We start from the raw sequence: 113,870 nt of genomic DNA, 5'->3' as shown, positions 1-113,870 counted from the left end.
CCCTTATAGGCGGACTGATGAGCCCCGTTGTGGAGGAAGAGGACACAGGGCAGGCTGAAGTGCGCGAAACCTTTGTGATCCCCAAAGTCGGCACGATCGCCGGCTGTATGGTGGTCGATGGGGTGATCAACAAGGGCATAAAAGTCCGCTTGATCCGCGATGGCGTGGTGGTGCATGTGGGTAAAATCGTGTCCTTAAAACGTTTCAAAGACGATGTGAGCGAAGTGTCTAAGGGCTATGAATGCGGGATCATGCTCGATCATTACAACGATGTCAAAGTGGGCGATGTCTTTGAGAGCTTTAAAGAAATCCACAAAACAAGGGTGCTTTAATGGAGAACATACATGCCAAACGCCTAGACGCGGGGCTTTTAGAGTATTTACAAGAGGCATTAAGTGCCTTAGACGATCCCCGCTTAAGTGGGCTCACCTTAAGCAAAGTGCATTGCTCGAAGGGCAAATACCACGCCCAAGCCTACATAGATGGGGCGTTTTTGAGTGCTGAAGAGAGGGCGGAGTGCTTAAAAGCCTTGAAAAAAGCAACCCCCCTACTCAAAAGCCATGTCTTGCAAGTGAGTGGGTGGTTTAAATGCCCGAACTTTGTCTTTATGATCGATGAGAGTTTAGAAGAACAGCAAAGACTAGACGCACTTTTTGCACGCATTGCCAAGGCGGATTAATGGATACCCTAGAGCTAGAAAAACTCTTAGAAAAGACCCTAGAGGGCATGAATTGCACCCTTTACGATATGGCGTTTTTAAAAGAAAACCAAACCGATATTTTGCGTATCAGCATTAAAGCCCTAGATCGCCCCACAAGCCTAGATGTGTGCCAAGAGGCAAGCTTGCTTATCTCCCCCCTTTTAGATGTGCACATGCCCAGTTTAAAAGACTACATCCTAGAGATAAGCTCAATGGGGCTAGAGCGTACCCTTAGCAAACCTAGACATTTTACCCTGTCTATCGGCGACTTGCTTGAGTGCAAACTTACGGACAACACCCGCATAAGGGGCGTGCTAGAAAAGGCAGAAGGGCAAGAAATCATCCTAAACATGGAGGGCACTTCAACCCCCTTCAAGCTAGAGCAAATCAAAAAAGCCAAAACAATCTTTGAATTTAGCAAGGCGAAAAACCCCAAGAAAGCATGATTTTATTGAGCCCCACTTTGGGGCTTCGGCTTCACTTCTTGGCGTTTTGGCGGATTTCACACACACTTTGCCCGCCTATGCCCCAGCTATCGGGCGTAACTTCTTCAATGATGACCACGGTTGAAGCCCTATTTTTGTTTAAGACTTTCACCAATAAATCTGTCGCCCCTTCAATGAGGGCCTTCTTTTGCTCAGCCGTTACGGGGGTGTCTTCTTTAGCAAGTTTAATATTTACAAGAGGCATGAGAGTCCTTTATTTTGATTTACCCGCCTATTTTAGCAAAAATCACGCCTAAAAACTAAGCAAAGATTGGCTATAATCGGCGAAAACTTTGAGGAGATTTAGTGAAAAAAGGCATCCACCCTGAATATGTACCCTGCAAGGTTACTTGCGTAACCAGCGGTAAAGAAATTGAAGTGATGAGCACCAAGAGCGAGCTACGAATCGACATTTCTAGCTTTTGCCACCCTTTTTACACCGGTAGCGACAAAATCGCCGACACCACCGGGCGTGTTGAGCGCTTTAAACAAAAATATAAAATGCAATAAATTTTGCTTACACTCAGTGCAACCCCTATTGGCAACCTCAAGGACACCACTTGGCGGGCGTTAGAAGCCCTTGCCGGCTGTGATGTGTGCTTGTGCGAGGATGTACGTGTGGGTAAAAGACTCTTTTTTTTGCTTAAAGAACAAGAGTGGGCGACTCCTTTAAAAAACACCGCCCCCAAGCAGTTTTTGCCCTTCCACTCCCACAACCAAGACGCTTTTTTACGCCAAACCCCCCCGAGCTTTTTTACCGAGCAAGAAGTCGTGTTTATCAGCGATGCGGGCATGCCCTGTGTGAGCGACCCAGGGGCTAAATTAGTCGCCTTCGCCCAAGAAAATGGCATTGCTTACGAAGTCTTGCCCGGGGCGAGTGCGTGCGTGGGGGCTTATAGTGCGAGCGGGTTTGAGAGTGCGGGCTTTAACTTCGTGGGCTTTTTGCCCCCAAAGACACAAGAGCGGCGGGCGTGTTTGGCGAAATTGAAGGGGCAGGGGGGGGTGTTTGTCCTTTATGAAAGCCCTAGACGACTCTTAGACACCCTAGGGGATTTAAGCGTGCTTTTTAGCCACTCTAGCTTGTTTGCCATAAAAGAGGTGAGTAAATTACACGAACAACGCTTTAAAGGCTCTGTGCTTAAGGTCGCCACAGAGTTAAAAGCCCTGCAGGGCTCTAAGACGCTCTTAGGCGAGTGGGTGCTGGTGCTAGACTGCCAAGAGGAGGTGGAGTTAAGCTTGTCTTACACGCAAATTAGCCAAATGTCCCTGCCCCCTAAAATCAAGGCAAAGCTCTTAGCCCAGCTCACAAACACCGCCCCCAAAGCCCTTTACGCCCAAATTTTAGAGGGTTAAATGGTTGTTTTTGGCAAACAAGTGGTTTTACACATGCTTAAAAACCATCCCGACAAACTCCAAGAACTCTATTTAGCCAAGGACATAGACCCCAAAACCTTTAGCTTACTAAGGAGTGCAAAAGCCCCCATTCTGCGCCTAGACTTTAAAAAAGCCCAAGCTCTCGCTAAGGGGGGCAACCACCAAGGCTTTTTGGCTAAAGTTGCCCCCCCCACTTTGAGCGATTTAGCCACGCTGAAAACCTATGACCGCCTATTGGTGCTGTGTGGACTTGGCGATGTGGGCAATGTGGGGGCGTTGTTTCGCAGTGTGGCGGCTTTGGGTTTTGAGGGCGTGGTGATCGATCGCCCTCTGCCTTTTGAGGGTTTGGTGCGGGCGAGTTTGGGGGCGATTTATGGCGTGCCTTTTTGCGTGTGCTCCAACCTTTTAGACGCCATTTGTGAGCTTAAAGGGGCTGGGGTGGTGTGCTGTGGGGCGCATTTAGAGGGCGAGGATGTGCGCTTTGTGGACTTTGCACCCCGTTTGGCGCTGTTTCTAGGGGCTGAGGGGGAGGGCTTGAGCGCAAAAATCATTAAAAAAATGGATGGCTTGTTGCACATTACGATGCAAGGGGCTACAAATTCTTTAAATGTAAGTGTAGCAGGGGCGATCATCATGGATAGGGCAAGGAAATGAACGAAGAAGAAAAAAGCAAACAATTAGACGAAACTTTAGCGTTTTTAGCCCAAAAGGGCATTAAAACGATTGTGCAAGAAACAAAGCTTGCAAATCCCAAAATTAAGGCTATTCTAGCAAAAGACTTTGATTCTATGCAGAGGGTGCACGCTGCGGGCTTTTTGCAGATTTTAGAAAAAGAGTATGGTGTAGACTTGAGTCAGTGGCTTGTGGAGTATGACCAAAATCTCTTTGCTGCTAAGGAAGGAAGTAAACTTGCTAAAGACCCCAAAAAAGAAAAGCCAGAGAATCCCAAACAACAAGAACCACAAGAAGTTAAAGGGACAGAGGAGCAAGAGAACCTAGCGCAAATTAGAAATATAGAGCAAGTAGAAAGTGGGCTAGGAACACAGGAAAAACCAAAAGAACAACTAAAAGAGTCTAAGAAAATAAAAGAGCTTGGATTTGAGCACTCCTCCCCCTTTTTATACACCAAAAGAGTGGGCGAGCCAATAGTCCCAACTCCCAAGCCAAAAACGCCTAAATTATATTTTGTGTTGCCGTCTGTGCTTGTTGTGGGGCTTGTGGCCTTCTTTTATCTAAGCCATAACAGATCATCAGGTGATACGCAAAGCCAAGAAGACACAGCAACTAAAGTCGAAAGTCTAAAGCCAAACAAAAATATAGAAAATCAAGCCAAAGAACCCGACAAAGACCCAATGGCAAGTGCGCATAAAAATGATGACAAAGTGCAAGAAACCTCCACAACCTCAACAACACCAAGTGTTGCTAGCACAGATATGATTAAAGACACTGCATTAAAAACCCCAAAAACGGCACAAACGGCAGATAACTCTAACAAAGAAGAAGCAAAGTACCCCACAATTCTCATCACGCCAAAAGGGGATTTATGGATGGAAAAAATTGATTTACAAACAAAACAAAAGAGTCAAGCTATCCTAAAAGAGCCTTTGACCATTGACACACAAGGGCACAGCTGGCTTCTAGCTTTTGGCAACGGGCATTTATCCGTTGAAGCAGAGGGTAAACGCCTAGACTTTAACCGCAATCGTCCCGTGCGCCTACTCTATACCCCAAAAAAGGGCTTTAAACGCTTGAGCCTGATCCACTATCAAGAACGCAGCCAGTGAGAAAACTTTTATTCAGTACACTTTTGTGTGCCCTCTTAAATGCTGATGCACTCGAAGCTAAGATTAAAAATTTAATGGACCAAGAATTCTACCAAGTCAACCGAAATTTTATCCATAGGGTTTTTCAAGATCGAGCAAGCTTTTACAATCAAGGAGTGTTGCAAATTGGAAAAGTCTTAGCGACTCTTAAAGACAATGGTCTTTTACCCTTAAAGTTTAATCGCCCTGCTTTGTTACAGGTGCGTTTTGTTGCTAAAACTTCCCCCCTACTCTTGCTTAAAACAATCCAAAGTGTGCTCTCTTCTATGGGGTACACCTATTTCAGCGTGTTACAAGTGCAATACAAAGAGGACATAAGTAGTGCCACTTTTGGCTTAAATACCGAATATGCCCTAGACCCCACACTCGCGGTAAGGCTCTTTGCCAAATACGGCTTTAATCTCGTGGATTTAGAACGCAAGAGCCTAAAGGATTGGGATTACTCTTTTATGGTGCAAACCCCACGCCTAGCCTACACGACGCCCCTAATCCCCACAGGACATGCCCTAGATCTTAAAGAGATCAGCGGAGAGTATTGGCTAGACATCACCAGCCCGGGGCATTTGGTGGTCTTTGCCCACAGTGCTGAGTGGCAGCCGCAAGTGAGCTTGTTCGACTCGTCTTTACACATCTTGAAGTACATGGCGGCTGAGAACCCCACCGAGAAAATCAGTCTTCACATTGGCGATAAAGTCCGCTTTGTGCGTGTGAGCGATGTGAATAACCCCCTCGTGCTTAAAGGGGGGATTAAAGTTTTGCTGCAACCCACACAGCATTGAACCCCTCTTATTTCCTCTTAGGCACTTGTGGGCATGTCGACCATGGCAAAAGCGCGCTCATCAAGGCACTGACGGGTTTTGAGGGCGATACCAGTGTGCACGAAAAGGCTAGAGGGATCACCATTGATCTAAGCTTTAGCCATTTGAAGATAGCAGGGCGCACTCTAGGCTTTATTGATGTCCCCGGGCATAAAAGCCTAGTTTCTACCATGGTGGGGGGCAGTTTTGGCTTTGATGCGGGGTTGTTTGTGGTGGACGCCAACGAGGGCGTAAAAGAGCAGAGTTTAGAGCACGCTTTGGTGCTCTCGTTATTAAAGATTCCTTGTATTTTAGTGCTTTCTAAGGCGGATAAATGCCAGGACATTGAAGCGAGCAAAGAGGCCATTTGCGCCGCCCTAAAACCCTACCCCCTAGACATTTTGGGGGTGCTCTCTTGTAGTGTCTACGATTTAGAGAGTATCCAAGCCCTAAAAGACTTCTTAAGCACCTACCCCTTTGACAAACGCCAAATGGGCTCAGATTTAGAACAGCTCTTTAGACTCTATGTGGATCGGGTGTTTGTATTGCCTGGGCGGGGGGTGGCTGTGAGCGGGAGCGTGTGGGGTGGGGTAGTGCAAAAGGGCGATCAAGTCTTCATCGCCCCCTTAAACCAAGTGGCGGGGGTGAAGACTTTGCACCAACACGGCCAAGAGGTGCAAAAAGTCGGCCTACACGAGCGTGTGGCGTTGCAGCTGCAAGGGGTCAAAGCGCAGGATTTAAAAGTGGGCATGCTTTTAACCGCTAAGGGCTATTTGCGTGGTTTTGATAGGCTAGACATCGAACTATGCACCTATGATAAAGACCCTTTAAAGCACAACCAAAGCCTAGGCGTGCAAATTGGCACGCATAAACTCAATGCCAGACTGCTCATTTTAGAATATCCTTTTGCCACTTTGGTGCTAGACGCGCCCGTTTTTGCCTGCTATTTGGACACCGCTATCATCAGCGTGAACCAGCGGGTGTGGGGGGCGGCAAAAATATTAAACCCCATTGTGGACATGTTAAAAAAGCCTGTAAAACTGCCCTTACTCAAAGCCCTAGCTCAAGGGGATTTAAAGAGTGCCTTTAGCCTGCTTGTGAGGGCGCATAAAAAGGGCTTTGGCCTGCTCTCCTCCATGCAACGCTTTGGCTGCACCCACCAAAGAGCCCTAGAGATTGCCAACACCCTAGAGGGCGTGCTGGTCGATTCAAAAGACTTTGTGCTTTACCCCAGCGAAACCCTAAAAAATGTGATCTACACGCTTAAAAACATCTATGCCCAAAACCCCCAAGCCCTCTTAAGCCCCAAAAGCCTTAGTTTCAAACACAGCTACATCAGCCCCCACCTAGCCAACTTAGCCTTTGACACTTTGGCCAAAGAGGGGTTTTTAAAGCAAGAGCGGGGGCTATGGCTCTTAGCCCACCAACAATTAGACAAGCTCCAAGACAAACTCCAAGACAAGCTCTATCAACTGCTCTTAGAAGGGCAGCTCACCCCCAAAGCCCCCTACAACCTTTACGACTCATTAGACATTGACCGCCAAGTGGGCGATAATGCCCTAAAAGCCCTATGCCAGCAAAGGAAGGTGATTAGGCTTTGCCATAATGTTTTTGTGGCTAAAAGCGCGCTGGACAAAATCCTAAGTGTGATGTTAGAGATTTTGCACCTAAGCGGTTACTTAGATGTCCAGCTCATCAAAGACAAATTAAGCCTTTCGCGCAAATACGCCATCGCCTACTTAGAACACCTAGACAAGCTCGGCTACACGCACAACCAAGAAGGCAGGCGCATCCTTAAAAATCCTCCCCAAGCTTAAAAAGATACAAATTAGAGGCGGAGGTTACAAACAACAAGGCGGGGCTATCCTCAGCAGCAAAGACCTTGTGTTGTTGCAGGATTTGCAGGGCTTTTGGGCTCAGGCTAAAGGCTAAATTGCTCACCACTTGGGGTAAAATGATTTCACCTAGCATTTTACCCTTGGGGCTAAACACAGAAATCCCATGCCCATTGCTCACCCATAAATTGCCGTGCGGATCGACCTTAATGCCATCAGGAAAGCCTGGCTCGATCGTGGCAAAGACGCGTGGGTTAGACAAATCCCCATTACCATCGATGTTGTAGGCAAGGATTTGGTGTTTGAGGTCTTTATTTTTAGGGTCGTGGGCTAGCTCGCTATCAGCGACATATAAAGTTTGGTTGTCTGGGCTTAAAGCGATCCCATTAGGGATTTTTAAAAGTGGGGTGTTGAGGCGTTTGATCTCGTGTGTGGCGGGGTCGTAGCGGTAGACATACTCACCCCCCTTTTCTTGTGTGTTGTGCCAAAATTTGGGATCGGTGAAGTAAATATGCCCCTTGCGATCGACACATAAATCGTTGGGACTGTTGAACTTCTGCCCATTGTAGCTGTCCACGAGCACCTTCCAGTGCCCCTTTTCTAAGCGTTCAATCCCCCTTTTGCCATAATTTGTGGCAAGCAGTCGCCCCTGCCAATCTAGGGCATGCCCGTTTTGCGGACCTGATGGGGTGAACCACGGATGGACTTGAAAATGCGTGCCGTTTCTTTGCACAAGCAGGGCTTCATTGGCGTTTACATCGCTCACCGCCACATCGCCATTTGCCAAGACCTGCGGACCTTCTAGCCATTTGCCATTGTTGTAGAGCAGTTGGGGCTGTTCTTTGGTGTTGATAAGCCCACTAAAGACCTTGTTGTAAACTTTATAGGTCGCCTCTTGCGCTTGTAACAACCCACACAATAACCCCGCAAGGGCTAAAAATCGCCATTTTTTGAACGCCATGTCCATCCTTTCATTTAAAGCTCCCATGATAACACAGATTGCATAAAGACACCTCCTGCTTTCAGGCGATTTGTGGGCTTAACCCCCTTTTTGGGCGAAATACATTAAAATACCCCCTTTTATACAAGAGGAAACCATGCCAAGCGTTGAAGAAACCATAGAATACGAAATCAAAAAAGGGCTAGAAAATCTCAATATCCGCTCCTTTGCTAAGACAGACTCTATCAATGACGAAATCAAAAGGGCGTTAGAAAAAGCCCCTTCAAAAAGTGGGGGGAGTGGCAAGAATTACCCCGATCTCAAATTGTTTTTAAACATGCCCAGCGCGCGCAAACTGCCTGTGATGATCGAGGTCAAGGGACTTAAGGGGCGTTTGTATAAATACGATGAAAAAACCAATAGCCTAGACTTACGCACCAATGCCATTAAAAATTACGCCCTCAATGGTGCACTGCACTATGCTAATGCAATTTTAGACTACAGCTACAGCTACAACGAGGCGATCGCGATCGGGATCAATGGCTATGAAGAGGCGGGCAAGATTCATAAAAAATATGCCCTTTACTACCTCAACACCAAGCATTTAGCCGTGCCCCAAAAAATCGGGGACTTTAAAAATTTGGGGATTTTGGCGGATTTAGAGAGGCTAGATAAAGCCCTAGACAACCTCACCCTAAGCGAAGCAGAACGCAATAAAGTCCTTGAAAAATTAGAAGAAGAAACAGAGGATCAGCTCAAAAAGATAAACCAGTTTTTAGAAGATGGCATTTTAGACTTTGATGAAGATAAGCGGGTACCCCTGCTTGTGGGGATAATTATGGCGGCTACGGGCGTGCCTTATAAAATCTCTGCCTTGACTTTAGAGGATTTAAAAAGCGAGCAGGACAAGGACACCCACGATGGAAAAGAGTTTATCCAAAAAATCAAAGCCTTTTTAAACGCCAAGAAGTTACCCCAAGAAAAAAACGAACTGATCCTCAATAAACTCGAGACCGTTTTTATCCATTCTAAGCTGTGGTCGTTTGACGGTTACACCACTGCCAGCACCGCCGAAAGCCCCTTAAAAAATATTTATGGGCGGTTTTTAGAGGGGGTGCATCCGCTTGTTAAAAAGCTCACCAGCACGGCAGACATTGCGGGCAAGCTGTTTAATGTGCTCACTGGGTGGCTCAAGGTCCCCGATAACAAAAAAATGATGTGGTGCTGACCCCCTCTGAGGCGGTGGATTTAATGGTGGAACTCGCCCAAGCCAATCAAGATTCTTTCGTATGGGATTATGCCGCTGGCTCGGGGGCGTTTTTGATCTCTAGCATGAATAAAATGATCAAAGATTGCAGAGAAAAGATCACAAACCCCAAAGATAGAGAAGACAAAATCATCAAGATCAAAAACGAACAACTGCTAGGCATTGAGAAGAACACTGACATTTACTTAATGGGGATTTTAAACATGCTCTTGCTAGGCGATGGGAGTGCGAATTTTTTACACCAAAACAGCCTAAAGGACTTTAAGGGCAACTACGGGCAGGGGGCAAAAGAGGGCAAACCTTTTAACGCCACCGTGTTTTTACTCAACCCCCCCTATAGTGTTGATGGTAAGGGCTTTATTTTTGTAGAGCGGGCATTAGAGCGGATGACTAGCGGACGGGCGGTGGTGATCATCCAAGAGAATGCGGGCAGTGGCAATGGTTACCCTTACACCAAGAGGATTTTAGAACACAGCACTTTAGTGGCGAGCATTAAAATGCCCTTAGATTTGTTTGTGGGTAAGTCCAGCGTGCAGACGGCGATTTATGTTTTTGATGTGGGAGAAGCACACCGCAAAAGTAAAAAGGTGAAATTCATAGACTTTAGCCATGATGGCTACACAAGGGCGGCACGCAAAAAGGCATGGGCGAGCACAAATTTAAGGGATACCGACCATGCCAAAGAACGCTATGCCGAGTTGGTCGCTTTAGTTTTGGGCGATGCATGCAAAACCGACTTTTATAAAGATTGCTACATTGAGGACACGATCAACACTGAGGGCAAAGACTGGACTTACGCCCAACACCAACAAATCGACACCACGCCTAAAATGGGCGACTTTAGCGGGAGTGTGGCGGAGTTTTTAGCCTATGAAGTGTCCTTAGTGCTGAAAGGCACGGAGGAAAAGCCCTTCACCCACGCCTAGCGAGTTGGGAGGCTCTAAATGCCTTGAGCTGGCGTGGGGTGCAATTAGATGCAATTTTTGAGGTGTTTAAGCCCACCAAACACGGATACCAAAAACGCTTTTTACCCATAGAACCCACAGAGGGATATATCCCCGCCATCACCTGCACCACGCAAAATAATGGTATAGCGTGCTATATGCCAAGAGAGGGGGCTGAGGTCTTAGAAAACATGGTTTCTGTAGGGGCAAATGGGGATGCACCTGCTTTTTATCAGCTTAGAGAGTTTGCGCTATTGCAAGATTGCTACGCCCTAAAATTTAAGGGCAGAGAATTAAACCGCTTACAATATTTGTTTTTGGTTGTGTGCTTGAATAAGGTCTTGGCTAAGTTTGATTGAAACAACAAATCCGGCTGGGCTAAAGTTAGTCAAGAGCAAATCTTGTTGCCCCACACCCCCACCGGAGAAATCGCCTTTGAGGCTATGGAAGCTTTTATGAGGGAACTTCAAGCAGAGCGTTTGAGGGAACTTCAAGCGTATCTAAAAGTAACCAATTTAGATAACACCGCCCTAACCCCTTTAGAGCAAGAGGCGTTGGATTTGTTTAGCCATTATTTCACAACTTTACCCGGCACAACTGGGGGGGGGGGGGGGGAACTTGGAAGGAATTTAGCTTTAGCAAGGTTTTTTGTTATGAGAGGGGGAGGCGCTATAAAAAGGGGGATCACATACAAGGAGAAACCGCCTATATCTCATCAAGTGCCTTGAATAATGGCGTGGATGGCTATGTCGCTCCGCCCGACTACATGAAAATCTATCAAAACAAAATCACCATAGCCAACAGCGGGAGCGTGGGCAGTTGCTTTTACCATCCCTACCCCTTTGTCACCTCGGATCATTGCATGGTGGTGTGGCTGAAAGATAGAGAACTTAACCGCCATTTGGCCCTCTTTTGCACCACGATTTTACGCCATGGCGTGCAACACAAGTACGGCTTTAACCGCGAAATCAACAAAGAGAGGCTTTTAGAGGAGCGCTTTAAACTGCCGGTGATGGGTGGGGGTATTGCTTATGATGTGATGGAGAATTTTATACGCGCTCTAGAAAAGCAACAAATCGAAAGAGTTAAAGCGTTGTGGGAGGATAAATCAAGTGCCTACGAGTAAGTTTTAAGCACGCCTTTAAAGCCCGTTTAGGCTCTTTAAGCTAGCCCCCCAAATCGCCTAATACTTAAACACATACATGAGCTCTTCAAAGAGCTTATTTTGGGCGAAAAAGATGGTCTCTAGCAGGTTGTCTAGCTCGCTGTCAACTTTTAAGAGCCGTCCACCCTCTTTAGCTTTGAAGTAGTGGGGTTTGTTGTGAAGGTAGTTGGACATTTGGGTGTAGCGGTTTAAGAGTAGTTGGGTGTTGTTGTCGAGCAAGAGCTGCTTTTCTTCGGGCAGAGACACATTGAGGCAGTAATCGTAGAGGCGGTAGCTACAGGTGTCGAGCATGTCTATGGACTGCAAGCCCCTTAAGAGCGCGTTTAGGGTATTGGCATCTGAGGTTTCCGCCCTTGCGCTCTTTAGGCACAGCCTAAGTGCGTCTAATTGCTTTAAAAAGGTGTTTTGGGTGCTTAGGGCGTGGGTTTTATGCTGACTCGCATCCTCTAGCAAACAGCGCAAGGTGGCGACCAAGTGGCGCATGTGCTGGATAAACTCATCCCGATCATATTTGGGCCACACAAACAAAAACACCACATACACGATCCCAATCCCCAACGCCAAATCCGCCACCCGAAAAGCAACCATATCCACGAAATCCTGCCTAAGCAGAGAAAAACACAGCACGAAGGCAAACATGAGCGAAGCCGCCCATATGGCGTAAGAATACACCCTAAGGTAAATGAATAAAAACACGCTCACCACCAAAAAGCCGTCAAACACTACGCTTTTAGCAAAGAGCCACACCACCGCCAGCCCCACCGCCAGCCCCACCGCCGAGCCTAGCACCAACTCCACTTGCACTTCTTTGGTGCTGCCTAAGCTAAAACGCGACACTAAAAGGGTTGCCATGGCAATCCACATGCCATGGTTAAAGCCAAAGTAGCGGGCGATGAAAACCGCAATCCCCATGGCCAAAGCGTATTTAGAGGCGTATTGGAAAATGGGGTTTTTGGTGTTTAGCGCGTCTAGGATGTGCCTTAGTGAGGGCTTATGCACGGGGTCGGTTTGCTTGGCTTGCTCCTCACCTCCCATGATAAAAATCTCCATTTTATTGTAAATAATGGCAATGGAGTGCTGCAAAACTTTGTCAAAATTCGGGTCTAGGGCATTTAAAGCCTGCTTGTCAAGCTGCAAGTCTTGCTTGGTGAAAATATTAGAGAGGGTTTGGAGGTTTTTGCGGATTTCTTGGCGCACTGCGTCTAAAGAGCCCAGCTCTCCATAAATGGAGTGGATGGAATGGTAAATCTCTTCTAAGGCATGTAGCTGGAAGAGGGCGCGTTGTAGGTTACGCACGGCTAGGGGGTCTTTAATGCGCCCCGAGCGGGAGGTTAGAATTAATTTAGTGTTGTGGATTTGGGCGAGCACTTGGGTTTTGATGTGGGTGTAGTCGGCGGGGCTGTTGATGTATTGCAGCATTAAATCCATGCTAGAGAGCAGGGTAGAAAAGCGTTTTTTGATGAAGTAGCTGTATTTAGACACCACCACAAAGGATTGCAACAAAATGCTTAGAGTGCCCAGCATTAGAATCATAAACAAGGTTTGTTGCAAGTCTAAGGAGGCGTGGGCATCAATATACAAACAGGTTACCAAGCCATTAGACAGGGCGGCGTTGCAAACCTTGTGCAAATCTAGGCTGTAAGCAGTGGACATGCCCACCAAAAAAGTCATGACAAAAATAGGCACGCACAACCACACCCCAAAATGCGCCATGGGGTAGAACAAGAGCACATTGACACAACTGATGGCAATGAACACCACGAAGTAATAGATTTCGTGCTCTTTATCGCTGATCACAAGACTTAAGGCGTAGATGAAGACGGTTTGAAAGCCCGCCCAAATCACAATCGCATGCCCAAAGAAAAACGCCCCTAGCCCGGCACAAAGGAAAGTGGTTAAAGTGGTCTTTAGGGCAAAAATGAGACTAAAGTAGCCCGGGTCGTAGAGGTGAATCGTCCGTTTGAGCTGAGCTAAGAGGGGCATTTAGTGGATAGTGGGCTGGATGCTCTTGTTATCCGCAAGGTTTTGCGCCTTCACTTGGGCTAAAAAGTCTAGTAGCTTGCTGGCGGCTTGGCTGTAAGCTTGGCTGATGACGGATTTGGGGTTAGACACGCTAATGGGCATGCCGCTATCACCCCCCTCTCTCACCTGCACCTCTAGGGGGATTTGCGCGAGCACTTGGGTTTTATACTGCTTGGCAAGTGCGTTTAAAGTGTCCTTGCCAAAAATATGGCTCTCATGCGCACATTTAGGGCAAATGAACCCGCTCATATTTTCCACAATCCCGGCAATGGGGATTTGCAGCCTTGAGAACATATCCAAACTGCGGCTGGCATCATCTAGGCTCACGGTTTGGGGTGTGGTGACGGTGATACCGGCGCTGATAGGCACGGCTTGGGCGAGGGTGAGCTGGGCATCGCCTGTGCCCGGGGGCATGTCCACGACCAACACATCTAGCTCGCCCCAAATGATGTCGGTCAGCATTTGCTCAATAGCACGCATGAGCATGGGTCCGCGCCAAATGAGGCTTTGGCCCTCTTCATACAACAGCCCCATGCTCATCACCCGCACCCCAAAGGCTTCTAGGGGGATGAGCTTTTTACCGCTAGGATCAGTGGTGGGGTTGGTTTGCATGAGCCCTAGCATTCTGGGCACATTGGGGCCATAGACATCCGCATCTAAAAGCCCGACTTTTTGCTTTAAGCCCGCCAAAGCGATGGCTAAGTTCACACTCGTGGTGCTCTTGCCCACGCCTCCCTTGCCCGAGCTTATCATCACCACATGCTTGATGTTAGGGGCTAAATTTTTCGTGGCCTGCTCGGCTTGCTGCGTCCTATCCCTTTTAGCGGGGGTTTTGATATCGATGCGGCAGGTTAGCCCCAGCTCTTGCATTTTGCTTGTGATCTCTGCCCTTAGCGTGTCTGCCACCTGTGGGGAGCTTGAGGGAATGTCGAGCAAAAGGGCGAGCTTGTTTTCGTGCAAAGTGATGTTTTTCACAAAGCCAAAGCTCACAATGTCCTTTTCAAAATTGGGGTAAATGACCTTTTTTAAGACATCTAAAACGCCTTCCTGTGTAACCATTGCTATCCTTAAAACAAAATTCGTACAAACACCACTTATACCTAGTTTTTCTTAATTTTGCCACAATATGGCAACGGCTAGGGCTTGGCTATGGCTTTGGTGGGGGTGAGGTATTGGTTTTTCACCAACATCTGCACCACCTGCTTAAAAATGGGCGCGGCGGTTTGCGCAGCGTAGTACTCGGTGCTGCCCAAAGACCCAAAGATCACCACCCCGATCACAAAAGTGTTTTCTTTGTCCTTAGCAAAGCCAAAAAACGAGCTGTTGTAGGCATCGGTGTACCTGCCCTTTTTGGCGGTGTGCGCCGTGCCCGTTTTGCCCCCAATGGTGAGTCCTGCCACCTGCGCGCTCTTGCCCGTGCCTTTGGTAACGACTTTTACTAGCAAATTTTGCATTTCTTGCGCGCTCTTGGGGGCGATGACCTGCCTTGTAGGGGGGTATTTTGTGGTGTACATTTCTCCATTTGGATAGGTGATTTCTCTTTGGACTAAATGGGGTGTGGCGAGCTTGCCTCCATTGACAAAGACCCCATAAGCCCTTAAGAGCTGTAAAAAAGTGGCGCGCATGCCATAGCCATAAGACACCGTGCCCTTATAGACATCGCCATTAAGTTTTCTGACATCGGGCAACAAGCCCGTTTTTTCATAGGGCAAGTCAATGCCTGTTTCTTCAGCAAACCCAAAACTCTTAAGCCCCGTGTAGAGTTCTTGTCCGCTTAGGCGTTTGGAGAGTTTAATCATCCCTATGTTGCTTGAGCGGATCAACACATCTTCTATGGTGGTGTGCTTGGTGGGGATGAAGTCATCTCTCACAATGTATTTGCCAAGCTTATAAGAGCCATGCCCTAGGTTAATGGGTCGGCTTGGGTCAATGCGCTTTTTATCCACAAGTAGGCTATAGACAATAGGCTTAATCGTGCTGCCCGGCTCGAAAGAAAGTTCAATGGCATCCACATTGAGGGAGGGGTAGTCGCTCTTTTGGATGTTGTTGGGGTTGAAGCGGTTGGTGGTGGCAAGGCTTAGAATCTCACCATTTTGGGGGAGATAAATCCCTGCGATGATTTGGTGCGCGCCGTAGCGGGCTTTGGCAGTGTCTAGGATTTGCTCTAGCTCTCTTTGGATTTTTAAAGGGATGCTAAGAACAATGTCCGAGCCATCGATTCTGGGGACATTTTTAAAACTGCGGTTTTCAATGAGATTAAAACCCAAATCCCGCCTGCCCGTCATCCTGCCATCGTTCTTGGGGGCTAGGGTGGTGTTTTTGGAGTCTTCAATGCCCTTCACGCCCCTAATAGAGGTGATTCTGCCCGTATCCACCTTTTGGATGTAGCCCACAAGCGGCTCAAAGTTGTCCTTGTAAAGGTAGTTGCGGGCAATCCCGCTCACTTCAATGCTTAGGCCAATTTTTGGCATGACTTTTTTATTTGCGTCTTCATACTCTTTAAAGACATTGTAGGCTAAGAATTTGGCGTTTAATTGCCTTAAGCTCGCGGCGGTGTTGGCGTTGATGTTGTAAGAGAGCGTCACAAACCCGCTTTGCTTGAACTTCTCGGCGATGACGCTTTTGGGGATGTTCGTGTAAATGGAGAGCAAGTCTATGAAAAACTCTTGCTTGTGCGGGTCAATGGATAGGGTGTTGAAGCTCACTTTAAAGAGCTTTTGGCTGTTGGCAAGACTAAAGCCGTCTTGGCTGTAAATTTGCCCCCTTGTGGCGATGTCGGTCCTGGTAACGACTAGGGCGGGCATTTTGCGCGGCAACACGGCTTTAAAAAACATCACCACCAAGAACAACAAAAAACATCCCCCCACCACAATAAAAATCATCATTAGGCGTTCGGTGCGCCTAGGGTCGCTATCGGGTCTATCGGTTGGGGGATTTTTGGGGGGGTTGGCTACAGGGTGATCCACAAGCCCCCTAAACTAAAACTTTTCTATAAGGAGACTAAGAGAGAAACCAAACATAAGCTCAAAAAACCTTAGATTTGCGTCCTTAACAATTCCTTGTAGGCACTAATCGCCTTGTTGCGCACTTCTAGCATGAGCTTCATGCTCGTCTCTGCCTTGCCGATGGCGATGGCGGCCTGGTGTAGATCTTTGATTTGCCCGGTTGCCATGTCGGCCAAAGCCCGGTCGGACTCCATTTGGGTGTTGTTGAGTTCATCGATAGAGTGCTTGAGCATCTGAGAGAACTCCCCCTTCTCCATTAGATTCTCATGCGACTTTGAATCTAAAGGAGTGCTTGCTTTATTCAACCCTATATCAGTGTATAAAGTCTTCATGTTGACTCCTTGCATCGTGTTCACCTATATCGCCTCTTTTAGATAATCTTTTAGTCTAAAGAAACAACCCTTTCTTTTAAATCTTTTTATGCTTGTAACATGCTGATGGCATTTGCTGCCATATTTTTCGTGCTTTGAAACGCCGCCACATTGGCTTGGTACGCCCTTGTGGCTTCAATCAAATCCGCCATTTCTACAACAGGGTTGACATTGGGGTAGGACACATACCCGTTCGCATCCGCATCGGGGTGGGTGGGGTCGTATTTTAACAGCGGGGCTTTGTCATCTCTTACGATTTTATCCACATATACGCCCATAATAGGGGGATTTGGCTTTTCAATGTCATCGCTCTCGTCTAAGGGGTCTTCATAATCTAATAAATTATTGTCTTGAGCGAGTTTTTCGTTTAAAATCTTGTTGAAGTCAAAGGACTTGAACACCGCCTCTTGACGGCGGTAGGGTCCACCCTCATCGGTGCGGGTGGTGTTGGCGTTGGCAATGTTAGACGAGATTAGATTGGCGCGCACTCTTTGGGCGGACAACCCGTAACCGCTAATGTCAAAACTGGATAAAAACATGCACGCTCCTTAAATGTTTTTCGCTGCGTCTATGGCGTAATTGATGATGCCTCTATGCTTTTTTAGGGCGGTGGTGAGGGCGAGATACATTGTGGAGTTTTTCCCCATTTCAGAGGTTTCAATGTCTAAATCCACGCTGTTGCCATCGTTTTTTGCCAAATGCCCATCCCTAAAAAAGATCGTTGCCTTCTTGCTCTCATCCAAACTAGGCTCTAAATGCCTAGGGTCTGTAACCGCCAACGCCAACACCTTGTCCTCTTTGTGGTCGAAAACCTCAGCCTTCTTTTGGGCCAACACCGATTCAAAGTCCACATCTTTTGGGCGGTAAAAGGGGGTGTCCACATTCGCCACATTGCTTGCGATCAAATCCTGCCGCAAAGAGCGGTAGTCCATCGCCTTGTACACGAGCGGATACGCTTTTGACAAATCCATGTCTGCCCCTTTTCCTTGCACCTTGCAAGACTCTAAGCAATGAGTATTCCAAAACACCCAAGCCCACAAGCCCAAAATCGCAAGTGCTGCGCTTGATAAATGAGTTATAATTATAGCACATTTTTAACACACTTTGGGCGGTTTTTATGGCTTACCGGTATCTCTTCACCCTATCTAGTTTTTTAATGATTTTTAGCGTGCTTTTAAGCTACTCCCTCTCCACCTACACCACGCTCATTTACCACTACAGCGAGTTCCATTTTTTCATCCGTCAGCTAGTCGCCGCCCTTGTGGGGATTTCTCTCATGTGGGGGCTTTCATGGCTTGATCCGGACAAATGGTTTAGCAAAATCGGCTTTGCCATCTTGCTAGGCTCTGCTTTGTTAATTGTGCTCATGAACTTCTTGCCCGAGAGCATGTCTAGCAGTGCAGGAGGGGCAAAGCGTTGGATTCGCCTGCCCTTTTTCTCCCTAGCCCCCACGGAGTTTTTTAAAGTGGGCTTTGTGTTCTTTTTATCGTGGAGCTTATCAAGGACTTTTTTTAATAAAGAAAAATCCGGCGTGCGCGAAGAGCTTGCCATCCTCATCCCCTATTTGGTCGTGTTCTTGGCGGTGGCGTTTTTAATCGGGGTCTTGCAAAACGACTTGGGGCAGGTGATTTTACTCGCCATTGTGCTAGGCTTCTTGCTCATCTTTTCAGGGGGGAGCTTTAAACTCTTTCGCATTTTCTTAGGCATTGCGATCGTCATCGGGGTCGTGGCGATCAGCACCAGTGCCCATCGCATTTTGCGCATGAAACTTTGGTGGGCAAATTTGCAAAGCTCCATCCTCTCCATCTTGCCCCAAAAGCTTGCCAGCAGTCTAAAAATCGAGCATTTGCCCGAGCCTTACCAAATCTACCATGCTGGCAATGCCATCAAACATGGCGGGATACTCGGGCAGGGCTTGGGAGACGGCTTGGTCAAGCTCGGCTTTTTAAGCGAGGTGCATACGGACATGGTCTTGGCTGGGCTTGCTGAAGAATTGGGCTTTGTAGCGGTGGCGGTGTGCGTAGGCGTGATTTTAATCATCTTGCACGCCCTGTTTAAAATCACCAACCGCCTAGACAACCCCAAACACATGCTCTTTTGCCTAGGCGTAGCTTTACTCATCGCCTTTTCTTTCATCATCAACGCCTTTGGAGTGAGCGGGATCATCCCCATTAAAGGCATCGCTGTGCCCTTTTTAAGCTATGGGGGCAGCTCGCTTTTGGCTAACTCTGTGGCTTTAGGGCTGGTGTTAAGCCTATCTAAACAGGCACACTGAGGCTTTGTAAAAACTCCGCATACACGCTAGGCTCTTCAAATGCGCCGAGCCGACAACTGGTTTTGAGCACGCTCTCTTGCTTTTGCACCCCCTGCATGGCGACACATAAATGCTTTGCCACACAAAACACCCCCACCCCCCTAGGCTCTAAGCACTCTTGCAAACTTTTGGCGATCTGTGCGCCTAAGCGCTCTTGGATTTGCAACCGCCGAGAAAAGCACTCCACAAGACGCACAATCGCCCCCAGCCCCACGATTTTGGCATTTGGCAAATACCCTACACTCACCCGCCCAAAGAAGGGCAGCAAATGGTGCTCGCACACGCTGTAAAACTCTATGTTTTGCAGCACCACCAGTCCACTTGAGGGCGCACACAAGCTAGAACTTAAAATCTCTTTGGGGTCTTGTTTGTAGCCTGCCATCAAATCCGCCCATAGGGTTTTAACCCGCTCGGGCGTGTTCTTTAGCCCTTTTCTACTTGGGTCTTCGCCCACGCTTAAGCACAGCTCTTGAAAACACGCCTCAAACATCGGAGCTAAACAACTCTTGGTGGGCGATCTCTTCTAAAAAAATCGTAGCATACGCCCCCTTGGGGAGAAAAAACTTGAGTTGCCCCTGCGCTTCTTGGGGCAGGTATAGAAAATCCACCACGCTAGGGTAAATGAGCGCGAACCGCCGATCCCCGCAAGAATTGATAGATTTTTTAAAAGGCTCTTCAAACGCCCCGGCTAAATCCCTCGCCTCTAAGACTTTAAAGCCGGGCAACAGCCCCGTAGCCACAAGACTTTTTGCTTGTAGCCGTTCTAAGTTCTGTTTTAAGTCTGTGGCATTGTGGTGGAAGTATTTGCCAAAGGGGTAGTGGCAGAGCACATCGCCCTCTAAGAGTTTGAAGTCTTGGGGCTGGGCTTTGAGGGCTTTAGCTTGCTCTAGGGGGATTTTAGGATACTCTTTAGCGATCTCAAGAGGGCTAAAGTTATTGATAAAGGCGTTTAAGCGCGCCCTTGCGCTTAGCCACTGATTGAAATAATAACTTTGCTGGCTGGAGAGTAAAAATTTATCAAGCTTTTTCTTGCCCGTGGTGGCGTGCTTGAAATTATCCCCCCTTTTGCCAAAGCGTTGTGCCCCAAAGTAGTTTAAAAACCCCTTTTCTTGCAAAATCTCCAACACTTCGGCGATTTTCTGGGCGCTTAGGGGGGTGAGCTTTTTAAGGCGTAAACTAAAATGATTGCCCTTTAAATGCCCTAGGCGGATTTTATGTGTGTGGGCGGTGGTGTCTAGAATTTTTATGCCCTGCGCATAGAGGGTTTGGGCGTGCTGCGATAGGGCTTTTTCATAGGTCTTTGGCATGGAGATATATTGGAAAGTGAGGGCGTTTTTATCTTTAAGCCCCGCGTAGCCAAAAACCGACATCTTGCAGCCCAGCACTTGCGAGAGCAGGCCTAACATTTCCCAAGTGCTCTTGTCTTTCTTACGGACATGGACGATTAAATGCTCCCCGCTTTGGCTAAAGGCATACAAGGGTTCTTCTTGCACCACGAAATCGCGGGCGCACTTCTTAAAGTAAAAGTCAATGGGCGCATGGTTTGCGCTGAAAAAGCGGGGGAGTTGGTTTTCATTTTGCATGCGGGCATTATACACCATAATTTGGAGCATTTTTTGCTTGTAGGGTTGAAATTGATTGAAAGGGTCTTGTCATGGAAGTTAAAGACATCAAAAACAATCCGTCCTTATATGCGTTGTTAGGCTCTGCAAGTCTAGGGCAAGCACAAGCCCCCCAAGCCCCCCAAGCCCCCGCTGAGAGCAAGCCTGAAGCGGTGGTGGAAATCTCTAAAAGTGAAACCGAGCCTAACGGACTTAGAAGAGAAACCTATGGCTTTTTAGTGCTAGAGCTGATGAGCGATAATGAATACGATGCCTTCTTGCGTGCCACAGCAGGCATGAACGAAAATGAAAAACGCCTCGCCGCCCAATCGCTTTACAGCCTCACAAGCTTTTATGGTGGGCAAATCCAAAAGGATAAACAGGCGCAAGAAAAAATAGACGGCCTTAAAGCCCTGCAAGAAATGCAAGCCAAACGCGCCTTTGGCATCAACAATGACTTCGTGCAACGCTACAAAAACGCCTATAACCAAGTCTACCAAACCATGGACTTGCACCTTTAAAACAAAATTTAAGTAAAAGTTTTATAGAATGGGCGTTTTTCGTGTCAAGGTAGCTCAGCCGGTTAGAGCGCTGGTCTCATAAGCCGGAGGTCGGGGGTTCAAGTCCCCCCTTTGACACCAATTCCCTTTCACTTTCTTTATACATTAAAATGAATCTAGAGGTTTTTATGGCACAACTTTTACTACTTAACGGGGCTAAAGAGTTCGGGCATTCTTTCGGGCGTTTAAACAACACTTTGCACGACCACGCCGTGCAGGTGTTAAAAGATTTGGGGCACAACATAGAGCAAACCCAAATCGATCGAGGCTACAACCTTGATGAGGAAGTGGCTAAGATTTTAAACGCCGATGCCTTGATTTGGCAAATGGCGGGGTGGTGGATGGGTGAGCCATGGATTGTGAAAAAATACATCGATGAGGTTTTCACCACCGGGCATGGCAAGCTCTACAAAAATGATGGCCGTAGCCGCAGTGCCCCCACTAAGAATTATGGCAAGGGCGGGCTCTTGCATGGCAAAAAATATATGTTTTCACTCACTTGGAATGCCCCCCTTGAGGCTTTTACTAAGAAAGAGGAATTTTTTGAGGGCGTGGGCGTGGATGGGGTGTATTTGCACCTACACAAAGCCCATCAATTTTTAGGCATGCAAGCCTTGCCCACCTTCATCTGCCACGATGTCATCAAAAACCCCCAAATCCCCCAATACCTACAAGACTACACTGCCCACTTACAAAAAGTTTTTGAGGCGTTTTGAGTTTGACTTTAGCGCCCTTACACTTGCCCTTGTTTTTATTAGCTTGAAAATACTGGGGGTGTGTCATTGAATGCTAAGAACCCGTCATTTTACTTTCAGTACTTGTTGAAACAGCCAGCAAACAACTTCGTTGTATTGTTTGTCTAAATCATAGGCAATGGCGTTAAGCCCCAAAGTCTTAGCCACTTGGGCGGTGTAGTGTTCGCAATAGCTCTCTGTGCCTATTTGCCCCTTAATGGGTGTGATTTCTCCCGTTGCGTCTCTTTGCCAACATTTTTTAAGCATGCCATTTGTGGTAAGTTCAGGAGAAAGCCGTAACCCGCTTGTTGGCAACTTAGTTTTTACGCTTTGCCCCGTGAGTGTGGTCAAACTTACAGCTGTGTTAAGGGGGTTGTCGTAGAGATTGAAGTCTTGCCATAGGTAGTTGCTCCCACTTGGCACAATCCAAAAGCTGTCGTTAAGCGATAAATCTAGCCCCACTTTGGCGTAAGATAGAGTGTTGGGCTAGCACTTCAAGCGTGGCGATGTTTAGACTTTTCTGTGTCTTATCCGCTCCAAAGACCAACACACTTTTATCTTTGAGTTTTTAAGATGTATTTTTGCACAAAAACCCTTTTACATTAATTGCACTTTAAAACTCTTTGGCAGAAATCCCACTTGTCTTTAGCGGGTGGGATGAATGCCACTAATTCGTGGTATAATGTTCATTGTACATTCGTACCTACGGCAGGGAGTGCCGAAAGTTACGCCTTTGGAGATATGATGTGTGAGACCTGTAGGGAATGCGTTGGAGCTCAAACTCTGTAAAATCCCTACTATAGGGACATAGAGTGAGAACCAAACTCTCCCTACGGGCAACATCAGCCTAGGAAGCCCAAATGTCTTTAGCATTTGGGTACTTCACTATAACTCTAAGATATTATCGTAAGAGTGTTTTAGCGGCGGAATATGTCTGTGTGGCGATGCTGTTTTGTTCGATTCTGCTAGGGTTCTCATAGCCAAGCTGGAAAGTTTTGTGGCTTACAAGTTTTTATTGAGCTTTCATCTAGGGGTCGAAGAATTAGTGGTGTTACAATATAGGATAGGGAGATTTTTTGAGATTTAAATTACTTTTGGGGCGTTTAATGCTTTTGGGTTTTCGGGCAATGTTGCGTCTTTTCCCCAACATATGTAGGGCTAGTTTTTTAAGGACCATGCGGGCTCTATGGTGGTTTGCTCGGCGCGATCATGATTTAAATGCCAAAATTTTGCAACAGATGGTGGATGATCGTGATTTGAATTTTAAAATTTGGCTGAAAATGGGAGAGCGTGTGGTGGTTTGGCTACAAAAACACGAAATTTCTAGGGAAACATTTTTGGCTCTCGTTCCTCTCCCTCTTGCCCATGCTCCTCAAAACCCCGTGATAGAAATGGAGAACACCTCTCAGTGGTTTGCAGATTCCCGACTCACCCATGCAGAGCGTATGGAATGGATCGTGTTTAACTTAAAATTCCTACAAAATTTACAGATACGGATATGTGATAGGTTTGTAGATTTTTTAGCCTTACAGAGTGTGGAGTTTTACACTTTAAAAGATGCGGGGGGGGGGGGGGAATATTCTTTTTGTTTTAAAACCCAGCGAAAACGCCTTTTTTACACAGAGGGCTTTCTAGCACTAGAAATTTCTTACACAAAAGACAATGTTTCCACATATGTATATGTTTCTTCGTTGTGCATCACCCCCCAATCACACTTGCTTATTGGTGGTGTGCAGGGAAAACTAGGGTTGGAACAAGAACACATTAGATTTTTGGACAAGTATTGTTGTTGCCAGCCGGTCTTTTTTCTTATAGAATTGCAAATAGTCCTCACTAGAGTCTTAGGGCTAGATAAAACTCTTGGAATCCCCAATGCAGGACAAATTGCCTATGCGAAATATGGGGAGCTCGCACGCAATTATGACGATCTCTTTATGAAGCGCGGGGCGGATTTAGTGGAGATTGAGGGACGCACATATTACAATCTACCCCACACCCAAAAAGACATCTCACATTATCCACAAAAAAGACGCGCTATCCACAGAAAACGCTTGAAACTTTTAAGTGAAATGGAAGACAATCTTAAAAAATTGATAAGGCATGGCTAAAAAAGCAAAGTGTGGAGCATTCAACCACAGAGGTAGTTAGGCTTTCTTCATCCGTGATCATCCTTAAGAAAAGTTCTATGGGTATGGCGATCAACATTTTTGCGTTTATCGCCCTAAAATTCTTATAGATGCATTGGCATGCAAAGACAAAAAGTTCAGCCCTAGTTCCAAAGCAATAAAGGCTTTTATAACATTAAGAGAGAGCATGTAAACCATACAAAGACCGCGGAAGAATTTTTGGTACAATGAATGTCAAATTTTGTATCCGGTTTGGAGGTTTTTTGAAAGAGATTGTTTTTAATGCATCGGTTATCAAGGGGGATTTAACAGGCTTAGGTGTGTATGCTCTAATCTTTATTGAAACTTTGGAAAAGCATTTCGAGGGCAAAAAAGATATCAACATCACGATTTATGGTGATGGCAAATTTTATCCAAACCTACGAGCATGGTTAAGCGAACGAGACTCTTCTAACACACGACTAAAAAAGAAGTTTATTCATTTAATTAAACTATCTTTAATCAAACCATCTAAAGTTATTTTAAATCAAAAGCTCTATTTATCTTTAAAGTATTGTTTTTTGAACTTTTTAAAAAAACAAAGAGCTAAACGCAATAGAAAAAGGTTTTTTGATCTCTACATAGAACCCTCGTATGAAGGGGTTTCTTTCAATGCCCAAAAAACTTTGGGCTGTATCCACGATTTACCTTTATGCGATGAAAAAGCATGGCTCATTAGCCAAGAGATGAAAATATTCTGGAGGGAAGCTGTCCTCCCCATCATGCGCACCTACACAGAGGCGATTTGTTTTAGCGAGTGTGTGAGAGCAGATATTTTAAAAACATTTGGCTTTCCTAAAGAAAAGGTGCATGTGATCTACCATGGCTCAAGAGAATATAGAGAACAGCATTTAGAACCACTGCCACCGCATTTAGGAGAATTTATCTTGGTGGTGGGAGCCAAAGCCAAACGGCGTAATGTACGTGGTCTCATCGATGCCTTTAGACTCTTGTCGCAGGAATTGCAAAGTCGTTTTAAAATTGTCCTCACAGGCGCACCCAACGACATAGATGAATATGATAAGCAATATTTTAGTCAAGACTTCATCATCAATTTAAACTATGTTTCTGATGGTTTATTGCAAACCCTATACGCCAATGCCCGCTTGCTGTGGTGGGGGAGTTTTGCTGAGGGTTTTGGCTTGCCTATGGTGGAGGCGATGCGCGCCTCTTGTGTGGTCTTAGCTAGCGATGTTTCTTGCATGCCCGAGATTTTAGGCGATGCCGGAGTTTATTGCAATCCATATAGTGTCGCAGACATCGCTAGACAATTAGAGATTGCCCTAACAGATGAATTTCTACGCCAAGAATGCATTAAAAAAGGTCTAGAGAGGGCTAAACTCTTTGATTTTAAAGAGAGCATGCAAAAGCATGTAGAGATCGTGGAGAGGATGTTAGGGGATTAGTTACAATCAAGATCCTTTGCATCGCACCGTGAACGGAAAAAGGCGCAGTTTGGTAGGGAATTGCACCATTACACGATCGTGGATGCCATCCATAATAAAAATCTATTGCGCTTCTTAACTACCATGATATAAATACAGACATAGAGCTAAAAAGCGAAGCAGATGTTTATCACCCTAAGCGCATCGCCCAAGTGGTGGAACATATTCTCAAAAATTTTAAAAAAGTGACCAAGGGGAGTTTTAACTCTATTCTAGCCTGTGCGAGCATTGAGGCAGCTAAGGGTAAATGTGTGCAAGCTGATGCTTAGAACAAAATTCAAGAATGGTAGAAGAGCATCGAATAATGTGCAACAACGCTTAGAGGAAATCCAAAGCGCCTTTTCTTCTATGAATGGGGCGGTGAAAAACATCGAGGGGGCGTCTAAGGCTGTGTTAGACTCCTTAAATGAAAACAACGCTAGCTTGGGTGAGCTGAGTAAGGTTATGGCGACTCTAGGCACGCAGTCGCAACAAATGAAGAACATCGCCTAGCAGAGTTTGCAGGATTTACAGACCATCCAACAGCAGATCGACGAAGTCAAAGCCCACATCAATAAAAATAAGGAGCTCATCCAGCGCTTAAACTTCCGCTAGGCCAAGTAGGCTAAGACGCATTAAAGATTTTTAATGTTATAATAACCCTTTTATCATGCAAAAATTACAGATAAAGGACAAGAGTGCCAACCATAAACCAGCTCATCAGGAAGGAAAGGAAAAAAATCCTTAAAAAAACCAAGTCCCCCGCCTTGGTTGAGTGCCCCCAAAGAAGGGGCGTTTGCACACGGGTTTATACCACCACCCCTAAAAAACCTAACTCCGCCTTGAGGAAAGTTGCCAAAGTGCGCCTCACGAGCAAATTTGAAGTGATCAGCTACATCCCCGGCGAGGGGCATAACCTACAAGAGCACTCCATCGTGTTGGTGAGAGGCGGTAGGGTGAAAGACTTGCCCGGGGTGAAATACCACATCGTACGCGGGGCGCTAGACACGGCTGGCGTGAATAAACGTACCGTTTCACGCAGCAAATACGGGGCGAAAAAAGCCAAAGCCGGGGCCGCAGCCGGGACTGACAAGAAGAAAAAGTAAAGGGAAGAGATGAGAAGAAAAAGAGCACCCATTAGGGAAGTGTTGGGCGATCCCGTCTACAACAGCAAGGTTGTGACGAAATTCATCAACAAAATGATGTATGACGGCAAACGCAGCGTGGCAGAAAAGATCATTTACGCCGCCTTGAATAAAATCGAAGAAAAGAGCGGAGAAAAGGGCATTGAGGTCTTTGAAAAGGCGTTGGAAAATGTCAAACCCCTTGTAGAAGTGAGATCGCGCCGCGTGGGGGGGGCGACTTACCAAGTCCCCGTAGAGGTACGCCCCGCACGCCAACAATCCTTGTCGATCCGCTGGATTTTAGAGGCGACTAGAAAACGCAATGAGCGCATGATGGTGGATAAACTCGCAAATGAGCTGATGGACGCGTCCAGCGACAAGGGGGCGGCGTTTAAGAAAAAAGAGGACATCCACAAAATGGCAGAGGCGAACAAAGCCTTTGCGCATTACCGCTGGTAAGGGGGGCAAATGGCACGCAAAACCCCTTTAGAAAAAATTAGAAACATCGGCATCGCCGCCCACATCGATGCGGGCAAAACCACGACCTCCGAGCGGATTTTGTTTTATACAGGCGTGAGCCACAAAATCGGCGAGGTGCACGACGGCGCGGCCACGATGGACTGGATGGAGCAAGAGAAAGAAAGAGGGATCACCATCACCTCCGCCGCGACCACTTGCTTTTGGAAAGACCACCAAATCAACTTGATCGACACCCCCGGACATGTGGATTTCACGATCGAAGTCGAGCGCTCCATGCGGGTGCTGGACGGGGCTGTGGGCGTGTTCTGCTCTGTGGGTGGGGTGCAACCCCAAAGCGAAACCGTGTGGCGACAGGCGAATAAATACGGCGTGCCCCGCATTGTGTTTGTGAATAAAATGGACCGCATTGGGGCGAATTTCTACAATGTAGAAAACCAAATTAGAGAACGCCTAAAAGCCAACCCCGTGCCCATCAACATCCCCATCGGCGCGGAGGACACCTTCATCGGCGTGATCGACCTAGTCGCTATGAAAGCGATTGTTTGGAACAACGAGGCGATGGGGGCGAAATACGAAGTGCAGGAGATCCCTAGCGACTTGCAAGCCAAAGCCCAAGAATACCGCGACAAACTCTTAGAAGCGGTTGCCGAGCAAGACGAAGCCTTGATGGAAAAATATCTAGCCGGCGAGGCACTCAGTGAAGAAGAGATCAAAAAGGGCATTAAAACCGGGTGCTTGAACATGTCCTTAATCCCCATGCTCTGTGGCTCATCTTTTAAAAATAAGGGCGTGCAAACCTTGCTAGATGCGGTGATCGACTACCTACCCGCCCCTACAGAAGTGGCCGACATTAAAGGCGTGGACCCTAAAAGCGAGGAAGAAGTCCATGTGCAAAGTGGGGATGCGGGCGAATTTGCCGGGCTTGCCTTTAAAATCATGACCGACCCCTTCGTGGGGCAACTCACCTTTGTGCGGGTATATCGGGGCAATTTGGAGTCGGGCAGTTACATTTACAACTCCACGAAGGACAAAAAAGAACGCGTGGGGCGGCTCTTAAAAATGCACTCCAACAAGCGAGAGGACATTAAAGAAGTCTATGCCGGCGAAATTTGCGCCTTTGTGGGCTTGAAAGACACTTTAACCGGCGACACCCTTTGCAGTGAAAAAGACCCCGTGATCTTAGAACGCATGGAGTTCCCTGAGCCCGTGATCCACATTGCCGTAGAGCCTAAAACCAAGGCTGATCAAGAAAAAATGGGCGTGGCTTTAGGAAAACTTGCTGAGGAAGACCCCAGCTTTAGGGTGATGACCCAAGAAGAAACCGGGCAAACCTTGATCGGCGGTATGGGTGAATTGCACCTTGAAATCATCGTGGATCGTTTGAAACGCGAGTTTAAAGTGGAGGCGGAAGTGGGCCAACCCCAAGTCGCCTTTAGAGAAACGATCCGCAGTGCGGTGCAAAAAGAGCACAAATACGCCAAACAATCTGGCGGACGGGGGCAATACGGGCATGTCTTCATCAAGCTTGAGCCTAAAGAACCCGGCACCGGCTATGAGTTTGTCAATGAGATCAGCGGGGGCGTGATCCCCAAAGAATACATCCCGGCTGTGGATAAGGGCATCCAAGAGGCGATGCAAAGTGGGGTGCTTGCCGGCTACCCTGTCGTGGATTTTAAAGTAACGCTTTACGATGGCAGTTACCACGAAGTGGATTCGTCGGAAATGGCGTTTAAAATCGCCGGGTCTATGGCGTTTAAAGAGGCTTGCCGTGCGGCCAATCCTGTGCTTTTAGAGCCCATGATGAAAGTGGAAGTAGAAGTGCCCGAGGAGTATATGGGTGATGTGATTGGGGATTTAAACCGCCGCAGAGGGCAAATCAACGCAATGGACGACAGATTAGGGCTTAAAATCGTGAATGCTTTCGTGCCCTTAGTGGAAATGTTTGGCTACTCCACTGACTTGCGCTCTGCCACCCAAGGGCGGGGGACTTACTCTATGGAGTTCGACCATTACGGCGAAGTCCCCGCCAACATCGCTAAAGAGATTGTGGAGAAAAGGAAGGGGTAAAACTTCATCTCTAAACATAGGGTTATTTGTGGTCGGCAATGGTGTTTATATGGGGCGTTTTGCCCTATGTTCTAGTATAAGCTATTGGATCAGCAATTCTCGTATATCCTCTGGTTTGTAAACATGGCATCGTGTAGTGCATGGAAGCATTTGTCAGCAGATCTGTAGACTTGCAAAAACCTACTAAAAACTCTAAGACATCTCTTCGCTTGTTAAATCCCTCTTTAATGCGGGGCAAGAAAGTCATGTCCACTAGCATGCCATTGTCCCCGACTAGATTTTTTCACAAAAAGTCCATAAATTTACCCAGCTCTCTATGTTCCACTCGCCCTTAGCCAAAGTTTAGGGAGAGTCTTTTTTAATTTGTATCGTAACAAATGGAAAGCATAAAACTTTTACAAATCCCCACTTGGGCTTAAAATAAGGTTACAAGGCTACAATAGGGGTTATTGCTAACTTTAAGGAAGTGCATGCTAGTCCAACAAATGGGCGCACTCATCGGCTTTACCCCCCTTTTTAAATTCACCCACCACGACCACCCCCTGCCTAAAAACTCGTGCATTTACGCCAAATTAGAGCATTTAAACCCGGGCGGGAGCGTGAAAGACCGCCTAGCTAAGTATTTAATCGCCGAGGGGCTAAAGTCGGGGCTTATCACAGAGAAAACCACGATCATAGAGCCCACCGCCGGCAACACGGGCATCGCCCTAGCCCTTGTGGCTCTAGAGCATAAATTAAAGACCATCTTCGTCGTGCCCGAGAAATTCAGCCTAGAAAAGCAACAGCTCATGAAAGCCCTAGGGGCAAAGGTCATCAACACGCCTAGCCAAGAGGGCATTAAAGGGGCGATTGCCAAAGCTAAAGAGCTCGCTCAAGAGGTTAAGCACAGCTACCTACCCCTACAATTTGAAAATCCTGCTAACCCCAAGGCCTACATCCACAGCCTGGCCCCCGAAATTTTTAGCGAGCTGGGCACACAAATCACCAGCTTTGTAGCCGGGATTGGCAGCGGGGGGACCTTTGCGGGCGTGGCGACCTACCTTAAAGAGAAAATGCCGCATATCCGCTTGGTGGGTGTAGAACCCGAGGGCTCGATTTTAAACGGGGGCAAGGAGCACCCGCATGAAATTGAGGGCATCGGGGTGGAGTTTATCCCCCCCTTTTTTAAAGACCTAAGCATTGACGGCTTTGAAACCATTAGCGATGAAGAGGGCTTTCTTTACACAAGGGAGCTTGCTAAAAAACACGGGCTCTTAGTGGGCAGCTCCAGCGGGGCGGCTTTTGCGGCGGCTTTAAGGGAGGCACAAAGGCTACCTGAAGAGAGCCACATTTTAACGATTTTCCCCGACAAGGCGGATCGCTATTTGTCTAAGGGGATCTACAACACTTAAAGGACAACCATGCGCTTACAAACCAAATGCATCCACGGCGGCATTAGCGAGGATACGGCCACGGGGGCGGTGAGTGTGCCCATTTACCAAACCTCCACTTACCACCAAGAAAAAGTCGGGCAACACAAGGGCTATGAATACTCGCGCTCAGGCAACCCCACCCGTTTTGCTCTAGAGGAGTTGATTGCCGCTTTAGAGGGAGGGGTAAAAGGCTTTGCTTTTGCTTCAGGGCTAGCGGGCATCCATGCCACCCTTGCACTCTTTCAAAGCGGGGATCATGTCTTGCTGGGTGATGATGTCTATGGGGGCACTTTTAGGCTTTTTAACCAAGTGATGTCTAAAACGGGGCTCACTTATACCTTAATTGATAGCAGCGACCCGGCGCAAATTAAGGCGGCTATTCAGCCCAACACCAAAGCCCTTTATTTAGAGACCCCCAGCAACCCACTTTTAAAAATCACCGACCTTCAAAAATGCGCCACCCTTGCTAAAGAGCACAAGCTTATCAGCATTGTGGACAACACCTTTGCCACTCCCTATTTACAAAACCCTTTAAGCTTGGGGGCGGACATTGTGGTGCACAGCGCGACTAAGTATCTAGGTGGACACAGCGATGTGGTGGCTGGGCTTGTAACCACAAATAGCCAAAAACTAGCCCAAGAAATCGGTTTTTTGCAAAACGCCATTGGGGGGGTATTAGGGCCACAAGATAGCTGGCTGATACAAAGGGGCATTAAGACCCTAGCCGTGCGCATGCAAGCGCATGAGAAAAATGCCCTAAGTGTGGCAAAGTTTCTACAAACCCACCCCAAAGTGCAAAAAGTCTATTACCCCGGATTAGAAAGCCACCCCCACCACGCCCTCGCTAAAGCCCAAATGCGCGGCTTTGGCGGCATGCTCTCTTTCACGCTCAAGGATGAAAGTAGGGCGGTGGCGTTTATCGAGAGCTTGAAAATTTTTGCCCTTGCTGAGAGTTTGGGCGGAGTGGAGAGTTTGGTGAGCGTGCCCGCCTTAATGACCCATGCCTGTATCCCCAAAGAACAACGCTTAAAAGCGGGGGTTACCGATGGTTTGGTGCGCCTCTCTGTAGGCATTGAGGATATAGAGGATTTGATCGAAGATTTAGAGCAAGCATTGAAAGGATAGCCAATGAAAAAAGCCAATGTAGAAAGTTTTAATTTAGACCATAGAAAAGTCAAAGCCCCCTATGTACGGGTGGCGGGGCGCAAAGTGGGTACTGGGGGCGATGTGATCGTTAAATACGATGTGCGTTTAAAACAGCCTAACAAGGCACACATGGACATGCCAAGCTTACACTCTTTAGAGCATTTGGTGGCGGAGTTAATCCGTAACCATGCCGACTATGTCTTGGATTTCTCGCCCATGGGCTGCCAAACGGGTTTTTATTTGATGGTCTTAAACCACGACAACCGCGCCGAGATTTTAGACTTGTTGGAGAAAACCATGCACGATGTGCTGCAGGCTAAGGAAGTGCCCGCGTGCAATGAAATCCAATGCGGCTGGGCGGCTAGCCACTCTTTAGAGGGCGCACAAGGTTTAGCTAGGGAGTTTTTAGCCAAACGCGCAGAGTGGGAGGATGTGGGGGTTTAGAGCAATGCCTGTAAAATTGAGCCACTTTTAAATGGAGTGGTTGTCTTCAATTCAATAAAGATGGTTTTTAGCTTCTTTCAAGTTTTTTGACTTAGCCCTTCTAGGGGGTTGAAGGGACATTGCATCCTTTTAATTAGAGGGTTTGGAGTGATGTGCTTTAGGTGGGTGGTTAAATCGTTTATCAAATTAACTAAACTTAGTGCGTTGTTAAGATTAGTTTATTTAGAATCTTTTATGGGTAGTTTTTGGGTTGCAGGAGAGCTACCCCCTTTATGTATGTGCTGTAAACTCCAAAAAGCACTTGCTAGTGCTAAAAGAGCCCATACCGCGCCCTAGTGTGGCTTGCTAAACTTAGGACAAAGTGCCCGTAAGCAAACGCCAAGCACTCACGCCATGCCCTAAAAACCCTTTGGGGTTAAAGACACCTCCAGAACTGCAGTAAAAGTGCCAATGTTTAGGACCTAATTCTCTAGTGAATTTGCGGTAAGTGTCATAGTCCCGTTTGTATTGATTCAAGCGTTTTTGCTCCTCCTCCTCAAAGCCGTATTCTTTGGCTAGGTAGGGCTGGGTGGCTAGGTATTCCAAAAGATCGAGTAAGGCTTTGTAATGCCGATAAGACACCGCCATTTTAAGCCACTTAATGGCTTGGTCGAACGCTTCAAAATAATAAAATTGTATGATTTCTGGCTTGGATTTGCCCTCCGTGAAAGCGAGCGTAAGGGGGTTAAACCCTCGTGTGGCGTGGTCGAACACAAGTTGTCTCGCGCAAAGTCCGCTCCCTAGTTGGATGCCCTTTTTATAGGCTTGGATAGAGTTTTGCTCCTCTTGCTCGCTCTCATGCCCATTAAAACATCTAATGTAGGTATAAAATTGCCCCAAATAATAACACCCGACATGGCAATCAAGGTCTATTGCCTTTTGAAACGCCTCTATGGCTTTTTCCACCAAACTCTCATCTTCGTACTCCTGATCCTCTTTGCTTGCCAGCCGAAGTCGATTGACAAAGGCTTGCCCCATCTCAGCCCACGCTTCTGTGTCGCCCTGCTTGGCTTGGCGTTTGAATAACTCTACTGCCTTTTTGTAATACTCGTAAGATTTGGCTTTAGAACCCTCATCTGTTTCGCCAAAATTATTGTATCGGCGGTACAACTCGCCCAAATGGCGGTAAGCCCGCCCTTCACCTAGCTCCCCTGCCTTTTCAAAAAGCTCTTTGGCTTTTTGGTGACAATTTTGCACCTTTTTGTCGGCAAACACATGGCAATGTTCTAAAAACTCTTTGTAGCTTTCAACATCAGGGTCGATCTCATCCTCGCAACTAGAAAGCCCCCTTTCTACAACGACCCCCTCTAACACCTCCCCACTCCCATATTCCACTATTTGCGTGTCTCCATTTTCCATATAAATTTTTCCAAGCTCCACCATTGCCTGCACGGAGCCTAACTCTATGGCTTTTTCAAAACAACGCATGGCCACATTATTATCCGGATATAGCACAATGCCCTCCACTGCCATCTTACCTAATTCTAGCCAAGCCCCATCACTCCCCAAGTCTTTGGCTTGCATATAATCTTTAAAGGCTTGCAGGGTGTTTGCGCCGTATTTCCATAAAGGTTTAACTTCAGGGGTATTTGAAGATTGGGTTGTTTGTGTTGTTTGTGGGGCTTGTTCTGTTTGGGTTGCTTGTGTGGGGTTTTGGTTAGTGCCCTGCAATAAATTTGCGTGGCTTTCTTGCAAAGCTTGCAATAAATTTTCTAAATCCTCTAAGGATTTAGATAAAATGTTAGCTTGCTCTAGGGCTTGGGTGCTTTCTGTACTCGATCTTAGTGCATTTAAAGCCGTGTTTGTTTTGACTTTGAGTTTTTTAAATCACGCTAGAGAGTTTTCTAACTCTGTATCGTCCTCTACGCCTTGGTTATAGATGTTTTCTAAAGATTTGCCAAAAGTGGCAAGTGTGTCTAAGAGTTGGTTAAACTTGGTGCTTAAGTCTTCTAACTCTTCTTTAAAGGGGGTTAAATCACCCCCCCATATCCTCCAACACAGATAAAAACAATCTGTGGGCGCGTTTAGTGGCTTTAAGCTCTTGACTTAGGTTGTTGTGTGCTTGTTGCATGGACCGATCCTTAATTAGCGTTTAAAAAAAGCGTGTCTAGTTTATCTTTGGGGGCGCTTTCGTGATAGATAATGGCGACTCCGCTTTTGTAGTTCACTTGAGAGAAGTCAGGCACAACAGCGGTTTGTTTAAAAAAGGTGCTGGAGAGATAGAAGTTTGCCTTTTTCTCAAAAATCCACCCCAATTTTAGATTTAGGTAAGAGATTGTAAAAACACCCCTCCCTACACTAGGCTCTAGCCAAGTGTATTTGTCTAGGTTTTCGTATTTGGCAATGATTTTTTGAGCCGTGTTGAAAAGTTGTTTGGCAATCTTAGGTTTGGTGTAGTAAGCATCCAGATGGTTTTTATGATTCACTCTCATAACCCCACCATTGACATATTTTAAGGACATGGATAACCTTTTTACATTTGCTAAAATTTTAATAAAAGTTGTAGGGTAATAAAGCGTGGCTTTTAAAATCCAAAAGCCCCACTTGTTCAGCATTAGAGCCCACTCAAAACCCCTCTAAAAGCTTTGGGCGAAACAAAGGCTTTCTTAAGACTCAAACTTGAGATTCATAAGGCAGATGAAAAGTCCACGGCTTTGATAAAAAACCTTTGGTCTTTCACCACCAAGGACCATACATCATGGGCATGGCACTCATCATGGGATACATCCCCATAGGATACATGCCCATTGGAGACATTCCCATTGGATATAGACCATAAGGATACATGCCCATTGGATACATCCCCATAGGATACATCATGGGATTGTAGGGGATATAACCCGCCCCTGTGGGGGGCAAGGCAGAGAGGGCGAACTTTCCGCCGTGCGCAAGCTTGACCCCCGCTAAAAAGATGTTTTTGAAAGCACCATAATGCACGGGTTTAGACTCTTTGGCAATGTCGCCATTCTTATTGCCCACGCACTCGTTTTTCATCTCGCCGCATTCGTTTAAGGTGTCGATGTCGGGCAGTTTAGCGTCCACATCCTTAGGCACGCCCACCCAACACCCCCCAAGAAAGGCAACCATACTTAGACACCGAAAAGTCTTAACGACGGTCATTATTTAGAGTTTGACTTTGTTTTGTTTGTCTTGCTTAAATCTTTCACCCCCACATTCACGACATCCATAAAATCCGAGCGGAACTCGAGCTTTTTATTGCTAAACACGGGTTTGAAGTTGTTTTTCACCAAAGGGGCGGCATTGGCCTGGGGAGCGTGGCACTGCGTGCAGTTAAAGCGGGCATCGCTCACACTGTGGTTAGGCGTGGGGCGGTTGTGCCTAAAGTCGAACAAATGCGAAGCGGGCACGGGGGTTGCGCCCACCGTGGGAGCGACATCGGGCATGTGGCAACCTAGACATTGGTTATTGTCCTTGGTGATGGGCAGCAACCCGGTAGTGTCATGCGGGATCATGGGTGGGGCGTTCTCATAGGCGCGCTCAAAGCGTTGGCTCTCGCCCGGGGGGTTTTTGTGGAAGCTGTAATCTTGCAACTCTAGATCGTGTTCGTTCTCTAGGGGGGCTTTTCTTAGCCCAATTTGCGTGTCGCTTAGCAGTGCTTTCTCGGTTCTCTCTTGGTGTTTTTTGTGGCTGGTGTGTTCTAAAGCGTAAAGCCCACCGACAAGAACAACAGCCACTAACAAGGCGCGTATTTTCATGGAATGTCCTTAAGTTTTTTGGGATTATACCATATCAAAGTAACCTTATGGGTGATAATAAAAATGTATTTGCCCTACCTGCTTGGTTTGCAGTGCCCCCATTTCTTGCAACTCTTGTAGTTGCCTTGCACTCAAATAACACCGCGCCTCTTCTACGCTCAAAGGGCGGCACCTCAATAACTCCAAAAACGCCTCCTTGCTGCTGGGCACTTGGGTTTGCTCTAAAACCCGCTTAGGCAAACTCAAGGGCAAGCCTTGGAAATGCGCCATCAATTCCTGCAACTTAGCGGGCTCTAGGGGCTTGGCTTGGTGTGCGGGGGGGCGATCGATCGTGCTTAAGTCTATGCGCCTTAAGTTGGGCACTTGCCTTAAAAAATCTGCTAGGTCCTTGATATGCGCAGGGTTGTCATTGACCCCCGCCACCAAGAGCACCTCTGCCACCAAAAAGCCGCCATACTTGGGAGCAAAGTCTAAAACCCCTTCTAAGATTTTTGCTAAGGATAAATCTTTATGTGGGCGATCGATACGGCTAAAAACCTTTGGCCAAATGGCATCTAAAGAGAACTTGACAATGTCGTAATGCACCAACGCCTCTTGCACTTCAGACACGCCAAATCTAGAGCCATTGCTTAAAATCAAGGTCTGCACCCCTTTGGGGATCAAGCCCTGCATGCCCACAATCAAATCTTTTAAATACGGATACAAAGTCGGCTCGCCATTGGCGGTGGTGGTGCAGACATCTAAAGGGCTTTCGAGCTTGTCTAAGGCGGACTTTAGGGCGTTTAAGATGAGAGTAGGGGCTAAAATGTCTTGCATGTGCTCTTGGGGCTTTTTAGCCACAAGCTCACAATATAAACAATCAAAATTGCACTGCTTGGCTTGCCCCGACACATCGATGCCTAAAGACCACCCGAAACGGCGGGATTTGAGCGGACCAAAGATGGGGTTAAACAAGTTGCGCCACTTCTTCGCTGAACTTGCACTTTAGACAAGTGTTGACGCTGGGCTTTTTCTTGTAGGCTTTATAGACCATGAGATACCCGCACTCAGGGCAGGGCTTGTCAATGGGCGGGTAGCTGGTTAAAAAGCGGCACGTGGGGTAATTGTTGCAGCCAAAAAAACCCCCCTTTTTGCTTCTTTTTTGCACGATCTGCCCCCCACACTCGGGGCATTTAAAGAGTGTGTCCTCTTGTTTTGGGGCTTCTTGGCGGATGTTCTTACACTTAGGATACGCGCTGCAGGCCAAGAACTGCCCAAAACGCCCCCTCTTAAACACCATGGGCGATCCGCATTTCTCACAAGGGGGGTGTTCTTCTGTGCTTTCTTGGGGGACTTGGATGAATTTGCACTTAGGGTAGGCGCTGCACGCCACAAACGCGCCAAAGCGGCTCTTGCGCTCCACAAGCGGGGCCCCGCACTGCGGACAAAAAAGCCCTGTGGGCACGCTCACCTTTTGAGAGACTATTTGTTCCTTGCCCTCTTGGATTTGGTGCATGAAGGGGGTGTAAAACTCCAAGAGCATTTGTTGCCACGAAGTCTTAGAGCTGGCGATCGCATCTAGTTTGTCCTCCAAACTGGCGCTAAAAGCCGCGTCCACGATGTTGGTGAAGTGCTTTTCTAAAACACCCACCACCACGAAGGCGTTCTCTGTGGGGGTAAGTTGCTTTTTCTCGAGCACGACATAGTCGCGGTTGATGAGCAGGGCGATGGTGGGGGCGTAGGTGCTGGGCCTGCCGATGCCTAGACTCTCTAGGGTTTTGACAAGCGAGGCCTCCGAGTAGCGGGGGGGAGCCTCGGTGCTGCACTCTTTGGCGTTAATGTGGCTTAGTTGCAAGGCTTGCCCTTCTTGCAGGGGGGGTAGGAGTTTGTCCTCGCTCTTTTCTTGCAGCACCTTTAAATAGCCCTCAAAGACCAATTTACGCCCACTGGCTTTAAAAGTGGCGTTTTCACAGCCAATAGACACGCTTTGTTGTTCAAAGAGCGCGTCCGCCATTTGCGAAGCCAAAAAACGTTGGTAAATCAAGGTGTAGAGTTTATGCTCTTCGGGTTTTAAATACTCCTTAGCTAAGGCGGGGGTGAAACTTAAATTCGTAGGGCGGATCGCCTCGTGCGCCTCTTGGGCGGCCTTGTTTTTAGACGCGTAGATTTTAGGGGTTTTGGGCAGATACTTGTCCCCATAGGTGGCTTTGATGTAGTCTTTAGCTGCGTCTTTGGCCTCTTTGGCAATGTTGAGGCTATCTGTGCGCATGTAGGTGATGACCCCACTCACCCCCTCAGGAGTTGCCACGCCCTCATAGAGTTTTTGCGCGATGCCCATGGTCTTGGAGGGGCCATAGCCTAGATTCGTGGATGCGCTCTGTTGCAGGGTGGAGGTCATAAAAGGGGGGGGACTGGGGGAGACTTTGTTTTTCTGCACCACTTCTTGCACGCTATAACTCTGCTCTTTAAGAAAGGCGCACATTTGAAGGGCTTCTTCTTTGTCTCTCAAGCTTTGGCTTTTAACCTTTGCGCCCTTGTAGGTGTCTAGGCTGGCGTGGATGCCTTTAAAATCCCCCTCAATGTTGTAGTAAATGATGGGCTTGAAAGCTTGAATCTCTCTTTCTCGATCCACGACAATTTTTAGCGCCGCGCTTTGCACCCGCCCCGCGCTCATGCCCCTTGAGATTTTATGCGCCAAGAGCGCGCTTAAGCTAAAGCCAACGATGCGATCGAGCAAGCGCCTAGCTAACTGGGCGTTGATTTTATAGATGTCTAGGGTCTTGGGGTTTTCTAGGGCGTGCAAAATAGCGGATTTTGTGATTTCATGAAACACAATGCGCGGCAGGGTGAAAACGGGGTTATTAGTGGGTTGCTGGGTTTGGCTCTCCAAGTCAGCGATCTCTTGGGTGGCGCTGGATTTCTTTTTTTTATTTTTCTGTTCTTTAATCAAATAGGCGATGTGGTAGCCGATCGCCTCGCCCTCTCTGTCCTCATCGGTGGCAATGTAAATCTGCGCCGCGCTCTTGGCAAGGCTTAAGATTTGGGCGACTATGTCCTCGTGGTCCTTACACACGGCGTACTTAGGGTAAAATTTGTCCTCTTGAATGCTGATCCCCATGGCGTACTTGCTTAAATCCCGCACATGCCCCTTAGATGCGATGACTTGGTAGCTAGAGTCTAGGAAGTTAGCGATGGTCTTGGCTTTGGTGGGGGATTCTACAATGATGAGCTTTTTTTGCATGCAAAACTCTTTAATGTGGTATTTCTAATTATTAATCGCATTATAGAACATTTTTAAGGGGTTTATTGCTTAAAACCCAAGCCTCAAAAATGGAACAGCCCTTGCTTAGTTGTGGACATAACAATTAGCAAAGGATGCAAAGATGAGTTTTCGGATCAACACTAATGTCGCGGCTTTAAACGCGCACACCATCGGGGTGCGCAACAATAGAGATTTAGCGAGTTCTTTAGAAAAATTGAGCTCAGGGCTACGCATCAACAAAGCAGCGGACGACGCTTCAGGGATGGCGATCGCCGATAGTTTGCGCAGCCAAAGCGCGAGCTTAGGTCAAGCTATCCGGAATGCAAACGATGCGATCGGGATCGTCCAAACCGCCGACAAGGCGATGGATGAGCAAATTAAAATCCTAGACACGGTCAAAACCAAGGCGGTGCAAGCTGCCCAAGATGGGCAAACCACCGAAACCAGAAAGGCGTTGCAAAGCGATATTTTGCGCCTCTTGGAAGAGCTAGATAACATCGCTGATACGACTAGCTTTAATGGTCAAGAGCTCTTAGCCGGCAGTTTCTCTAACAAAGAGTTTCAAATTGGAGCCTACTCCAACACCACGATCAAAGCCTCCATTGGACCCACAGGCTCAGATAAAATTGGGCATGTGCGCCTTGAAACCTCAGCCATCGATCGGGCGGGCATGGAGGTGAGCGCAGGGGCGCATAACCTGCAAGAGGTGACCCTAAACTTTAAACAAGCCAACGCCGTGAACGACTTTAAATTAGAGTCGGTTAAAATCTCCACAAGTGCGGGCACAGGGCTAGGAGCTTTGGTTGAGGTGATCAATAAAAACTCCAATACCTTAGGTGTGCGTGCATCGGCTGTTGTCATAGGGACGGGGGGGCAACCCGTGCAATCGGGCACGATTAAAGGGCTTGTCATCAATGGCGTGTTGATTGGCAGTGTTTTAGATGTGAAGAAGAATGACAGAGATGGGCGGCTCACCAACGCCATTAACTCAGTTAAAGAGCGCACGGGCGTGGAGGCTTATACCGACATCACAGGACGCATTAATTTAAAATCCCTCGATGGGCGCGCCATCGCCGTGCATGCTGTGAGTGCTTCTGGGCATGTGCTCGGGGGTGGGGATTTTGTGGGCGTTTCGGGCAATGCGCATGCCATCGTAGGGCGCTTGACCTTGATTAGACATGACGCTAGAGATATTGTAGTGAGTGGGGTGAATTTTAGCCATATTGGACTACACTCAGCGCAGGGTGTAGCGGAGTATACGGTGAATTTGCGCGCTATTCGGGGGGTCTTTGACGCCAATGTGGCGAGTGCCAGCGGGGGCAATGCCAATGCCGCCCAAGCTAAGTTAAATTTTAAGGGCATTGGAGCGGGGGTTACAAGCTTAAGGGGAGCGATGGTGGTGATGGACATGGCAGAGAGCGCACGCACACAATTAGATAAAATCCGCTCGGATTTAGGTTCGGTGCAAATGGAGTTGGTAACGACCATCAACAACATTTCTGTAACCCAAGTCAATGTGAAAGCCGCCGAATCGCAAATCCGCGATGTGGACTTTGCCGAAGAAAGCGCGACCTTCTCCAAATACAACATCTTGGCGCAATCGGGCAGTTTTGCCATGGCACAAGCCAATGCGGTGCAACAAAATGTCCTACGGCTCTTGCAATAGTGGGCACGCCATCGCTGTATGAGCGCAACTTAGAGGTTCTTAAGCTAAAAGACCCCCTTTTAGCCCAGCGCCTTTTAAGAGTACAGGGCAATAGCAAGTATGAAGTCTTCATGCAACAAGACGACTTCAACATCATCGACACCGACACCAACACCCCCATTTTTGAACACAAACCAATAGAGCAAAACCTACAAAAATTTAAAGATTTTGCCCCCTACGCTTACACCCCTTATTTATATTTTTACGGCGCGGGCAATGGTGTGTTTTTCCGCTTGCTTTTAGCCTACGAACAGGTTAAACGCATTGTCATCATCGAGCCCGAGATTGAAATTTTATTCATCATCTTTAATCTTTTAGACTTTAGTCAAGAGATCAAAAGCGATCGCTTGATTTTTCTCTTGCAAAGCGCGTGTTCTTACCAAATGCTCGCCTCTTTATTCAACATGGACAAAAAGGCATGCTTATATGCGAAAGTCTTTGAGTTGCACATCACCTACCCCTACTACGAGCGTTATTTAAAGGATATCAAACGCATTAATTTAGATTTCATTAAAGCCCTAGAGAACGCCGCCATCGGGGTGGGTAATGACGCAAGGGACGCAATCATTGGCATTAAACACCATGTGGCTAATTTGCCCTTCGTGCTAGAAAGCCCTACTTTGCTAAACCTGCTAAGTGCCCTAAAAGCAAGAAACGCCACACACAACACAGCGATCATTGTCTCCACCGGACCTAGCCTCAATAAACAACTCCCCCTCTTAAAAGAAATTGCGCCCTATGCCACGCTCTTTTGCATAGACGCGTCTTTTCCCATTTTAGCCAAAGAGGGCATCAAACCCGATTTGGTGTTTTCTTTAGAGCGCGTGGAGGCGACCGCCAAGTTTTACACGGATACCCCCAAAGAAGCCCAAGAGGGCGTGATCTTTGCCCTCACTTCCATCGTACACCCTAAATTGCACCAAGCCATCACAAAGGGTATTAAGCAATTTAGCCTGCGCCCCTTTGGCTACACCAGTTTATTTGGTCTGCACGAGTATGGCTATTTGGGTATTGGCATGAGCGCGGCAAACATGGCTTACGAGCTGGTGGTGCATGCGCGCTTTGCCCGCTGCATTTTCATCGGGCAGGATTTGAGCTTTGGCAAGGACGGGCACAGCCATGCAGAGGGGGCGTTGTATGGGGTAGATGAGATCGCGCCCAAAGAGATAGGCTCTAAGGTTTTTACCCCCGCTTATGGGGGGCGGGGGGTGGTGGAGACCACGAGGATATGGAAACTCTTTTTAGACTTCTTTGAAAAAGACATTTACCACACCCCCTACAAGCTAGAGGTCATCAATGCCACAGAGGGGGGGGCACGCATCCAAGGCACGCTTGAATTGCCCTTTAAAGAGGCAATCGCTAGGGTGCAGGCTGATTGCAACCGCACACCTAAAACCCCGCTAAAACTCACCCCTCCAAGCCCTGAGATCAGCGCCCAAAAGCTCAAAGAAGCCCACGAAATGTGTTTGGACATTTTAGACTACTCCAAGCGGTGCAAAGAGCGCATTGAAGAATTGTTTTTAGAAGTCGCTCCTTTTTTAGAGCATGTGGAAGATTTGAATAAAAAAGGGGAGTTAGAGAGTTTGGATTTAGATAAGCTAGAGGAGCTGAGCCAAAAAATCAACGACATTAAAGCCTTGTTTGACGAGCCCGAGTTCAATTACTGCTTCAATGACGCGATCCAGTCCTATATTTTTCACCAAGAATTAGACATCGCTAAAATCGTGGTCAAGCCCACGCCCACTAAAGAGGAGTTGCAAGCCAAACAATTAGATTGGATTTACGCCCATAAGTATTGGCTCTTTAGCTTAGCCGGAGGGATTAGTTGCGTGATGGAGGTGATTAAGCAGGCTTTGCAAACATGGCCGCCAAATCATTAAACAATCCAAGCCCCAAGAGAGCCAATAAAAAGGCAAGGCCTAGGGCGTTTAGGGCTTGTATTTGTTTAGCCGAAAGGGTGTGCTTAACCAGCCTTTCTATCCACAGCAACACCAATTGCCCGCCATCAAGTAGGGGAATAGGGAGTAAATTTAAAAGCCCCAAATTGATGGAGATAAACCCCACGCTCAAAAACCACATTTCTAGCCCGCTTTGTTTGGCTAAAAAGTCCACAATCCCCACCACCGAGCTGACATTAGACAAAGGCAAAACACCCTCCACGAGCTTTAAGAGCCCCTGATAGGTGAGGGCGATTAATTGGGCGCATTGTGTGAGGGCGTGCTCTAGGGCTTGTAAGGGGGTGTAGTGGAAATAGAAAGTCTTATTTGTGGGTTTAATGCCCAGAACCTTAATAGTGGTGGGTTGATTAAACGCGTCTTTGGCGGGCATTTCTTTAAGCGTTAAGGGCAGGTTTAAGGTTGTAGCTCCCCTTTGTAGCCACAGCAGCACCGCTAAATGTGGGGCGTTTCTCACCGCTTTTTGCAAGTCCTCAAAGCTTTGAATGGGCGTGTTGTTTAAGCTCAAAATGCGATCGCCCGCTTTTAAGTGGTTGGCAGCGGGCATGTTGGGCAGAACCTGCCCAACTATGGGTTCTAAGCGTTCTTGGGGCATGAGAGCTAGGGCGGTGTAGAGCAAAAAGGCGAGCAAGAAATTAAAGAGCGGACCGCCAAGCAAGATGAGGCTTTTTTGCCAAAGGGGTTTAGAGAGATAGCCGCCTTTGCCCCCTTGCTGCAAGCTCACATACCCGCCTAGTGGGATTAAAGAGAGGGCGTATTCGGTGTTGTTATAGCTCTTTTTAAAAAGCTTTGCCCCAAAACCAAGGCTAAACACCTCTACCCCCACCCCACAAGCCCGCGCCGCCATAAAATGCCCAAACTCGTGAAACAGCACCACAAAGCCCAACGCCAAGAGGGCTTCAAATGTCCCCATTTTGCACCATTTTACAATATTTCAAGGTGTAATCTAGACCTGAATAAAGGGTGGCAAACACCGCCAACGCCATTAAATAATCCCCCAAAGCCACCCCATCTAAATGGAGGTTTAAGAACAGCATAATGATGGCGCACATTTGCAAAAAGGTTTTATACTTGCCCCATTGGCTCACGGCGATGTGCTGCCCGTGGTTAGACACCGACACCCTAAGCCCGGCGATAAAAAACTCCCGCCCTAAGATCACAAACACCACCCACGCATTGATCCGCCCCAAAGCCAAGAGCCCCAAAAACGCCGCAAGGATAAGGATTTTATCGGCGAGTGGGTCAAAGATTTCACCAAAGAGGGTTTTAAACCGATAGTTGCGGGCGATGTAGCCGTCTAAAAAGTCCGTGCAGCCCGCAAAGGCAAACACGCACGCGCTGGTGTAGTTTAGCCCTGTGGGCGAGATTTTAAACCACTGGCTGGCGTGCAAAATTAAAAAGAGTAGGCACACCGAGAGCAGCATGCGTAAAATCGTTAAGGTGTTGGGGATTTGTTTAGCCCATTTCATGGAGTGTTGATGTGCTTGAGCCTAAAGAAACCCACAAAAATCATGCCCCACCCCACGAGCATGCCCACCAAGAACAGAAAACTAAAGAGGATCAAAGCCCCCCGACTGATCCCTACGATGAAGAGCAAGAGCGTGAGACAAAAGCCCAAGAGCAAAATGCCCTGCCTAAAGTAATTATCTTCAGTAACACGGCTGAGTTCATAAAAGAGCTTGTAAGAGTAGTAGGCGTAGAGAAAAAAGGTGATGATTTTAAAGTTAAAAATTTGGGTGATGCTTGCCTTGGGCACAGCGAGCAAGAGAAACAAAGAGAGCAAGGCATCGGCGATGTAGGGGAAGGCGACACAGCGGAAGATCAACAAATTGCGCCCCACTTTGGCGAGCTTATAATAGCCAAGGATCTGGCATACAAACATGCCAAGCCACAAGAGAAAATAAAACCCCACCGCGCTAGGGCTTAGAGTTTTAAAGTCGGGGGTTGTGCCCTTTTGTAAGAGTGTGAGTGCCCCAAAGGCGGTCAGCCCCAAGAGCAAGACTAAAAGGGCATGGGCGGACAAAATGGCTTTTCGTGCCACCTGCAACTCAGCATTTTCGTGCAGATAAATGGTCATTAGACTTCATTTAAAGGTGGTGCCCCCATCCACCACGATGGTTTGCCCAGTGAGCCATGCGCTCTGCTCAGGGTCGCATAAGAAATACACCGCTCCGGCTAAGTCTGTGGGGTTACCCATGCGTTTTAAGGGGGATTGCTCCTCCACTTTGGCTTTAATTTCAGCGTAGTCGGGAAAAGCCTTAAGCGCATCCGTGTCGATGGGTCCGCCGCTCACGGCATTGACACGAATGCCAAATTCGCCCAAATCCACCGCAGCGTATTTCACCATGGTTTCCACGGCGTTTTTGGAGTTGCCATGCCCGGCGTAGTTGGGCATGTAGACTAAATTGCCCGTAGAGCTCAAGGACACGATCGCCCCCCCGCCCACAAGCTTCATGCGTTTAGCCGCCTCTTGGGCTCCCACCACGAAAGCTAAGACGGTGGCAGTGTAGATATTGTTAAGCCCCTTGGGTTTTAAACGCATAAACGGGGCAAAGCCACCCACCACAGAGCGCCCGTAGATGATCGCGTTAGACACGAAACAATCCACCCGCTCAAAGTCGGCATCAATTTGTTTAAACAGCTCAATGTATTGTTCGGGTTCTAAGATGTCTAGGTGGTAGTACTTGGCTTTCACATGGCAATTAGCCTCTAGGTCGGCGGCGATTTTGGCGGCTTCTTCCTCGTTCTTGTTGTAAGTGAAAGCCACATTGACCCCATTTTGGGCGAATCGGTACAAAATGGCTTTGCCAATGCCCCGTGTCGCTCCGCTGATGACTAAAGTCTTGCCCTGCATACTCATTTCAATACCTCATATTTCTCTAAGATCGTTTCTAAAAAGCGCATGTGTTCATGGCTTGGCGGCACCAAAGGCAGGCGATACACTAAATGTTCTAGCAAGCCTGTCAGGTGCATGCACGCCTTGATGGGGATGGGGTTGCTCTCGCAAAAGAGAGCCCCGTTGATTTCATACAGCGCATTGTGGATTTGTTGCCCCGTAGTAAAATCGCCCCTTAAGTCTGCCTGCACTAGGGCAGAGAGTTTATCGGGCAAGAGATTGCCCGTAACCGAGATCACGCCCACGCCCCCACTGGACATGATGATGTGGTTGAGCTTGTCCTCTCCGCTATAAATTTGCATTTGTGGGGCAAGGTGGGCAAAATCCACGAGCCGCCCCGCCTGCCCCGAAGCCTCTTTAATGCCGACAATGTTGGGCACTTCATTAAAAAGTTTCACCGCCGTTTCTACGGCAATTTGTGCGCCTGTGCGGGCAGGGACATCGTATAAAATTAAGGGTATCTCTACGGATTGAGCGATCGCCTTGTAGTGCTCGAACAAGCCTTGTTGGGTGGGGCGGTTGTAATAGGGGCTCACGCACAAGAGGGCATCCGCACCCGCTTTTTGGGCGAACTTGGCGAGCATGATCGACTCGCTCGTGGCGTTGCTGCCCACCCCGGCGAGGACTTTCACGCCCTTGGATTTGCACACCTCTAGGGCGATTTCAATGCAGTGCATATGTTCTTCGTGGCTTAAAGTCGCCGACTCGCCGGTCGTGCCCACAGGCACGCAAGCGTCCATACCAAGGCGGATCTGCCTTTCAATTAAAGAAGCGTAGGCATTTTCATCCACGCTCAAATCGGGTTTAAAGGGGGTGATGAGTGCGCTTAGGGCGTGCATGTTAGGGCTTTAGTGTAACGACGCTGTAGGCTTCATCTCTAAAATACTCGTTTGCCACCCGCACAATGTCTTTGACCTCTAGGGCTTCAAACTCTTCCTCGTAGTGGGCGATGTCCTCGATCTTGCCATGCGTCAAATACTCAGCAAACATCTCCGCCACATCCGAAGAGTCTTCCAGCCCAGCGATGAAGTCCACCCGATTGTTGATTTTGACCTTGTCTAGTTGCTGTTGCGTAACCCCGCCATGCTTGATTTCATCTAAAATCGTTAGGATTTCCTTTTTGATCTGGGCGGCTTCCACATTTTGGTTTGCCCCCGCGATGAATAAAAACACGCTTGCATCTTTGAGCTCCATATTTTGGGCGAAGACTTGGGACACTAGGCGTTTTTGATCCACCAAAGTTTTACGCAACAAACTGCTATCTCCCTCGGCTAAAAGCTTGGCAAGGGCGTTTAGGGCGACTTGGTCCTTGTGGGTGAAGGGGGGGACTTTCCAGCCGATCGCTAGCCACTCTAAGGACAAATCTTTTTTATGGATCACGGTTTCTCTCAGTCCATTTTGGATAGGCTCTTGCATATACACTTCGGGGATGGGGTTGTTGTTCTTGTTGGGGATGCTGGCAAAGTGCTTTTTGGCTTGCTCAAAGACTTTTTTAGGGTCAATGTCGCCCACAACCAATAAAATGGCGTTCTTGGGTTGGTAGTAGGTGTCATGGAACTTTCTAATGTCCCCAATTGTCCAATGCTGTATGTCTTGCATAAAACCAATGGGGGTCCAATGGTAGGGGTGGTAGACAAAGGCGGTGTTGAAAAAGCGGAAGTATAGATAGCCTAGCGGGGAGTTGTCCGTGCGCCAAAGTCTTTCCTCAGCCACCACTTGGCGCTCGGGCAAAAACTCGTCCTCTTTGAGTTGCAAAGAGCCGAGCATTTCGGCGAACAAGTCTAAAGATTTATCTAAATTTGCACTGCTCGCCTTGATAAAATAACGGGTGCTGTCAAAGCTTGTCGAGGCGTTGCTGACCCCTCCAAAGCTTTTCACAATGGTGTCAAACTCGCCGTCTTTGAGGTGCTTGGTGCTTTTAAAGCTCATGTGTTCGAGCATGTGGGCGATTCCGCTCTTGCCCATGCGCTCGTTTCTTGAGCCGACCTTGTAGAGCAAATCCACCTCAATCACCCCACTTTTATTCGCCAAAGGCACGGCGACCACTTGTAACCCATTTTCTAAAGTGGTGCTTTCGTAGTGGGGTAAGTATGTGCGTATACTCAGCTTTTCTGTTGCTTGTGTTGCTTGCATAAAACCACCTAGTACTAAAATTAAAACAAAAAAACGACCCAAATGCTTCACCTTTTTTGTCCGATCCCAACAGCCTCATGGATTGAGCTCAACCCATCTTGTTGGAGCAATTTTACTATATCTTGGTTTATTTGTCTACAAATTGCAGGGCCTTGGTAGATAAAACTCGTGAATATCTGCACGAAACTCGCCCCCATTTTGATCCGCTCATAGGCTTCTTTAGCGTCGCTAATCCCCCCCACCGCCACCAAAATGACCTTGCCAAAAAACGCCTCTGCCACCTCTGCAAACACCGCTTTCGCCTTATCATGCAACACCCGCCCACTAAGCCCCCCGCTTGTGCGTGCCCCGGGCAATAAAGAATAATCTATGGTGGTGTTTGTGGCAATGAGCCCCTTTGCCCCCGCCTTAATCGCCCGCTCACACACCACCAAGAGCGCATCTCTTGGCATGTCGGGGGCGACCTTTAAAAATAGGGGCTTGTGGGTGCGCTCTTTTGCCATAGAAAACAATTCGCTCACAAAGTCCTCATTTTGCAAGTCCCTTAAATTCGGGGTGTTGGGCGAGGAGAGATTAAAGACATAATAATCCCCCACGCCAAGGCTTGCCTCTAACGCCTTTTCATAATCGCTTAGAGCCTCAGCTAGGGGCGTGTCCTTGTTTTTGCCCAAATTCACCCCGATAAGACAGGGCAGGGGGGGTAAATTCTCTAGCCTTTGGACGGCTTTTTTAATCCCTGCATTGTTAAAGCCCATGCTGTTTTGTAGGCTTTGCTTGTCAATGTAGCGGAAAACTCTAGGCTTGGGATTGCCCGGCTGCGCTTTGGGTGTGAGCGTGCCCACCTCTATTGCGCCAAAGCCCAAATGGCTAAGCCCTACGACCATCGTGGCGTTTTTATCAAAGCCCGCAGCTAGCCCGATCGGATTAGGCAGGCTTAAGCCCAAAATCTCTTGGGCTAGGGCGGGGTTTGGCAGCCTAAAGCCGTGGGGCAACTTGCCCCAAATTTTTAAACCACATTCCACGAGGGCGTGCGCCCTCTCAGCTTCTAGGGCAAATAACCACTTAGGTGTCATCAGCCGCGCTCACAATCTTTTCATACAGCAGTTGGGCATTTAGAGGGGGCTTTGTGGAGCTTAGGCGCACATACTCGCCGCTAGCCTGCAGGGCGTAGGTTTGGGCGTTGTCTTTGAGTTGCAAATGCAAGATATGCAACATTTTGCGCTGGATCGCCTTAGAAGTGGCGGGGATTAAGAGCTCCACGCGCTTTTGTAAATTGCGTGGCATCATGTCTGCACTGGAGAAATACAGCTTGTGCGTGTCGTGGGCAAAGTAATAAATGCGGGCGTGCTCTAAATATTTGCCCACAATGGAGAAAACCCGAATGTTTTCACTCACCCCTTTAACCTGTGGGCGCAAACAACAAATCCCCCTAACCAATAAATCAATCTTCACCCCCACCTGCGAGGCTTTGTATAAGCAATCGATGATGTCCTTATCCACAAGCGCGTTCGCCTTAAAAATGATCCGCCCCTTGCGCTTCAAGCCCATTTCATGGGTGATTAAAGAGAGGATTTTGTTTTTAATTTGTTTGGGGGCCATGTAAAGCGTGCTTAAATGCGTCTTAGCACTCACGCCCGTGCCTAGCGAGTGGAAGAGCTTTAGGGTGTCGTGCGCGATTTTAGGGTTGGCACTAAGCAGGCTCAAATCCGTATAGACTTTCGCCGAAAGCGTGTTGTAATTGCCCGTGCTGACATGGACATACTCTTTTAAGGCATCACCCACTTGGCGCACCACCAACGCCACCTTGGCATGCACCTTTAAATTAGACACCCCATAGATCACATGCGCACCGGCATTTTCTAGAGCCCTTGCCCAATGCAGGTTATTTTCCTCATCAAAGCGGGCTTTAAGCTCCACGAGCACGCTCACCTGCTTGTAGGGTGCAGCCTCTGTGAGGGCTTTAACGATGGGCGACTCTTTACCCACTCTGTATAAAGTCATGCGGATAGACACGACATCCTTATCTTCAGCGGCGTTTTGGATAAAATGCACGATGGGATCAAAGCTCTCATAGGGGTGGAACAATAAAATGTCTTGTTGATCGAGCAGCTCAAAGAACGCCCGGCTGTCTAAAAAGTCAATGCCGCTTAAGGGGGGCAGAATCTTAGGCACGAACACGGGGGCTTTTAAATGGGTGTAGCCTTTGAACCCCACCAACTCCCACAAGCGCCCCAAGTCCAGCAAAATGCGACTAGGGTATAAAGTAACGCCGGGCATTTGGGTGCTTAAAATTTGGCGCAAATGCACGCTCCCCCCACCCACCTCCAAGCGCACCGCCTCCCCCCGATCTCTCGTCCTTAGTCCCTCGCTGATGCGATCCACCAAATCATGCCCCTCATCCTCAATGATCTCCATGTCGGCATCGCAGGTGATTCGAAAAACCATGCTTTCTAAAATCGTGTAGCCTTCAAAGAGCAAGGGGGCGCATTTTTGCACGATCTCCTCCACCGCCACGAACACGCCCGTGTCGATCTGGACAAAGCGTTTAAGCAAAGAGGGGATTTTCACCGCTCCATAGACGATCTCTCCGTCCTTGCGCTCCAACTCAAAGACAAGCCCAAAGCTCAAGTTACGCACAAAGGGGAAGGGGCGGTTGAGGTCGAGTAAGGTCGGCACAACGATGGGGTATAGGTGTTTGTGGAAATAGGCTTGCAATTTAGAGTGGTATTTGACCGGTAGGCTTGCCACACTTTTAAGGCTTAGACCATGCTTACTTAAAGACTCTTTTAAACCCAAAAACTGCTTTTGCACGATTTTTTGTTCAGCAGCGGCGTAGGCGTGTATGCGCTCAAGCTGTTCTCTTGGGCTTAAATCATCTAAGCTTGTGGTGGTCATGTTGTTGTCGGCTAGGTGCTTTAGCCCAGCCACGCGGATCATATAAAACTCGTCTAAATTCGTCCCATAAATGGCTAGGAATTTCAAACGCTCCAACAAGGGTAGGCGGGTGTCGCAGGCTTGGTCTAAAACCCGCGTGTTGAAGCGCAGCCACGAAAGTTCTCGGTTAAAATACACTTTTTATCTCCACACCTAAAGGGCGCATTGTAGCCAAAAGAATTAAACCTTCTGCATGGCGGTGTTGCACAACGCATCGTGCAAGAGCCGCATATTGGGGCGCATTAAGGGCAAGAGCAGACCTATGAGCGTGCTCGCCACCGCAAGCCACACAAAAAAGCGCAGCAATACACGCAAAAAGCCCACCTTATTTTGTGTTTTTGTGCAGACTAATTTAAGCCCAACATAGCGCAGCCCCGGGGTCTGTCCGCTCACACACAAGAACACGCTAGAGAGCAGACCAAAGCCTGCCACGCACGCAAACACCGCCATTTGATTTTGCCTAAACGCCTGAGCCGAGCCCAAAATAACATAGGTTGTGAAGTATAAAAGCGGGGTGTAGAGCATAAACATGTCCGTGATGAAGGCTTTGAGCCTCTCTAGTCCATACAAAGTCTTAAAGTTTTGTTTAAGCATTTTTAAAAATTTACGAAACCGCACCAAATCCTATAAAATCCTACCAACCAATACAGAATTTAGACCTATGTTGTCTTCCTGCTTCAGCTACGCTAATTAGGTGATCTATCGCTAAAATATCTAGCAAGTCTACACATCCATTAGTAAAGCCAGCGTTACAATCTTTATTAGCCATCACACCACATATCCTAACACTTGCACACAACCACTTATCTAACTTTAAACCGACTTGAATACTACCATAAAGTGTAGGTTTTTGGCTAGGTTGAGCTTGCTGACTTAGAATCTTACTATCGAGGTGCAGTGTCCACTAGAGAGAAGTCAAGTTTTAACAATCTTCCCTAACATAATAGTTGATCGTTATCTATCCAAAGGTATTTATCAATAGGAGATGGGCATGCGTTTACAAACAAAATTAATCCACGGGGGGATTAGCAAGGATGGGGCGATAGGAGCGGTGGGTGTGCCATCCACCAAATATCCACCTACTGCTAAGATAGGGTGGGTTGCCCCAAAGGTTATGAATATTCCCAAATGGGTAACCCAACCCGCTTTTCCCTAGAAGATCTCATTGCTAAGCTAGAAGGGGGTTAAAGGCTTTATCTTTGCTTCGGGTTTAGCAGGCATTCACGCCGTATTCTCGTTATTCCAATCAGGCAATTATATTTTGCTAGGCGATGATGTTTATGGAGGGGTTTTTCGCCTATTTGATAAAGTGCTGGCTAAAAATGGACTTTTTTGCACAATCTTAGACACCAGCGATTCCACACAGATACCAAAGGCGATAAAATCTAACACTAAACCCTATATTAGAAACGCCTAGCAATCCACTTCTAATCACTGACCTTAAACAATGTGCCACGGTCGCTAAAGCGCATAATCCACTCACCATCGGTGCTTTGGGCAGGTGCAAGTGAGGTGTTTTTAGTGTCGTCTGCTTTATCTAGCAGTAGAGACGATGGACTTTCGGGCAGTGTTAAGAACTTACAAGTAAGGTCATCAGGGTTGCGAAATGGGGGTCTGTCATTGGACCTCAAAAAGATCCATGGTTTTGTATAGAGCAATGATACTCACTATTTCGTGGTCCAAACACCCATTTATATGGAATTGCACACAATAGTATAGCTTCAGCTTTATGACTAGGTTTTTGCCCCTATAACCGGCAATAGACGTTTAGCTCTTTGGTGTTGTATGAACAGTGTTGTGGCTAGATTCCATGAAATTTGCAAATTTCTTTGAACCACTCTTTCTTCCTTAAGTAGCAAGGCAACATGGTAAGCCTTTATTTTTCAAACAATCATATAGGGTTTTTAGGCGTTTCTGTTTATAATGGGGCTTTAATTTGTAAGGAAGAGCATGCAAGTCTTTATTAATGGGCAAGCAAGAGAGTTTGACAAACCCCTAGACATCGATATGGTCATTAGAGAGTTGGGTATTGAAGCGCAGGTGTGTGCAGTGGCTTTAAACGAGGCTGTGGTGAAAAGAGAGAAGTGGAGTTACACCACGCTTAAAGAAAACGACCGCTTAGAGTGTTTGCAGTTCATGGGAGGCGGTTGAAAACTGCCCACACTCTCCCCACCCTTGCCTACAATCTTAGAGGGGGCGCTCTTTATTGCTGATGCCCACCACCAAGAGGGCATGGTTGATTTGCCTAATTTTTTAGAGCAGCTTTTGGCTAAGCCGCCTAGCCAACTCTTTTTAATGGGTGATATTTTCCAAATCTTAGTGGGGAGTGTGGCGTATACGCATCCATTGGACGTTTTAGAGCAAATAGAGAGTTTGAGTCGACAAATACCGGTCTTTTACTTTGAAGGCAACCACGATTTTGGTCTGCAGTCTTTACCACAGCTTAAAAACACCACAATTTACCCTAGAAATGCTCAACCCGTAGCTTTTAGTTGCCAAGATAAGTTTTATCACCTAATGCACGGGGATTTATTTTTAGGTTTTGGTTATGGTCTGTATATCCGCCTACTCTCAAGTAGGCTAGCGTTAAAAATTTTAGGGTTTTTAGCCCACATAAAGCCACTTTACACTGCTATAAGCACTCCCATTTATGCCAAAAAAATTAAAAACTTCTCCCAAAGTGGTTTGGATTTCACACGCTTTGCCAAAACCCGTTTAGTCTGCTGCACCAAAAACAGCACACAACCCTTATGGGGCGTGATCGAAGGGCATTTTCATATCGGTTGCATTTATCAAAAAAGCCAACTGTATGTGGCCCTACCCTCCTTTTACTGCACAAAAGAGGTGGTAAAATTTACTGATTTGGGTTGGAATATCTGCCCTACGCTGCCTTAATCCACGCTAACTAAGAGAAAATAAGCTAAAATCAAAAAGTTCTTAAAATTGTCAAATGGGGTTGGTACTTGACGGAGCAAAGTTTGAACACCGCCTTGAATTTGGGCGAAATTGAGTTAGTGGACTTTAGAATCTTCGGCTTGCAGGACAACCAGCCCTTTGAGGGCATTTATGGGATCAATGTATCCAAGGTGCAAGAGATCATCATGATGCCTGAAATCTTTGAATGTCCTGCAAACTTGGATTATATTTTGGGGGTTTTTGATCTGCGCTCAACAATCATCCCCTTAATCGATCTTTCCAAGTGGCTAGGGATCACAGAAGATGCAAATCGTGCGATTGAAAAGGTCGTGGTGATCACGGAGTTTAGCAATATTAAAATGGGCTTTATGGTGCACGCAGTTAAGCGTATTCGGCGTATCGATTGGAAAAAAGTTGAGCCGGCCACCTTTAGTAATTACAGCACGGTGCGTAAGGATAAAATCACGGGCACTACAAAGATCGATGGGGATAAAACCCTTTTAATTTTGGATCTAGAGAGTATTTTAGATGATTTGCAACTGCATGTTTCCAAAACCCACATGACAAAACGCCAAGTTAAGAAATTTGATGGGCTTGCCATGTTTGTGGATGATAGTAGAGCCGCCCGTGCGGTTATCAAGCGGACTTTACTAAAATTAGGCTTTCAAGTCGTGGAGGCGGTGGATGGTCGTGATGGTCTAGCCAAGCTAGAAATGCTCTATGCGCAATATCAAGACAAATTGGACCAAAATCTAAAAATCATTGTTTCCGATGTAGAGATGCCCAAGATGGATGGTTTCCATTTTTTTTCTAAAATCCGAGAAGACCCGCGCTTTTGCCAAATCCCCCTACTTTTTAACTCTTCTATCTGCGATGACTACAATACCCAAAGGGCGTTGGATTTAGGCGCAAAAGGGTACTTAGTGAAATTTGACCCCGATCGTTTCATGGACGAGATTGCTAAGATTTTAGGCTAATCTTAAGTATAATAAAAGAATTTAAGGAAGAGGTGTTTTATGGATGATATGAAAGAGATCATGGAGGACTTCTTAGTCGAAGCCTTTGAAATGAACGAGCAACTCGACCAGGACTTGGTGGAGTTGGAGCATAGCCCGGAGGATTTGGATTTATTAAACCGCATTTTTAGGGTCGCACACACCATTAAAGGCTCAAGCTCGTTTCTTAACCTTGACACCCTGACGCACTTGACCCACAATATGGAAGATGTGCTGAATCGCGCGCGTAAAAATGAGCTTAAGATCACTCCAGATGTGATGGATGTCGTGTTGCGCTCTGTGGATATGATGAAAACTTTGTTGGTGAATATCCGCGACACGGGCACGGATGCTAATGCTGGGCTAGACATTGAGGGGATCACTAAAGAGTTACAAGCCATTGTGCAAGATGGCCCCGCACAAACCCCAGCCCAAGAGGATACGCCTACAGAACCTGCAAAAACAGAAGAAGCTAAGGCAGAAGCTGTAACTGCAGTAAAAGAAGAGAGCAAAACAGAGGACGAACCAAATTACTCCAATATGAGCCCACAAGAAGTGGAGCAAGAGATCGAACGGCTTTTGAAAATACGCCAAGAAGCGGACAAAGCCCGCCGGGCAGAGAAAAGGAAAGAAGAGGCACAAAGCGCCGCAGCGCAACACACCCCCACACAAGACGCACGCCCCCAAAGCACCCCTACGCCTAAACCCACACCAGCAAAGCCCACCCAAGCAGCCGCAAAGCCAGGTGCGCCTAAAAAAGAGGGCGAAAAATCGGTCGCCATTGGTGTGGAGCAGACCGTGCGTGTGGATGTAGGGCGGCTCGATCACTTAATGAATCTCATTGGGGAGCTAGTGTTGGGTAAGAACCGCTTGATCCGCATTTATGGGGATGTGGAGGAACGCTACGATGGAGAAAAATTCCTAGAAGAGTTAAACCAAGTGGTGTCTTCGATCTCAGCCGTAACCACAGACCTTCAATTAGCTGTGATGAAAACGCGTATGCAACCCATTGGTAAGGTCTTTAATAAATTCCCCCGTATGGTGCGTGATTTGAGCCGAGAGCTTGGCAAGAGCATTGAACTTGTGATCGATGGAGAGGAAACGGAGCTAGACAAGTCCATTGTGGAGGAGATTGGCGACCCCTTGATCCACATTATCCGCAACTCTTGCGACCACGGGATTGAAAAGCCCGAAGATCGCAAAATGCTAGGCAAGCCTGAAACGGGGCGTGTGGAGCTAAGTGCTTACAATGAGGGTAACCACATTGTGATTAAAATCACTGATGATGGCACGGGACTAGATCCTAAAAAACTTAAAGAAAAAGCCATTGAAAAGGGCGTGATCACCGAGAGAGAAGCCGCCACAATGACGGACAAAGAGGCTTTAAACATCATCTTTAAGCCCGGCTTTTCGACTGCCAAGACTTTAAGCAATGTATCCGGGCGGGGTGTGGGCATGGATGTGGTGAAAACGAATATTGAAAAGCTCAATGGGATCATTGAGTTGGAGTCAGAAGTGGGGGTAAGGACCACGCAAAAGCTCAAAATCCCCTTAACCCTAGCCATTATTCAGGCTTTGCTCGTGGGCGTGCAAGAGGAATACTACGCCATCCCCCTATCTTCAGTGCTTGAAACGGTGCGTATTAGTCAAGATGAGATTTACAGCGTAGATGGCAAGAGTGTATTGCGCTTGCGTGATGAAGTGCTTTCGCTCGTGCGTTTGGCAGATATTTTTAAAGTCGATGCGATCTTGGAGACCTCTAGAGAGGTGTACGTTGTCATCATTGGTTTAGCCGATCAAAAGATTGGACTGATTGTGGATTATTTGATCGGGCAAGAGGAGGTCGTGATCAAGTCTTTGGGTTACTATTTAAAAAGTACAAAGGGCATTGCGGGGGCTACGGTGCGTGGCGATGGCAAGATCACGCTCATTGTGGATGTTGGCACAATGATGGAGATGGCTAAAAACATCAAGGTCAATGTCAATAGCTTGATGGATCAGGCGCAAAACTCCAACGCCAAAAACAACCCCAGCGATTATATCATCTTAGCCATTGATGACAGCAGCACGGATAGGGCGGTGATGCGTAAATCTTTAAAACCGCTAGGCGTAACCGTGCTTGAAGCCACAAATGGTTTGGAGGGACTAGAAATGGTGAAAAACGCCGACAAAACCCCCGATGCGGTCTTGGTAGACATTGAAATGCCTAAAATGGACGGCTACACTTTTGCGGCTGAGGTGCGTAAATACAATAAGTTTAAAAACCTGCCCCTCATCGCCGTAACCTCAAGGGTAACCAAGACTGACCGCATTAGGGGCGTGGAGAGTGGCATGACCGAATACATCACTAAACCCTACAGCCCCGAGTATTTGGCAAATGTGGTTAAGCGCAGCATTAAATTAGAGGACTAAGGAACACATATGCAACAAAACGCAATGGCATTAAAAGAGCTGTTTGAGAAGCAGAAAAAGGGTAATAAAGATGAAAAACTTGAGGACAATGAGGAGATTTTACAATTCATCGGCTTTATCATCGGCAACGAGGAATACGCCATCCCCATTTTAAATATTTTAGAGATTGTCAAACCCATAGGCTACACGCGCGTGCCTGGAACGCCTAATTATGTGTTGGGGGTGTTCAATCTTAGGGGCAATGTCTTTCCTTTGATTAGTCTGCGCTTGAAGTTTGGCTTACCTGCTGAAAAGCTCAATAAAGACATGCGTTATTTAGTTGTGCGCCACAACGACCAAATTGCCGGCTTTTTTATCGACCGCTTGACAGAGGCAATCCGCATTAAACAATCCGACATCGATCCGGTGCCCGAAACCCTTTTGGAAAATGACCAGCTGATTTATGGTATTGGCAAGCGGGAGGATAAATTGGTCTCGATTCTCAAGGTAGAAGAGATTTTGAAAAAAGATTTTTAGAACCACCATAAATCGAGGATGGAAGGGAGATCTATGTTTTCTAAATTAGGGATTGCCGCTAAGATCATTGTGGGTGTGTGCGTGGTGGTGGTGTTGGGTATTACAACCATGGGGGTGGTGATCAGCAAACAGGTGAGGACTGTTACACGCAACACCGCCATTCAAACCATGCAGAGAAATATCGATGAAAACGCCGCCCGCCTGCAAAGGGTGATGAATCGCATGTTTGAATCCATGAGCACTTTAGCGGAGAATCTCGCCTCCATTGATTTAACCCACAATGAAAGCGAAAGACAGCAGTTGATCCGAAAGTTTTTAAATAGCATCGTGCGTGTGAAACTGGTTAGCGTGTCCGCTGTGGGTGATCCTAATGGATCTTACATCACGCGCAAGGTGGGCGATACCCTAGAAACTTCCATTAAAAAGGATTTTTATAATCCTAAGATCACGCGTCAGGTGTTGTCAGATGGCAAAATCCTCAAAACAAAACCCTATTTTAGAGAGATTGGTGGGCAAAGAATCTTCGGCTTTGAATTGGCGGTGCCTCTCAACAAGGATGAACATGGCAAAACTAAATTAGTGGGGGTGATGATCGCTTTTGTTAGCATTGATGGTTTTGCTGATGTAGTCATGCGCAGTAAAAACGACACCTTTGTGATGCAACAAAGCGGCTATTTATTGCTGACATACAACAAAAGTATCCAAGGCAAACTCTTAAGCGATGTCAATCACGATCCTACGGCAGCACACTTGGTGGCGATGGTGCGTGAAAACCGCTCTGGGGCTATGGATTACCACGCCATCAGCACCAATAAAGATAGTTTTTTAGTGGTGAAATCCTTTGACATATTTAGCAAAATTGGTCCCGATGATTTTAAATTCAATTGGGCTGTCGCGCGGTTTGCAAGTAAAAAAGAAATCTTTGCCGCAGCCAGTTATTTGCAAAAATTGATTTTGGTCATGGGGTTAGTGATGGTGGTGGTGCTGGTGGTGATCGTCTATTTTCTTGTGCGTTATCTCGTGGGCGATCGTATCGGAGTGGTTTCTGACACCTTGCGTAGTTTCTTTAGACTGCTTAACGACCCTAAAAACAATAAAGACGTGCACATTGTCGAACCTAAAATGCTCGATGAGATCGGGCATATGCAACAATCCATTAATGAAAACATCTTAAAAATCCACGAGAACACCAAAGCCGACAGCGCGACCATTGAAAATATGCTCACTGTGGTGCGCCACATTAAAGAGGGGGATTTTACGCAAAAGATCACGGCCACGCCCAATAACCCGGATCTTTTGCAACTTAGAGGACTCTTTAACGATGTGGTGGTGTATTTACAACAACACATAGGCTCTTATATGCAAATCATTAACCAAGCTTTTGAGCGTTACCAAGCCTTAGACTTCACGAAGAGTATCCCTAACCCCTCTGGTGATGTTGAAAGGGCCATCGATGCTTTAGGAACTGAGATCACAAAAATGTTGCGCACTTCGCTAGATTTTGCCAGTGCACTCACAAAAGAATCAAAGGGTTTAAAAGCCTGTGTTGATCAGCTCACAAACAGCGCAAACCAGCAAAATAAAAACCTGCTCCAAACTTCTAAATCTATCGAATCTATCACAGAGAGCATCGCTAGCATTGGCCAAAAAAGTGAGGAAATGATTGCACAGGGGCAAGACATTAGAAACATTGTGGAGATCATTAAAGACATTGCTGACCAAACAAACTTACTGGCTCTAAACGCAGCCATTGAGGCGGCGCGTGCTGGGCAACACGGGCGGGGTTTTGCCGTGGTGGCTGATGAGGTGCGTAAACTTGCCGAGCGCACCCAAAAGAGCTTGGGTGAAATTGAGGCAAATATTAATGTTTTGGTGCAAAGCATCGCCGACACTTCTGAGTCCATTAAAGCCCAGAGCCAAAGCGTGGAGGGGATCAACGCCTCTTTACAAGCTTTCAAAAAAGACACGCAAAACAATCTCACTATCGCCAACACTTCTTTAGAAGTGGGTAACAACATCGATCGCATTTCTCAAGACATTTTAGAGGATGCGAATAAAAAGAAATTTTAATGCAAGTTCTTAAAAAAATCCTATGGGTTTTATTTATTTTGCCCGTAGTTTTGGGTGGGGTCTTTGGCGGGGGGTATTTGTTTTACTTATGGCAAGAGGCAGACAAGGATATCCAAAGTGTGGTGGATTATAGGCCCAACTTAACTACAAAGATTGTAGACACTAAGGGGCGGCTCATCGCCAACCTTTACGATAAAGAGTTTCGTATTTACACCCATTTTAATGAAATCCCCCCGCGCATGGTGGAAGCCTTATTAGCTGTAGAAGACACCTTATTTTTCGAGCACAATGGCGTGAATTTGGATGCAATTTTGCGTGCTTTTATTAAGAATTTACGCAACCAAAAATACGCCGAGGGGGGTAGCACTCTAACGCAACAGCTTGTAAAAAACATGCTCTTAACCCGGGCTAAGACCTTGGATCGCAAGCTTAAGGAAATAGTTTTATCGCTCAAATTGGAGCGAGTATTAAGTAAAGAGCAGATTTTAGAACGCTACTTTAACCAAACCTTTTTTGGACACGGCTTTTATGGCATCAAAACCGCCGCCCTTGGTTACTTTAAAAAACCCCTAGCCCTTTTGAGCTTGAAGGAAATTGCTATGCTGGTCGCCTTGCCTCGTGCGCCCTCTTTTTATGACCCCACTAGGCGATTGGAGTTTTCCCTAGCACGGGCTAATGGCATTATCAAACGCATGTACGATTTGGGTTGGATCAGCCAAAAAGAGATGGATGTGGCCCTAAACGAGGTGCCTAAGGTCTACCACACCACCACAACCCAAAATGTCGCTCCCTATGTAGTGGATGAAGTGGTGCGCACTCTGGGGTTCTTGCCCGACCTAAAAACGGGAGGCTACACGATTAAACTTTATATTGATTTGGATTACCAAAGATTTGCGCAAGAGTCTTTAAAATTAGGATACACAAGCACACTTAGACGGCTACACGAAAAAGAAGACAGCACTTTAAATGGCGCAATGGTGGTGACAGAAACCAAGAGTGGGCATATCTTAGCCCTTGTGGGTGGGGTGGATCACCAAGAGAGCGCTTTTAATCGCGCCACACAGACCAAGCGCCAATTTGGCAGTGCGGTGAAACCTTTTATTTATCAAATTGCCTTTGACAATGGCTTAACGAGTGCATCCTTAATCCCCGATATGGCGCGCAGTTTCGATAACCGCAACGGCACAATTCCTAAAAAGCGCCACTGGCGCCCTAGAAACTACAACTACAAAGTCAATGGTTTGGTGACCCTTCAACAAGCCATGACCCACTCGCTCAACCTTGCCACAATTAATTTAGTGGACTATGTCGGTTTTGGCACGGTTTATGGAGGGCTTAGTTCTTTTGGTTTTGAAGATTTACCTAAGAATATGTCCATTGCGCTAGGTAGTTTTGGTATTTCGCCCCTAGAGGCGAGCATGCAATATTCGCTCTTTTCTAATTATGGCAGCATTGTAGAGCCTACACTGATTGAAAGCGTTACGGATGCAAGGGGGCAGGATAAACCTCTAAGGCTCATGACCCCTAAAAATATCTTAAGCCAAGCCCAAGCCTTTTTAACTTTATCTGTGCTTAAAAATGTTGTGGAAAAGGGCACAGGGCATAGGGCACAGGTGCCTGGTTTAGAGATTGCAGGCAAAACAGGGACCTCGAATAACTATGTAGATGCGTGGTTTTGTGGCTTTAGCCCGAGTTTGCAAGCCATTGTGTGGTTTGGGCGCGACGACAATACGAGTATTGGGCAGGCGATGACGGGAGGGGTGGTGGCTGCACCCGTCTTTGGCGACTTCATGAAAAAGGTTTTAAAGTTTGATCCTAATCTTAAACGGCACTTTGATGTCCCCGAAGATGTGGTGGTGCAACACATCAATGGCGAAACCTATTACACCATTAAGGGCACGGCAATCCCCCAACAAAGCCAAAGCACTTCGCCCCTTTTATTCTAATTGTGAGCTTGACAAAATCTTTAAAATAGTGTAGTATTGCCTTTTTGTGTGCTTGACCCGTTAGCTCAGCAGGTAGAGCAATTCCCTTTTAAGGAATGGGCCGTTGGTTCGAATCCAACACGGGTCACCAAGGCTCCTTCATCTAGTGGTTAGGATACCACCCTTTCACGGTGGTTACAGGGGTTCAAATCCCCTAGGAGTCACCACAAGGTCGCTTAGCTCAGTTGGTAGAGCGCCACCCTTACAAGGTGGATGTCATAAGTTCGAGTCTTATAGCGACCACCACGGAGCGGTAGTTCAGCTGGTTAGAATACCTGCCTGTCACGCAGGGGGTCGCGGGTTCAAGTCCCGTCCGTTCCGCCACTTCCCCATTAAACCTTTTTGATAGACCCCTTCATCTAGTGGCCAAGGATACCACTCTTTCAAGGTGGAAACGGAAGTTCAAATCTTTCAGGGGTCGCCACTACCAAGGGCATTCTAAAAACAAATCAAAGCCCGCTTTGTTGCGCAGTTCCCTTTTAAAATCTAAGTTAATCATGACTTCCTTGCTGTTGGCAAAGGTGTCGATGAGTTGTTTTCTAATCACAATTCTACAACCCTGTGTGTCAAACTCATAGGGGATTTTGTCAATGGCAATTTCAAAACGAGCTGGGGCTTTTTGTTGCAGGGTATAGCGTTGGTAGGGGGCGTTGATGCTGTGATCTTTTTGCTTGGTTTGGGTGTATTCGTAGGTTTTAATGCGCCCCTCAATGTTAGTGATTTGGGTGGAGGCGTTGTTGAGTTTAAAGGTTTGGGTCTGTCTTTTGGTTAAAAGCACTTCGCCCTGCATGAACCTTTGCAATTTAGGAGAGCGGACATCTAAAAACAACTTGCCATGTGCCTCTTCAATGCCGACTTCACCCTCACTTAAGGGGTAGTAATTTTCTTGGGAGAAGACCACTTTTTTAGGTCCATTTGTCTTTAGGCGAATAATGTGTTTGGTTTGGCTTGTAATAATAGGGGCGGTTCTAGAAGCTTGTAAATGGTTTTGGTTGACTGTGTTTGTGATGTCCTCTTTGTAATTGAAGTTGTAGTTGATAGGGGCATGGTTTTGTGGCTGTCCGCACCCAAAAAACACCCCCAAGCAACACGCCAACAAAAAGCCCCCTCTGTGCGCCCAAATCCGCTCCATAAAAACCCTTTTTACATGCGCCAAACCCCTACACTAGGGATACAAGCGTTCTTTAAGTCAAATGCTACTAATATCGCCCCATTCGGTGGGTTTTTTATCCTAAACTCGCCATTTTACCATAATTTGGATTTTCAAATGAGAGGGTTTTAAGTCTCTTGGGGTCTATCGCTATAAAAAAGGGGGCTCGGTGCTTAAGATTGCCATTTTAGGCATGCCTAATGTGGGTAAAAGCTCGCTGTTTAATTGTTTTTTAAAAAGCCGCAGCGCGATCACTTCTAACATTGCGGGGACCACAAGAGACATTAAAAGACAGACCTTTTTGCTTGCAGGGCATGGCGTGGAGTTGTGGGACACGGGGGGCTTTGACCCCGCCCATATCTTTGGGGACAAAATCGCCTCTTTTAACATGGGGGCGGTGCAAAGTTGTGATTTGATCTTGTATGTCGTGGATGGCAAAGTCCCCCCCCAAGACACAGACAAGCGGCATATTTTAAGTGTCCAAAAGCAAAACCGCCCTTGTTTTTTGCTCATCAACAAGGTGGATAATGAGAACGAGGTTCTAAGTGCCTATGAGTTTGCAAGTCTAGGCGTGAAAGACATGTTTTTTGTGTCGGCAAGCCACAATCGAGGGCTAGACAAGCTCACCCAAGCCATATTAAAGCACTTTAAGCTCAAACCCCTAGAAGCCCCCCAAGTGCAAGAAACCCCTGAGAGAATCCAAGTGGGTATTATCGGGCGGGTGAATGTCGGCAAGAGCTCCATTTTAAACGCTTTGGTGGCTAAAGAGCGATCGCTAGTCTCTAGCGTAGCAGGCACGACCATGGACCCAGTGGATGAGAGCGTAGAGCATAACGGGCAAGAAATTTGCTTTGTGGATACAGCCGGGTTACGCCAAAGGGGCAAGATTGAGGGGCTAGAGAAGTTTGCCCTCGATCGCACCCGTAAAGTGCTAGAAAAATCCCATGTTGCGCTGCTAATCCTAGATGTGAGCGCACCCTTTGTGGATTTGGATGAAAAAATCGCATCTTTGGCTGAGGAGTTTCGCTTGGGCGTGGTGGTGGTGCTGAATAAGTGGGACATCCGTCACGCCAGTTTTGAGAATATTTTACAGACTTTCAAGCACAAGTTTAAATTCTTGCAACACGCCCCTATCATCACCGCCAGTGCCATTTCTAAACGCCATATCCCCCAAATCAAGGACAAAATCCTAGAAGTACACCGCTACTTTTCTATGCGTATCAGCACAAGCACTTTAAATAAAGTCATTGGCGAAGCCACAGAGAGACACCCCCTGCCTAGCGATCATGGCAAGATTGTACGCATTTATTACAGCACGCAATTTGCGTCCTGTCCGCCCCAAATTGCCCTAGTGATGAACCGCCCCAAAGCCCTGCACTTTAGCTACAAACGCTATTTAACCAACACCTTGCGGGCAAAGTTTGGCTTTTTAGGCACGCCCATTATTTTGCTCGCTAAGGGCAAAGAAGACTCCATAAATCCATGAACACTAGCTATTTCACCGACTTTATCCAAGCTAAGGACATTTGCCAAGCCCGCATTTTCTACGCCCTCAAGTGCAGCCCCAAAGAAGGGCGGATTTTGCAACATTTAGCCACGCAGTATTTAAAGGGGCAAAGCGACATAGAAGTCGCCGACTTGCTAGAGACCCTGTTTAAAGCCAAAGAAGCCAAAGCCCTGCCCTACTTGTCCTGTGTGAAAAATCTCTTAGATTTAGAATGGGTGGTGCAAGAAAAGCGGGCTAGACGGCAAGAGATTTTGCTTTTAGAATTGTTTGACAGCTCCATTGCCCTAAGCCCTAATTTCTTTAAGCTTGCCGAAAACGGACACAACAAGCACGCCTTTTTAGAAATCACGCCCTACAGCGACCATTTGGACTACTTCAACGATTGGTTTTTAAAAATTGAGATTTTGCAAAAAATCCAAAAGGTGGGCTTAAGGGGGCGTTTTAAACTCCAAGAAGATTTACAACTTTTAGAGCATAAAATCACCGCCCGCACTAAAGCCACGCAAACCCCCCTAGCCGTGCAAAAATTCTTAAACAAGCACCATTTAAGCCCCAAAGCGACCTTGCTTTTCTTTGCCTTGCTAAAAGACGCTTACAACAGCCGAGACTTCATTAAAGAAGACGACTCTTTAAGCCAGCACCAAAATTTATCACAACTTTTAAGCACCTATGGGGGCGACCTTGAAGAAAATGCCCTGCTATTAAGCCCAGCAAGCCCCTTAATTAAAAAAAAGATTATGGACTATGAAGAGCTGTTAGCCCCCTTTGAAAACGGGCTAGTTAGGCAATTCTTTTTACATGACATGGTGCTAGAGAGCATCACCGCCCCCACACCCCCACGCACCAATGCCACCTTAAAGCATATCCTTAAAGACAGCGACATATTTGAAGCCCTTGAGCCTAAAGAAGGCTTAGAAGCGGTGGTGTTGAGCCAAAAGACCAAAGAGACTCTAGAGATTTTACTCAAACAAATGGACCCACAAATGCAACAACGGCTAAGAGATTGGGGGCTTGAGAAAAAGAGCCACAAGGACATTGATGCCAAGATTATTTTTTATGGACCACCCGGCACGGGCAAGACCATGAGTGCCCTAGCCCTTGCTAAGAGCCTTAAAAAAGAAGTTTTGGGGTTTGACTGCTCCAAGATTTTATCCATGTATGTGGGCGAGTCGGAGAAGAATGTGCGTAAAATCTTTGACGACTACCAAAAAATCGCCAAGCAGTGCAAGAATCCCCCCATTTTGTTTTTAGACGAAGCCGACCAATTCTTAAGCACCCGCACCACCGCCAGCAGTGGGGCGGATAAAATGCACAACCAAATGCAAAATATCTTTTTGCATCAAATTGAAAAGTTTGAAGGCGTGCTCATTGCCACCACGAATTTATTAGAAACCCTAGACACCGCCTTCTCACGCCGTTTCAATCATAAGATAGAGTTTAGGCTCCCCACCTTTGAGCAGAGAGTACAACTATGGGAGAAGTATCTACCCAAGAGTGCCCCCTACGCCCCACCGGCAACAGCAAAGAGCCTCGCTAAAGAGCTCGCCAAACACGCCCTAAGCGGAGGGCAAATCGCCCTAGTGGTGAAAAACACCGCCTATAAAGTCGCCACCTATAAAGACCCCCTTTTTAGCTTAGAAGATTTTGCCAGCGAAATCGCCAAAGAGAAACAAGGCAGCTTTGGCACGGCGAAAAATATCGGCTTTGGAGTGGGGCTGTGATTGAGAGTTTAGAGATTGTCGGCGGGCTGGTCTTTGCTAAGGCAAAGCTAGAGTTTAGCCCCCGTTTGAATGTGGTTAGTGGGGCGAGTGGGAGTGGTAAAAGCGTTTTGGTGGGGGCGATTTTAGCCAGCGTAGGGCTTAAAGCCTTGCAAGCCAAGAGTTTAAAAGCCAAGTGGCAATTAGGTAAAGTCTCTGCCAGCAAGGATAAAAAGAGCCTTTACATCCTAGATAACAAGCCCACCACCAAAAAGGCGTTGCAAGAAAAATTTAGCCCTCTAATCTTGCATATCTCCAGCTACAAGCAAGCCCAAGAATTGCAACCGCATTTTCTCTTAGAGTTGTTAGACAGCTACAGCCCCCCCACATTGCTAGAGCAGTTTAAAAAGGTGTATGCCAAATACCAAGAAGCCAAAGCCAAGCTAGAAACTTTGCAAGCTCAAGGTACGCAACTAGACCTGCAAGCCGAAATGGCACGCTTTGAGCTGTCTAAATTGCAAGCCCTAGATTTAAGCGATGGGGCGTATGAAAGGCTGTTGGAGCGTAAAAAAATGCATCAAATGCAAGAAAAGCAAAGCCAAGAAGTGCAATCTGCCCTGCAAGTCCTAGAGCAAACCGACAAAATTCTTAAAGCCCTGCCCGAGCCAAAGGCGTTAGCTTTAAAGCAAGCCCTAGATGAAGCCCAAGATTTTTTGCTAGACACCCAGCACGCCCTGGAAGAGTTGGAGGCCCTAGACATTGAAGCCCTATTAGATGAGATCAGCCGTCTAGGGGGGGTGGTGAAAAAGTATGGGAGTTTGGCTTTAGCTAGAGAGAGATTAGGGCAACTTAAAGCAAGTTGCAAGGATTACAGCCAACAAGCCCAGTTGTTGCAAGAAAGCCAGCAGACTTGCACCAAATTAGAGCAAGAGAGCTTGCGTCTAGCCCTGCAAGTAAAAGAGCAACGCCAAGCCAATTTAGAGAAAATGCAAGCGGATTTACAAGGCTACACCCAAAAACTGCTTTTAAAGCCCCCACTCTTAAAGTTACAAGCCACGCCCTTAAGTGCTAGTGGCTTAGAGATTTTAGAATTAGAGCTAGGCAGTGCCAAGAGTGCAAATATCAGTGCAGGCGAGTACAACCGCTTGCGTTTAAGCCTATTAGCCCTAAAGGCAAGCAAACGCCACAAGGGGGGGCAAACGATTTTTGTCGATGAGCTAGACACGAATTTAAGCGGACAAGAAAGTGCCTGCGTAGCCCAGATTTTAAAAGAGCTAAGTCAGCATTACCAAATCATTGCCATATCCCACGCCCCCCATTTGCCCGCTTTAGCCGACAAGCATTTCTTAGTCTATCCGCACAACAAAGAAACCTATGTCAAACCCCTAAACAAAGAGGAGCAGACTTTAGAGATTGCCCGCATGGTCGATGCCAATTTAGGCAAGGAGGCCATCGCCTACGCCAAAATGAAGTTAAAGCCCAAGCCTTGATTGCTTACGCCCTGTTAAACGCCTTTGCTAAACTTCTAAAAGAACAGCCCAAAATCACCATCCGCCACGCCAAACACACCCTAAGCCTAGACACCCCAAAATACCCCTTTAAAGCCTGCATGCAAAAGGGGGCCAGCCACATTTATTTAGACCCCACGCCTTTAGAGCTTGTTAAAACCCCCTTTAACCTTGCTTTAGAGAAGTTTGCTAGTAACGCCAAAATCTTAGATTGCTTTTTGGAGAATGAAGACCGGATTTTAAAGATTGTCTTAGAGTGCGCCACGAGCTATAAAAAAGTCCAAAGCGTGTTGCAACTAGAATTTACGGGCAAGCACAGCAACGCCATTTTAATAAGCCCGCAGGGCGTGGTGCTCGAGGCTTTGCATTTTGTGTCCCTAGAGCAGAGCGTGCGCCCCGTGCTTAAAAACACCCCCCTAGCCCCTCTAGACAAGCCCCCCTTTAAACGCCCCCCTCAAGAAGATCTATCCACCCAAGCCCTACTAGAAGCCTTACAAGAATTGCATACACAAACCACAAACAAGCAACTAGAGAGCCAAAGGGCGAGCCTAAAAAATGCGTGGCTAAAAAAACAAGAGAGTTTAAAAGCCATTTTAAACACCCTATCGAGCCCTAAAGAGCTAGAAGAGTTAAGCCACACGAAGCAACGCCAAGCCTCTTTAATCCTATGCCATCTGCACGCGCTAGAGCCTAAGAGCTTGTATCAGGGCGTGCTGTGTTTAGAAAACGAACAAATCCCCCTGCCTAAGAACTCTAGGAGTTTAAGCGATGCAGCCAATAAGCTGTTTAAAGAAGCCAAGAAGTGCCAGCAAAGGGCTTTGCATATCGCCACCCAACAAGAGAATTTAGAGTCTAAAATCGCCTTTTTGCAAGCCAAAATCGCCCTGTTGCCCCAAAGCAATTTAGACGAGCTAAGGGTGCTGACCCCCAACAAACAAAGCAAGCATAAAAAGCCTAGCAGTTGGGAGAGTTTTGAGATTGAGGGGGTGAGGGTAGGCATTGGACGCAATGAGAGCGAAAACCGCTCTTTACTCAAGGCGGGGCGTAGTGGCGATACTTGGGCGCACATTAAAGACAAGCCCAGCGCACATATGCTGCTTTTCACCCACCCTAACCGCCCCTCAGCTAGCCTGCTTTCTAAAGCCTGCCATTTGCTTGCCAAGCTTGCCTATGCCAGTGAGAGCCAACAAGCTCTCAAGGTGGCGATCGACTACACACAAAAAAAGCATGTCAAGTTCGCCCAAAAGGGGGGCAACAAGGCCTTTGTTACCTACACGCATTTTTCTAGCGTGGTGGTCGCCCTTTAGGACACAAAGGGCATGATCAAGGTTTTGAAGCCGTCTTTCTCCACCAAGAAGGGGTCGGTGCTTTGGTTTAAAGAGAGGGTGAAGTTTGCGCTAGCAGAGGTGTTTAAAGCGTCTAAGAGGTGGCGGGCTTGCACCTGCAATTCAAAGCCCTCAAGGGGGGTTTTGGTTTCTATCGAGGTGCTTGAAAAGCTTGGGCTTTCATTTTCTAGCGATTCAAACTCGATGTGCTCGGGGTAGAACACGATTTTAGTCGTGGGGCTTAGGGCACTTGTGATTTGGATGGCTTCTTTAAAGCTTTGGGTTTCTAGCTCGAATTGGTGGGCGAACTCTTTAGGGAAAATCGCCTCGTAGTTAGGGTATTTGCCCCCGATGAGCTTAGAGTAAAGCACCATTTCGTCATTTTTAAAGAACAACATGCTCGGGTCTTTAGGCTCATAGAACATGTCAAAGTCGCTTTCAAAGAGCTTGCTGATCTCTAGCATGGCGCGTTTAGGTAAAATGTATTCGGTGTTTAAGCTCTCCTCTGGCATGTTCTCAGCGTCCATTTGCACCAAGGACAAACGCCTGGTGTCTGTGGCAGCTAACTCTAAAGTCTCTTTAAGCACCATCAATACCCCCCCAAATTCGTACTTGGAGGCGTTGGTTTTGATCACGGGGGCGAGCTTTTTAAAGTATTCGCTAAGTGCCCCGTCTCCAAAATGCAAAAAGGGTAGATTGTCGTGGCTAGGAAAGGCAGGAAAGTCGTTGCGATCAAACAAGGGAAGCTTGAATTTAGAGCGTTTGAAGCGCACATGCACGAAGTCGCTATCGGCTTCTAAAGACAAATCTCCATTTTCTAGTTTGGAGGCAATGTCTAAAAAGTGCTTGGCGTTAAAAGTCGCGCTCCCTTCTTTAACAATGTGCGCCTCTAGGTGTAGGCACAACCCCATTTCTAAGTCATTGGCCTCTAAACGCAGTCCCCCGTCCTTGGCTTCTAAACAGACATGGGAGGCGATGTTGGCGAGGTCTTTGCGGTCGGTGAACGCCACTAAATGTTGCAACGCCCTCTCTAAACGCACCTTGTCAATGGTTAATTGCATAAAAGTCCTTTATGTGAAAAGGACCTATTGTAGCATAGATAGCTTAGGGTTGTGCTAACTTTTGTGCTTTTAGGGCGTGGTCGCAATTCACCCGAAACGAGTTGGTGATGGTGTTGATTCTGGCGGTGGAAGTGAACGCTTCGTGGCAGTGCCTTAGCGTGCGTAGACGGGCTTTAGGGTGCTTTAAGAAATGCTCCACTGAGCGCACAAAGTCAAAGTGAAACTCCATGGGGGCGAGCCTTTCGCTTGGTGTGCCTTCGCAATTGGAGCTACAATACCCGCTTTGGGCGTGTAAAACACTAAATAAGCCTAAAAAAAGCCAAATGTAAAGTTTTTGCATGTGTCGCCTTTCTTTTATTCTAACGCAAGTTTATGCACCAACAGCCAACGGGTGGTGGCGTACAACAACCCTACTTTAAAAAACTCTAGCCCCAAGAAAAGAGCACTCGTGCCCGTGTCTAAAAAAAAGTAATTCGCATAAAAGGCTAAGTAGCTGTCTTGCAAAAGCGCATTTTTGGGGCTTAAAAGGAACTTTTGCAAGATTTGCGAGGGCAAAGAGAGAAGAAAGCTAATCCCCACAAAGAACACTAGCCCGGTGAGTTTAGCAAAGCGTTTAAAACGCCCTATGTTTAACAAGGTCAGCACCAAGAGCAGTTTTAAATACAAGAGCAGCCAAAAGAGCAAGAACAGCCCCAGAGCGTTTAAAACATAGGGCAGTCCCTGTGGGCTTAAATCGCCAAGAGAGGGGGCTTTGGTGTGGCATAAATACGCCAAGAACAACGCCACAAAAAAGCCCACCATGCTTAAGAACACCCAAGCGAGATTGATGGCAATTTTTGCCCCTAAAATCGCATCTATACTTAAGGGTAGGCTAAAGGTGAAATACCCTTCTGCCCCAAAGAGTTTTTGTTGGGTGGAGCGCACCGCAGCCGTGAAAATCAGCACCAAGAGAACCCCACTACCAAGGAACAAAAAGAAATTTGCCATTAAAAACACCAAGACATCGCCTTCCTTTTGGCTCAAAAACACCCAACAAAGGACTAAAAATGCCAAAGTCCCCACAATAGGGGCGTAGTTCTCCAAAAAATCGTGCTTAAAGATTTTAAACATGCATTAAATCCTTATACGCTTGTTCCACGCTCCCATGCCTATTTTTAAGCGTGGCGGTGGTTTCAAAGGCAACGAGCCCCCCATTTTGCAAAAACAACGCCTTATCCAAACAATCTTGTATGTCGTGCACCAAATGCGTGGCGATTAAAATCGTGCTCTCTTGCCCCCTTTCCTTTGTGATTAAATCCAAAATCTCTTGTCTGCCCAGGGGGTCGATCCCACCTAGGGGTTCGTCAAATAAAAAGAGCTGCGCCCTTCGGCTTAAAGTAAAGATGAGCTGTAGGCGTTCCTTTTGTCCTTTAGAGAAAGATTTAAAGGGCAAATCTAGGGGCAGTTTAAAACGCTCAATCAAGTCTAAAGCCTTGTCTTTATCAAAATCGCTAAAGAAGTCGGCGCATAAATTTAAGAGATTATGGGCGGTGTGGCTAGGCGGGTAAATGGGGCGATCGGGGCAGTAGGCGGTGATTTTCTTGCTCTCTAGCCCGATAGCCTGCCCTTGCAAACTCACCAAGCCACCATGCTCTCTTAAAAGCCCGGCTAAAATCTTTAACAGCGAGCTTTTGCCCGCCCCATTTGCGCCAAGTAGGCCCACAATCTGCCCGCCCTCAAGGCTAAAACTGATGCCGTGCAACACCACCTTCGAGCCATAGCTTTTGCTTAAATTCTCAACAACGAGCATTAGTAAGAAAACTTTGTGAAAAGCACAAAAGAGGAGTTGCCAATCGTGTTTTTCACCTTGTTGGAGTAAGAGTAGACATAGCCTAGCCCGGCATCTAAAATCATTTGCTTAGACTGCCACACCTTGTAATTCGTCATCAGTGAGTACTCCTGATAATCCCCAAAGGCGACCATCGCGTCCATACGCACCCGATTGGTCTTTAGCCCGCCAAAGATATAGCCCGTGATGGTGGCGTTGGCAAAATAAATGGCGGGCACGCCCATCGCATTAATGCCACGACCATAGAACTTTGTTTTATCATTAAACGACCAAAAGAAACCCTTTTTATTCGGCGCAGGCACGCCATAAATGCCTAGCCCGAAGTTGAGGATTTTATACATGAAGGTCTGATCCACCATCACCAAACCCGCTTCATCATTGCCCTTAATGGCATCCGTGTTGCCATGTTGGTAAATGCCGTGCACAATAGTGTAAGACTTAAAGCCTTTAGGCAGTTGTGCAAAGTATTGAAACTTAAAGCCCACTTGGATTAAGGGCGTGCGCACCATAGGCAAGTGCGAGTCTGCCATGAAGAAAGGCGAGATTTTAAAGCCCTTGTGCTCGTAGCTCGTGCCAAGAGCCACAACCTCCCCACCCACATATTTTTTCTTAGACACGGGATCGTAGGACGCTAGAGCGTTGATCCCGGTGGCAATGCGTGGACCTTGTAAGTCGTTGCCTTGATAGCCATTATAGAGCATGGAATCCATGAAAATGCCCCAATAGGTCCAATCGTAGCGGTGCATATACAAGCTCGCGCCTTGAATATTGCCCTGTATCCAATCAAAGTCTACAAAGTTAGTGTCAAAACGCCCTAAAGCGAATTTGAGCCTTTTGGTGTCGTATTTGACATAAGCGTCTGAAATATCGCCCATGCTAAGGTAGGGGAGCATATTACCCTCTACGCTGCCCAAGACATTGCCTATGCTGAGAATGGGTCGGAACTTCTTGTTTTTACTCCACACATTCCACGCCCCTATTGCGCCGATCCCAAAAGCCCAGCCATTGTTGAAAGCGAAATTTGTCCCCACGCGGGCATCAAAACCCACATACCCATGCCCCTTGTGCTCTAGCCCTTGACTATAGATCATCCCTAAGTAGCCAAAGGGATCAAGTCGAATTTCGGTCGCAAGCAGGGGGGACATTAAAAAAGACAAACCCAAAAGACAACGGCGCATACACCATCCCAACATAAAATGGCTCATTATACCTAAAAAAGTAGGGGTAAATGGGTTTTTTTGTATAATGCAGATTTCAAAGGATGTTCATGCGCCGTTTTTTCTTTGCGCTTGTTTGTTATACCTTGTCTTTACACGCCACTCCCACCCAACTGCTTAAAGGTTGGGTGCAAGAGTTTTTAAACACCAAAACCCAAGAAAATATGCACTTTTCTTTTAGTAAGCTTGAGTTTGCCCCCTACACGCTCTTGGGCGCACTAGGACAAACACATTCTAAAAAGGGGACTTGTGTGGGGGTCTTGTTTCAAGGGCAACTCTTCAAGGGTTTTTGTGTGCGTGGATTCAATGCCTTAAAGCTATCCAAAGAGCAGGGCAAGTTGCGCCTAGAGTTAGTGGATAGCACCCCTGCCACGCCCACCACTGCCCCTAAGGAAACAGGTTACACGCTCACCTTTATTCTAAAGCAAGGCACTTTTTACTTAACTAGCCTAGCCCCCCTACATCAACCACAAATCTATGACACCACCGCCCCCACCTACGCCATGAGCGCAGTGAGCGACACGCTTTTAGCCAAATTAGGCACACCCGCACAGTCCGCCACACCACAAGCCCCACAGCCTAGCCAGAGTGTGGCTGTTATGCCCCACACCGCCCACATGGGCGATTACACCCTAAGCACCACCCACAGCCCCAAAGAGCAGTGCGTAGAGATACAAAAATTTCAGCGCACAAGGGGGCGCTTCTGTATTCAAGGGGCGGGGTTCGTGGACTTTAGCGCACACGCCCCCTATGTGGAGTTGCATTTTAAGCCCGCCAATGCCCCCGCCATCGCTTTAAACTTTGAGAGTTTCGGGGGGGATTTGGAACTTAAACGCTACACACAAGGCGAGCAAGTCTTTTACAACCAAAGCACAAACGACCCACACAACACCCATCCCCTGCCTTTAAACACACTTACGCCCAAAGCCTTAGAGAATCTAAGACTTAGATGATTTTCTCCCAAATCGTGCCCTTGGGCGTGTCCATCAAGGCAATGCCCCGCTGGCTTAAAGCTTGTCTTATCTCATCCGCCCTTGCAAAATCCTTTGCCTTCTTGGCCTCTTGACGCAGGGCGATTTGGGTGTTGATGTATTCTTTAAGCGCGCTATCCACGCCTAGCTGAAAATACACGCTGGGCTCTTTGCCCCCAAGCCCTAGCAAACTCTCCACAAAGAGCAAATCGGCGAGAATCTGGCTAGCCCCGTGTTTTTTATCCACCTTATTAGCCGTGTTGTCTAGTTTCTCATTGCTTAGGTGCAAATGCTCTTCAAGCACGCTTAACGCCTTAGAGATGTTTAAATCATCTTGCATGCTCTCTAATAAGGCGTGGGTGAAGGTGGCATTAGCCACACTAGGCGCAGGGGCGAGCTCTAGAGCGCGCTTTTTTAGGCGGTAGAGCTTGTCTAGGCGTTTTTTTTGGCTTGCCAAATCCTCGGGGCTGAAATTTAATATTGCGCTGTAATGTACGCCCAGCAAATAATTACGCAAGACTTCGCCATCGTAAGTTCTCAGCGCATCTTTAATGTAAAAACTATTACCCAAACTCTTGCTCATCTTTTCGCCCGAGATATTCACAAAGCCATTATGCACCCAAAACTGCGCCAACTCTTGAGCGAAAGCGCAACGCGTTTGGCTCGCTTCGTTTTCGTGGTGGGGGAAGAATAAATCGCTCCCCCCACCGTGTATGTCTATTTGATAAGGCGTGTCGGTGTATGCCCCACTTGCCTCAATCATCGCCGAACACTCGATGTGCCAGCCGGGCCTGCCCTTGCCTAGTGCGCTAGGATAGCCCATATCCCCCTTCCCTTTATATGCCTTCCATAGGGTGAAATCTTGAGGGTGCTTTTTCTCGGGATTGTCCTCAATGCGGCTCACACTCTCCAACTCCAACGAATGCCCGCTTAAAGACCCATAAGCCTTGTCTAAACTCGTGTCTAGGTAAACATCGCCATTAGGGGTTTGGTAGGCAAAACCTTGATCCAATAAGCCCTGCACCATCTGCACGATGTTGTCTAAATGTGCGCTCGCCTTGGGCTCTAACTTTGCCCTTTGCACCCCTAAAGCTTGCATGTCTTGCAAATACGCTTGGATAAAAAACTCGGTGAGCGTTTGTATGTCCGTGTTCTTTTGTAGGGCCTTGGCGATGATTTTGTCATCAATGTCGGTGAAGTTTTTCACCAAATGCACCCGATACCCACTTAAAGTCAACATGCGGCTAAGAAGGTCAAAGGTGATCGCACTTCTTGCATGCCCTAAGTGCGAATAATCGTAAACAGTGGGCCCGCAAACATAGATCAAAACATCGGGGGCTTTTAGAGGCTTGAAAGGGCATTTTTGCTTGCGGTGGCTGTCAAACAAATAAATCATCGAAAACCTTTGGGGTTAAAATAAGTGGTGTAAAAAAATCCACGCTTTGAAGGTTTGCAAGACCTCTACAAATAGGGCTAAAACCACGGCTTCAAAAGCCAAGAGCAAACCCAAAAAGGCGACCTTAGAAAGCGAAATCATGCCTAAAAAACGCTTAAAACCAAAAGCCCTAAGATACAGCCCACAGAGCAAAAAGCCCGAGAGCGAGCTAGAGAGGGCTAATGCACTTGCGTGTAGGGTGGGCATCAAGGCTAAAGAACAAAGCGTGCCAAAGACTAGAGAAATGAGCGTGATTTTTGCCGCCCTGCCCTGCTCTTTGTGAGCGTATAACCACAGCGCAAAGATTTTTGCCACCCCAAAGGGGGCAAGCCCCACTAAATAGGCGCAAAAGACCTTAGAACACTGCTCAACATCCTGTGCCCCAAACTGCCCCCTTTCAAACAACAAGGTGATAATATCTTTAGCCAAGAACACCCCCCCCAGCGTACAGATCAAGAGCATGGCGGTTAAAAACTCGAACGCCTGTTTGAGGTGGGCTATGGCTTTGTCGTGTTCTTTATTTTTAATCGCCCGTGCAATGGTGGGAAACAACGCCGTAGAAGTGGCGATGGCAAAGAGAGCTAAGGGCAGTTGGAAAATGCGGTTTGCGTAATACAAATAGGAAATGCTGCCTGTGGCTAAAAACGAAGCCAATAAAGTGTCTATGAACGCCGAGATTTGGCTTGCCGAATTGCCCAGCACGCTAGGCAAGAACTGCCTAAAAAAGTGCCCCCTCTCTTGCTTTATAGTGGCTTTTTGGGCACTCTTGGCGTGTAACAAACTGTGCGCCCCTATGGCAAAGAGTCTAAAAAAGCCAAGCTTGTAGAGCGGGTAAAAGTGCAAACACACCTGAGCGCACCCCCCCCAAAGCACCCCATAGCTCAACGCCCGCACCACTTCTAAGAGATTGTCGTTTTTATGCCACACAAGGGCGCAAATCATCGCTAAGTTTAATAAAATCGTGTGGTAGGCACTCACCCAAAAGTGGTTTTTATATTGCAAGAGCGCGCTAAAAAAGGTTGCCCAAAAGACCAAGAGCAGATAGTAGAAGTTGATCGCCACAATGTCCTTAGCCAGTGCAATGGCATGTGGGCTAAAGCCAAAGGCAAGTAACTTGGTGAAAAACAAGCGAAAATGCGACACCACGAACACAAGGGCGCATAAGAACAAGCTAAACGCCCCAAAAATGCCAAGCAAAAACGCCCCCTTGTAGCGGCTAGCAATGAAGGCGGGCAGGAAGCTTTGGCTAAATGCCCCTTCGGCAAAAATGTGCCGAAAGAGATTAGGGAACTTGAACGCCACAAAGAAAATGTCGCTATAAAGCCCACTGCCAAGCACGGAAGCACTCAGCAAATCCCGCACAAACCCCGCCACCCGTGAGCATAAAATCCCCGAGCTGTTGGTTAAAAAGAATTTTTTAAGCAAAAGAAACCTTTAGGTGCATTCGCTGTATTCTACACAAAGAGACTAAAGTTGTGGATTTTTTGATTCTTAGGTCATGACCCGCCGCCCATTAAAATTTAAAAAGAATTAGCTATAATTTATGGTAGAATCGGCTCGGGTCGGGCTTTTAGCTGTATTTTAGGTCTTTGCTTGTTAACTTAGGTTATTTAGTTCAGTTCCAAAAGGGGCGTTTTGTGGGCGAGTTTTATTCGAAAATCGTGGAAAATTGCGCAGACATTCAAGTCGAGTTAGAGGAGGTCGCTCAAAATTACGGGCTTGATGTACAGGATTTGTGGTTTGATCTTGTTAAAGTTCACACTTTGACCCGCTCTGAGCCGCGTGGGGAATTTAAGGTTTTAGACGCTGAGGGGTTGAAGCAAATAGAGAACGATGCTTTCTATGAAGACCCCTCCCTAGAGGTGATCCAACGCTACGACATCTGCATTAAGAAACGGCTTTTTAGATACTTCATGGGCATAGAAGTGTCGCCCGAGGATCACCAGTTGTATCTAGTGAGTGAAACCCCCTTTATGATTGTCAATGATGAGTGGCTCTTTGGGGAGCTGTGCGACTATGTTGAAGCATGCATGGCGCATCAAAAAATCATTTTACGCCAAATGCAAGTGCAGCACACTTTTTTTAAGAAAGAATTGCTGCGCTATGCGGCTGAAGGAAGCCCACCGGAGCGCATTTGCATTAAAAAGTCTCGCTATGCGCCCAATCAAGGTGGCTTTTTCACTTTCACTCTTAAAGAATCTTGGGAGCAAAAGAACAAGGAGGAAGCTCCCGTTAGTGCCATTTATGGGGCGGGCAAGGGCGATGTTGTCCTCGAATATACCAAGCCTGTACTAGGTATGGCGGGGCGGGATTTAAAGGGGCGCATACGCAAGGTGGAGAAACTAGAGAATGTGCCCTTTGAGTTAGAGTTTAGCCAAGAGGCTTTTGAGAAAAAAGAAGAGCCGACCAAAATAGTTTATCTTTCTAAACTCCCCCAATATGTCGCCTTTCTTAACAACACCCTAAAGAGTTTCACCAAGAACCAATACATGGAAATGAAGAGCACCAACATGCCCATGTTTTTAGGTGGAGTGGAGAATGGTTTGGTTTTAAATATCAGTTCTAAGAACGACATCGACAATGCCATCGAAACGAATTTACGCATCGAGGCTAAAGAAATTTATATCAAGGGCAATGTGGGTAAAAATGTCAAATTAGTGGCGCAAAAAGTCATCATTGAGGGGCAGTTACACGCAGAGAGTAGTGTAGAAGCCAATGAAATCCTGGTTACCAACAATAAGGGTTTATGCAAGGGCAAAAGAGTCCAATGTAAATATCTCGATAGAGGGGTCGTCTTTGCCGAAAGTTGCGAAGTGGAGGCGAGCAGTGGGAGTCAAATTTACGCCAAAGACATTAAATTAAAACAAGTCAAATCCAACAACACCTTTTATTTTTCATCACAATGCAATCTCGAGAGTATTGATGGGAGCGAGAATAAATTTTGTTTCTCTGCCTTTGCTACCCCTGAGAATAGGGAAATCTTAGAACAGACCAAGCAGGCGATGGGTATTTACAAGGAAAAAGCACAAAGGGTCATGACGCAATACCAAAAACTCAATATTTTTGTGCAAAAGAACCAACCCACCATTGACAAAATCCGCAACGCCGACATCGCTACCCGCAAGACGCTCATCGAACAAGAGGCAATCAAGCGGATTTACTATGACTTCATGGACTGCTTGAAGCGGGTAAAAATCTTGCACATGTACATCTCTCGTATCCAGGATTTAAACCGCCAGTTCCTAGAACGCTTGATCAACATCGAATCGAGCATGAAACAAGTGAGGGTTCACACCAACGGGCCCTGGACAGCTTTTAACACCATTGTGTATACCCGCACTTACACGAAAGGTTCAAAAAGCCTCACCACCGAAAGAGGTGAGACGGCGGACTATATGTTAGATGAGAAGAGTGGCGAAGTGCATAAAGTCAGTCGTTACCAACACATCACAAACTTCTAATGCTCGTGGGTTTAAAGGGCTTAGTAACGCACACTAGCCCCACTTTTATAGAGGTGGAGGTGCAGGGCGTGGTTTACGGTGTGCATGTGGGCGTGCAAACCAGCCAGAACCTAAAAGTGGGCGCACCCGTGCACCTGCACACCACGCTCGTTGTCAAAGAGGACAGCCATAGCCTCTTTGGTTTTTTAGAGCGTGCCCAAAAAGAATTGTTTGATAGGCTTTTAAAGGTGAGTGGTGTGGGACCCAAGGCGGCTTTGGCGATTTTATCCGTCTATGATCCGGCGGACTTTAGCGTGTGTATCCAAAGCAAGGACTTAAAAGCCTTGCAAAAAGTGCCGGGTGTGGGGGCAAAAATGGCGGGTAAAATCATGCTCGATCTAGCGGGCTTTGTGGCAAGCGAAACAGAGGCAAGCAAGGCTAGCGAAGTGCAACAAGCCATTTTGGGCTTACAAAGTTTAGGCTTTAAGGCCACAGAGGCGGTAAAAATTTGTAACAGCTTGCCTAAAGATCTAGACGCGGCTAGTTTAATCAAACTCGCCCTACAAAAATTAAAATGAGGCTATCGCATGCAAACTTGGTCTTCGAGCTCTTGGCGCACTTGCCCCATTAGCCAACAACCCACCTACCCCGATTTAACTGCCCTGCAAGAGGCAGAAGCCACGCTTAAAAGCTACCCGCCCTTAGTCTTTGCTAAAGAAATGCGCAGCCTAAAGAGCACACTTAAAGAGGCAGCCTTTGGGCGGGCGTTCTTGTTGCAGGGGGGCGATTGTGCCGAGAGTTTTAGCAGTTTTAGCGCCGATGGCATCCGCGATTTATTTAAGGTGCTCTTGCAAATGAGCGTGGTTTTAGCCTTTGCGGGGGGTTGCCCTGTGATTAAAGTTGGGCGGGTGGCGGGGCAATTTGCTAAACCTAGAAGCGCAGAATATGAAGAAATTGATGGCAAACAAGTGCCCATTTATCGGGGGGACATGATCAATGGGCTAGAGCCAAATGAGCGCACCGCTAATCCGCAAAGATTATTGCAAGCCTACCACCAAAGCGCAGCGACCTTAAATTTATTGCGCGCCTTTGCTAAGGGTGGGCTGGCGGATTTAACCGAAGTGCACCGCTGGAACTTAGACTTTGTGAAAAACAACCCCCTAGGGCAGCAATACACCGCCCTAGCCATGCAAATCACCCATGCCCTTAAATTCATGCAAGCTTGTGGCGTGGCACACATGCCCGCCTTGCAAGAAACCGACTTTTACACCAGCCACGAAGCCCTGCTTTTAAACTACGAAGAGCCCTTGGTGCGCCAAGACAGCCTTAGCGGGGAGTGGTTTGCCTGCTCAGCGCACATGCTTTGGATTGGCGAGCGCACTAGGGGGTTAGAGCAAGCGCATGTCGAGTTTTTAAGGGGCGTGCACAACCCCATAGGCGTGAAAATCGGGCCAAAGACGACTTTAGAGCAGATGCTAGGGCTATGCGATGTGCTCAATCCACAAAACGAACCCGGGCGTTTGAGCTTCATCGTGCGTATGGGGGCTAGTGTGCTTAAAAATAACTTCCCCCCCCTTTTAAAGGGGTTGCTTCAAGCGCAAAAAAATGTCGTGTGGGTGTGCGACCCGATGCATGGCAATACGATTAAAACCGCTAAGGGCGTAAAAACCCGCTCTTTCACGCACATTTTGCAAGAGGTGCTAGACTTTTTTAAAATCCATAAAGATTTTGGTAGCTGCGTGGGGGGGATTCACTTAGAAATGACGGGGCAGAATGTTACCGAGTGTGTGGGTGGGGCGGTGTGCGAGGACAATTTAAGCCAGCACTACTACACGCAGTGCGACCCTAGATTAAACGCCACACAAGCCCTAGAGCTCGCCTTTTTACTCGTCGAGCAGATTAAAGAACGCGTGGTGCGCTAGTTGCCACTTTTAAGCGCGCTTTTTTGGGTGTGCTTTAAAGCTTCTTTACGGCGGATTGCCCTTTCGTAGCGTTCTTTCTCTTTGTCGGTTTGGGGGACAAAGGGGGGCATGGGCACGGTTTTGCCGTCTTTAACCGCCACCATTGTGAAGTAACAGCTGTTGGTGTGCACGGCGGTTTGGTTTTTAAAGTCTTCACAAACGACTTTAATCCCCACTTCGCAACTCTTAGTCCCCACATAATTCACGCTGGCATAGCATGTAACGAGTGTACCGATGTGGATGGGGTGTTTAAACAGCACCCGATCCACGCTCAAGGTTACAGTGCCGCACCCACAATAGCGCGAGGAGCATACATAGGCAACCTTGTCTAGCAAATTCAACAATTCTCCCCCGTGCATGACATTGTTAAAATTCACCATAGTAGGGGTCACCAAAAAAGACATGGTAAGCTCTCTTACCCGCCCAATGCTTGTTGTGGTGTCGGCGGCTAATTCTTCTGTATTGCTCATAAGAACTCCTTTAAGTTAAAAATGCCTTAAAATAAAATAAAAAAGCCCATTTTACCACACCTCATCTTAAAACACCAAAAACGCCCGTGTAAAAAGCGTAAAAGAGCTCTAACGATGATGATTTATCGCTTTTCTTGCTCCTCTGTTTAGCGAGTTTTTATACAATGCATTCTTGTTTGTTAATAAAGGAGCAAGCATGCAAAATTTGACACAAAGACGAGAGGCAGCCACCCCTAGAGGGATTGGCATTACATGCGATTGGTTTGTGAGTGAGGCACAAAACGCCACCCTTAAAAGCACCGATGGGCGGGAGTTCATCGACTTTGCCGGGGGCATTGCGGTTTTAAATGTGGGGCATAGACACCCTAAGGTGCTAGAGGCGGTTAAAAAGCAGCTAGAGCACTTCACCCACACCGCCTATCAGGTTACGCCCTATGAAAGCTACATTGAATTGGCCGAAAAAATCAACGCCCTAGCCCCCATTAGTGGCTTGAAGAAGTCTTGCTTTTTCACCACGGGCGGAGAGGCGACTGAAAACGCCGTTAAAATCGCCAAAGGGCACACCAAACGCTACGGCGTGATCGCCTTTGGGGGGGCGTTTCATGGGCGCACTTCTATGGCAGTGAGCATGACGGGCAAGGTTGCGCCCTATAAGGCAGAGATTGGCGTAGGCATGCCCGGGGTCTATCACGGCTACTACCCTAATGAGTTGCACGGGGTGCGTGTGAAGGACGCTTTAAACAGCCTAGAGTTCATTTGTAAATGCTCGATCGCGCCTAAAGATGTGGCGGCTGTGATCTTTGAGCCCGTGCAGGGCGAGGGGGGGTTTAACCCTGCCCCAGCAGAGTTTGTAGAGGGCTTGAGGGCGTTTTGCGACACGCATCAAATCGTGCTGATCGCCGATGAGGTGCAAACGGGTTTTTGCCGCACGGGCAAAACCTTTGCCATGGAGCATTTTAAACCCCAAGCCGACATTATTTGTATGGCTAAGAGCTTGGGCGGGGGACTACCCATTTCGGGCATTGTCGGCAAGGCGGACATCATGGACGCGTTAAGCGTGGGCGGGCTTGGAGGCACTTATGCAGGCAACCCTCTAGCCACTGCTGCGGCTTTAGAGGTGTTAAAAATCATTGAAGAAGAAAAACTCAATGAAAGGGCTGACAAACTAGGGCAACAGCTTAAAAGTAGCCTAAACGCCCTCAAAGAAAAAGAAAATCTAACCCAAATGGCACAAATTAGGGGGCTTGGCTCTATGGTAGCACTAGAGCTTTTTGACAAGGGCAAGCCTAGTGCCCAGTTAGCTAAGGCGGTGCAAAAGGAAGCCATGGATCAAGGGCTCTTGCTCTTAACTTGTGGCACTTACGCCAATGTGATCCGCTTTTTATACCCCTTAACGATCTCCCAAGCGCAATTTGACAAGGCGTTAGAAATCCTAAACAAATCCATTAAAAAGGCATTGGCATGAACTTTTCTTTACTCGATCACCCCTTTGTAAGCCAAACCCACAAAGAGGGCTTTATTCCCGTTACAAACCCAGCGACTTTGCAAGAGATCGCCTATGTTAAAAGTGTGAGCCACCAAGAGTTAGAACAGATTTTACACACCGCCCACAAGGCACAAAAAGAATGGGCGGGCAAACTCGCCCTAGAGCGCGCAGACATTCTCTTAAAATTACGCGCCTTGCTCTTGGAAAATATAGAGGACTTAGCCCGTATCCTCACGCAAGAAATGGGTAAGCCCCTTAAAGAAGCCCGCACGGAGATCGCCTATGGGGCGAGTTATTTGCGCTGGTTTGCCGAGCAGGCACGGCGCATTGACGGGGACATTTTGCCAAGTGTGGCAAATCAGCAAAAAATCTTGGTTTTAAAACAGCCCATTGGGCTTTGTGCGGCGATCACCCCGTGGAACTTCCCCTCTGGCATGATTGCGCGCAAACTTGCCCCCGCTCTAGCGTGTGGTTGTGCAATGGTGATTAAACCCGCCACACAAACCCCCCTTAGTGCCTATGCTTTAATGGTGTTGGCTAAGAGGGCAGGCGTGCCCGAGGGGGTTTTAAGCGTGGTTACGGGGGAAACTAAAATGCTGGCAAAACTTCTTTGTGAAAGCGAGTTGGTTAGAAAAATTAGCTTCACGGGTTCTACGCAGGTGGGTAAAATCCTAGCCGCCCAAAGTGCGAGCACGCTTAAAAAACTCTCTTTGGAGCTTGGGGGCAATGCGCCTTTTATTGTCTTTGAGGACGCAAACTTAGAAAAGGCAGCTGAGGGGATCATGCTCTCTAAATTTAGAAACAGCGGGCAAACTTGCGTGTGCGCTAACCGCATTTATGCGCAAAAAAGTATCTACGAGCCTTTGAGCCACATTTTAAAAAGCAAAGTGGAGGGCTTGAAACTGGGCAATGGGCTAGAAGAGGGCATTACACAAGGACCGCTCATTGATTCTAGGGCGGTGGCTAAGGTGCAAGAGCACATCACAGACGCGACTAGCAAAGGGGCGCAAGTGATTAGCGGGGGCAAGCCTAGCAGTTTGGGGGCGAGCTTTTTTGAACCCACAATTTTAACGGGAGTCAACCAAAGCATGGCGGTGGCTAAGGAAGAAACCTTTGGTCCGCTCGCCCCCCTCTTTAGCTTTGACACCGAAGAGGAGGTTTTAGCGTGGGCTAATGACACGCAATACGGGCTGGCGGCTTACTTTTACACGCAAAATTTGGCAAGGGTCTTTAGAGTGAGCGAGGCGTTGGAGTATGGCATGGTGGGGGTGAATGCCGGCAACATCTCCACAGAAACCGCCCCCTTTGGCGGGATCAAGCAAAGCGGTGTGGGGCGCGAGGGCTCAAAATATGGCATGGAGGATTATTTAGAGATCAAATATTTGAATGTGCGCTTAGATTAGGGGACTGGGCGGGCTTTGCGCCCGCTTGTTAAGGCTAGAAGTTGATCACATAGTTGGCGTAGAACACCACGCTTCTTTGGAAAGTGATCCCGTTGATATCAACGCTTTTCATACCGGGAGTGGTATCTTTGACAACTGATTTGAAGTAGTAGTTGCGCACTAGGGGGATTTTCATGCCAAACTCGAAACCTTGGTGCTTGCTGATATTCGCCCTAATCCCCCATTGGATAGGGAGTTGGAAATAGCTAAAGTTTGTGCTGGCTTTTGCACTTATCCCTGTCATGCCAGCCATCCCATACATTGCTTCTATTGCCACAAAATCGTTGATGTCTTTAGCTGTGGTTTTTATATTGGATGCCCCTGAGTTGTTCCAAGAGTTGCCTGCAAGTGCAAAGCCGATGAAAAAGCCCACTTGTGTGTCCTCTTTATTGACAAAGTTAAAGAGGTAATCCATGCCTGCGCCGTAGGCATTGAGGTTATAGCGTGGGCCATCGAAGTTAGGATTGCTATAGCCATAGTCGTAAAAAGCGAAAAATCTCAACCCATTGCGTTTGCTTTTGCCAAAGAACGCCTTATAACCTATGTTAAAGCCAAAGCCATACATGTTGCTTTGCCCGTTTTTATAACTGACACTAGGAGATGGCACATAAGGCTCATATACACCGTCTTCGAGTTGACCGCCATTGAGCCATCCATAACTCGTGCCACTATTGGTTGTTTTTACTTGGCTGTATTGAAACCCTATGGAGGTGTAGACCCCGTTTTTCTCGGCACTCAAAGGGGCAAAAGAACAAAGGGCTAAAGAGCCAAAGAGGGCTAGAAATTTACTTTTACTTGCTGTTTGCTGTTTGCTGTTTGCTGTTTGCTGTTTTTATCATACCATGAACTCCTTTATCAATGTGAAATGAGAAACGAATTTTAACGAAAAAGAAAATAAATTGTCAAGCCTAGTTCCTTAAAATTTTGGAGTCTTTAAAAACATGTTTTGGTAGCCCAAGTGGAGGGCTTTTGTGGCTTTTACCGCTATTTTGGCTTTAGTGTTGTAACATTGCGGTTTTTTTGGGTAAAATTCTATATGCATTTTATCTTTAAGATAAAGGAGAAAACATGGCTTACAAATCCACAACCAAGGCTTTTAGCGTAGAACCCACCCCCTACTCTAAGCGGCTCTTGCAAGTAACCTTTAGCCAAGACACCATCGCAAGCTTTTTAAAAGAGTTGGAGCATTGCCCCGTGCAAGCCCTAGAGTATAAATCCTTTTTGCGCTTTAAATGCGCCCAAATTTTAGACAAACTTTGTAACCAAAAGCTCAAACCCTTTTTAGAACAAGCCTTGAGCGATCGCAAAACCGGCGCGCTCTTAGTAAATCCAGAGGGCATAAACTCCGCCAAGCAAGGCGATGACATGGTGAAAATCGCTACGGCGTTTGTGCACCTAATCGGGCGCTCAAACTTCGATCAAATGACCGGGCAGTTTTACGCCCGCTGGGCGGTGGTGAACACGGATAACTCGGATAGCTATCTACGCCAACCCCAAAAGCCCCTAGAACTGCATAATGACGGGACTTTTGTCAATGAGGTTACCGACTATGTGCTGATGTATAAAATCGACGAACAGCACATGCAAGGGGGCGACTCGCAACTCTTACACTTAGATGATTGGGAGGACTTGGCAAAATTCTACCACCACCCGTTGGCTAAAAAAGTCATGCGCTGGTCTGCCCCGCCAAGCAAAAATGTGACTTGCGATGTCTACCACCCCGTGTTTGAAGCCGATAGCCACGCTAACCCCGTGATGCTCTACATCGATCAATTCGCCCAGCCCAAAGACTACGAGGAGGGCATTTATTTGGCAGACCTTAGCGACTCGCTAGAAAGCTCCAAAGCCAAGCTCTCCTTTCCTGTGCCTGTGGGGCAATTTTTGCTCATCAACAATTTATTCTGGCTACACGGGCGGGACAAATTCCAGCCCCACCCCGACCTACGCCGAGAGCTCATGCGCCAAAGGGGGTATTTCTCTTTCACCACCAACCCCTTTAGCCGTTATAAAGACTTCAAAAACTTTTAATGATCTACGATTGCGCCATCATTGGAGGGGGGATTTTAGGGCACTCGGTGGCAATGCAACTTGTAGCCAAATACCCCGATTTTAAGGTCTTGCTTTTAGAAAAAGAAGCACGGAGCGCACTGCACCAAACGGGGCGCAATAGTGGGGTGATCCACGCTGGGGTTTACTACACCCCGGGCAGTTTAAAAGCGCGCTTTTGCTATGAGGGCAACAAGGCGACCAAGGCGTTTTGCCAAGAAAACGGGATTAAATACGAGGAGTGCGGAAAACTCTTAGTCGCTAGCAACGCCCTAGAAATGCAACGCATGCAAGAACTCTTGGAGCGCACTAAGGAAAATGGGCTAGAGCGGACTTGTTTAGATGCAAAAGAGCTAAGAGAACTAGAGCCAAATATCGTGGGCTTAGGGGGAATATTTTTTCCCACAAGTGCCATTGTGAGCTATAAAGGAGTGACGCTGGCGATGGCAAGGCGTTTTAAAGAGCAAGGCGGAGAGATTGCCTACAATGCTGAGGTGGTGGCACTCACAGAACACGCTAGGGGGGTGCAACTGCGCACTAAAAACGCCGTTTATGAGGCAAATTATTTAATCTCTTGTGCCGGCTTGCAAAGCGATCGCATGGTCCAAATGCTGGGGCTAAAGCCAAGTTTCACCATTTGCCCCTTTAGGGGGGAGTATTTTAAACTAGCCCCCAAGCATAACCAAATTGTCAAGCACTTAATCTACCCCATTCCCGACCCTAGCATGCCCTTTTTGGGGGTGCATTTGACAAGAATGATCGATGGGAGCGTTACGGTCGGTCCTAATGCTGTGTTGGCACTCAAACGGGAGGGGTATTCAAAGACAGATATAAGCTTGCACGACTTAAAGGAAATGTTTATGCATAAAGGGGTGAGAAAGGTCGTTGCCAAGTATTTTAAACCCGGCTTGGCGGAGTTTAAAAACTCTCTTTGCAAAAAAAGTTATTTGGGCTTGGTGCAAAAGTATTGCCCCTCTTTGTGCCTAGAGGATTTAAACCCCCACCCTGCGGGCGTGCGCGCCCAAGCGGTGAGCGAGTCGGGCGAGCTCGTTGAGGACTTTTTATTTTGCAATAGCGCTAGAAGTGTCAATGTCTGCAACGCCCCAAGCCCGGCCGCCACCTCTGCTATCCCCATAGGTCAACACATTTTAGGGCAATTAGAGGGGGTTTTGGGGTAGGGGGTAAAAGCAGATCATCCCCTTGCTTCTTTCTTGTATTTTTACATCTCTTGCAAAAGACCAACCCCCCTTGATAAAACAAGGGGTTTTTTGGGAGGACTACTTGTTTCCCCCAAATGCTCCCAAGATAGCCCCCACACCTGCACCTATGGTTGTGCCAACAACGGGAATCATAGAACCTAACATTGCTCCAGTCACTGCACCACTTAAAGCATCTTCAACACCCATTCTGTTATCCTTCTTTCTTCTTGCCTAAAGCCATCAAGCCACCTAAAGCAGCCCCTACCCCTGCGCCTATGGTCGTGCCTACAATGGGGATCATAGAGCCCAACACTGCCCCCGTTGCCGCTCCCGTGAGCATGGGGTTACCACTGCTTGCGACACTAGCCATTTTTTCAATTTGATTGATATTGAGCTTTGCCATCTCTCCTCCTAATCCAACATCTTGACCGCTTCTTGATAAAGCATGAAGTTTTTCACCACCCAGTCTTTGAACTGATCCACTTTGTGGGTGGGAACACCCATCTCTTTAGCATAAGAGTAAATGGTGTCTCTCTCATTGTCATGCCAACGGCTATCGGCTAAAGCCACAGAGACCAACTCTAACAGCGTGGCGTGTTTGGCGTGGTTTGTGGTGAAGATCTGCCCTAAAGTGTTTACGGGCACTTCCTTTTCACTAATGCCATATTCACATTGCTTTTTAATCACATCTAAAGCCCCTAGTTGCAATTCGTGCAACACCCCATCGGCTTCAATGACCTTTCTTGCCAAATACAAGAACACTTGTTGTTGCTCAACGCTTAAATCTTGGATAAACATGTTTGCTCCTTTGTTTTAAAATTTTATGCCCACTGACCTGAACCCCTAGCCTCTACGGCTATGGTGTTCGCCTTAACATCCCAAGAGCTGTTATCTGGGGGATTACACTCAGAACACACGGGCACAATCCACCAACTGCGCTCTTCATCCAAATACACATGCGCACCTCGATCGGCTTTATTGGGACAACCATAGATGCAACATTTTGGGCTTGATTGACCGGCTTCTTCCTTCCAAAAGTCTATCCATGACCTATTAAACTTAGGTCTGTGATCACTCGTGTTGCGGATATGCGTGATGTAATTAAAGGTCCTCTTCCCCAAACTAACTCCTTTCCAAAAAAATTAAAAGACAAAGGCATTTTAACGAGAGAGAGAGAGAGTCAAGAGGGTTTTAAAAACATGGGCTTAAACACATAAAAAAGAGGTATATTTGTAACACTAAAGAGCAAACACCATTTGCTGTAAACAAAATTTAGATAGGTTAGACTTGGTTAAGCAAGCCATACTAAAAGCGATCACATAGTTAACAACACCGAAATATTACACTTAGGGTGCTGTTTATGTGTTGTTGGCAATTTTATAATCTTAATCAGCAGTTTGTTGAACTTTTTATAATCATTAGTTTCACTATAAATTGTTTAGACCATTCACCAAGTATTGCCACCACTCATAACATTTTCAAATGGGTTAAAGCAGTGCTACTAGAACTAGCTTAGCGTGGGCTTTTAGTTTTGTTAGCTATATTGAGGCATTGAAGCTCCACCATTTGCCATTTCTACAAAAGAGCCGTAGATATTTAAAATGAAATAAACCGCATACCGTGCTCTGCTATGTTATAATAGCCACCCTTTATCAGTATGGCTAGCAATAGGCGGTGCACTTGCATAGAATCTTTGGCATGATTGTAGGTAGCTATGTGCTTTTAGCCCTTGTGGGGGCGTTTTTGCTAAATTTAGCCCCCATGCATACAAAGCCCGTTGCTTTTTTAGATTTATTTTTTACCTCCACTTCCGCTGTATGTCTAACGGGACTCATCACGGCTAACCCGGCGACAGATTTTAGTGTTTATGGACAAGCGGTGCTTTTGGGGCTCATTCAAGCGGGGGGTTTTGGTTACATGGGGTTAGCGGGGTTTTTGTTTTTGCTTTTAGGTAAGAAAATGGGCTTTAAGAGCCGTTTAATGCTTAAGGAGTCGCTAGATTACCCTAATATGCAAGGTGTGATTTTATATTTAAAAAAAATTTTTCTCTTCACTTTAGCGATTGAGTTTGTGGGGGCTGTGCTTTTGAGTGCGTGTTTTGCCACGAATTTGCCCCTAAAACGTGCACTTTGGGCTGGGGTGTTCCATTCAATTTCTGCTTTTAACAACGCCGGTTTTAGTATTTTTGCCTCTAATTTGGTGGAGTATCAAACAAACACCCCGATCAACTTCATCATTTGCGCCCTCATCATCTTAGGCGGTTTGGGCTTTTTAGTCTTAAGCGAGTGCTACAATTATCCTAAGCAAGCCCGACTGAGCATACATACCCGCATTGTGCTGTGGGCGACTTTGGGCTGTATTGTGCTAGGAATGGTTGTGGTGTTGCTCTTTGAGTGGGACAACCCTAAGAGCATGGGGAATTTAAGCAGTTTTTCTAAGGTGATGGCGGCGTTTTTTCTCTCTGTAAATTTACGCACAGCGGGCTTCAATACTATTGATTTAGCCGGTTTGCATGACCAAAGCCTGTTTTTTTGCTCCTTGCTCATGGTAATTGGGGCAGCACCGGGGAGCACAGCGGGGGGGATTAAAATCACCACTTTAACTTTGCTCTTGGCCTACGCCTACCACGCCCTAAAAGGACAGGAAATCGTGCTTTTTAAGCGCACAATCCCTCAAAGTATCCTCAAAAAATCTTTTTTAATTTTCATCATCGCTATGTTTTACATCACCGCCTCCACCATGCTTTTGAGCGCCACAGATGATCGTAAAAACCAGTTCTTCTTGCATTTATTCTTTGAAGTGTGTTCGGCGTTTGGCACGGTGGGGGCGAGCACGGGCAATGGGGGCGATCTCTCTTTAGTGGCTAGGTTTAGTGATTTTGGCAAGTTGTATTTAATGGTTTTAATGTTTATGGGGCGGGTAGGCGTGCTGGTCTTTAGCATAGCATTAGTGGGTAAAAGCAAAACCTACCATGTTCGTTATCCCGAGGAAGAGGTGGTTTTATGAAAACTTATGCGGTTTTAGGTTTGGGTAAATTTGGGGCACATGTCGCACGGGGTTTGATTGACAATGGGGAGCAGATCATTGCCGCCGATGTGAGCGAAGAACGGGTGAAGGTCTTTAAAAGCATGTGTGATAATTTATTCATTTTAGACACCACAGATACCATAGCCCTCAAAGAAACGGGGATTAATGAAGCCGACATTGCAATAGTGAGCATCGGACAAAATGTTGAAGCGTCCATTTTAACCGTGATGGCACTGAAAGAAAGCGGGGTTAAAGAGGTCATTGCCAAGGCTTCTACCCTCATCCATGGCAAAATCCTCTCCAAAATCGGCACAGATCGCGTGATTTACCCCGAGAGAGATGCGGCTAAAAGGCTGGTTAGAGGGCTTAGTCTAAACCCCCATTTAGATATCGTAGAGATCACCACGCACATGCGCCTTGTGCGTCTACTCATCACCCCCGAGCACGCCCAAAGAACCTTGCAAGACTTCTTAGACACTTCTAAAGCGGATTTAAAGGTCGTAGCACTCAAGCACGGAGTGCAGTGGGATTATCAAATCCCTATGAGCACGCTCTTAGTCGAGGGGGACATTTTGCTCTTAATTGGCATGGCTAAGGAAGTGGATGTCCTTTTAGCTAGCAAGCCTAAAGACTAATTCGTGTCAGGATGTCGAGTGCCCCTTTTTCAATAAAGCGTTCTAAGAGAAGTTGTAAGAGTTCATCGACTTCGTGTATGCTACCCACAATCCTCTCCTCAACAACTTGGCTTGCGTCTAAAAGACCCACAATGGCACGCATTTCTAAGACCTCCCCCTTTAAGGATGCATGCACACCTAAAGGCATCTGACAACCCCCATTAAGTCTAGCAATAAATGCTCTCTCTAGTCCGCATAAAAGTGCACTTTTAGGGTCGTTAAGCTGTGTGATTGTGGCAAAGAGTGGATGGTCGCTACACATCTCTACGCCTAGTGCCCCCTGACCCATGCACGGGAGCATTTGCTTAAAACTCAAGGGCACGCAGTAGGGCATGCGTATCTGTAAGCGTTCCACTCCTGCATAGGCTAAGATGATCGCATCAAATGCCCCCTCTTGCAGGCGTTGCAAGCGGGTTTGGATATTGCCCCTAAGACTCAGGGTGTCTAAATCGGGGCGCAGTCTCTTTAGCTGCATGCAACGGCGCAAGGAAGTTGTGCCGACCTTTGCCCCCAAAGGCAAATCCTCTAAAGAGGGGTAGTGCATACTTAAAAAGCAATCCCTAGAGTCCACACGCTTGCTCACACAAGCCAGACTCAAAGGTGGGATTAAATCTACGGGGACATCCTTAAGCGAGTGCACGGCTAAGTCTAAAGCCCCCACCAACAAAAGCTCTTCCAACTCCTTAGTAAATAGCCCCTTGCCCCCGATTTTAGCCAAAGGGACATCTAGGATTTTATCCCCCTTGGTTTTGACGACCTCAATGCGGCTTTTTAAGCCCAAATTTTCTAATTGCGTTTGTATATGGCGGGCTTGCCACAAGGCTAGCTGACTGCCCCGACTCCCGATCACAAGTTCCTTCATTTTTTCTTATCGCTCACTTCCACATCAATGATTTCGGGCCCATCGGGGTCAAGTGGGGGCTCTTTCTTGCGCACGCTCGCCACCAAGAGTAAGAGCAAGCCGAAAATGTCGCACAACACCCCGGGTAAGAGCAGCAACACCCCACCCACCGAGCGCAAAAACACCCCCTCAGCCCACGATAGGGGGTTTAGCCGCTCACTAACAAGCTCGCTTAGGTTATGAAACGGACTTTTTAAAAGCACCACGCCCCCTAACAATGCGCTCGCTGCCACCTCAAGCAAGAAGGCAAAAACCCCGAAGCGATCCACCACCTGCACCACTAAATAAATTTCAAAGACCAAGTAACCAAGCCCAAGCAAGAACACAAAGGGCATTACGCACCCTTAAAGAAGTCCAAGACCTCTTGTTTTGTCATCTCAAGCTTACTCAAACCTTGTCTTTTCACAAGCTCAAACACCCCCTCTTTAGCCTTGTTGCCCACAATGAGCGCATAAGAGCAGCCGATCAGCTCAAAATCCGCCATTTTCGCTCCAAAACGCTCGGCTCTATCGTCTAGTAACACCTCTACATTAGCGTTTAAAAGGGCAGTGTATAACTCTTCGCCTAGGGTGTTTAATGCGTTGTCTTTGGTGTTAGCCACCACAAGCACGACTTTAAAGGGGGCGGTGGTTTCACTCCACACACAGCCCCTTTCATCAGCATTTTGTTCTAAAATGGCGGCGAGCAAGCGGCTCACCCCGATCCCATAGCAACCCATTTCAAAGCAACACGCACGCCCCTCTTGGTCCAAAAACTGCGCCCCCAAACTCTTGGAGTATTTATCTCCGAGTTTAAAAATATGCCCCACTTCTATGCTCTTGTGGTGTTCTAAAACACCCCCGCACTCAGCGCACGCCTGCCCCGCTTTGGCTGTGGCAATGTCCTTGTAATCTAACCCACTAAAGCTAGACAAATCCACACCCACAAAGTGCGCCCCCTCTTCATTTGCCCCACACACTAGGCTATCTGCCTCGCTTAAGTCGGTGTCAAAGAACACAAGGGCGTTAGGCACAAGGTGCTTTAGCCCATAGGGACCGATGTAGCCGGCAAAAAGCCCGTATTTTTTTAGCTCTGCGCCCTCAATGTCCTCTAAACTTAAAGCGGGCACTTGGCTTTTACACGCATTTAAAGCCTTGGTTTCCTCTAGGCTGTCATCGCCCCTCACAAAAAACACCGCAAGTTGGCTCTCGTTATTTTCCAAGAGAACTTTTTTCACCACTGCTTTTAAGATGAAAAAGGGTTCTACTTTTAAATATGCGCTCACCGCTTCAATGTTGGGGGTGTTGGGGGTGGGGAATTTGGCAAAGGCAGCCTGTGGGACATTGTCCGGCTCTGCCCTCTTTGCTCTCTTGGCGACCTCTACATTTGCCACATAAGCGCAGCTTGCGCAAGCCACTAAAGTGTCCTCCCCACAGGGAGCTAAGAGCACAAACTCCCTACTCTTGCTGCCCCCAATCGCCCCGCTATCCGCCTCCACCGCGCGCACCTTTAAGCCTAAGCGCTCAAAGATTTCATTATAGGCGGTTTGCATGTTTAAAAACTCTTGATCTAGGTCGGCACTATCGGCATGGAAGCTGTAGCCATCTTTCATGATGAACTCTCTAGCGCGCATGAGCCCAAAACGGGGGCGGATTTCATCTCTAAATTTGGTGTGGATTTGGTAGAGGTGCAGGGGGAGTTGTTTATAACTTTTGATGTGGGCTTTGGCGATTTCCACCGCCACTTCTTCGTGCGTGGGGCCGAGCACAAAGTCGTTATCCTTGCGGTCTTTAAAGGCTAAAAGTTCCTTGCCATACTTGCCAAAGCGCCCGCTCTCTTGCCATAAAGCCGCCGGGGTTACAAAGTTAAACAAACAACTTTGCGCCCCATGCGCTTGCATGACCTCATCTATGACATTGACAATCTTTTTAAGCACCCTTTGGGCTAGGGGCAAAAAGCTATACACCCCACTGCCGATTTGCTGGATATAGCCGGCTTGCACGAGGAATTGATGGCTTTTTAGCACCGCATCCTTGGGGGGTTCTTTTAAAGTGGGGGCAAAGAGTTTTGAATAGCGCATTAAAGTCCTTTAGAGTGTTCACAGCGGTAGGCGTTTAAAAACAGCGGATCGCCCCCTAAGTTGAAAAGGGATTTTAAAGACTCGCCGAGCATGTCGCCCTCTTCCTTGTGGGCGTTTTTCTTTAGGGTGGCGGTGGGCTGGTGTAAAAAGGTGTTGAAAGCGTTGTGTAGGATTTTGGCGACATTGTCTTGCAGCTCGGGGGGGATGTAGCCCTTTTTCACCGCTTTATTCAGTTCTTTTAAGGCGGCTTGTTTGGCTAGCTCTCTTAGCCCCTTGATGAGCGGGTCTAGCTCTAAGGTCTGTAGCCACGCAAAGAATTGCGCCGTGTCCTCGGCGATGAGGGCATGCGCTTTGGCGGTGTCCCTTTGGCGTTTTTCTAAATTGTCAGCGATGACCCCTTTTAAGTCGTCCACGCTATAAAGCCACACGCTAGAGTCTTTGGGGTCTTGTATATCTCTTGGCACAGCTAAATCAAACCAAAAGCGCCTAAAAGGCGTGGGTTGCACCATATCAGGCGTGATTAGGGGGTTTGGAGAGTGGGTTGCGCTGAAACAAAAGGGGTGGGTGTTGATGTGTTCTTTTAAATTCTCTAGGCTGTCAATGCAAATATTGGGCTCGTTTAGGGTGGTTATGAAATTTTGGGCGTTTTCAGTATGGCGGTTGCATAAAAGCACTTCAAAGCCCTTAGCGATGAGGTGCTTACACACAAGTTGCCCCATTTGCCCCACGCCCACCACCACCGCCTTTTTAGGCAAATCCTCGCTCTCCAGCACCTCTATGGCTTGCTTGACCGCCATAGAAGCAATAGACACGACTTGCGCAGAGATGGCGGTAACGCTTCTAACTCGCCCCGCACATTTAAAGGCAAAATGCACCAAACGGCTTAAATGTTTGCCGCAAAGTTTAGCCTCAAAACACGCCTTATACGCTTCTTTGAGCTGCCCCGTGATTTGCGTTTCGCCCACCACGAGACTATCAAGGCTGCTTGCCACGCTAAAGCTGTGATAAACCGCCTCTGTGTGGGTGTATTGCGTACTCTTTTCTTGCAAAAGGGTGAGGGGTAAGCTCTTGGCGTGCGCGAGTGCCTGCAAAACCACGCTAAAATCCACCGTCCCATAGCAGTAAAATTCCACCCGATTACAGGTGCAAAGCCCGATGACTTCTTTTAAGCTGGGGTAGCGGTGCTTTAAATCTTGCAAAAAGCGCAGCAAGGCGGCGTTGTCTTTAAAAGCCAGCTGCTCGCGCAACTCAATGGGTAGGCGCTTGTGTGTGAAACTGAGGACACTATAATACGGATCCACTCTAGCCCCCTAAAATTGTCTTTCTAAAACCCGCAAAGCCATTGCCTCTAGGGCTTGGTTGTTCTCGCCCCTAATCGCCTCTAGGGCTTGGTTGGTGTAGGCTTTGGCCTCTTGCAAAGTGGCTTGGATGATGTTATGTTCTTTAAATTTTTCACTGCACCACAGCTTTGCCTCTTCTTTGGGGCTTTTAAAATACCCCCTTAAAATGCCCTGCTCTGCGGGGCTTAGGCGTTGGTGCAAAAGGATATAGGGTAGGGTGCTCTTGCCCTCTTTAAAGTCACTAAAAGCAGGCTTACCCAGCACCTCTTTAGGTTGTGTGATGTCGAGCAAATCGTCAATGATTTGAAAGGCGATGCCAAAGTTGTGCCCAAAGGCGGCGTATTTTTTAAAGTCCAAGCCCGCTAAAAGGGCTGCCCCCCCACTGCTTGCCACAATCAGGGCTGCGCTCTTGTCGGCGACCATGTCGATGTAAAAATCTTGGCTGGGGTTAAAGCCTTGCGCCATTTGGGTGTCTTTGATTTCGCCCCTAGAGAGGGCCACCACGCTTTGGGCGACCACCTCTATGATGGGTTTGGCAAAGTCGGCTAAGGCACAAAAAGCCTTGGAGTAGAAAATGTCGCCGAGCATGATGGCGTTTGTGTTGCCAAAGGCGTGGTTTAGCGACTCGTGTCCGCGCCTTGTGGCAGCGTGGTCGATGACATCATCGTGGAGCAGGGAGGCGGTTTGGATCATTTCTATGATGGCGCAAAAATCCACGAGCTTAGGGTGTTTGGCGCAAATGGTTAAAATCAAACGGCTTCTTAGCATTTTACCCATGCCTAAGTTCTGTGCCATGCGTAAGACTTGTGGGCTACCCACCTCTTCTAAATATGCTTCGATCTTGGCTTGTATGCGCTCTAACATTAAGGTTCGATCCATTTAAGTTGGGAAGATGCTTTCACCCTCAAGGTCGCCGCCCCCTCTTTGTCGTTGAAGTTTTTAAAGGTTACCAAAAAATAGGGATGTTCGTAATTGCCGCTGATCTTTTGCTCTGCGCTATTCTCTTTAAAAATATCCGCTCTAAAGGTGTTGCGTTGTAAATCCTTGTATAAAATGAATTGATAGGGGAAGTGGTTTAACTTTAAATGCACCACTAACCCGTGATCTTTAAAAAGAGTCCAGCGCAAACTTAGGGGCTTTTTAAATTTATTTAGTTGCAACTTTCCACTAAAAACCTCGTCTTTTTTAAGCGTGAGTGTGCGATCTAGCGGTTTAGCATATAATATAGGGGCTAGGAGCAACACGAACCAAAGCCTATTCATGCCCACTAAGGACGGCTGCCATGGATTGTATGGCTAAATCCACCTTTTTAGCGTGCACTTTTTCTTGCAAGTTGGGATCAAATCTCAGCTGTTTTAACAACGCCTCAAACTTATCCTCCAAGCCTTCTTGTTCTAAAAAGAGTGTGCCTAAAGCCTGCCACTCTAAAAACCGCTCCAATTCCTCAAAAGAACGCTTGGGACTGGCGTGCAGTAGGATTTCCCCCCACTTTTCAAGGGGGTCGCCCTCCAAAACCTCTAAACCTTGGTCTTGATCCTGTAGCATTAAGCTAGACTAGCCTTCAACATCCATACAGATTTTTGCAATTTAGCAAGCTGTTCGTCGGCGTAGGCGGCGGTGACTTTATCGCCCGCTTCATCGGCAAATTCCGAGAGTTGGGTAAAGTGTTTTTCCAAATGCTCGTAGTCGTGCAAAACGGCTTCAAACACTTCTTTAGAGTGGAAACTGTGCTTGCTCTCCTCTTTAATGTGGGCGACTTTCAACGCCTCGGCAAGGGTTACCACGGGGACATGCCCTAGTTGGGCCACCCTTTCGGCCAAATCGTCAAACATGTCGGCAAACTCTTCGTACACGGCTTGCGTGAATTTATGCACGGCGTGGAAGTCATGCCCTTTCACATTCCAATGGAAATTGTGTAACTTCATGAACAAAACAATGCTGTCGGCTTGAAGTTGTCTTAGTAGATCAAGTGTCTTTGTTTTCATAAACTCCCTTTTTTTATAGTTTTTTGCTCACTAGTCTTAAAAAACTAGCTGCCCATTTTAGCCTAAAAATGGTTAACGCAAACTTTTGGCCGCGCAACGCTAAGGATTTTTAAATGAAATTAGTTTACAATGGCGGCTTTACACGCCTTAGCACACCCCACAATAGGTGGAGCACAAACGAAGGTTTAAACCATGCTCTCTAAATTTTTTCTAAAATCCATGTTTAAGAAATGGCAAAATGGGGATTACCGCGTGGTGTTTTGGGACAAAGAAGTCTACCAAAACGGCACCAAAACCCCACAATTCACCATAAAAATCAACCGCCCCCTAAAAATGAGCGACATTAAAAAGGACATGTCCTTAACCATTGCCGAAGCCTACATGGACGGGCTGATCGACATTGAGGGCTCGATGGACGCTGTGATGCGGGTGTTGTATTTACAAACCAATTACGACCACTTACACAAGCACGACAACGCCACACCCATCCAGCCCGCCGACAAAGAAAAGTCCAACATCAAAAGCCACTACGATTTAGGCAATGACTTTTACGCCTTGTGGCTAGATGAAACCCTTAGCTACTCTTGCGCTTACTTTAAAAAAGAAAGCGACACTTTGTACCAAGCCCAATTGCAAAAGTTAGATCACACCTTAAAGAAACTAGACCTCAAACAGGGTGAAAAACTTTTAGACATCGGCTGTGGTTGGGGCTATCTCTCCATTAGAGCGGCACAAGAATACAATGTAGAAGTGATGGGGATCACCATCTCTGAAGAGCAATTTAAGCAGGCGAGCCAACGGGTGAAGGATTTAGGATTGTCCGATCGGGTTACGATCAAGCTGTTAAATTACCAAGATTTGGACGGCTTGCATTACCGCTTTGATAAAGTGGTGAGTGTAGGCATGTTCGAACATGTCGGTAAGGCGAATTTGCCCTTTTATTTTAAGAAAGTTAAAGAAGTGTTGAAAGTGGGGGGCATGTTTTTATTGCACTCCATTTTGTGTTGCTTTGAGGGCACGACAAACGCTTGGATCGATAAATACATTTTCCCCGGAGGGTATTTGCCCTCTTTGCGTGAGGTGATCTCGATCGCAAGCGAAAGCGATTTTCATTTAGTGTTGGGTGAGAGTTTACGCCTACATTACGCCAAAACCTTGGACCTTTGGTATAAAAACTTTTGCGACAAACAAGAGCAAATTGCCCAAATGTACGATGCCCGCTTTATCCGCATGTGGTCGCTCTATTTAAATAGTTGTGCCTCCGCCTTTAGGGTCGGGAGTGTGGACCTTTATCAATTGCTTTTGACTAACAGCGTGGACAACACCATCCATTGGACCAACGCCTACATTTACGAGTAAAGGACAATGATGCCATTAGATCCGAGTATTTTTAGAGAATACGACATTAGGGGGATTTTTAACAAGAGCTTAAACGAGCCTTGCGTGCGCCAAATCGGGCTAGAGTTAGGCAAAATCATGGCGCAAACCTGCCCCAAGGTGGCTTTAGGCTACGATGCCCGCACCCACTCGCCCACCTTATTTCAGTGGCTTAAAAGCGGGCTTGAAAACTTTGTAGAAGTTTATGATATGGGGCTTGTCCCCACGCCCGTAGCTTACTTTGCCACCTTTAATCCCATTGACAACACCCACACCCCCCACTCCATTATGATCACCGGCTCGCACAACCCCCCCGAATACAATGGCTTTAAGATCACTTTAGATCAAAAGCCCTTTTACGGGCAAGCCATTCAAGAGCTAAAAGAGCAAATGCTAAAAGCCCCCACACCCTACACCCAAAAATCCGCACCCACCCACACACTTAACGCCAAAGAGGCCTACCATGCCTATTTGATCAACGCCTTTGCACACCTACAAAACTTCCCCTATAAAATCGCTTTGGATTTTGGCAATGGAGTGGGGGCGATCGGTTTAGAGCCGGTGCTAAGGGCGTTAAATATCAAGTTTGATAGCCTTTATTCTACCCCCGATGGGACTTTCCCTAACCACCACCCCGACCCTAGTGAAGCCAAGAATTTAAAAGACTTGCAAGCGCACATGCAAGCGCATCAAATCCCTATCGGCATTGCCTTTGACGGGGACGCAGATCGAGTCGCCTTGCTAACAAGGGGGCGCATTTATGCAGGCGATGAGCTGGCGATTTTATTTGCCAAGAGCCTAGCCCAAAAAGGCATTAAGCCCCTAGTCATCGGCGAAGTCAAATGTTCGCAAGTCATGTACAACGCCATCAACGCAATCGGGCAAGCTATTATGTATAAAACGGGGCATAGCAATTTAAAGGTCAAGCTTAAAGAAACAAACGCCCACTTCGCCGCCGAGATGAGCGGGCATTTATTCTTCAACGACCGCTATTTTGGCTATGACGATGCGCTGTATGCGTGTTTGCGCCTCTTAGAGTTGTTTTTAGAGCAAGCCCCAAACACTTTAGAAGAGAGTTTAAAGAACTTACCCTACTCTTATAAAACCCCTGAGGAAAAAATCGCTGTCAAAGAAGAAGAGAAGTTTGAAATCATTGAAAGACTTAAAGAGAGTCTAAGGGGGCAATTACCGCAAAACTTCCCCCCCATTGTGGACTTGATAGACATTGATGGGATTAGAGTGGTCTTTAAAGATGGCTTTGCGCTTGTTAGGGCGAGCAACACCACGCCCACGCTCGTTACGCGTTTTGAAGGCAAGGATGAAGAGAGCGCCCAAGCCTACAAGCAAGCAGTGTTAGGATTGCTTAACTATTGATGAAAGCTACAAATTCTAGGTGAACATACCCTCTTGGTTTGACTAAAAGCTTGGATCAAGAGCCACACCTCGACTTGCTCATAATCTAGGATCTGAAAAAGCTTAAAAGAAGAAAGAACTTGTAGGGGACCTCACCCCCCCACGAGGGGGAGGGGCAAGCACAGCTTAGTCTTGGTTGTTGCTGTTATTGCTATTGTTGCTGTTATTGCTATTGTTGCGGTTGCTGCTGCTGCTGTTATTGCTGTTGTTGCTGTTGTTGCTGTTCCTGCTGTTGTTGCTGTTGTTGCTCATAACATTCTCCTTCCAAAAATTTGAAAACCTTCCAGGTCAGGCTTTCGCCCAACCTTCGGTTCTCATACCGCAGACTATAGCAAAACTCTTGTTTACTTTGGTAAATGAAAGTTTTTAAAGACGCCCACTTAATGGGCTTAAAGTTCCCTAGCAAATGCTTCAAGTTTATTTTACATGGATTTTTAGGTCTAATCGGTGCTGATTTACCTAAAAATTTTTATCTTAAAGCCCCAACTCTAGGGCTAAATATTTGCCCGTGAAACTTCCCGTTTTAGCGTGGTTTTTAGCCAAGGTTGCAGGACTGCCTGTAGCGACCACTTGTCCCCCCCCAGAGCCTCCCTCAGGACCCATGTCAATGACATGGTCTGCGTTCTTAATGATGTCTAAATTGTGCTCGATGACAATCATAGAGTTGCCCAAAGCCACTAAAGAGTGCAAGACATTTAAGAGAAGTTGTATATCCTCAAAGTGCAGCCCCGTGGTGGGCTCGTCTAAGATATACAAAGTCTTGCCCGTGTCTTTGCGGCTCAGTTCTTTGGCTAATTTAATGCGCTGCGCCTCCCCTCCGCTTAAGGTCGTGGCGTTTTGTCCTAGCGTGATGTAACCTAGCCCCACGGCGTTTAAAGTCTGCAATTTGGCGGCGATTTTGGGGATTTTAGAGAAAAACTCTAGGGCTTCCTCCACGCTCATGTGCAAAATATCTGCAATGGACTTATCCTTGATTTTCACCGCTAGGGTTTGTTCGTTGTATTTGCTCCCCTTACAGCTGTCGCATTGCACTAGGACATCTGGTAAAAAGTGCATTTCAATTTTAATCTCCCCCTCCCCGTGGCACTTCTCGCACCGCCCCCCCCGCACATTGAAGCTAAAGCGACTTGCGCTATAGCCTAGCACTTTTGCATCCTTGCTTTGGGCAAAGAGTTCGCGGATGTCGTCCATCACCCCCGTGTAAGTGGCGGGGTTGCTTCGTGGGGTCTTGCCTATGGGGGCTTGGTCTAAGTAAATCACCTTGTCTAAATGCTCCAAGCCCTGCACAACCCCCACCCCCCCCCCGCTCTTTTTGGCATGGTTTAACTTCTCTTGGGCGATGGGCAAGAGTGTTTGTAAAATCAAAGAGCTTTTACCGCTCCCACTCACCCCCGTAACACACACAAATTGTTTTAGCGGGATTTTTACCTGCAAGTTTTTAATGTTGTGGATATGCACATCCTTTAATTGCAAACAAGCCGGGTTTTTAGGCGGGGTTAACTTGGGTCTTGTGATGTTTTTCACCCCTTGCAAGTATAACGCCGTTGGGTGGGTGCTTTGCAAAAGTTTAGTCACACTGCCGCTAAAAACCACTTGTCCCCCGTGCTTGCCCGCTTTTGGACCAATATCCACGATGAAATCCGCTTGCTTGATCGTTTCTTTGTCATGCTCTACCACGATTAAAGTGTTGCCCTTTTGCTGTAAATTCTTTAAAGTGCGTATGAGTTTAGCGGTGTCCCTTTCGTGTAAGCCAATGCTTGGTTCGTCTAGCACATACAACACCCCCGTAAGCCCACTGCCAATTTGACTAGCGATCCTTATGCGTTGTGCCTCCCCCCCGCTAAGAGTCCTTGCGTCCCGCCCTAAAGTGAGATAACCCAAACCCACATCCACTAAGAAAAACACCCTCTCGTTGATCTCTTTTAAAATCGGGGCGGCGATGCGCTGTTCTTGCGGGCTTAAATAGGCGAAGTGGGCTTTGTCCTTAAAGAAGGCATGCACGGCGTTTATGGGCATGTCTATCAAGCTAGAGATGTTTAGCCCCGCCACTTGCACCGCCAAAGATTGCCGTTTTAGGCGGTAACCCTTGCAACTCGCACAGGGTTTTTCATACATGTATTGGCTTAAGTCCTTGCTGTCCTTAAAGAAGTCGTAAGCGATTTGGATGAGCCCCATCCACTGACGGCTAAGGCTTTGTTGTTTGTAGGTGAAGTGCACTTCTTTGCCATTGCCATAAAGTAGGGCTTCTTGTTGGTGGGGGTCTAGCTTGTCAAATAGGCTATTTGTGTCTAGCCCATTTGTGGCACAAAAGCCTTCAAACAAGGCGCAATAGTAGGCGTTGTGGTAGAAAATTTTTTTCATGTCGCCTATGGGGAGGTTAAAATCTAAGAGTTTTTGGATGTCTAAACTCACCTTTGCCCCAAGCCCTGCGCACTCAGGGCAAGCCCCTTTGGGCGAGTTGAACGAAAAGCTCACGGGTTCTAGGGGCTCAAAGCTCACTTTACAAGCAAAGCACGCCAAATGCTCGCTGTAATGGCGACTTTTGTTCGTGTCTAAGTCCAACACCTCTACCCGCCCATAGCCCTCAGCCAAAGCCCGCTCTAGCGCACTTGAGAGCCTCGCTTGGTTTTGTGCGCTCACTTCAAGGCGATCGGCTATGGCTTTAATGCTGTGCTTTTTGTTTTTGGCAAGTTCCAAAGGCTCATCAAGGCGGGTTAAGACCCCGTCAATTTGCGCCCGCACAAAGCCCTTTTGGCGCAAGCCCTGCAAAATGTCGTTAAAATGCCCTTTTTTGTTATCCACTAGGGGGGCTAAAACCAACACCTTACGCCCCGCGCACTCTTGCAAGACTTGGGCGATGATGTCGCTAGGCTGCATGGATGCAATGGGTGCGCCGCACAAGTGGCAGTGTTGCCGCCCCACTCGGGCAAACAGCAAGCGCAAATAGTCGTAAATCTCTGTGGTCGTGCCCACCGTGGAACGGGGGTTTTTGGAAGTGGTTTTTTGATCGATCGCAATGGCAGGGATCAGCCCCTCGATTTTATCCACCGCCGGTTTGCCCACCTTGTCTAAAAACTGCCTCGCATAGCTAGAGAGCGACTCTAAGTAACGCCGTTGCCCCTCAGCATAGAGCGTGTCAAAGGCGAGCGTGGACTTGCCCGATCCGCTAAGCCCCGTAAAAACAATGAATTGATTTTTGGGGATTTCAAGGTCAATGTTTTTTAAATTATTCTCTTTGGCACCATAGATTTTAATGCTGTTTGGCAAATGTAACTCTTTTTTTGGTAGGATAGCGAGCTATTATACTTAAATTTTATAGGGGGGCGTGCCATAAAAAATATAAAATCCTTGTTTTATGAGAGGAAACATGCTATGATTGCGGCCTATTTATATCTTTTTGTGATGAACTTTAAAGGATTGCGATGAGAAAGTTTTTACTAGGTGTCCCTCTAGCCCTCGGGGTTGTGGGGAGTTTGACAGCCGAAGAGAATGGCGTTTTCATTGGGGCGGGCTACCAAGTCGGGCAAGGCAGGATGAACACGAATGTTTATAACCAAACCATAGATGGGGTGAGCTACCCCCCCGGCACAGGTCCGGATTACAAAAACTGGCAAGGCACAAATGTCAGTTGGCATGCTAAATACGCCAATGGGGCGATGAATGGCTTTGGGTTTTTAATCGGGCAGAAGTTTTTCTTTAAGCTCCCCCATGCCAAGACGAAGTGGCTAGGCGTGCGCTACTATGGCTTTCTAGACTATGGGTTCAGCGATCTAGGTCCGCAATTAAGCGTAGATCCCATCTATGATGGCAATGTCCGCTTAAGCATGGTCGCCTATGGGATTGGCGCGGACATCATGGGCAACTTCATTGATCGCAAAAATGCAAGTGTGGGCGTGTTTGGGGGCTTTGCCATCGGCGGGAACGCATGGCAGGTCAATAAACCCACCTTAGATGCTTGGAAAGAAGCCATTTTACACGCAGACCCCAATGCCAAACTTGGAGGCTTACCCCACCACGGCAACTTCAATGTGTGGTTGAACTTCGGCTTTAGGACCAACATTTACAAGCACAATGGTTTGGAGTTGGGCGTTAAGCTCCCCATGCTGGTTAACCCCTTTTTCCCTTCCAAAAGTGCGAACACCAATTGGCTTTACTACAGCTTGAAGCGCGATTACTCTGTGTATTTGCGCTACCTTTACACTTTCTAGGCAGAGTGGGGGGGTTTTTGTAAAATCTTAATTAAAGTGGTGAAGAGCACCCCCTCAAAAACCGCCGCTAGTAAAAATGCGTAATAGGTTTCCTCATTAATCGCCCCCACCCTTAGCCCCACGCTTGCCGTTGTAACTAAGAAAGTTAAGGGCATGGACGCGCTCATGGCAAACATGGCGGTGTTTTTCACGCTTTTTAACTCCCCTTTAAACACCACAAAGCTACTCACAAGGTGCAGACTTGCCATGCACGCCATAACTAGGGCGGCGTGGGTGAGAAACTTCGGGTGGGTTAAAATCAAATGCAAGTCCAAAGTCGAGCCGACATGGATAAAAAACAAAGGGACAAAGAAGCCAAAGCCGATGTCGTTGAGCTTGTCAAACAACTCGTGCTTATGGGGGAAGAAGGTAGAAATGAGTGTGCCGGCTAAAAACGCCCCCAAAACCAACTCTAATTTGAGCCACGCCACAATCCCCACCAAAATAAAGAAAAGCATGAGCGCAAAACGCATGTCTTGGTTTGCCTCGTTGCTTGGCATGATAAAAGCCTTTAGCCTAGGAAACCACCAAAACAACACCCTAAAAATACGCACCAAGCGCGCCATGATGAACAAGAAAACCAATAAAATCCCCAAAGTCTTAATCAAATCCGCCCCCAAGCCGTGTAAGTAAATCCCGTCCACGACCACAAGTAAAATAATGCTCGTGAGCTCACCCAAAACCCCGACTTTCAGCACCAAATTTAGCCATGGTTTGTCCTTGCCATAGTCGCGAACAAGAGTCATGATCATCCCCAAGCTCACAATGGGCAGGGCAATGATGTAAAGGGCGGGCAAGTGTGCACTTAGGGTAATGGTGCTCGCCATTGCATAGAGAATGCCAAAGTAACTTAGGATTTTCTTTAGTGTTTTGCGCTCCATTTGCTTAAACACATACAAATCCACCTCCATGCCACACAAAAACATTAAGAATAAAAACCCCACCTCAGCCATCGTGCTGAAATTAGCGTTGGGTTTTAAAAGTCCAAAGTAAACCCCCAAAGTGCCTAGCAAAATCTCTAGCACCGCCACAGGCATTTTTAAAACCCGACTCACATAGGGGGCTAGAACGATCAAGGGGGTGATCGCCATTAAAATAAATAAATCATGCATGGCGCAACCCTAGTGCCCTTAGTGAGGCTTGGGGGTAAAGTTTATGCTCTAAAGCGTGCACCCTTTGGGTGTAACTCTCTAGGCTCTCTTGGGGCTTTAGGCTTAAACTCTCTTGTAAAATGAGCTTACCGTTATCTAGCTCATCGCTCACCCAATGCACGCTCACCCCTAGTCCGCTTTGGCTTGAAAAACTTCTTTTTAGGGCATTTGCCCCCTTGTGTTGGGGTAAAAAAGAAGGGTGTATATTGATCGCTTTGTAGTGGGCTAAAAATTTGGGGCTTAAAATTTTAAGATAGCCCGCACACAGCACCAAAACACAGCCCTTAAAGGCACTAATAAAGTTGTCTTCAGCCCCCACGATATAGGGCATGTTAAGGCTTTCACAGCGTTTAATCCCCCCTGCCTTTGGGTTATTTGTGGCGCAAAGGGCGACCTCTAGCCTTATTTCTTTGTCTTGTTGCCAATAGACTTTTTGGTGCAACTTCTCTATGAGATTTTGCATGTTTGAGCCCTCACCACTAAATAAAATGCCTAATCTTAAAGAGTGCATGGCGGGCATGTTAGCATGTTTTCTTAAGGGGGCAAAAACCCTTTTTGCGCTATAATGGGGGTTTATCTTACAATTGGAGTTTTAATGGCGTCTACAAAACACACTTTCCAAACCGAAATTAACCAGCTTTTGGATTTAATGATCCACTCTCTTTATTCCAATAAAGAGATTTTTTTAAGGGAGCTCATCTCAAATGCCTCCGATGCCCTCGACAAATTGAGCTACATGGTGATCAGCGATGAGGCGCATAAGTCTTTAGAGTTTCACCCCCAAATCAATTTGAGTTTTGACGAAAAAGCCAAGAGCCTTACTATTGCCGACAATGGCATTGGCATGAGCGAAGAAGAGCTGATCTCAAACTTAGGCACGATCGCCAAATCAGGCACAAAGAGCTTTTTAGCTAATTTGAGCGGGGATCAAAAGAAAGACAGCGCGCTTATCGGGCAGTTTGGCGTGGGCTTTTACTCTAGCTTTATGGTTGCTCATAAAGTCGTGGTGCAAAGCAAAAAAGCCCTAAGCGAACAAGCCTTTGCGTGGGTGAGCGATGGCAAGGGCTCTTATGAAATCAGCCCTTGCGTCAAAGAAGGCTTTGGCACAGAAATCACGCTGTATCTCAAAGACGAGGAGGCACAATTTGCCAACCGCTGGGAGATCGAGCACATTGTAAAAAAATACTCCGAGCACATCCCCTTTCCCATTTTCTTAAGCTACACTGAAACCAAAAGCGAGGGCGAGGGCGGAAACAAGAAAGAAGTTACAGAGGACAAATGCACCCAAATCAACAGCGCAAAAGCCCTTTGGCGCATGCCTAAAAATGAACTCAAAGACGAGGACTACAAAGAGTTTTACAAAAGTTTTGCGCACGACAACAGCGCACCGCTGGCGTGGATACACAACAAAGCCGAAGGGGTGTTAGAATACAACACGCTTTTTTATATCCCAAGCACCGCCCCCTTTGACTTATTTAGAGTGGATTACCAATCAGGCGTGAAACTCTATGTTAAACGGGTATTCATCACCGACAACGACAAAGAGTTGTTGCCCCAATATTTGCGCTTTGTGCGCGGGATCATCGATAGCGAGGATTTGCCCTTGAATGTGAGCCGTGAGATTTTGCAACAAAATAAAATCTTAGCTAACATCAAAAGCGCATCCACTAAAAAAATCCTAGCCGAGATTGAAAAATTAAGCCAAGACACAGAAACTTACAAGAAGTTCTACGCTCAGTTTGGGCGGGTGTTGAAAGAGGGCTTGCACAGCGACTTTGAGAATAAAGACAAGATTTTAGACTTGCTACGCTTTGCCAGCAGTAAGGGCGAAGAGTCGCTATCGCTCAAAGCCTACAAGGCCAGCATGCCAAGCGGACAAAAAAGCATTTATTACATGGTCGGCGAGAGTTTAGACCTACTCAAAGCCTCCCCACTCCTAGAAAAATACACCCAAAAGGGCTTTGATGTGCTCTTAATGGGCGATGAAGTGGATGCCTTTGTCATGCCCGGGGTTACCGAATACGACAAAACTCCTTTCAAAGACGCAGCCAGTGCTGAAACCTTAAAAGAATTAGGACTAGCTGAAATCAGCGAGACAGAGAAAGAGGAGTTTAAGGGAGTGATAGAGGCGTTTAAAGAAGCCTTAAAAGATGAGGTGAAAGAAGTCGCCTTGTCTAAAGATTTGCACTCAGCGGTCGCGCTTGTGGGCGATGCGCAAAATGCCATGATGGCAAATTTAATGCGCCAAATGGGCCAAAGTGTGCAAGAACAGCCCAAGACTTTAGAACTCAATATCGGACACGCCATCATCCAAAAGCTTAAGGGCGTGGAAGATCACGCCTTACTCACCGATGTGGCGCACTTGCTGTTTGACAGCGCAAAGCTCTTAGAAAATGGGGCGTTAAAAAACGCTAAAGCCTTTAATGACCGCTTAAGTGCCACGATTTTGCGCGCCTTTTGATGCGCCTTATCCCCTTGCTTTTGTGCTTGCCCTTGCTAGGCGAACCTTTGTATATCGCCAGCGACCTAGGCAACAAAGAGGGGTTTTTAGACTTTTTAAGTTTGGCATTTTACGAGGGGGCGGGGGTTAAGGTCGTTTGGCAACCTTTAAAGAAAGTCAAACACTTGTGCCAAGTGCAAGCCTTATTGATCTCTAAAAATGCACTCGATGCCCGCCGTTTGCAAAACAAAAAACCCGTTGCGCTTTTTAAAGAAAGTTTTATCCTCTTGGGGGCTAAAGAGCTATCGCCGTTTTTTGCGGATAAGAGCCCTAAAGCGGTGTTGCAAGAATTGGCTAGACCCGCCTTTACCACCCGCCTAAAAATCATGCGCAACCTTATAACCCCCTATAAGCCAAATGATTTAATCTTAATGAGCGAAAGGCTTTATTTGCAAAAGCCCCCGCCTTTAAGCGTGCTGTTTAAGCCTCTAAACATGCACTATTTTTGGCTAAACCCATGCAACGCTAAGAGTGCACAAGGGCTATTAGAGTGGCTAAAAAGCCATAAAGACATTTTTACGGATTTTCGCATCAACTACCAAAGCATTTTCACCCCCATAGAGGACGACACATATGGCGATTGAACTGATTGTTTTAGATTTTGGGAGTCAATACACCCAGCTTGTCGCTAGGCGTTTGCGCGAAGTGGGCGTTTATACCGAGATTTACCCATACTTCACCCCCACTAAGGATTTATTAGTAAAAAACCCAAAGGGGATCATTTTAAGCGGAGGACCCGCAAGCGTCTACGACAAAGACGCTTATAGATGTGCTCCCGAGCTTTTTGAAACCAACTTGCCCATGTTGGGTATTTGCTATGGCATGCAACTCTTGGTGGATAGCTTTGGTGGGCAAGTTAGGGCGGCACATCGCCAAGAATTTGGCAAAGCGCATCTAGAGCTTTTAGAAAAACACCCCCTATTAGAGGGCGTGGATAATTTAAGCGTGGTGTGGATGAGCCACGCCGACCGCGTGGAAAGCCTACCGCCTAACTTCAAAGCCCTAGCTAAGAGCGCAAACGCCCCCTTTTGCGCCATAGCGCACACCACAAAGCCCCTTTTTGGCTTGCAATTCCACCCAGAAGTGGTACACAGCGTGCAAGGGACACAAATTTTAAAAAACTTTGCGCTTAAGATCTGTGGGTGCAAAGCCACTTGGGACATGCAAACCTTTGCTAGCCAAGAGATTGCAAAGATAAAAGAAAAGGTGGGCACAGATAGGATTTTATGCGCTGTGAGTGGGGGCGTGGATTCGAGCGTGGTCGCTAGCTTGTGCTATAAAGCGGTGGGGGCACAAACGGAAGCTGTGTTTGTGGATCACGGGCTCTTGCGCTTGGGTGAAAAAGAGCAGGTCGTTAAAATGTTTACCGACTTAAAAATCCCCTTGCATGTGGTGGATGCGTCTAGCTTATTTTTAGAGAGGTTAAGGGGCGTGAGTGAGCCCGAAGAAAAGCGTAAAATCATCGGCATGGCTTTCATCGAGGTTTTTGAAAAGAAGGCTAAAGAGCTAGAGAAGAGGGGCAAGATCAAGTATTTAGCGCAAGGCACGCTTTACCCCGATGTGATTGAATCGGTGAGCGTGAAAGGCCCTTCTAAGGTGATTAAGTCCCACCACAATGTGGGGGGTCTGCCCGAAAAAATGGATTTTGTGCTGTTAGAGCCTCTAAGGGAGTTGTTTAAAGACGAAGTTAGGGCTTTGGGCGCACAGCTAGGGTTGCCCCAAGACATGCTAAAACGCCACCCCTTTCCGGGCCCCGGATTAGCGATCCGCATTTTAGGGGCTGTGGGTTATGATAGCCTAGAGTTAGTCCGCCAAGCCGATCATATTTTTATCCAAGCCTTGCACGAGGCAAAACTCTACGACTCGGTGTGGCAAGCCTTTTGCGTGCTTTTAAATGTGCATTCTGTGGGGGTGATGGGCGATAACCGCACCTACGACAACACGCTCGCCTTGCGGGCGGTGTGCGCCAGCGATGGCATGAGCGCACACTTTGCACCCCTACCTTTTGAGTTTTTAGAGAGCGTAGCAAACAAAATCATTAACGAAGTGAAGGGGATCAACCGGGTTGTCTACGACATCACTTCTAAGCCCCCGGGGACAATTGAGTGGGAGTAGCCCTAAAGGGGGTGTATGGCTTGAGCGATGAGAACCTAACCCCCTATGATCAATTGCCAAACATGCTAGAGTGTGCTATTCAAGGTGGAATTACCCTCTTTCAGCTTAGAGATAAAACCCATAGCGATGCAGAATTACTAAATCTAGCCAAAGATTTAGCCAAGCTGTGCGCAAGGCATGGTGTGGGCTTTATTGTGAATGATCGCCTAGAGTTGGCCTTGCAATGTGGGGCTTTTGGTTTGCACTTGGGGCAAGAGGACACACCCCTAGAAGAAGCTCGCAAACACTTTAAGGGGGTGATCGGGATTTCGTGCTATGGGGATTTAACTAGGGCAAAACAGGCGCAAGACTTAGGGGCTGATTATATCGCCTTTGGGGCGTGCTTTAATTCGCCCACTAAACCTAAAGCCTCCACAATTTCTAAAGAAGTCCTTACACAAGCTAGGGCGTGCTTGAAGTTGCCCCTTTGTGCCATAGGAGGACTGACACCAACTAATTTAGCCACTCTCCCCCCCCTTGATATGGCAGCGGTGATCTCTAGTTTGTGGGTGGGCGATATAGCCCAAAACGCTAGAGTCTTAAAGGAAATTTTCAATGCGCAGTCCTAGACCCCAACGCACCTACAATTGGAGGTTGAGATTTCACCTTGCACCCCTACCAGGATTTAACCTGCTAGAGGATTTAGAACGAGCCTTTGCGTGTTTAAAATAACCATTGAATACAGAAGTCAAGGATGAAAATGGATGTGGAGAGTTTTAACTTAGATCACACCAAAATCAAAGCCCCCTATGTGCGCATGGCTGATCGTAAGAGTGGCGAACATGGTAGCCTTATTGTGAAATGATGTGCGCTTAAACAACCCAATAAGGAACACACATGTCAAGCTTGCATTCTTTAGAGCGCTTAATCGTAGGATGGATCTACTGCCATACTGATCGTGTCTTGGACTAGCCGCCGATGTGTTGCCAAATGGGGTTTTATTTAAAATGTAGTTTTGCTTCCAGCCATACCTTAAGATGGCACGCAATCCCTAGCCAAGCGTTTTTAGATAAATGCGCTGAGTGGTCGAAGTTTGGGTCTAGCCACACCATAATCAATATTATTAAAAATAACTTAAGGTTTGAGCGTTTGGTTCAATTGAGTTGACAAGGCGTTAAATTCATGCTAAATGCCCCTAACAACAAAAAATGAAAGGAACAAAATGTCTACTTTAGTTGTTTTAGCCCACCCCGATTTGCAAAAATCCCGTGTCAACAAAGCTTTAAAAGAAAGCATTAGCCATAAAGGTGTGGTGTTTAGCCAGCTTTATCAAAAATACCCGGATTTTAAAATTGATGTCACTGCCGAACAACAACTGCTCACACAAGCCGAGCGGATCGTGTTTCAATTCCCTATCTTTTGGTATTCCTATCCCCCTTTGTTTAAAAAGTATTTGGACGATGTGCTCGCCTATGGTTTTGCCTATGGCTCTAATGGCAAGGCGTTGCATAGCAAAGAGTTTTCCTTAGCCGTGAGTTTAGGCTCACCCATAGAGAATTACACTAAGGGGGGTTCTCAAACACTGCTCACCATAGAGGATATCTTAGCTCCTCTTAAAGCCACCATCCTATTTATAGGGGGCAAATACGCAGGCCATTTTGCAACTTTTGGGGCTTTGAATTTAAGCGATCAGGATTTAGCTATCCATTGCCAAGATTATCAAGAGTTTGTTAAGTAAAGGGAGAATGATGAAACAAGTGGATAGGGTTTATGACGCGCCCTCCAAACATTGGGTGGGCAATGGGTTTTATGTCGCCTCGATGTTTAGCTACCACGATACACACAAGAATTGCGACCCGTTTTTGCTCTTGGACTACAACACACCCTACTATTTTAAGGGGGGTGGAGGGGAGTTTGGTGTGGGATCACACCCCCATAAGGGCTTTGAAACGGTAACCATCGCCTATAGCGGTGAAGTGGAGCACACAGATTCGCATGGGGGAGGGGGGATCATCACCCCCGGGGATGTGCAATGGATGACAGCAGGTTCTGGCATTTTGCACCAAGAGTTTTATTCCAAGAAGTTTGCCAAAGAAGGCGGGGTGTTTGAAGTGGTGCAGCTTTGGGTGAATTTGCCCAAAGCCCATAAATTAACTCCTCCTAAATACCAGGCGATCACCGCACAAGAGATCCCAAGAGTGGCCCTAGAGGGCGCAAGCAAGGCGCGGATCATCGCCGGGGAGTTAAGGGGGGTTAAAGGTCCAGCAACGACCTTTTCTCCCATTAATTTGTGGGATTTAGAGGTGCATGGTGGGGATGCTTTGCGTTTAGAGGTCCCAAAAAGCCACAATGTCTTGATGTTGGTGCTGGGTGGTGTGGTTGAATTAGAAAGACACCGCGCGCACAAAGAACAGCTTATCACCTTTCAAAAGGGAGGATCGCAAATCGATCTTTTGGCCCTTGAAAAAGCTAAGGTGCTTATGCTCACAGGCGAACCGCTCAATGAACCCGTGGTCGGCTATGGACCTTTTGTCATGAACACGCAAAGAGAGATTGAGCAAGCCATGGCAGATGTGCGCTCAGGGCGTTTTGGGAATCTTTGACCAAAGTTTAATGAGGCAGGCTGTCAAAATTCGCAAAGTTCGAGTCTGCTTGTTGCAAAACGATAAAGGAGATTTTCATGGTTAAAGCAAAAGAAGCGAGCTCGATAGAAGCCAATGGGGGCACTGAGGGGGTTGTTTACCTAAATGCAGCAAAAGAGGCTTACGACAATAAGGACTATGCAGAGGCTACAAAATATTATCTCAAGGCTGGAGAGGCTGGAGAAGCCAAAGCATACTTTAAATTAGCTACCTTGTTCTCCCGTGGTGAAAATGTTGTTAAAGATGTTGGTAAGGGTTTTGAGTAGCTCCAAAAGGCGGCACAAATGGGGCACGCACAAGCCCATTATGCCATAGCAGTGGTCTATCACTATGGATACGATAGAGAACAAAACACAAAGAAAGCCAGGGAGCATTACCAAAAAGCTGTAAGGGCATTAATCCAACTTGTCTAGCTTGATGATCAGCTGATACGATTCACGGGGCTTTTTCTCCCCTACACAGAAGCTGCAAAAAACCGCTACTCTTTATACTTCTAGCTCTCTTTAGGGCAGTTATAAGCGGTTATTTACAAGGCGTGAAAAATACAAAAAATTAAAAAGAGATTCGACATTAATACGCAAATGCTAACATCAAATGCACTTGATTAAAATTGTGAGGAGAGATTATGCCTTTTATCAACATCAAAATCACTCAAGAAGAGGGGCAACCCACAAAAGAGCAAAAACAGGCTTTGATTGCAGAGGTTACACAAGTGGTCGCTAAGGTTTTAAAGCGCGATCGCATTGCTTCTACCACTGTCATCATCGAGGAGATCAACACCGATAACCATGGCTTGGGAGGTAAGAGCGTTACACAGATACGCGAAGGTGGTCAATTTTAATAAGAAAGTTGTCATTGCTTTTAAACCCACAAGCACGCGAAATTTTAATTTATGCAAAAAAACTAATCAAAAACGAAGCTTGTAGAGCATCTCACTTATAGAGCTAGATGGTTGCCATTGAGGGGATACCCATAGATTCCTTAGTGGTTTGTTACTCAAGTGCT

Annotated in this window: 111 protein-coding genes, 6 tRNA genes and 5 pseudogenes (1 of these 122 running past the window's edge); 70 read left to right on the top strand and 52 right to left on the bottom strand. The window is 47.1% G+C overall.

Going from position 1 to position 113,870, the window contains the following annotated elements:
• The 3 genes in view from infB to rimP are tightly spaced (each overlapping or abutting the next) and all read left to right on the top strand, a layout consistent with a single transcriptional unit that may run on beyond the window.
• A protein-coding gene (gene infB, locus QSJ47_RS04155; RefSeq protein WP_285602527.1) for a translation initiation factor IF-2 crosses the window boundary here: on the top strand, positions 1–332 show its end. It extends 2,347 nt beyond the left edge of the window; 332 of the gene's 2,679 nt are visible here — the last part of the coding sequence; its start codon lies off the left edge, out of view; the stop codon is at positions 330–332.
• Positions 332–679, top strand: a complete 348-nt coding sequence (gene rbfA, locus QSJ47_RS04150; RefSeq protein WP_221272269.1) for a 30S ribosome-binding factor RbfA — start codon at positions 332–334, stop codon at positions 677–679. The genes infB and rbfA overlap by 1 nt, the downstream gene beginning before the upstream one ends.
• Positions 679–1,146, top strand: coding sequence for a ribosome maturation factor RimP (gene rimP, locus QSJ47_RS04145; protein ID WP_221272268.1), 468 nt, complete (start codon positions 679–681; stop codon positions 1,144–1,146). The genes rbfA and rimP overlap by 1 nt, the downstream gene beginning before the upstream one ends.
• Before the next feature lie 31 nt (positions 1,147–1,177).
• Here the strand turns inward: rimP and QSJ47_RS04140 are convergent, their stop codons facing one another.
• Positions 1,178–1,390, bottom strand: a complete 213-nt coding sequence (locus tag QSJ47_RS04140) for a tautomerase family protein (RefSeq protein ID WP_285602526.1) — start codon at positions 1,388–1,390, stop codon at positions 1,178–1,180.
• 101 nt (positions 1,391–1,491) lie between these two features.
• Between QSJ47_RS04140 and rpmE the strand changes: the two genes are divergently transcribed.
• From rpmE to selB, 6 genes are all read left to right on the top strand, one after another.
• Positions 1,492–1,695, top strand: coding sequence for a 50S ribosomal protein L31 (gene rpmE, locus QSJ47_RS04135; RefSeq protein ID WP_221272266.1), 204 nt, complete (start codon positions 1,492–1,494; stop codon positions 1,693–1,695).
• 3 nt (positions 1,696–1,698) lie between these two features.
• Positions 1,699–2,538, top strand: coding sequence for a 16S rRNA (cytidine(1402)-2'-O)-methyltransferase (gene rsmI / locus QSJ47_RS04130; RefSeq protein ID WP_285602525.1), 840 nt, complete (start codon positions 1,699–1,701; stop codon positions 2,536–2,538).
• Positions 2,539–3,213 carry a TrmH family RNA methyltransferase gene (locus tag QSJ47_RS04125; RefSeq protein WP_285602524.1) on the top strand — a complete coding sequence of 225 codons (675 nt, stop codon included), beginning with the start codon at positions 2,539–2,541 and terminating at the stop codon, positions 3,211–3,213.
• Complete coding sequence (locus QSJ47_RS04120; RefSeq protein ID WP_285602523.1) at positions 3,210–4,343, top strand: hypothetical protein; 1,134 nt, start codon at positions 3,210–3,212, stop codon at positions 4,341–4,343. Before QSJ47_RS04125 ends, QSJ47_RS04120 begins: the two co-directional genes overlap by 4 nt.
• A gap of 155 nt (positions 4,344–4,498) precedes the next feature.
• The gene (locus tag QSJ47_RS04115; RefSeq protein ID WP_285602553.1) at positions 4,499–5,161 is read left to right on the top strand and encodes a hypothetical protein; all 663 of its coding nucleotides are present in this window, start codon (positions 4,499–4,501) and stop codon (positions 5,159–5,161) included.
• A complete protein-coding gene (gene selB / locus QSJ47_RS04110) occupies positions 5,158–6,996 on the top strand; it encodes a selenocysteine-specific translation elongation factor (RefSeq protein ID WP_285602522.1) in 1,839 nt (612 codons plus the stop codon). The genes QSJ47_RS04115 and selB overlap by 4 nt, the downstream gene beginning before the upstream one ends.
• Here selB and QSJ47_RS04105 read toward each other — a convergent pair.
• Positions 6,974–7,975 (bottom strand): SMP-30/gluconolactonase/LRE family protein, encoded by a 1,002-nt coding sequence (locus QSJ47_RS04105; protein ID WP_285602521.1) that lies wholly within the window; start codon positions 7,973–7,975, stop codon positions 6,974–6,976. The genes selB and QSJ47_RS04105 overlap by 23 nt on opposite strands.
• 136 nt (positions 7,976–8,111) lie before the next feature.
• On the opposite strand from QSJ47_RS04105, the gene QSJ47_RS04100 reads away from it, so the two are divergent.
• The 4 genes and pseudogenes from QSJ47_RS04100 to QSJ47_RS04085 all read left to right on the top strand — a co-directional run.
• A complete protein-coding gene (locus tag QSJ47_RS04100; RefSeq protein WP_285602520.1) occupies positions 8,112–9,182 on the top strand; it encodes a VRR-NUC domain-containing protein in 1,071 nt (356 codons plus the stop codon).
• Positions 9,176–10,147: an HsdM family class I SAM-dependent methyltransferase gene (locus QSJ47_RS04095; RefSeq protein WP_285602519.1), complete on the top strand. Its 972-nt coding sequence runs from the start codon at positions 9,176–9,178 to the stop codon at positions 10,145–10,147. The genes QSJ47_RS04100 and QSJ47_RS04095 overlap by 7 nt, the downstream gene beginning before the upstream one ends.
• A 23-nt stretch (positions 10,148–10,170) precedes the next feature.
• The gene (locus tag QSJ47_RS04090) at positions 10,171–10,524 is read left to right on the top strand and encodes a hypothetical protein (protein ID WP_285602518.1); all 354 of its coding nucleotides are present in this window, start codon (positions 10,171–10,173) and stop codon (positions 10,522–10,524) included.
• A 269-nt stretch (positions 10,525–10,793) separates the two neighbouring features.
• A pseudogene (locus QSJ47_RS04085) lies at positions 10,794–11,291 on the top strand (restriction endonuclease subunit S); the annotation flags it as partial.
• A 57-nt stretch (positions 11,292–11,348) separates the two neighbouring features.
• Here QSJ47_RS04085 and QSJ47_RS04080 read toward each other — a convergent pair.
• The 6 genes from QSJ47_RS04080 to flgB form a co-directional block, all read right to left on the bottom strand.
• Entirely contained in the window at positions 11,349–13,313 is a 1,965-nt protein-coding gene (locus tag QSJ47_RS04080; RefSeq protein WP_285602517.1) for an FUSC family protein, read from the bottom strand.
• Positions 13,314–14,411 (bottom strand): Mrp/NBP35 family ATP-binding protein, encoded by a 1,098-nt coding sequence (locus QSJ47_RS04075; protein WP_285602514.1) that lies wholly within the window; start codon positions 14,409–14,411, stop codon positions 13,314–13,316.
• Positions 14,412–14,488: 77 nt separating this feature from the next.
• A complete protein-coding gene (locus QSJ47_RS04070; protein WP_285602552.1) occupies positions 14,489–16,237 on the bottom strand; it encodes a peptidoglycan D,D-transpeptidase FtsI family protein in 1,749 nt (582 codons plus the stop codon).
• 149 nt (positions 16,238–16,386) lie between these two features.
• On the bottom strand, positions 16,387–16,689 hold the full coding sequence (fliE, locus tag QSJ47_RS04065; protein ID WP_502875114.1) for a flagellar hook-basal body complex protein FliE: 303 nt from the start codon (positions 16,687–16,689) through the stop codon (positions 16,387–16,389).
• An 86-nt stretch (positions 16,690–16,775) separates the two neighbouring features.
• Positions 16,776–17,267, bottom strand: a complete 492-nt coding sequence (gene flgC, locus QSJ47_RS04060) for a flagellar basal body rod protein FlgC (protein ID WP_053827290.1) — start codon at positions 17,265–17,267, stop codon at positions 16,776–16,778.
• A gap of 9 nt (positions 17,268–17,276) precedes the next feature.
• Positions 17,277–17,699 (bottom strand): flagellar basal body rod protein FlgB, encoded by a 423-nt coding sequence (gene flgB / locus QSJ47_RS04055; protein WP_221272255.1) that lies wholly within the window; start codon positions 17,697–17,699, stop codon positions 17,277–17,279.
• Positions 17,700–17,845: 146 nt separating this feature from the next.
• Between flgB and QSJ47_RS04050 the strand changes: the two genes are divergently transcribed.
• Complete coding sequence (locus tag QSJ47_RS04050) at positions 17,846–19,003, top strand: FtsW/RodA/SpoVE family cell cycle protein (RefSeq protein WP_285602512.1); 1,158 nt, start codon at positions 17,846–17,848, stop codon at positions 19,001–19,003.
• On the opposite strand, the gene folE is transcribed toward QSJ47_RS04050, so the two are convergent.
• A complete protein-coding gene (folE, locus tag QSJ47_RS04045) occupies positions 18,987–19,532 on the bottom strand; it encodes a GTP cyclohydrolase I FolE (protein WP_285602511.1) in 546 nt (181 codons plus the stop codon). The genes QSJ47_RS04050 and folE overlap by 17 nt on opposite strands.
• Positions 19,525–20,655: a tRNA pseudouridine(13) synthase TruD gene (locus QSJ47_RS04040; protein WP_285602510.1), complete on the bottom strand. Its 1,131-nt coding sequence runs from the start codon at positions 20,653–20,655 to the stop codon at positions 19,525–19,527. The genes folE and QSJ47_RS04040 overlap by 8 nt, the downstream gene beginning before the upstream one ends.
• A 41-nt stretch (positions 20,656–20,696) precedes the next feature.
• Here QSJ47_RS04040 and QSJ47_RS04035 point away from each other — a divergent pair, with 41 nt between their 5' ends.
• The 3 genes from QSJ47_RS04035 to QSJ47_RS04025 all read left to right on the top strand — a co-directional run bounded on the left by QSJ47_RS04035 (position 20,697) and on the right by QSJ47_RS04025 (position 21,919).
• Positions 20,697–21,164 (top strand): HP1233 family protein, encoded by a 468-nt coding sequence (locus QSJ47_RS04035; protein WP_221272251.1) that lies wholly within the window; start codon positions 20,697–20,699, stop codon positions 21,162–21,164.
• 43 nt (positions 21,165–21,207) lie between these two features.
• Positions 21,208–21,284 (top strand) — tRNA-Met (locus QSJ47_RS04030).
• 47 nt (positions 21,285–21,331) lie between these two features.
• Complete coding sequence (locus QSJ47_RS04025) at positions 21,332–21,919, top strand: NAD(P)H-dependent oxidoreductase (protein ID WP_285602509.1); 588 nt, start codon at positions 21,332–21,334, stop codon at positions 21,917–21,919.
• Positions 21,920–22,003: 84 nt separating this feature from the next.
• Here QSJ47_RS04025 and QSJ47_RS04020 read toward each other — a convergent pair whose 3' ends face one another.
• The gene (locus tag QSJ47_RS04020; RefSeq protein ID WP_285602508.1) at positions 22,004–22,399 is read right to left on the bottom strand and encodes a hypothetical protein; all 396 of its coding nucleotides are present in this window, start codon (positions 22,397–22,399) and stop codon (positions 22,004–22,006) included.
• Between the two features lie 614 nt (positions 22,400–23,013).
• Between QSJ47_RS04020 and QSJ47_RS04015 the strand changes: the two genes are divergently transcribed.
• The 6 genes from QSJ47_RS04015 (at position 23,014) to fusA (ending at position 29,197) form a co-directional block, all read left to right on the top strand.
• Positions 23,014–24,045: a DUF535 family protein gene (locus QSJ47_RS04015; RefSeq protein ID WP_285602507.1), complete on the top strand. Its 1,032-nt coding sequence runs from the start codon at positions 23,014–23,016 to the stop codon at positions 24,043–24,045.
• Between the two features lie 578 nt (positions 24,046–24,623).
• Positions 24,624–25,508: a glycosyltransferase family 4 protein gene (locus QSJ47_RS04010; RefSeq protein WP_285602506.1), complete on the top strand. Its 885-nt coding sequence runs from the start codon at positions 24,624–24,626 to the stop codon at positions 25,506–25,508.
• A gap of 345 nt (positions 25,509–25,853) precedes the next feature.
• Positions 25,854–26,039, top strand: coding sequence for a hypothetical protein (locus QSJ47_RS04005; protein ID WP_221272247.1), 186 nt, complete (start codon positions 25,854–25,856; stop codon positions 26,037–26,039).
• Positions 26,040–26,224: 185 nt separating this feature from the next.
• Positions 26,225–26,632: a 30S ribosomal protein S12 gene (gene rpsL, locus QSJ47_RS04000; protein WP_015106395.1), complete on the top strand. Its 408-nt coding sequence runs from the start codon at positions 26,225–26,227 to the stop codon at positions 26,630–26,632.
• 9 nt (positions 26,633–26,641) lie between these two features.
• Positions 26,642–27,109: a 30S ribosomal protein S7 gene (gene rpsG, locus QSJ47_RS03995; protein WP_221272246.1), complete on the top strand. Its 468-nt coding sequence runs from the start codon at positions 26,642–26,644 to the stop codon at positions 27,107–27,109.
• 9 nt (positions 27,110–27,118) lie between these two features.
• Positions 27,119–29,197 (top strand): elongation factor G, encoded by a 2,079-nt coding sequence (gene fusA / locus QSJ47_RS03990; RefSeq protein ID WP_285602505.1) that lies wholly within the window; start codon positions 27,119–27,121, stop codon positions 29,195–29,197.
• A 217-nt stretch (positions 29,198–29,414) separates the two neighbouring features.
• Here fusA and QSJ47_RS03985 read toward each other — a convergent pair.
• Positions 29,415–29,522 (bottom strand): annotated as a pseudogene (locus QSJ47_RS03985) (Cj0069 family protein); the annotation flags it as partial.
• A 145-nt stretch (positions 29,523–29,667) separates the two neighbouring features.
• Between QSJ47_RS03985 and QSJ47_RS03980 the strand changes: the two are divergent.
• From QSJ47_RS03980 to QSJ47_RS03970, 3 genes are read left to right on the top strand one after another with little or no spacing between them, the layout of a single operon-like run.
• Entirely contained in the window at positions 29,668–30,588 is a 921-nt protein-coding gene (locus QSJ47_RS03980; RefSeq protein WP_221272244.1) for a PLP-dependent cysteine synthase family protein, read from the top strand.
• A 9-nt stretch (positions 30,589–30,597) separates the two neighbouring features.
• Positions 30,598–31,734, top strand: a complete 1,137-nt coding sequence (locus QSJ47_RS03975) for a cystathionine gamma-synthase (protein WP_285602504.1) — start codon at positions 30,598–30,600, stop codon at positions 31,732–31,734.
• A 3-nt stretch (positions 31,735–31,737) separates the two neighbouring features.
• A complete protein-coding gene (locus QSJ47_RS03970; protein WP_221272242.1) occupies positions 31,738–32,199 on the top strand; it encodes an S-ribosylhomocysteine lyase in 462 nt (153 codons plus the stop codon).
• A gap of 351 nt (positions 32,200–32,550) precedes the next feature.
• Here the strand turns inward: QSJ47_RS03970 and QSJ47_RS03965 are convergent, their stop codons facing one another.
• From QSJ47_RS03965 to topA, 6 genes are all read right to left on the bottom strand, one after another.
• A complete protein-coding gene (locus QSJ47_RS03965) occupies positions 32,551–33,942 on the bottom strand; it encodes a tetratricopeptide repeat protein (RefSeq protein ID WP_285602503.1) in 1,392 nt (463 codons plus the stop codon).
• Positions 33,943–34,319: 377 nt separating this feature from the next.
• Positions 34,320–34,793 carry a hypothetical protein gene (locus tag QSJ47_RS03960; protein WP_285602502.1) on the bottom strand — a complete coding sequence of 158 codons (474 nt, stop codon included), beginning with the start codon at positions 34,791–34,793 and terminating at the stop codon, positions 34,320–34,322.
• A 121-nt stretch (positions 34,794–34,914) separates the two neighbouring features.
• Complete coding sequence (locus QSJ47_RS03955; protein WP_260321646.1) at positions 34,915–35,325, bottom strand: U1 small nuclear ribonucleoprotein; 411 nt, start codon at positions 35,323–35,325, stop codon at positions 34,915–34,917.
• Between the two features lie 32 nt (positions 35,326–35,357).
• Positions 35,358–35,954, bottom strand: a complete 597-nt coding sequence (locus QSJ47_RS03950; RefSeq protein WP_221272238.1) for a nitrate reductase cytochrome c-type subunit — start codon at positions 35,952–35,954, stop codon at positions 35,358–35,360.
• A 45-nt stretch (positions 35,955–35,999) separates the two neighbouring features.
• Entirely contained in the window at positions 36,000–36,908 is a 909-nt protein-coding gene (locus QSJ47_RS03945; RefSeq protein WP_221272237.1) for a radical SAM protein, read from the bottom strand.
• Complete coding sequence (gene topA, locus QSJ47_RS03940) at positions 36,901–39,174, bottom strand: type I DNA topoisomerase (protein WP_285602501.1); 2,274 nt, start codon at positions 39,172–39,174, stop codon at positions 36,901–36,903. The genes QSJ47_RS03945 and topA overlap by 8 nt, the downstream gene beginning before the upstream one ends.
• Before the next feature lie 142 nt (positions 39,175–39,316).
• Here topA and QSJ47_RS03935 point away from each other — a divergent pair, with 142 nt between their 5' ends.
• Positions 39,317–40,861, top strand: coding sequence for a flagellin B (locus QSJ47_RS03935; RefSeq protein WP_285602500.1), 1,545 nt, complete (start codon positions 39,317–39,319; stop codon positions 40,859–40,861).
• A complete protein-coding gene (locus QSJ47_RS03930) occupies positions 40,861–42,780 on the top strand; it encodes a motility associated factor glycosyltransferase family protein (protein WP_285602499.1) in 1,920 nt (639 codons plus the stop codon). Before QSJ47_RS03935 ends, QSJ47_RS03930 begins: the two co-directional genes overlap by 1 nt.
• Here the strand turns inward: QSJ47_RS03930 and rseP are convergent.
• From rseP to QSJ47_RS03885, 9 genes are read right to left on the bottom strand one after another with little or no spacing between them, the layout of a single operon-like run.
• Complete coding sequence (rseP, locus tag QSJ47_RS03925) at positions 42,743–43,768, bottom strand: RIP metalloprotease RseP (RefSeq protein WP_285602498.1); 1,026 nt, start codon at positions 43,766–43,768, stop codon at positions 42,743–42,745. The genes QSJ47_RS03930 and rseP overlap by 38 nt on opposite strands.
• Positions 43,755–44,324 carry a CDP-diacylglycerol--glycerol-3-phosphate 3-phosphatidyltransferase gene (gene pgsA / locus QSJ47_RS03920; protein WP_285602497.1) on the bottom strand — a complete coding sequence of 190 codons (570 nt, stop codon included), beginning with the start codon at positions 44,322–44,324 and terminating at the stop codon, positions 43,755–43,757. Before pgsA ends, rseP begins: the two co-directional genes overlap by 14 nt.
• On the bottom strand, positions 44,321–44,932 hold the full coding sequence (locus QSJ47_RS03915) for a phosphatidylglycerophosphate synthase (protein WP_285602496.1): 612 nt from the start codon (positions 44,930–44,932) through the stop codon (positions 44,321–44,323). The genes pgsA and QSJ47_RS03915 overlap by 4 nt, the downstream gene beginning before the upstream one ends.
• Before the next feature lie 6 nt (positions 44,933–44,938).
• Positions 44,939–45,709 (bottom strand): enoyl-ACP reductase, encoded by a 771-nt coding sequence (locus QSJ47_RS03910; RefSeq protein WP_053829737.1) that lies wholly within the window; start codon positions 45,707–45,709, stop codon positions 44,939–44,941.
• 2 nt (positions 45,710–45,711) lie between these two features.
• Complete coding sequence (dapA, locus tag QSJ47_RS03905; RefSeq protein ID WP_285602495.1) at positions 45,712–46,590, bottom strand: 4-hydroxy-tetrahydrodipicolinate synthase; 879 nt, start codon at positions 46,588–46,590, stop codon at positions 45,712–45,714.
• Position 46,591: 1 nt separating this feature from the next.
• Positions 46,592–47,884 (bottom strand): M16 family metallopeptidase, encoded by a 1,293-nt coding sequence (locus tag QSJ47_RS03900; protein WP_285602494.1) that lies wholly within the window; start codon positions 47,882–47,884, stop codon positions 46,592–46,594.
• A 47-nt stretch (positions 47,885–47,931) separates the two neighbouring features.
• Entirely contained in the window at positions 47,932–48,957 is a 1,026-nt protein-coding gene (gene pyrD / locus QSJ47_RS03895; RefSeq protein WP_285602493.1) for a dihydroorotate dehydrogenase (quinone), read from the bottom strand.
• The gene (gene ppk1, locus QSJ47_RS03890) at positions 48,947–50,956 is read right to left on the bottom strand and encodes a polyphosphate kinase 1 (RefSeq protein ID WP_285602492.1); all 2,010 of its coding nucleotides are present in this window, start codon (positions 50,954–50,956) and stop codon (positions 48,947–48,949) included. The genes pyrD and ppk1 overlap by 11 nt, the downstream gene beginning before the upstream one ends.
• 42 nt (positions 50,957–50,998) lie before the next feature.
• Positions 50,999–51,436 (bottom strand): RDD family protein, encoded by a 438-nt coding sequence (locus tag QSJ47_RS03885; RefSeq protein WP_285602491.1) that lies wholly within the window; start codon positions 51,434–51,436, stop codon positions 50,999–51,001.
• 373 nt (positions 51,437–51,809) lie between these two features.
• Here QSJ47_RS03885 and QSJ47_RS03880 point away from each other — a divergent pair.
• The 14 genes and pseudogenes from QSJ47_RS03880 to QSJ47_RS03820 all read left to right on the top strand — a co-directional run.
• A pseudogene (locus QSJ47_RS03880) lies at positions 51,810–52,305 on the top strand (PLP-dependent transferase); the annotation flags it as partial.
• Between the two features lie 463 nt (positions 52,306–52,768).
• Entirely contained in the window at positions 52,769–52,969 is a 201-nt protein-coding gene (gene thiS, locus QSJ47_RS03875) for a sulfur carrier protein ThiS (RefSeq protein WP_221272226.1), read from the top strand.
• 24 nt (positions 52,970–52,993) lie between these two features.
• A complete protein-coding gene (locus QSJ47_RS03870; protein ID WP_221272225.1) occupies positions 52,994–53,713 on the top strand; it encodes a UDP-2,3-diacylglucosamine diphosphatase in 720 nt (239 codons plus the stop codon).
• A gap of 68 nt (positions 53,714–53,781) precedes the next feature.
• Complete coding sequence (locus QSJ47_RS03865) at positions 53,782–54,711, top strand: chemotaxis protein (RefSeq protein WP_285602490.1); 930 nt, start codon at positions 53,782–53,784, stop codon at positions 54,709–54,711.
• A 39-nt stretch (positions 54,712–54,750) separates the two neighbouring features.
• A complete protein-coding gene (locus QSJ47_RS03860) occupies positions 54,751–57,141 on the top strand; it encodes a hybrid sensor histidine kinase/response regulator (protein WP_285602489.1) in 2,391 nt (796 codons plus the stop codon).
• A 24-nt stretch (positions 57,142–57,165) separates the two neighbouring features.
• Positions 57,166–57,657 (top strand): chemotaxis protein CheW, encoded by a 492-nt coding sequence (locus QSJ47_RS03855; protein WP_221272553.1) that lies wholly within the window; start codon positions 57,166–57,168, stop codon positions 57,655–57,657.
• Between the two features lie 18 nt (positions 57,658–57,675).
• Positions 57,676–58,575: pseudogene (locus tag QSJ47_RS08280) on the top strand (methyl-accepting chemotaxis protein); the annotation flags it as partial.
• Between the two features lie 42 nt (positions 58,576–58,617).
• Entirely contained in the window at positions 58,618–59,727 is a 1,110-nt protein-coding gene (locus QSJ47_RS08275; RefSeq protein WP_502875116.1) for a methyl-accepting chemotaxis protein, read from the top strand.
• Positions 59,727–61,673 carry a transglycosylase domain-containing protein gene (locus QSJ47_RS03845; RefSeq protein ID WP_285602487.1) on the top strand — a complete coding sequence of 649 codons (1,947 nt, stop codon included), beginning with the start codon at positions 59,727–59,729 and terminating at the stop codon, positions 61,671–61,673. The genes QSJ47_RS08275 and QSJ47_RS03845 overlap by 1 nt, the downstream gene beginning before the upstream one ends.
• Positions 61,674–61,727: 54 nt before the next feature.
• A tRNA-Lys gene (locus QSJ47_RS03840) sits at positions 61,728–61,803 on the top strand.
• Position 61,804: 1 nt separating this feature from the next.
• Positions 61,805–61,879, top strand: a tRNA-Glu gene (locus QSJ47_RS03835).
• Between the two features lie 3 nt (positions 61,880–61,882).
• A tRNA-Val gene (locus QSJ47_RS03830) sits at positions 61,883–61,958 on the top strand.
• Position 61,959: 1 nt separating this feature from the next.
• A tRNA-Asp gene (locus QSJ47_RS03825) sits at positions 61,960–62,036 on the top strand.
• A gap of 24 nt (positions 62,037–62,060) precedes the next feature.
• Positions 62,061–62,136 (top strand) — tRNA-Glu (locus QSJ47_RS03820).
• On the opposite strand, the gene QSJ47_RS03815 is transcribed toward QSJ47_RS03820, so the two are convergent.
• Complete coding sequence (locus tag QSJ47_RS03815) at positions 62,137–62,844, bottom strand: cell surface protein (RefSeq protein WP_285602486.1); 708 nt, start codon at positions 62,842–62,844, stop codon at positions 62,137–62,139.
• Positions 62,845–63,031: 187 nt separating this feature from the next.
• Here QSJ47_RS03815 and der point away from each other — a divergent pair, with 187 nt between their 5' ends.
• Genes der through QSJ47_RS03795 form a run of 4 tightly spaced genes read left to right on the top strand, consistent with a single transcriptional unit; the run spans position 63,032 to position 68,881 of the window.
• Complete coding sequence (der, locus tag QSJ47_RS03810) at positions 63,032–64,348, top strand: ribosome biogenesis GTPase Der (RefSeq protein WP_285602485.1); 1,317 nt, start codon at positions 63,032–63,034, stop codon at positions 64,346–64,348.
• Complete coding sequence (locus QSJ47_RS03805) at positions 64,345–66,090, top strand: ATP-binding protein (RefSeq protein WP_285602484.1); 1,746 nt, start codon at positions 64,345–64,347, stop codon at positions 66,088–66,090. Before der ends, QSJ47_RS03805 begins: the two co-directional genes overlap by 4 nt.
• Entirely contained in the window at positions 66,087–67,556 is a 1,470-nt protein-coding gene (locus QSJ47_RS03800; RefSeq protein WP_285602483.1) for a DNA repair protein RecN, read from the top strand. Before QSJ47_RS03805 ends, QSJ47_RS03800 begins: the two co-directional genes overlap by 4 nt.
• A complete protein-coding gene (locus QSJ47_RS03795) occupies positions 67,553–68,881 on the top strand; it encodes an NFACT family protein (protein ID WP_285602482.1) in 1,329 nt (442 codons plus the stop codon). Before QSJ47_RS03800 ends, QSJ47_RS03795 begins: the two co-directional genes overlap by 4 nt.
• Here QSJ47_RS03795 and dnaN read toward each other — a convergent pair.
• The 5 genes from dnaN to QSJ47_RS03770 are packed head-to-tail and all read right to left on the bottom strand — an operon-like array spanning position 68,878 to position 72,981.
• The gene (gene dnaN, locus QSJ47_RS03790) at positions 68,878–69,960 is read right to left on the bottom strand and encodes a DNA polymerase III subunit beta (protein ID WP_285602481.1); all 1,083 of its coding nucleotides are present in this window, start codon (positions 69,958–69,960) and stop codon (positions 68,878–68,880) included. The two genes, QSJ47_RS03795 and dnaN, sit on opposite strands and share 4 nt — an antisense overlap.
• Before the next feature lie 43 nt (positions 69,961–70,003).
• Complete coding sequence (locus tag QSJ47_RS03785) at positions 70,004–70,300, bottom strand: hypothetical protein (protein WP_221272217.1); 297 nt, start codon at positions 70,298–70,300, stop codon at positions 70,004–70,006.
• Between the two features lie 14 nt (positions 70,301–70,314).
• Positions 70,315–71,070: a hypothetical protein gene (locus QSJ47_RS03780; RefSeq protein WP_221272216.1), complete on the bottom strand. Its 756-nt coding sequence runs from the start codon at positions 71,068–71,070 to the stop codon at positions 70,315–70,317.
• Positions 71,063–71,749 (bottom strand): ABC transporter ATP-binding protein, encoded by a 687-nt coding sequence (locus tag QSJ47_RS03775; protein ID WP_221272215.1) that lies wholly within the window; start codon positions 71,747–71,749, stop codon positions 71,063–71,065. The genes QSJ47_RS03780 and QSJ47_RS03775 overlap by 8 nt, the downstream gene beginning before the upstream one ends.
• Positions 71,749–72,981 carry a hypothetical protein gene (locus tag QSJ47_RS03770; protein ID WP_285602480.1) on the bottom strand — a complete coding sequence of 411 codons (1,233 nt, stop codon included), beginning with the start codon at positions 72,979–72,981 and terminating at the stop codon, positions 71,749–71,751. Before QSJ47_RS03770 ends, QSJ47_RS03775 begins: the two co-directional genes overlap by 1 nt.
• Before the next feature lie 74 nt (positions 72,982–73,055).
• Here QSJ47_RS03770 and QSJ47_RS03765 point away from each other — a divergent pair, with 74 nt between their 5' ends.
• Positions 73,056–73,958, top strand: coding sequence for a hypothetical protein (locus tag QSJ47_RS03765; RefSeq protein WP_285602479.1), 903 nt, complete (start codon positions 73,056–73,058; stop codon positions 73,956–73,958).
• Here the strand turns inward: QSJ47_RS03765 and cysS are convergent.
• Entirely contained in the window at positions 73,951–75,369 is a 1,419-nt protein-coding gene (gene cysS / locus QSJ47_RS03760; protein ID WP_285602551.1) for a cysteine--tRNA ligase, read from the bottom strand. The two genes, QSJ47_RS03765 and cysS, sit on opposite strands and share 8 nt — an antisense overlap.
• A gap of 18 nt (positions 75,370–75,387) precedes the next feature.
• Entirely contained in the window at positions 75,388–76,836 is a 1,449-nt protein-coding gene (murJ, locus tag QSJ47_RS03755; RefSeq protein ID WP_285602478.1) for a murein biosynthesis integral membrane protein MurJ, read from the bottom strand.
• A gap of 212 nt (positions 76,837–77,048) precedes the next feature.
• Between murJ and QSJ47_RS03750 the strand changes: the two genes are divergently transcribed.
• Genes QSJ47_RS03750 through QSJ47_RS03740 form a run of 3 tightly spaced genes read left to right on the top strand, consistent with a single transcriptional unit; the run spans position 77,049 to position 80,773 of the window.
• On the top strand, positions 77,049–78,872 hold the full coding sequence (locus tag QSJ47_RS03750) for a DUF342 domain-containing protein (RefSeq protein WP_285602477.1): 1,824 nt from the start codon (positions 77,049–77,051) through the stop codon (positions 78,870–78,872).
• Positions 78,872–79,429 (top strand): Holliday junction branch migration protein RuvA, encoded by a 558-nt coding sequence (gene ruvA, locus QSJ47_RS03745; RefSeq protein ID WP_221272211.1) that lies wholly within the window; start codon positions 78,872–78,874, stop codon positions 79,427–79,429. Before QSJ47_RS03750 ends, ruvA begins: the two co-directional genes overlap by 1 nt.
• A gap of 9 nt (positions 79,430–79,438) precedes the next feature.
• On the top strand, positions 79,439–80,773 hold the full coding sequence (locus QSJ47_RS03740) for a class II 3-deoxy-7-phosphoheptulonate synthase (RefSeq protein ID WP_285602476.1): 1,335 nt from the start codon (positions 79,439–79,441) through the stop codon (positions 80,771–80,773).
• On the opposite strand, the gene QSJ47_RS03735 is transcribed toward QSJ47_RS03740, so the two are convergent.
• A complete protein-coding gene (locus QSJ47_RS03735) occupies positions 80,770–81,282 on the bottom strand; it encodes an acyl-CoA thioesterase (protein WP_285602475.1) in 513 nt (170 codons plus the stop codon). The genes QSJ47_RS03740 and QSJ47_RS03735 overlap by 4 nt on opposite strands.
• A 196-nt stretch (positions 81,283–81,478) precedes the next feature.
• On the opposite strand from QSJ47_RS03735, the gene gabT reads away from it, so the two are divergent.
• Together gabT and QSJ47_RS03725 are read left to right on the top strand one after the other, a co-directional pair.
• A complete protein-coding gene (gabT, locus tag QSJ47_RS03730; RefSeq protein ID WP_285602474.1) occupies positions 81,479–82,747 on the top strand; it encodes a 4-aminobutyrate--2-oxoglutarate transaminase in 1,269 nt (422 codons plus the stop codon).
• Complete coding sequence (locus tag QSJ47_RS03725) at positions 82,744–84,171, top strand: NAD-dependent succinate-semialdehyde dehydrogenase (RefSeq protein ID WP_285602473.1); 1,428 nt, start codon at positions 82,744–82,746, stop codon at positions 84,169–84,171. Before gabT ends, QSJ47_RS03725 begins: the two co-directional genes overlap by 4 nt.
• A gap of 34 nt (positions 84,172–84,205) precedes the next feature.
• Here the strand turns inward: QSJ47_RS03725 and QSJ47_RS03720 are convergent, their stop codons facing one another.
• Positions 84,206–84,817, bottom strand: coding sequence for an outer membrane protein (locus QSJ47_RS03720; RefSeq protein ID WP_285602472.1), 612 nt, complete (start codon positions 84,815–84,817; stop codon positions 84,206–84,208).
• A gap of 461 nt (positions 84,818–85,278) precedes the next feature.
• Between QSJ47_RS03720 and glaH the strand changes: the two genes are divergently transcribed.
• Complete coding sequence (gene glaH, locus QSJ47_RS03715; RefSeq protein ID WP_285602471.1) at positions 85,279–86,238, top strand: glutarate dioxygenase GlaH; 960 nt, start codon at positions 85,279–85,281, stop codon at positions 86,236–86,238.
• Positions 86,238–87,434: an L-2-hydroxyglutarate dehydrogenase gene (gene lhgD / locus QSJ47_RS03710; protein ID WP_285602470.1), complete on the top strand. Its 1,197-nt coding sequence runs from the start codon at positions 86,238–86,240 to the stop codon at positions 87,432–87,434. The genes glaH and lhgD overlap by 1 nt, the downstream gene beginning before the upstream one ends.
• A gap of 99 nt (positions 87,435–87,533) precedes the next feature.
• On the opposite strand, the gene QSJ47_RS08210 is transcribed toward lhgD, so the two are convergent.
• The 4 genes from QSJ47_RS08210 to QSJ47_RS03695 are packed head-to-tail and all read right to left on the bottom strand — an operon-like array spanning position 87,534 to position 88,576.
• The gene (locus QSJ47_RS08210; protein ID WP_352155197.1) at positions 87,534–87,662 is read right to left on the bottom strand and encodes a glycine zipper domain-containing protein; all 129 of its coding nucleotides are present in this window, start codon (positions 87,660–87,662) and stop codon (positions 87,534–87,536) included.
• A gap of 4 nt (positions 87,663–87,666) precedes the next feature.
• Complete coding sequence (locus QSJ47_RS03705; protein ID WP_221272204.1) at positions 87,667–87,858, bottom strand: glycine zipper domain-containing protein; 192 nt, start codon at positions 87,856–87,858, stop codon at positions 87,667–87,669.
• An 8-nt stretch (positions 87,859–87,866) separates the two neighbouring features.
• Positions 87,867–88,253 (bottom strand): molecular chaperone DnaJ, encoded by a 387-nt coding sequence (locus QSJ47_RS03700; protein ID WP_285602469.1) that lies wholly within the window; start codon positions 88,251–88,253, stop codon positions 87,867–87,869.
• A gap of 23 nt (positions 88,254–88,276) precedes the next feature.
• Complete coding sequence (locus QSJ47_RS03695; RefSeq protein ID WP_221272202.1) at positions 88,277–88,576, bottom strand: hypothetical protein; 300 nt, start codon at positions 88,574–88,576, stop codon at positions 88,277–88,279.
• Positions 88,577–89,135: 559 nt separating this feature from the next.
• Between QSJ47_RS03695 and QSJ47_RS03690 the strand changes: the two genes are divergently transcribed.
• Both QSJ47_RS03690 and QSJ47_RS03685 read left to right on the top strand, forming a co-directional pair.
• Positions 89,136–90,461, top strand: a complete 1,326-nt coding sequence (locus QSJ47_RS03690) for a TrkH family potassium uptake protein (protein ID WP_285602468.1) — start codon at positions 89,136–89,138, stop codon at positions 90,459–90,461.
• Entirely contained in the window at positions 90,458–91,117 is a 660-nt protein-coding gene (locus QSJ47_RS03685) for a potassium channel family protein (protein WP_221272200.1), read from the top strand. The genes QSJ47_RS03690 and QSJ47_RS03685 overlap by 4 nt, the downstream gene beginning before the upstream one ends.
• On the opposite strand, the gene hemC is transcribed toward QSJ47_RS03685, so the two are convergent.
• Genes hemC through QSJ47_RS03645 form a run of 8 tightly spaced genes read right to left on the bottom strand, consistent with a single transcriptional unit; the run spans position 91,107 to position 97,441 of the window.
• Complete coding sequence (gene hemC / locus QSJ47_RS03680) at positions 91,107–92,018, bottom strand: hydroxymethylbilane synthase (RefSeq protein WP_285602467.1); 912 nt, start codon at positions 92,016–92,018, stop codon at positions 91,107–91,109. The genes QSJ47_RS03685 and hemC overlap by 11 nt on opposite strands.
• On the bottom strand, positions 92,015–92,392 hold the full coding sequence (locus QSJ47_RS03675) for an FxsA family protein (RefSeq protein ID WP_285602466.1): 378 nt from the start codon (positions 92,390–92,392) through the stop codon (positions 92,015–92,017). Before QSJ47_RS03675 ends, hemC begins: the two co-directional genes overlap by 4 nt.
• A complete protein-coding gene (locus QSJ47_RS03670; RefSeq protein WP_285602465.1) occupies positions 92,392–94,116 on the bottom strand; it encodes a proline--tRNA ligase in 1,725 nt (574 codons plus the stop codon). The genes QSJ47_RS03675 and QSJ47_RS03670 overlap by 1 nt, the downstream gene beginning before the upstream one ends.
• Positions 94,116–95,417 (bottom strand): glutamyl-tRNA reductase, encoded by a 1,302-nt coding sequence (gene hemA, locus QSJ47_RS03665; protein WP_285602464.1) that lies wholly within the window; start codon positions 95,415–95,417, stop codon positions 94,116–94,118. Before hemA ends, QSJ47_RS03670 begins: the two co-directional genes overlap by 1 nt.
• Positions 95,418–95,426: 9 nt before the next feature.
• Positions 95,427–96,320: a polyprenyl synthetase family protein gene (locus QSJ47_RS03660; RefSeq protein ID WP_285602550.1), complete on the bottom strand. Its 894-nt coding sequence runs from the start codon at positions 96,318–96,320 to the stop codon at positions 95,427–95,429.
• Positions 96,320–96,718, bottom strand: a complete 399-nt coding sequence (locus QSJ47_RS03655) for a hypothetical protein (RefSeq protein ID WP_221272195.1) — start codon at positions 96,716–96,718, stop codon at positions 96,320–96,322. The genes QSJ47_RS03660 and QSJ47_RS03655 overlap by 1 nt, the downstream gene beginning before the upstream one ends.
• Positions 96,711–97,001 carry a DUF2018 family protein gene (locus QSJ47_RS03650; RefSeq protein WP_221272194.1) on the bottom strand — a complete coding sequence of 97 codons (291 nt, stop codon included), beginning with the start codon at positions 96,999–97,001 and terminating at the stop codon, positions 96,711–96,713. The genes QSJ47_RS03655 and QSJ47_RS03650 overlap by 8 nt, the downstream gene beginning before the upstream one ends.
• Positions 97,001–97,441 carry a Dps family protein gene (locus QSJ47_RS03645; RefSeq protein ID WP_221272193.1) on the bottom strand — a complete coding sequence of 147 codons (441 nt, stop codon included), beginning with the start codon at positions 97,439–97,441 and terminating at the stop codon, positions 97,001–97,003. The genes QSJ47_RS03650 and QSJ47_RS03645 overlap by 1 nt, the downstream gene beginning before the upstream one ends.
• Positions 97,442–97,633: 192 nt before the next feature.
• Here QSJ47_RS03645 and QSJ47_RS03640 point away from each other — a divergent pair, with 192 nt between their 5' ends.
• The 3 genes from QSJ47_RS03640 to QSJ47_RS03630 all read left to right on the top strand — a co-directional run bounded on the left by QSJ47_RS03640 (position 97,634) and on the right by QSJ47_RS03630 (position 100,507).
• Complete coding sequence (locus tag QSJ47_RS03640) at positions 97,634–98,800, top strand: class I SAM-dependent methyltransferase (RefSeq protein WP_285602463.1); 1,167 nt, start codon at positions 97,634–97,636, stop codon at positions 98,798–98,800.
• Between the two features lie 9 nt (positions 98,801–98,809).
• On the top strand, positions 98,810–100,192 hold the full coding sequence (locus QSJ47_RS03635; protein WP_285602462.1) for a phosphomannomutase/phosphoglucomutase: 1,383 nt from the start codon (positions 98,810–98,812) through the stop codon (positions 100,190–100,192).
• A 171-nt stretch (positions 100,193–100,363) separates the two neighbouring features.
• Positions 100,364–100,507 carry a hypothetical protein gene (locus QSJ47_RS03630; protein ID WP_285602461.1) on the top strand — a complete coding sequence of 48 codons (144 nt, stop codon included), beginning with the start codon at positions 100,364–100,366 and terminating at the stop codon, positions 100,505–100,507.
• Between the two features lie 198 nt (positions 100,508–100,705).
• Here QSJ47_RS03630 and uvrA read toward each other — a convergent pair whose 3' ends face one another.
• The gene (gene uvrA / locus QSJ47_RS03625; RefSeq protein ID WP_285602460.1) at positions 100,706–103,498 is read right to left on the bottom strand and encodes an excinuclease ABC subunit UvrA; all 2,793 of its coding nucleotides are present in this window, start codon (positions 103,496–103,498) and stop codon (positions 100,706–100,708) included.
• Between the two features lie 155 nt (positions 103,499–103,653).
• Here uvrA and QSJ47_RS03620 point away from each other — a divergent pair, with 155 nt between their 5' ends.
• The gene (locus tag QSJ47_RS03620; RefSeq protein WP_285602459.1) at positions 103,654–104,439 is read left to right on the top strand and encodes an outer membrane protein; all 786 of its coding nucleotides are present in this window, start codon (positions 103,654–103,656) and stop codon (positions 104,437–104,439) included.
• On the opposite strand, the gene QSJ47_RS03615 is transcribed toward QSJ47_RS03620, so the two are convergent.
• Both QSJ47_RS03615 and QSJ47_RS03610 read right to left on the bottom strand, forming a co-directional pair.
• Positions 104,436–105,590, bottom strand: coding sequence for a cation:proton antiporter (locus tag QSJ47_RS03615; protein WP_285602458.1), 1,155 nt, complete (start codon positions 105,588–105,590; stop codon positions 104,436–104,438). The two genes, QSJ47_RS03620 and QSJ47_RS03615, sit on opposite strands and share 4 nt — an antisense overlap.
• Entirely contained in the window at positions 105,583–106,092 is a 510-nt protein-coding gene (locus tag QSJ47_RS03610; RefSeq protein ID WP_352155190.1) for a formyltransferase family protein, read from the bottom strand. Before QSJ47_RS03610 ends, QSJ47_RS03615 begins: the two co-directional genes overlap by 8 nt.
• Positions 106,093–106,224: 132 nt before the next feature.
• Here QSJ47_RS03610 and htpG point away from each other — a divergent pair, with 132 nt between their 5' ends.
• The 10 genes and pseudogenes from htpG (at position 106,225) to QSJ47_RS03565 (ending at position 113,706) form a co-directional block, all read left to right on the top strand.
• Complete coding sequence (gene htpG / locus QSJ47_RS03605) at positions 106,225–108,090, top strand: molecular chaperone HtpG (RefSeq protein ID WP_221272187.1); 1,866 nt, start codon at positions 106,225–106,227, stop codon at positions 108,088–108,090.
• Entirely contained in the window at positions 108,087–108,713 is a 627-nt protein-coding gene (locus QSJ47_RS03600) for a hypothetical protein (RefSeq protein WP_285602456.1), read from the top strand. The genes htpG and QSJ47_RS03600 overlap by 4 nt, the downstream gene beginning before the upstream one ends.
• Entirely contained in the window at positions 108,703–110,244 is a 1,542-nt protein-coding gene (guaA, locus tag QSJ47_RS03595) for a glutamine-hydrolyzing GMP synthase (protein WP_285602455.1), read from the top strand. The genes QSJ47_RS03600 and guaA overlap by 11 nt, the downstream gene beginning before the upstream one ends.
• Complete coding sequence (gene thiE / locus QSJ47_RS03590; RefSeq protein ID WP_285602454.1) at positions 110,235–110,852, top strand: thiamine phosphate synthase; 618 nt, start codon at positions 110,235–110,237, stop codon at positions 110,850–110,852. Before guaA ends, thiE begins: the two co-directional genes overlap by 10 nt.
• A gap of 125 nt (positions 110,853–110,977) precedes the next feature.
• Positions 110,978–111,321 (top strand): annotated as a pseudogene (locus QSJ47_RS03585) (S-ribosylhomocysteine lyase); the annotation flags it as partial.
• Between the two features lie 124 nt (positions 111,322–111,445).
• Entirely contained in the window at positions 111,446–111,961 is a 516-nt protein-coding gene (locus QSJ47_RS03580; protein ID WP_285602453.1) for an NAD(P)H-dependent oxidoreductase, read from the top strand.
• 10 nt (positions 111,962–111,971) lie between these two features.
• The gene (locus QSJ47_RS03575) at positions 111,972–112,826 is read left to right on the top strand and encodes a pirin family protein (RefSeq protein WP_285602452.1); all 855 of its coding nucleotides are present in this window, start codon (positions 111,972–111,974) and stop codon (positions 112,824–112,826) included.
• Between the two features lie 77 nt (positions 112,827–112,903).
• Positions 112,904–113,131, top strand: a complete 228-nt coding sequence (locus tag QSJ47_RS03570) for a hypothetical protein (protein WP_221272181.1) — start codon at positions 112,904–112,906, stop codon at positions 113,129–113,131.
• An 18-nt stretch (positions 113,132–113,149) separates the two neighbouring features.
• The gene (locus QSJ47_RS08205; protein ID WP_352155186.1) at positions 113,150–113,278 is read left to right on the top strand and encodes an SEL1-like repeat protein; all 129 of its coding nucleotides are present in this window, start codon (positions 113,150–113,152) and stop codon (positions 113,276–113,278) included.
• Between the two features lie 212 nt (positions 113,279–113,490).
• Positions 113,491–113,706, top strand: coding sequence for a 2-hydroxymuconate tautomerase family protein (locus QSJ47_RS03565; protein ID WP_285602451.1), 216 nt, complete (start codon positions 113,491–113,493; stop codon positions 113,704–113,706).
• The last annotated feature ends 164 nt before the right edge of the window (positions 113,707–113,870 follow it).

It is taken from the genome of Helicobacter sp. NHP22-001, from assembly GCF_030270165.1.
GTDB lineage: Bacteria > Campylobacterota > Campylobacteria > Campylobacterales > Helicobacteraceae > Helicobacter > Helicobacter gastrofelis.
Note: the sequence above shows the minus strand (reverse complement) of the source record. Positions and strands in the feature narration are given on the sequence as shown.

Bases quoted from the DNA above. Each gene is read 5' to 3' on its own strand.
- QSJ47_RS03655 (WP_221272195.1), bottom strand. From the start codon at position 96,718: ATGAATAGGCTTTGGTTCGTGTTGCTCCTAGCCCCTATATTATATGCT.
- QSJ47_RS03805 (WP_285602484.1), top strand. From the start codon at position 64,345: ATGAACACTAGCTATTTCACCGACTTTATCCAAGCTAAGGACATTTGC.
- fliE (WP_502875114.1), bottom strand. From the start codon at position 16,689: ATGAAGACTTTATACACTGATATAGGGTTGAATAAAGCAAGCACTCCT.
- gabT (WP_285602474.1), top strand. From the start codon at position 81,479: ATGCAAAATTTGACACAAAGACGAGAGGCAGCCACCCCTAGAGGGATT.
- QSJ47_RS04120 (WP_285602523.1), top strand. From the start codon at position 3,210: ATGAACGAAGAAGAAAAAAGCAAACAATTAGACGAAACTTTAGCGTTT.
- rpsG (WP_221272246.1), top strand. From the start codon at position 26,642: ATGAGAAGAAAAAGAGCACCCATTAGGGAAGTGTTGGGCGATCCCGTC.
- QSJ47_RS03960 (WP_285602502.1), bottom strand. From the start codon at position 34,793: ATGCTGAACAAGTGGGGCTTTTGGATTTTAAAAGCCACGCTTTATTAC.
- QSJ47_RS08205 (WP_352155186.1), top strand. From the start codon at position 113,150: ATGGGGCACGCACAAGCCCATTATGCCATAGCAGTGGTCTATCACTAT.
- rimP (WP_221272268.1), top strand. From the start codon at position 679: ATGGATACCCTAGAGCTAGAAAAACTCTTAGAAAAGACCCTAGAGGGC.
- QSJ47_RS03725 (WP_285602473.1), top strand. From the start codon at position 82,744: ATGAACTTTTCTTTACTCGATCACCCCTTTGTAAGCCAAACCCACAAA.
- QSJ47_RS03910 (WP_053829737.1), bottom strand. From the start codon at position 45,709: ATGCAGGGCAAGACTTTAGTCATCAGCGGAGCGACACGGGGCATTGGC.
- QSJ47_RS04080 (WP_285602517.1), bottom strand. From the start codon at position 13,313: ATGCCCCTCTTAGCTCAGCTCAAACGGACGATTCACCTCTACGACCCG.
- hemC (WP_285602467.1), bottom strand. From the start codon at position 92,018: ATGAAGGAACTTGTGATCGGGAGTCGGGGCAGTCAGCTAGCCTTGTGG.
- QSJ47_RS03670 (WP_285602465.1), bottom strand. From the start codon at position 94,116: ATGCGCTATTCAAAACTCTTTGCCCCCACTTTAAAAGAACCCCCCAAG.
- QSJ47_RS04125 (WP_285602524.1), top strand. From the start codon at position 2,539: ATGGTTGTTTTTGGCAAACAAGTGGTTTTACACATGCTTAAAAACCAT.
- QSJ47_RS03780 (WP_221272216.1), bottom strand. From the start codon at position 71,070: ATGTTTAAAATCTTTAAGCACGATTTTTTGGAGAACTACGCCCCTATT.
- flgC (WP_053827290.1), bottom strand. From the start codon at position 17,267: ATGTTTTTATCCAGTTTTGACATTAGCGGTTACGGGTTGTCCGCCCAA.
- rseP (WP_285602498.1), bottom strand. From the start codon at position 43,768: ATGGGGACATTTGAAGCCCTCTTGGCGTTGGGCTTTGTGGTGCTGTTT.
- QSJ47_RS03615 (WP_285602458.1), bottom strand. From the start codon at position 105,590: ATGCATGATTTATTTATTTTAATGGCGATCACCCCCTTGATCGTTCTA.
- QSJ47_RS03740 (WP_285602476.1), top strand. From the start codon at position 79,439: ATGCAAACTTGGTCTTCGAGCTCTTGGCGCACTTGCCCCATTAGCCAA.
- QSJ47_RS03815 (WP_285602486.1), bottom strand. From the start codon at position 62,844: ATGGAGCGGATTTGGGCGCACAGAGGGGGCTTTTTGTTGGCGTGTTGC.
- dnaN (WP_285602481.1), bottom strand. From the start codon at position 69,960: ATGCAATTAACCATTGACAAGGTGCGTTTAGAGAGGGCGTTGCAACAT.
- QSJ47_RS03575 (WP_285602452.1), top strand. From the start codon at position 111,972: ATGAAACAAGTGGATAGGGTTTATGACGCGCCCTCCAAACATTGGGTG.
- QSJ47_RS04100 (WP_285602520.1), top strand. From the start codon at position 8,112: ATGCCAAGCGTTGAAGAAACCATAGAATACGAAATCAAAAAAGGGCTA.
- pyrD (WP_285602493.1), bottom strand. From the start codon at position 48,957: ATGACACCTAAGTGGTTATTTGCCCTAGAAGCTGAGAGGGCGCACGCC.
- QSJ47_RS03975 (WP_285602504.1), top strand. From the start codon at position 30,598: ATGCGCTTACAAACCAAATGCATCCACGGCGGCATTAGCGAGGATACG.
- pgsA (WP_285602497.1), bottom strand. From the start codon at position 44,324: ATGAAATGGGCTAAACAAATCCCCAACACCTTAACGATTTTACGCATG.
- QSJ47_RS03970 (WP_221272242.1), top strand. From the start codon at position 31,738: ATGAAAAAAGCCAATGTAGAAAGTTTTAATTTAGACCATAGAAAAGTC.
- QSJ47_RS03675 (WP_285602466.1), bottom strand. From the start codon at position 92,392: ATGCCCTTTGTGTTCTTGCTTGGGCTTGGTTACTTGGTCTTTGAAATT.
- QSJ47_RS03570 (WP_221272181.1), top strand. From the start codon at position 112,904: ATGGTTAAAGCAAAAGAAGCGAGCTCGATAGAAGCCAATGGGGGCACT.
- QSJ47_RS03565 (WP_285602451.1), top strand. From the start codon at position 113,491: ATGCCTTTTATCAACATCAAAATCACTCAAGAAGAGGGGCAACCCACA.
- flgB (WP_221272255.1), bottom strand. From the start codon at position 17,699: ATGGATTTGTCAAAAGCGTATCCGCTCGTGTACAAGGCGATGGACTAC.
- dapA (WP_285602495.1), bottom strand. From the start codon at position 46,590: ATGCACGCCCTAAGCGCACTCATCACCCCCTTTAAACCCGATTTGAGC.
- QSJ47_RS04105 (WP_285602521.1), bottom strand. From the start codon at position 7,975: ATGGCGTTCAAAAAATGGCGATTTTTAGCCCTTGCGGGGTTATTGTGT.
- QSJ47_RS03660 (WP_285602550.1), bottom strand. From the start codon at position 96,320: ATGTTAGAGCGCATACAAGCCAAGATCGAAGCATATTTAGAAGAGGTG.
- QSJ47_RS03705 (WP_221272204.1), bottom strand. From the start codon at position 87,858: ATGGCAAAGCTCAATATCAATCAAATTGAAAAAATGGCTAGTGTCGCA.
- folE (WP_285602511.1), bottom strand. From the start codon at position 19,532: ATGTTTGAGGCGTGTTTTCAAGAGCTGTGCTTAAGCGTGGGCGAAGAC.
- QSJ47_RS03610 (WP_352155190.1), bottom strand. From the start codon at position 106,092: ATGCAAAATCTCATAGAGAAGTTGCACCAAAAAGTCTATTGGCAACAA.
- QSJ47_RS03650 (WP_221272194.1), bottom strand. From the start codon at position 97,001: ATGCTACAGGATCAAGACCAAGGTTTAGAGGTTTTGGAGGGCGACCCC.
- QSJ47_RS03700 (WP_285602469.1), bottom strand. From the start codon at position 88,253: ATGTTTATCCAAGATTTAAGCGTTGAGCAACAACAAGTGTTCTTGTAT.
- QSJ47_RS03845 (WP_285602487.1), top strand. From the start codon at position 59,727: ATGCAAGTTCTTAAAAAAATCCTATGGGTTTTATTTATTTTGCCCGTA.
- QSJ47_RS03685 (WP_221272200.1), top strand. From the start codon at position 90,458: ATGAAAACTTATGCGGTTTTAGGTTTGGGTAAATTTGGGGCACATGTC.
- QSJ47_RS03635 (WP_285602462.1), top strand. From the start codon at position 98,810: ATGCCATTAGATCCGAGTATTTTTAGAGAATACGACATTAGGGGGATT.
- QSJ47_RS04040 (WP_285602510.1), bottom strand. From the start codon at position 20,655: ATGCTCCAAATTATGGTGTATAATGCCCGCATGCAAAATGAAAACCAA.
- rbfA (WP_221272269.1), top strand. From the start codon at position 332: ATGGAGAACATACATGCCAAACGCCTAGACGCGGGGCTTTTAGAGTAT.
- QSJ47_RS03580 (WP_285602453.1), top strand. From the start codon at position 111,446: ATGTCTACTTTAGTTGTTTTAGCCCACCCCGATTTGCAAAAATCCCGT.
- guaA (WP_285602455.1), top strand. From the start codon at position 108,703: ATGGCGATTGAACTGATTGTTTTAGATTTTGGGAGTCAATACACCCAG.
- QSJ47_RS03900 (WP_285602494.1), bottom strand. From the start codon at position 47,884: ATGCAAGCAACACAAGCAACAGAAAAGCTGAGTATACGCACATACTTA.
- QSJ47_RS03620 (WP_285602459.1), top strand. From the start codon at position 103,654: ATGAGAAAGTTTTTACTAGGTGTCCCTCTAGCCCTCGGGGTTGTGGGG.
- QSJ47_RS04070 (WP_285602552.1), bottom strand. From the start codon at position 16,237: ATGATGATTTTTATTGTGGTGGGGGGATGTTTTTTGTTGTTCTTGGTG.
- QSJ47_RS08210 (WP_352155197.1), bottom strand. From the start codon at position 87,662: ATGGGTGTTGAAGATGCTTTAAGTGGTGCAGTGACTGGAGCAATGTTA.
- glaH (WP_285602471.1), top strand. From the start codon at position 85,279: ATGGCTTACAAATCCACAACCAAGGCTTTTAGCGTAGAACCCACCCCC.
- QSJ47_RS03935 (WP_285602500.1), top strand. From the start codon at position 39,317: ATGAGTTTTCGGATCAACACTAATGTCGCGGCTTTAAACGCGCACACC.
- QSJ47_RS03860 (WP_285602489.1), top strand. From the start codon at position 54,751: ATGGATGATATGAAAGAGATCATGGAGGACTTCTTAGTCGAAGCCTTT.
- htpG (WP_221272187.1), top strand. From the start codon at position 106,225: ATGGCGTCTACAAAACACACTTTCCAAACCGAAATTAACCAGCTTTTG.
- lhgD (WP_285602470.1), top strand. From the start codon at position 86,238: ATGATCTACGATTGCGCCATCATTGGAGGGGGGATTTTAGGGCACTCG.
- QSJ47_RS04140 (WP_285602526.1), bottom strand. From the start codon at position 1,390: ATGCCTCTTGTAAATATTAAACTTGCTAAAGAAGACACCCCCGTAACG.
- QSJ47_RS04035 (WP_221272251.1), top strand. From the start codon at position 20,697: ATGGAAGTTAAAGACATCAAAAACAATCCGTCCTTATATGCGTTGTTA.
- QSJ47_RS03855 (WP_221272553.1), top strand. From the start codon at position 57,166: ATGGCATTAAAAGAGCTGTTTGAGAAGCAGAAAAAGGGTAATAAAGAT.
- QSJ47_RS03955 (WP_260321646.1), bottom strand. From the start codon at position 35,325: ATGGTTGCCTTTCTTGGGGGGTGTTGGGTGGGCGTGCCTAAGGATGTG.
- QSJ47_RS03785 (WP_221272217.1), bottom strand. From the start codon at position 70,300: ATGCAAAAACTTTACATTTGGCTTTTTTTAGGCTTATTTAGTGTTTTA.
- fusA (WP_285602505.1), top strand. From the start codon at position 27,119: ATGGCACGCAAAACCCCTTTAGAAAAAATTAGAAACATCGGCATCGCC.
- QSJ47_RS04050 (WP_285602512.1), top strand. From the start codon at position 17,846: ATGGCTTACCGGTATCTCTTCACCCTATCTAGTTTTTTAATGATTTTT.
- QSJ47_RS03765 (WP_285602479.1), top strand. From the start codon at position 73,056: ATGCGCCGTTTTTTCTTTGCGCTTGTTTGTTATACCTTGTCTTTACAC.
- thiS (WP_221272226.1), top strand. From the start codon at position 52,769: ATGCAAGTCTTTATTAATGGGCAAGCAAGAGAGTTTGACAAACCCCTA.
- QSJ47_RS03775 (WP_221272215.1), bottom strand. From the start codon at position 71,749: ATGCTCGTTGTTGAGAATTTAAGCAAAAGCTATGGCTCGAAGGTGGTG.
- QSJ47_RS04075 (WP_285602514.1), bottom strand. From the start codon at position 14,411: ATGGTTACACAGGAAGGCGTTTTAGATGTCTTAAAAAAGGTCATTTAC.
- topA (WP_285602501.1), bottom strand. From the start codon at position 39,174: ATGCAAAAAAAGCTCATCATTGTAGAATCCCCCACCAAAGCCAAGACC.
- QSJ47_RS03640 (WP_285602463.1), top strand. From the start codon at position 97,634: ATGCTCTCTAAATTTTTTCTAAAATCCATGTTTAAGAAATGGCAAAAT.
- ruvA (WP_221272211.1), top strand. From the start codon at position 78,872: ATGCTCGTGGGTTTAAAGGGCTTAGTAACGCACACTAGCCCCACTTTT.
- QSJ47_RS08275 (WP_502875116.1), top strand. From the start codon at position 58,618: ATGGGGTTAGTGATGGTGGTGGTGCTGGTGGTGATCGTCTATTTTCTT.
- QSJ47_RS04025 (WP_285602509.1), top strand. From the start codon at position 21,332: ATGGCACAACTTTTACTACTTAACGGGGCTAAAGAGTTCGGGCATTCT.
- QSJ47_RS03915 (WP_285602496.1), bottom strand. From the start codon at position 44,932: ATGACCATTTATCTGCACGAAAATGCTGAGTTGCAGGTGGCACGAAAA.
- QSJ47_RS03950 (WP_221272238.1), bottom strand. From the start codon at position 35,954: ATGAAAATACGCGCCTTGTTAGTGGCTGTTGTTCTTGTCGGTGGGCTT.
- QSJ47_RS03645 (WP_221272193.1), bottom strand. From the start codon at position 97,441: ATGAAAACAAAGACACTTGATCTACTAAGACAACTTCAAGCCGACAGC.
- QSJ47_RS03770 (WP_285602480.1), bottom strand. From the start codon at position 72,981: ATGTTGGGATGGTGTATGCGCCGTTGTCTTTTGGGTTTGTCTTTTTTA.
- QSJ47_RS03735 (WP_285602475.1), bottom strand. From the start codon at position 81,282: ATGAGCAATACAGAAGAATTAGCCGCCGACACCACAACAAGCATTGGG.
- QSJ47_RS03980 (WP_221272244.1), top strand. From the start codon at position 29,668: ATGCTAGTCCAACAAATGGGCGCACTCATCGGCTTTACCCCCCTTTTT.